The sequence below is a fragment of the Saccharothrix sp. HUAS TT1 genome (assembly GCF_040744945.1).
Taxonomy (GTDB): Bacteria; Actinomycetota; Actinomycetes; order Mycobacteriales; family Pseudonocardiaceae; genus Actinosynnema.
This window is the reverse complement of sequence record NZ_CP160453.1, coordinates 1191252-1303713: the sequence shown is the minus strand read 5'-3', so window position 1 is coordinate 1303713 and position 112462 is coordinate 1191252. Positions and strand designations below refer to the sequence as shown.

Below are 112462 nucleotides of genomic sequence, written 5' to 3'. Positions count from 1 at the left end.
TTTGCTTGACCGGCGGGGGCATGTGTAATCTATGCGTCGTAGCCGAGGGCTCCGGGAGGCTTCGCCTAGTCTGGTCTATGGCGCCGCACTGCTAATGCGGTTTGGGTTTATCGCCCATCCCGGGTTCAAATCCCGGAGCCTCCGCAACACCCGGTCTCGGCCGGGTGACAACTGAAGAACGATGCGCTCGTAGCTCAACGGATAGAGCATCTGACTACGGATCAGAAGGTTGCAGGTTCGAATCCTGCCGAGCGCACCAGGGCAGTACGGATCAGGGCCTCCTTCCAGGAATGGAACGAGGCCCTGATTGCGTGTGCCGGTCTGGTGGAGTCGTTGTTGCCCGGCGAATGGCTGCCGTCCTGAGCGACTAGGCCGCGCCCGTGTCCCTCCGGGCGGTGGGCAGGGTTGCCGAACCGAGGGCGCTCTCCAGTTGCTCCCACCGCGTGACCAGGTCCGACATCATGAGCATCAGCACCTCGGGGAAGGCGTACAGGAAGCTCTGGTACCGGTAGTGGTCCAGGTAGAGCACCACGACGTCGTCGCTGAGCGCCGTGACGGACGTGGTGCGGGCCTTGAAGAACAGGTCGTGGTGGCCGAGCAGGGCGCCCCGGCCCAGCACCGCGCGTTCGTAGATGCCGCCGAAGTCCACCTCCACCTCACCGCTCGCGACGAGGAACACGCCGTGCGCGGCCTCGTCCTCCCGGCAGAGGGAGTCACCCGTCGCGAAGGGGATCTCGTCGAACATCGAGGCGAGCGTTTCCAGCTCCGGGTCGCCCAGCGACGCGAACAGCCGCACGCCGTGGGGGTCGACGCCCTGCCGCAGGCACGCAACCCGCTCGGCCAGCTCGCGCTCGGCGATGTGCGTCATCCGCATCCGCGCGAAGCGCAGCACCCGGTCGTTGTCGCGCGACCGGCGGCGGGACGTGCCGGCGCTCGGCGGGGTGTAGACGGTGGAGTCCCCGCTGATCCGCGCGGCTTCGCGGCGGCCGGTCTCGTAGGCGCTGTGCACGCAGCCCCAGTGGTAGGGGTTGGTGCCCTCGCCGGCGAAGAACAGCCGGTCGCCGACCGGTTCGGCGAGCGTGGCGATGTCCTTGGCCGACGCGTCGACGCCGATGCAGGTGTAGGAGCCGAAGGAGAACGGGTCGCCGGCCCACGCGGTGCGCGAGATGCGCTCGGGCTCGGGCGCGCCGGCGCCGAAGATGTCCTTGACGACGGTGGTCGCGTAGGCGGTGACGTCCTCGTCGGACCAGGTCTCCGCCTCACGGCCGAGCGACGCGCCGAGCAGCATCACCAGCACCGGCTTGCCGTGGGACTTCCACATGCTGATGACGACCGTCGGGTAGCGGTCCGTGTCGCGGCACAGGTAGCCGAAGACGTACTGGTCCCTCGGCCAGAACGGCTCGCGGTAGTGCAGGGCGATCTTGTTGAGGGTGCCGAAGCCCAGCCGGGCGATCGCCGACCGCTTCGCCTCGGGCAGCGGGGGCTCGAAGCGCACCACGTCGGCCTTGAGCACCCCGAGCGGCACGGTCACCAGCACCTTGTCCGCCTCGAAGTCGCCCCGGTCGGTGGTGACGCGCACCGGCCCGGCGGTGGTGTCGACCCCGGTGACGACGTGGCCCGTCCTGACGTCCAGCCCCTCGGCCAGGGCGTCGACCACCGACTGGTAGCCCTGGTGCAGGGTGCTGTCGCCGTAGCCGTAGACCAGGTAGCCGTCCTCCCAGAACTTCAGGGACAGCTTGTCCGGGTCCTCGGCGACGTCCTCGCGCAGGATCACGTTGAGGTGGTAGCGGACCGCCTGCTCGTCCTCGGGCGTCAGCCGGCGCTCGGCGAGCACCTGCCGGACGGCCTCGCCGAGCGGGGTGTCCGGGTGCTGCTCCTTGCGCGCCACGGCGGCCCGCCGCTCCAGCTCGTGCAGCACGTCGTCGGCCAGCCGCAGGGTGCGGCTCTTGTGCCGGTGGTTCGCCAGGCGGTGGTCCGCGCCGAACAGGTCCAGGCTGTCGAAGCCGCCGGTGTAGGAGCTGTCGCCGCCCACGTAGCTGTAGGGGATGCCCAGGTCCTCGACCAGCTCGGTGATCGGGTTGCCGTCCGTGCCGTGGATCCAGTGCGCGCCGAGGTCGACCCCGTCCTCGTCGGTCCAGATCCGCCCGCCGACGCGGTCGCGCGCCTCCAGGACGGTGACGGGGTGGCCGAGCTCGCGCAACGCCCGCGCCGCGACGAGCCCGGCCATCCCGGCGCCCACGACCAGGACGCCGGCCGCGACGTCCGCGTCGGATCTTCCTGCCATGGGCAGAATTGTCAGCCCGTCACCGCGAGCCCGGACAGTCCCGGATCGTGTGTCTGAAATTCACCCGTCCTGTTGAAACAGTGCGGGAATCGATCATCGGTGCATGGTCCAGTGCTTGGCGATCCAGCCCGCTTGGCGCTCCGTCAGGTCCACGTGCAGCTCCTCGTCCTGGAGCCTGCGGTACTCCGGGTAGTCGGCGACGGTCCCGGAGACGTCGATGGTGTGCCGCTGCGGGTGCACGGCGAGGTGGCCGAGGTCGAAGAGGCGGTGCACGTCGCGCCGGAGCAGGAGCCCGCCCTGGTCGTGGTGCCGACCGTCGGCGGCGAAGCTGGTCAGGTGGGCTCCTTCGAGCGCGGCGTGCGGCGTGGGGCCGGTGAACGCGCACGTGTCGCCGTACTCCGCCAGCAGCCGGTTGCGGAACGCGGCCTGCCCTCGCCGGACCCGCACGACGGCCGTGGTGTGGCCGCCCACCAGCTTGGTGGCCAGGGCCGCCTCGACCGGCGAAAGGCTCGGTCGGCCGGGCGCCGCCCGCACGGCGTCCCGGAACCTCGGGTAGTCGAGCTGGCGGATGCTGAGCTGCGACTTCGGCAGCGTGCACAGCCCGCGCAGCCGGTCACCGGTCAGCTCTCCCGCGAGGTCCACCCAGGCGACGTCGTGGTGGGACCGGTAGGTGGTGACGACCCCCTTGGTGGTCTCCACCTCCTCGAACGTGCCGGTGCACTTGTAGCACCGGTAGGCCGGGTCCTCGGTCTTGCGGAACTTGATGCTCGCCCTGCCGCAGTGCGGGCAGCGGTGGAGGGCCTTCTCCTCCTCGCCGGTGACGATCTTCTCGATCACCGAGGCGCCCAGCAGGACCTCCTTGTCCCACAGCACGATCACGTCGCCCACCCGCGGCAGCTTGTGGTTGGGGACCGAGCTGTCCCAGCTGTAGTGCGCCGCCTGCACGTCGTCCCCCTCACGATGACGGAACCGCTTACGCGGAGGTCATCGTGACGCGCCCGCACCGTGTTCCGCACCCTGTTTGCACGGCGGAGGGGTCTCGTCGCACTCGGGGGTATGGATGAGCAGCTTCCTTCTCCTCAGCCGCCTGCCGCCGACCACGTGCCCGGACGTCCCTCGGGTGCCGTTTCCACAGTTTCGATCTTGGTGAACGTGATCAGCGTCGGGTTCGGGGGCCTCTACCTCAGCACCAGGTCCCTCACCGTGACGGTGGTCGGAGCGGTGGTCGTCGTCCTGCTGGCGGTCGCGGTGCTCCGCGGTGAGCGGAAGGGCTTGTAGGCGGAGGGGTTTGTAGCTCGATCGGGTGAGTCCCTGCACGTCGGCCGTCCCCCGCCGCTCTTCCTCCCTGTCGGGAGAGAGGCGGGGGACGTGGGGAGCAGCGGGGAATTCGACGAGTTCTTCCGTCGGCAGCTGGCGCCGCTCGTGGCGTTCGTGAGGCGGGCGGGGTTCGGGGTGGAGCAGAGCAAGGACGCGGCGCAGGAAGCGATGACCAGGGCGTACCAGGAGTGGAGCGGGCTGCGGTCGCCGCGGGCGTGGGTGCGCACGGTGGCGTACCGCGCGGCGATCGTGGAGAGCGCACGTGCTCAGGAGGGGGTGTTGCGGGCTGTTTCGGGTGGCTGGACGGTGTCCACCCACCACGACCCGGACGTCGTCACCCTGGGGGAGGAGCACGAGCGGTTGCTGGAGGCGTTGGCGTCGTTGCCGGACCGGCAGCGGCTGGTGCTGGCGTGGCACCTCGACGGGTTCGACTACCTGGAGATCGCCGACCACCTCGACACGTCCCCCACGACGGTGCGGTCCAACCTGCGCCACGCGCGCAACGCGCTCAAAGCCCGATTCGCGACCAGGACGCGGTGAGAGGAGGACTGCGGTGAACGGCAAGACCGATCGGTCGGACGGCGAGGACGGGTTCGACAGCTGGCTGGCCGCGGCCAGCGGGGACCTGACCCTGGCGACCGGCCGGGTCCTCGACGTCGAGGGGATGTTGACCACCGTCAAGCGGCGGGCGGTGGTCGACCTCCGGTCCGCCCGGCGCGAGCGGGACCTGGCGCGGGGGGCGGCGAGCGCGGTCACGGGGGCGTTGGCGCTCAAACCCCTGCCGGCGCCCAAGTCCCCGCTGGCGCCCAGGCCTCCGGAATGGCGGGCGGAGGTCCTGCGGATGCCCGGCAGCGGAGACCCGCCCGAGGGGGCGCGCGCCGATCCGCGGCACGGTCTGGAGCACTACGTGGAACGGGCCGTGGCCGGTGATCGCCGCGCGGTCGAGGACCTGCTCCGGGAGGTCCGGCCCCTGGTCCTGCGGTACGTCCGCGTCCGCGTCGAACGCGGTGGCGCGACCGGCGTCTGCGCGGACGACCTGGCGCAGGACGTGTGCCTGGCCCTGCTGGAAGCCCTGCCCGGCTACCACGGGCAGGGCAGGCCCTTCCTCGCCTTCGTCCACGGGATCGCGGCGCGCCGGGTCGCGAGCGCCCGTCGGGCCGCGGCCCGCGATCCGGAGACGCCCGTGCCCGTCGTGCCGGACGAAGCGGCCGGCGAGGACCCGGGGGAGCGGGTGCTGCGGGGTGGGGTGGCCGCCCTGCTGGAGGCCCTGCCGGAGAAGCAGCGCGAGGTGGTCCTGCTCCGGGTGGTGTCCGGCCTGTCGACCGAGGAGACCGCCGCTGCGGTCGGGTCGACGCCGGGCGCGGTGCGGGTCGCGCAACGGCGGGCGCTGGCCAGGCTGCGGTCCGCGGGGAGGGAGCGCTGAGGGCGAAGGTCCTTGACACGATGCCGAGGTCAGCGCGCTGACCTGCCTCGGGCACGTCGTGGTGCTCCTGGCGCGAGCCGGGAACGGTCCGTAGCGGTGCCGGCGGTGGGCGCCCACCGCCGGCACCGCGGGTTCACCAGGGCGACGGGGCCGGCGGCGGGACGGCGGTCGGGCGGTCGTCGCACGTGATCGTGTTCGGCAGCAGCCACGGTGCGAGCCAGCCGTCGTTGCCGCCGAGGTCGGTCAGCGCGAACTCCGAGCCGGTGGCCGGGAAGTTGAACGAGCCGCAGTTGTTCACCGGCACCGCGCCGACGTTGCGGGCGTCCACGTCCTCGAACGTCGCCGAGCCGGACGCCCGCGCGCTCACCACCGACGTGCCGGTCCCGTCCACCCGGACGCCCTTGAAGTGCACGTTCTCGATGGAGTGCTGGTCCTTCACCGACCACTCGCTGACCAGCACGACCGCGTTGTAGGTGCTGTCCAGGAAGTGCGCGCCGACCACCCGCACGTCGGCGTCGATGTCCCGCTCCAGCGCGTAGAACCAGATCGCGCCGAGCCCGATCCGCCAGTTCAGCTCGAACGTCCCGGCCCGCACGGTGGTGTTGTCGGTGATCAGCACCTGCCCGGTGAACGGCTGCGCGCCGAACCGCGACCCGAGCTGGATGCCGCTGCCCTCGCGCACCGGGTCGGCGACCAGGTTGCCGACCAGCGCGTTGTCCGTGCCGCCGTACAGCGCGATCCCGTTGGCCAGCACGGGCGACTGCACGGTGTTGCGCTCGAACCGGTTGCCGACGTCCTGCTGGTGCTCCGACCACATGGCCAGCCCGTCGTCACCGGTGTTGCGGACGAAGTTGTTGCGCACCACCGACCCGGTGACTCCGGTGTGGAGGTTCAGCGCGTCGGCGACCTGGTCCACCACGACGTTGTCGGTGACGGACAGGTTCGACATGGGCCCGTCCAGCCACAGCCCGACCTTGGTGTGCTGGATGTGCAGGCCGCTGACGGTCGAGTCGCTGAGCGCGCCGCCGATCCCGTTGACCTGGTCGGTGTCCACGCGCTCCCGCACGTCGCCCTGGATGGCGAACCCGCGCAGGTGGACGTTGCGGCTGCCGCCCTCGGCCGCCGGCTTGCCGTAGAAGCCGACGCCGGTGCGCGTGGAGCCGTCCGGCGCGGGCGCGGGCAGGACGACCTCGCGGCCCCTGACCACGGTGTGCCAATTGCCCGCGCCCTCGATGGTCACGTCGTCCACGACGATGTGCCGGTTGACCTGGAACGTCCCCGGCGGCAGGTACACCGGCAGCCGGTGCCGCTTGGCGAACGCGATGGCGCGGTCGAACGCGGCGGCCGAGTCGCGCCGGCCGGTCGGGTCGGCGCCGAACAGCAGCACGTTGGCCGCGACCGGGGTGACGCGCGGCGGGGCCACCAGCTCGGAGTCCAGCAGGTCGATCACGGTCCACGCGGCGTTCGTGCCGGTCGGCGCGGTGAGCCGGACGCGGTCGCCCGCGCGGTGCGTGCGCCCGAGCTTCAGGCGCTGCTCGTCGTAGAAGTGGTGCGGCCGGAACGGCTTGGCGACGACCGGCGTCGGCGTGGTCTGCGACGGCACGCAGGCGCACTCGGTGATCCACCAGTCCGGGTGCAGCAGGTCGGCGTTCGGGTCGTTGGTGAACGGGTACTGGTTGTACAGCCACGCGTACTGCGAGGTGAGCGTCATCGTCCTGCGGTGCCCGCCGTTCACCGTGACGTCCAGCGGCGCGGTGATGCCGCCGCCGTTCGGCGCGTCCGGGATGCTGTAGCGGACGGTGATCGCGTTGGCGGCCTTCGGCAGGGTGAACTCGACGTGCTGGCCGGGCGCGAGCCGGACCGCCTTCCGGCCGGACGCCTCGGACGGCAGCGTGTAGGCCGTGCGGTCGGGCCCGATGACCGTGCCGGTCGTGGTGGCGTTCTCCGCTTCCTGCTCCACGAAGGCGACGTCCGCGCCCCGGCCGGCGACCAGCGCCGGGTCCAGCGCGGCCCGCGTGACGACGGGCGCGGGTGCGGGCGTGCGCGCGGGCTCGGCGTCGGCCGCCGCCGGCACGCCGAGGCCCACGGCCGCCGCCAGCACGACTGTGAACCACCGTCTGACACCGCTGCGCACCATGGGGACTCGTTTCTCTCGCGTCGGCAGGGCGAGGAGACCCTAGGCGGGCTGTGGGCCGAGTCACAAGAGCTTGTCAGGTAATTACATGCTTCTGTCGTCTGCTTGCGTTGACGGATGAACTGCTTGCAGTGACTTGCGCAAGTTCGGACTGGCGCGTTCTTCAGGGTTGTCGGTGGGTGTTCGGCGTATGCTCGACGCGGGGTCGCGAGGAGTCGCCGTCGATTCTCACACGGATCACGTTGCTCCTCGCGTGCAGCTCGGGCGCATTTCGTTGCAGTTCCGAGTCACTACGTTTCATCGTCCGTCCCTGGTTGCGCGCCCGGCATCGGCTGCACATGATGGTTGCAGTCACGCGGGATTCGGCGGCACTGCGCTGCACGGCACAGAGGGGGAGAAGACGTGGATCTCGTATTCGAGCCGTTCTTCTTCGACTGCTCGCCCGACAGGCGATCGCGCCCGTCGGCCGGCGCGCGGTGGCTGCTGTCGGTATTCGTCGACGCCGCCCGCCACCACTGCCCGCACCTGCTCGCCAAGCCCGCCGCGTCACGCCGGTGCACCCGTGACCGGATCGGTGCGGAAAGCGTGATCACCGGACCCGGACGGATGGCGCCCGCCGCGTACCTGCTGCCGTTGGCCGGTGACGCCCGGCGGTGCGGTTATTGCGCCGAAGAGCTTTCCAGCCGGGCGGGCGCGGTGTTCGCGGACCTGGTCGATAGAATTTTCTCACCGATGTCGGCGATTGCTTTCGTCGTGCACGGGCGCGGGGTTCGGCGCGGGGTGCGCGCGTCGCTGCCGTCAGCCGTACGCCTGCTGCTGTTGCTCGATGAGGTCGACTGGTGCGACCGGTGGGGTGCGGGTGGTTCCGGCGGATGGGGCGCCTTGAGCGCGCACCCGGTCGGAACGGTGCTCTCGCCGGTGTCGATGAGTCCTTCGCGGGTCGACCCGGGTGTGGCCGGAAGTCTGGTGCCGGACGAGTTCGCGCGGCGGTCCGCGGCCCGGCGGTCCTCACCGGAGACCTCTGCCGATCGTGGTCGAACGTCGCTGCCTGGTGCGGTCCGGAGCGGAGCGGTGTTACCCGACTCGGAGTTCGATCCGGCCGTGGAGCCGCCCGCTGCTCGAAGGTTGTTCGCGTTCGATGACGACGCCCCGCGTGCCGATCCCGGGACGGGCGCACGTCCGCGTCGCCGGGTCCGAACCGCCGTTTCCCGAGCCCGTTCCGGCGCGGCGTCCGCGCCGCCGTCCTACCGCCGTCCGGCCGGAGCACCGCGGCCGGGCGGTGCTGGTGCGCCGGCGAAACCCTTGAGCGCGGGTCGGTGGTCGACCACCCCGCCGCTCGGGCGCGTGCCGGCCGTCCTCACCGCCCCGTCGGGCTCGGGCGTTCGCCGCGGCACCCCACCCAGCGGACGTGACCGCTGACCCAGAACTCCCGCGCACCGGTGGCGCGCGGGTTCCGGTCGCTCCGGTTCTGTTGGTCCAGGCGGGCGTCGGGCAGGCAAGTTGAACATTCTCCGACAGCATCAGGCGGGGATATCAACGGAAAGGCCCTCTGTTGCAGCAGGGGGCCTTTCGCGTTGCCCCGTCCGATGGGGCGCAATATTGCGGTTTTCGACCTTCCGGTTCCGTCATGGTGGTTGCCCGGCCCGAGCAGCGGCTAAACCTGTTGTTCCCGCTGCACCAACCGATCGTTGTATCCGTTGGTAATGCACGTCGCCCGGTGTCGCGATCCGGCGTCAATCCGTTTCATAAGCTGTTCGGTTCTTTTCGCGGCTGCCTCCTTCGTTGCCACTGTCCGGTCCTCTCGGGCATCCTGGCCGGACAACCGGTATTCGTCTCTGCAAAGACGGGGTTGAGGGCGCCGCAGGCGCCCGAGCAGACGGAGGGCGCTTGTCGCCGGCAGTCCCGCCTGGACCGACAATTTCACAGTGGAACGGAGCGAACATGGAAAGAAGGGTGTCGGCCGCCGCGCTGACGCTGCTCTTCTACCTCTCCTTGTTGGTGGCGTTGATCGCGCTGCACCACGACCTCGACACCGCGCTGACCGCAGCCAGCGCCGCGGCCGTGGTGGCCGCGGAAGTGGTTCACCGCCTCCTCGGTGGGACGGACGGCCCTCCGTCCGGCGGGCTGCCCGCCCGGCTGGACCCGGTGCGGTAACCGGCGTCGGCATCCCCGCCACCCCGCGGACGCCCTCCCCGAGGGCGTCTGCGGTTCCCCCGGTCAAGGAGAAGTCGATGAGCAGCACGCACCCCAACGCGGTCGCCGCGCACGGCGACGACCAAGACGAAGAGCTCCCCACCGGGCTGAGCGCCGAGCAAGCCGTGGCCGATTTCGCCGTCGGGCTGCAGCGGGTGAAGCGCCGGGCCGGTGATCCGCCCTACCGGGTGCTGTCCAAGAGCATCGGGTGCTCGGCGGCGACCATCACAAGAGCGCTGCACGGGCAGACGCAACCCACGTGGGAGTTCACCGAGAAGTTCCTCCTCGCGTGCGGCGCCACCGCGGAGGTGTTGCCGCAGTGGCGGGCCCGCTGGGCCGGGGTGCGCGACCTGGCCCGGCCACTGGCCGCCGGCGCCGAGGAGCCGGAGCCCGACCGGGAGGTCGCGCAGCACTGCTCCACCTGCGGCGCCGTGGTGGGCGACCAGGTCAAGCACCGGCGTTGGCACGAGGAGTACCGACCCGGTCCGCCGGACGACGGCGGGGCCACGGTCCGCCGGTTGTTCGGCTAGGACGGCGGCGGGGTTCGACCGGGTCCGTCCCCGCGACGGGACCCCGGTCGGACCCCGCTCAGCCGACCTCGGCCAGCACGCCGTCGGTGAACGCGGGCCACGCCGCCACGGCCCAGTCGCCGAACTTCCGGTCGGTCAGCGCCACGCACGCCACGCCGGCGTCCGGGTCGACCCACAGGAACGTGCCGCTCTGCCCGAAGTGCCCGACCGTGCGCGGCGAGCTGGTCGAACCCGTCCAGTGCGGCGACTTCCCGGCCCGGACCTCGAACCCGAGCCCCCAGTCGTTCTCCTTCTGCACCCCGTAACCCGGCAGCACGCCGCGCAACCCCGGGAACACCACCGCCGTCGCCTCCGCCACCAGCCCGGCGGACACCAGCCGCGGCGCCTGCAGCTCGGCGGCGAACCGGACCAGGTCGGCCACCGTCGACGTGCCGCCCGCGCCCGCCGAGCCGTCCAGCGTGGACGACGTCATGCCCAGGGGCTCGAACACCGCCTCCGCCAGGTACCGGTCGAACGGGATGTCGGTCGCCTCCCGCACGACGTCCGCGAGCACGCCGAACCCGGTGTTGGAGTAGATCCGCTTCGCCCCCGGCGCGGCCTGGACGTCGTCCGAGTCGAACGCCAGCCCGGACGCGTGCGCGATCAGGTGCCGCACCGTCGAGCCCTCCGGCCCGGCGGGCCGGTCCCACTCGACCGCGCCCTCCTCCACCGCCACCAGCACCGCGTACGACGTCAGCAGCTTGGTCACCGACGCCAGCGGGAAGCGGTGGTCGACCGGTCCGCACGTGCCGAGCACGTCACCCCGCGCGTCGACCACGGCCGCCGCCGCAGTCTCCACCGGCCACGACGACACCGCCTGCAAGCTCTCCATGCCGCAGACTCTGCCACGTGTCCCCCAGAGAGCTGGTCGTGCTCGGCACCGCGAGCCAGGTGCCGACGCGCACCCGCAACCACAACGGCTACCTGCTGCGCTGGGACGCCGAGGGCTTCCTGTTCGACCCCGGTGACGGCACCCAGCGGCAGATGGTCCGGGCCGGCGTCGCGGCCACCGACGTGACCAGGCTGTTCATCACGCACTTCCACGGCGACCACTGCCTCGGCGTGCCGGGCGTGGTGCAGCGCCTGTCGCTGGACCGCGTGCCGCACACCGTGCACGCGCACTTCCCGGCCGAGGGCGAGCGGTTCTTCGAGCACCTGCGGCACGCCAGCTCGTTCCACGAGGTCGCCGACGTCAGCGCCCACCCGATCACCGGGCCGGGCACGATCGCCGAGGGGCGGTTCGGCCGGCTGGAGGCGCGCCGGCTCGACCACTCGCTGCCCGCCTACGGCTACCGACTGGTCGAGCCGGACGGCCGCACGATGGTCCCGGAGCGGCTGGCCGCCCGCGGCATCCGGGGCGCGGCCGTCCGCGACCTGCGACCGCCGCTGCTGGACGAGGTCAGCGTGCCGCGCCGGGGCCAGCGGTTCGCGTTCGTCATGGACACCCGGCTGTGCGACGGCGTGTTCGAGCTGGCCGACGGCGCCGACATGCTGGTCATCGAGTCGACCTACCTGCACGCCGACGAAGCGCTCGCGGTCGAGCACGGGCACCTCACCGCCCGCCAGGCGGCCGGGGTCGCGGCCGAGTGCGGTGTGCGCAAGCTCGTCCTCACCCACTTCTCGCAGCGCTACACCGACCCGCGCGCGTTCCACGACGAGGCCGCCGAGGTGTTCGGCGGCGACGTCGTGGTCGCCGCCGACCTCGACCGGGTGCCGCTGCCGAAGCGGCGGGCGACCCCGACGACCTGAGCCGGTCGAAGCGGCGGACGAAACCGCGGTCGAAGCGGCGGACGGCCCCGGTCAGGTCCGGTGCGGGCCCTCGGTCGCCCACTGGTCGCGGACCAGCGCGTCCAGGCCCGACGACGTCGGCTCCCAGCCCCACGCGCGCAGCCGGGTCGTGTCCGCGCGCAGCTCGCGCACCTCGCCGGGGTGCGCGGGCCGCCGCACGACCGGCACCTCCCGGCCCGCCGCCCGGCCGACCTCGGCCAGCACGTCGGCCACGCTGGCGGGCGTCGCGCCGACGTTGACCGCCGCGTACCCCTCCTCCGCGCGCTCCACCGCCGCCACGAACGCCCGCGCCACGTCCCGCACGTGCACGAAGTCCCGCACCGCCGACCCGTCGCCGAACACCTCCATCGACGGCAGCCGCCCGGCCGCCGCCCCGCACGCCCTGGTGATCACGCGCGTGTCGTCCCGGTCGCCGCCGCCGGCGACGTTGAACAGCCGCAGCGCCACCCCGCTCACCCGGCCCGCGGCGGCGGCCCACGACAGCACGTCCTCGGCGGCGGCCTTGGAGGCCGCGTAGGGGTTGGCCGGCGCGCGCGGGCAGTCCTCGTCGATCACCGGGACCCCGGCCGCCCCGTACACCGCGGCCGTGGACGCGAGCACGAACCGGGGCGGTGGCGAGCGGAGCAGGTTCACCGTCCCGCCGACGTTCACGTCGTAGTACCGCACCGGGTCCTCGAACGACTCGCGCACCCGCGCGAGGGCCGCCAGGTGCACGACGGCGTCGTGCCCGGCGAGCCCTCCGGGCGACCGGACGTCACCTGAAAAGGGGATGGGGGTGTGCCCGGCGGCGGCCAGTTCCGCCAAGACCACCCGTCCGACGTACCCGGTGGACCCGGTGACCAGAACGCGCATGGCGACATCCCAGCACGTGACGGGTCCGGAACCCGCTCGAAACTCCACGCAAATTCACCCTAAAGGTGGGGACCAGCGGGGCCGATACAACCCAAGTGAGTTACCCGCATCCAGCGACGCACACGAGCATCGAGGGCGTTCTCGCCGAGCACGCCGTGCACGAGGCCAAGCGGCAGCGGTTCCTGGAGACCGCCGCCGCCATCGTGGCCGCCGCGCCCCCGTCGGTCGACGACACGCTGCTGGGCCTGCTGCTCCCGTTCCCCCGGGCCAAGGGTCCACGCGCCTTCCTCAACCGGGTTGACCAGGTCCTTCGCGACGCCGCTCGATGATCTCGCGCGGTCGTCCCTGATCCCATCGGCAAGTTTCATCCGGTCGTTGCCGGACCGTGCTGGGCCGATCCCATCGCCTGCCTCTACAGTGCGTGGCACCCGGCGCTCGCCGGTTGTCTCGTCTGCTTCTCATAAAGCGAGTTCTCGGCGATGGATCACGTCCTTTCCGCGCTCCAAGCGCGCCTCGGAAACCTGTTCGGCGACCGGTTGGTCGTGCTCGCGGGCGGCACCCGGTTGAGCAGTCGCGCCGGCGAGCTGCACCAGCTCGGCGCCCGCCACACGCTCGTGCTGTCGACGGACGACCACGCACCGCTGCACGACTCGGGCGTGGCCCGCTGGGTGCCGCTCGGCATCGCGGGCGGGTTCGTCGCGGTCGAGCAGAACCGGCTCACCAGGCTGCTCACCTCGCCCGGCCGCCGGGTCCGCGAGGTGCTGGCCGACTTCGACCCGCTCGGCGAGGCGCTGGTGATCAGCACCCCGTACGTGCACACGGCCGAGTTCGCCGGTCGACCGGTGATCAACGCCCGCCGCCCCGAGTGGGTCGAGCTGGAGAACAAGACCACGATCGACGGGCTGTGGGACGAGCTGTCCGCGCCGCGCGCGCCCGCCGTCGTGCTCGGCCTCGACTTCGAGGGCCTGTGGGCGGCCACCCGGCAGCTGGACCGCGGCGCGGGCGTCGTCTGGTCCGGCGACGGCCCGGCGATCAACGGCGGCGCGAACTTCGTCCGCCGCGTCCGCGACCGGCAGGAGGCGCAGGAAGCCTTCGACGTGCTCGCGGCCAAGTGCGACTTCGTCCGGGTGATGCCGTTCCTGGAGGGCATCCCGGTCAGCGTGCACGGGATCGTCTTCCCGGACGGCACCGCCGTGCTGCGGCCGATCGAGATGGTCGTGCCGCGCCGCGCCGGCCAGGCCCGGTTCCTGTACGCGGGCTGCGCCTCGTACTACGACCCGCCCGGCTGGATCCGCGAGGAGATGCGCAACCTGGCCCGCCGGGTCGGCGAGCGGCTGCGCGAGTCGGTCGACTACCGCGGCACGTTCACCCTGGACGGCATCGCGACCGCCGACGGCTTCCTGCCCACCGAGATCAACACCCGGTACGGCGGCGCGATGGTGTGCTTCGAGGACGCCCTCCCGCAGCTGCCGCTGGCCCTGGTCCAGGTGGCCCTGGTCGCCGGGCACGACCTCGGCGTGTCGTCCATCGAGTTCGAGGAGCTGCTGGTCTCGGCCGCGGACGACTACCGGCACGGCTCGGTCGGCGCGAACGTGCGCGCGGTCCAGCCGACCGAGGTGGTCGAGCGGTCGATCGTGTTCACCGAGTGGTCGTGCCGGTTCGCCCACCCGGACGAGTCGCCGCACGGCGTGCTGCGCCTGCGCCCGTCGCCGCTGGGCGCGCGGCTGGAGCTGGACTTCTACGCCGACCAGCTGCCGCTCGGCCGCCCGGTGGCGGCGTTGACCGTGGCCGCGTTCGCCCTGGCCGACCAGGAGTGGGGCACCGCCCTCGGCCCGCTGGAACCGGCCGTGCCGGTCACCGACGACGAGGTCGCCGCCCCGGTCGTGGAGCCGGCCGCCGTCACGGCGTGATCGTCGCGCCTTCCTGGTCGTCGCCGTACGCGGCCAGGAAGGCGTACCGGTAGCCCATCAGCTGCAGGGTCACCGCGTTCGGCTGGTGGGGCGGGTAGGCCCGGTCCCGGTGCGCGCGCAGCAGGTCGGGGTGGCACTGCGCCACCGCGCGCAGCACCGCGGGCGTCACCGGCATGTCGGTGACCAGGTGCAGCGCCACCCGGGCGGCCAGCGCCAGCAGCCGCGGCGAGCGCTCGGCCGAGGCGATGGCCTCCGCCACGTCCGCCACGTGCCGCGGCACGACCTCGGGCACCGCGATGGCCAGCGCCATCGAGCACGCGACCTCCGCGCCCGCCAGCGCGTCGAAGATCTTCGGCGCGCGCTTGGCCACCTCGTACCGCGTCTGCGTCAGCCAGTCCGGCGGCCGGCGGGGCAGCTCGCGCCCCAGCGCGTTCCAGCGGCGGCGGGTGCGCTTGCCCTCGTCGGTGAAACCCGCGCCGGCCAACGCCATCGCGGCGAGCATGAAGATCACCCGATCGCGGCTGTCCGCGGGCACCCGGTAGCTCGCGCCCAGCTCCACCAGGAACGGCACGGCCCACACGCTCGCCTCGGACACGGTGTCGTCGACCAGCAGCCGGTCCGCGAGGGCTTGGCAGGCGGTCTCGCGCGCCGCCCTCTCACCCTCCACGACGCGGCGCAGCAGCTCGTCCACGCCCGCCCCGTGGGCGAGCACCGACCACGGCATGTCCTCCAGTCCCCGCAACGGGTCCGGCCGCTGCCAAGCAGGTGGGAGCTCCATGGCGGGAAACCTACGGGATCCGGCGCGCCGGTACCGGCGGGATCACTCGCCGGTGGGGCGGGTGACCACCGTACGATCACGCGGTGCGCGGAGCTGCCTTCAAAGTCGTCGACCTGTTCTCCGGGGCCGGTGGCATGAGCCTCGGCTTCCAGGCGCACCGGGACTTCACCATCGTCGGCGCGGCCGACGCGCAGATCGGCAAGCCGTCGTCCCGGCTCGGGTCGTTGCGCTGCAACGGGATCTACCGCGACAACATCGGCGTCGACCCGTTGCAGGTGGACCTCGGCCGGCTCGACCCGGCCGTGCTGCGGCAGGTGTGGAACCTCCAGCGCGGCGAGCTGGACGTGCTGGTGGCGTGCCCGCCGTGCTCCGGCTTCACCAGGATCGCGCCGGCCAACCACCTGCGCGACGACCCGCGCAACTCGCTGGTCGGCCGGGTCGCCGCCTACGTGGCCGAGTTCCGGCCGCGGGTGCTGGTGCTGGAGAACGCGCGCGAGCTGGTCAAGGGCAAGCAGCGGCACCACCTGGACGGGCTGGCCGAGCAGCTGCTCGAACTCGGGTACGAAGTGGACGCGAGCACGCACATGCTGTCCCGCTTCGGCTTGCCGCAGCTGCGCGAGCGGGCGATGGTCGTGGCGGTGGACTCGGGCGTGCCGCTGCGCACGCTGGAGGACCTGTGGCAGGGCTGGGAGGTCCGGCCGGGCGCGGTGACCGTGCGGCGCGCGATCGGCAAGCTGCCGACCGTGGCGGCGGGCGAGGCGCACCCCGAGGACGCGATGCACGTGTCGCCGTCGTTCCGCCGGGACCGGTCGCTGGACCGGATGCGGGCCATCCCGGCCGACGGCGGCTCGTGGGGCGACCTGGTCGGCTCGCCGGCCGAGCTGCTGCTGAACCCGGCCCAGCGCAAGATCATCGAAGAGGGCAAGTGGGGTTCGCACCCCGACGTGTACGGGCGGATGTGGTGGGACGAGCCCGCGCGCACGATCAAGCGCGAGTGCGGGCACGTCGGCAACGGCCGGTACGCGCACCCGGAGCAGCACCGGCTGTGCACGGTCCGGGAGATGGCGCTGCTCCAGGGGTTCCCGCGGCGGTTCCGGTTCGACGTGTCGGTGATCGGCAACGCGTACCGGCACCTGGGCGACGCCGTGCCGCCGTTGATCTCGTTCCAGCTCGCGTCGCTGGTGAAGTGGATGCTGACCGGCCAGGCGCCGACCGCGCGGGACCTGTGCCTGCCGGGCACGTCGCTGCGGCCGGGCGACGTCCGCCCGGTCACGCCGTCCGCTTTGGTGGCGTAGATCACCGTTTGGCAACGGTGTGGCGTCGAAACCGGGTCGGCACGTATTACGTGCAATCCACTGTGGACCGTCTGAGCTGCGCAAACGTCGGCGTGTTCGGGGTTCCGAGGCTGTTTCGAACGCTGTCGAAGCCGGTCGCGCGACTCCATTCCCGACGGCGCGTCGAGTTCGAGGATCATCCACAGTGGACCTGTCGGGGGTGTTTCCGCTGCTGGCCGCCGGTGTCCATTCCCGTGTGGGCCTCACTCGATTGAGTGAACACGATCGGCTACTGTTCGCCTGATTCCTGTCGTCTCGGTGTCGGAGCGCTCTGCCAAGTAGCTCCCCGGACGGCACGGACCGCCGCCTTGAACCACACCAACGGGCTACCCTCGCGAGCCTCAAGGAGACAAATGGCATCCCGGTCGACTGTCAAGCGCCTCGGCGCTGCGATCCTCGGCGCCTCGCTCGTGCTGATGTCCGCCCTCCCGGCCTCCGCCGACGAGGTCAAGGTGCAGCCGTACGACGGCGCCAACGAGCCCGGCATGGGTCTCTACCTCGAACGTGACGGCAAGGTCCTCGACAACGACGAGGACAAGGAGGGCGTGCAGGCGTTCAACGCCAGCCTGATCGGCCTGCGCCTCCAGGACGGCGACGACAGCCAGACCGCCAAGGCATACTGCGTCGAGCTGCCGACCCCGCTGCAGGACGGCACGCCGCTGGCCGAGGTGCCGTGGGGCGAGCACCCCAACCCCGACACCAAGTTCAAGGAGAACGCGGCCAAGGTCAACTGGGTGCTGCAGAACAGCTACCCGGCGCTCTCGGTCGAGGACGCGTACAAGCTCTACGGGCTCGACCCGAAGAACAAGCGCAGCATCCTGATCGCCGCCACGCAGGCGGCCGTGTGGCACTTCAGCGACGGCGTGGACCTGCGTGAGAACGACTCCACCACCGAGGACGAGAACGTCCACGGCGGTTCCGTCGACGACCTGGTCTTCAAGGTCTACGACTACCTCACCAGCAAGGCCGAGGACCTGGCCGAGCCCAAGCCGACCCTGTCCATCGAGCCGGGCGAGCTGAGCGGCAAGGCGGGCGAGAAGATCGGCCCGTTCACCGTCGCGACCACGGCCTCCGAGGCCGTGCTGACCGCGGAGCTGCCCGAGGGCGTCACCATCGTGGACGCCGAGGGCAACGAGCTGCCGACCGCCGACCCGAACGCCCGCAGCGCCGCGCAGGCCACGAACGTGGCCGAGGTGTGGGTGAAGGTCGACGCGGGCGTCGAGCCCGGCGAGGTCGAGTTCACCGTCTCGGCCGAGGCCAAGCTGCGCAGCGGCCGGCTGTTCGTGTCGAGCGACAGCCGGCAGAAGACCCAGTCGCTGATCATCGCCAAGTCCGAGAACTTCCCGGTCAAGGCGAAGGCCAAGGCGAAGTGGGTCGAGGGCACGGTCGTGACCACGACCACCGAGGCCACCCCCACCACCACGACCACGACGACGACCACCACCACGTCCGAGGCGCCGGTCACCAGCACCACGGTCCCGGCCGGTGGCGGCGGTGACGACGACCTGGCCAACACCGGTGCGTCCATCTTCGTGCCGCTGCTGATCGGCCTCGGCCTGCTCGGCGCCGGCGCGGCCGCGCTGGTGCTCGTGCGTCGCAAGCGCACCGCCTGATCGCTCCGGAAGACCGCGACGGCCCCCCGGGACTGACCCGGGGGGCCGTTCCGCGTCCGCCGCGGGACTGGGGGCGGGCGGTCGATTCGGGTAGCCTGCCCCAGGAGTGCGAAGGAGCACGATGAACTTCGACGAGATCAAGAGCAAGGCGTCCGAACTGCACGAATCGGCTGCCGAGGCGGCCAAGGACCTCTCCCCGGGTGATGCGTGAACTCGTTCAACACAGCTGAGCGCGCCACCCCGGCCGGGGAGGCCCGCGCCGCGTCCGCGCAGATGGTGACCTGGCAGGGCTACGACGTGCCCAGGCTGGAGCAGGTGCGCTTCCTGCTCTCGGAGCGCAAGCTCCGCGCCTCGGGCCGCCTGGTGACCGCGGGTCCCGCCGAGCAGTTCAGCGGGTCGTTCGAGGTGTCGGTCGGCGAGACCGGCGCCGTCACCCGCCTGCTGCTGCGGACCGCCACGGTGTCGGAGGAGCGGCAGATCTCGGTCAGCCGCTCGTCGGAGGGCATCTGGCTGGTCGACTCGGGGCAGGGCGCCGAGCGCGCGGACTTCGACGGCGCGGTGGACGTGGACGTGCAGTTCGCCGTCCTGTTCAACGCCATCCCGATCCGCAGGCTCAACCTGCAGCAGGAGGAGGGCGACCACGAGATCCCGGTGGTCTACGTGACCCTGCCCGACCTGTCGGTGCAACTGGTCCGCCAGCGCTACCGCACGGTGTCGATCGGCGAGGACCGCTCGGTCGTCTCGTTCACGCACGGCGAGTTCGAGCAGGACATCACCGTCGACCGGACCGGCCTGGTGGTCGACTACCCCCGCATCGCCTACCGGATCTGACGCCCCGCCGGTCGCACCGCCCCCCGGCGACGCGACCGGCGGTCCCGCTCCCGGCGTCCGGTGACGACATCGGGTGAGCAATCGTTTGCCCGCCGTGCGAGCGCGCAACGATCGTCGGGTGAGCGCACACGTCTTCGTCGATGAGTCCCGTCGTTCCAGCTACCTGCTGGTGGCGGCCTACGTGCCGACCAGGCAACTCCTGCCCATCCGCGCGGTCATGCGCGGCCTGTGCCTCTCCGGCGAGCGGCGCGTGCACTTCCAGGCCGAGAACGACAGCCGGCGGCGCAGGGTCGTGGCCCGGCTGGTCGAGCAGTCGCTCCGGGTGCGTATCTACACCGGACGGGGCCGCCAGGACGCGGTCCGCGCCGCGCTGCTGCGCGAGCTGGTCGCCGAGGTGCTGGACGCGGGGGCCCGCAGGTTGGTGATCGAATCGCGCGGCGTCGCCCGCGATCGCGACGACCGCCGCGAGATCGTCGGAACGCTCCAGCGGCTCCGCGCGCCCGGCGACGCCCTGTCCTACGAGCACTTCCGACCGCACGAGGACCCGGCGCTGTGGATCCCGGACGCCGTGGCGTGGTGCTTCGGCGCCGGGGGCGACTGGCGTCGTCGGGTCGAACCGCTGGTCGACAAGGTCGTCGACTGCGGCGAGGTGTCGCGCGGGAGGGTCTGAACAACGCGAAACCCGGGCGCCCGTCGTCCGGCGGGATCCTGCCCGGGTTCACTTCCTCGGCCTAGCGACCTCGGCTGCGGTCCACTCTACCAACCGGGACCGCGACCGCGCTGTCGCTCGATCAGGCGATCACACCCGCACGGCGATCGCCATGCCCTGACCCACCCCGACGCACGCCGTCGCCACGCCCAGGCCACCGCCCCGCGCCCGCAGGTGCCGGCACAGGTCGACCACCACGCGCGGGAACGAGGCGCCCAGCGGGTGGCCGTACGCGATGGCGCCGCCGTGCACGTTCACCTTCTCCCGGTCCACCTCCGGCAGGTGGTGCAGCACCGACAGCGCCATCGCCGCGAACGCCTCGTTGACCTCCCACAGGTCGACCTGCCCGACGTCGATCCGCAACCGCCCGAGCAGCTTGCGCACCGCCGACACCGGGGCCAGGGTGAACCGCTGCGGGTCCTCCGCCGTCACCGCCGACCCCAGGAACTCGCCCAGCGGCGTCACCCCCAACGACGACGCCACGTCCTCCGACCCCATCAGCAACGCCGCCGCGCCGTCGCTCAACGGCGACGAGTTGCCCGCCGTCACCGGCCCGCTGTCGGAGAACGCCGGCTTCAGCTTCGCCAGCTTGTCCGCCGACGTCTCCGGCCGCACGGACTCGTCCCGCCGCACCGGCGCGCCGTCCCGCAGCTGCACGGGGAACGCGAACCCGTCGTGCACCCCCGCGTCCCAGGCCGCCGACGCCCGCCGGTGCGACCGCAGCGCGAACTGGTCCATCTGCTCCCGGCCGATCCCCAGCCCCACCGCGACGTCCTCCGCCGCGCGCCCCAGCGGCACGGTCCACTCGGCCTTCATCCGGGGGTTCACCAGCCGCCACCCGAGCGCCGTGGACACCGACTCCAACCGGTCGGCGAACGGCCGGTCCGGTCGCGGCACCACGAACGGCGCCCGCGTCATGCCCTCCACGCCACCGGCGACCAGCAGCGAGGCGTCACCCAGCGCCAACGCCCGCGCCGCCTGCACGATCGCCTCGCCGCCCGACGCGCACAGCCGGTTCAGCGCCACCCCCGGCACCGACGTCGGCAGCCCGGCCAGCAGCGCGGCCATCCGCCCGACGTTGCGGTTCTCCTCGCCCGCGCCGTTGGTGTTGCCCAGCAGCACGTCGTCGACCGACGCCGGGTCGAGCCCGGGGTGCCGCCGCAGCAGCTCCACGATCGGCAGCGCGGCCAGGTCGTCCACCCGAACGCCGGCCAGCCCGCCGCGATAACGGCCGAACGGGGTGCGGGCGGCGTCGAGGATCAAGGGGCGCGGCATGCGCCCCATCCTCTCACCGGCCGACGAAGAAGGGGACGTAGGCCGAGGTCGGGCGGGTCTCGCCGGACGTGCCGAACAGCCGCACCTCGATCAGGTGCGGCCCGACCGACAGCCCGCCGGTGTTCAGCGCGAACCGGTACCGCCCGGCGATCCCGGGCCCGCCGGCGTCGGTCGGCACCACGGCCACCCGGTCGTCGTCCACCCTCAGGGTGAACCCGGCCAACCCGGCCAGCGCCTCGCCGGGCCGCCCCTCCAGGGCCAGGTCGAACACCATCCGCCCGCGCTGCACCGCGCCGCCCTCGGGCACGGGCCGGCCGCTCGCGTCGAGCACGGCGCCGGTGACCCGCGCCAGCTCCCGCTCCTGCCCGTGCAGCGGCGTCCTCGCGGTGTTCGGCGGCGGACCGGTGGACGACCCGGTCAGCTCCAGGTCCACGTGCGTCGCCTGCACCCGCAGCCCGGTCACCAGCGTGACGGCCAGCTTCCCGGCCGACGTGGTCCGCACCGCCTCCGCCGGCAGGTCGGCCACCACGGGGTAGGCCACGCCGGCCCGCCACGGCGCACCGGCCACCCCGGCCCTCAGCGGCACCACGACCCCGGCCGCGGACACCGCGAACGGCGGCGCCTCCGGTGACGCGTCGGAGTGCAGCAACGCCATCCGCAACTGCCCGCCGGTCACCCCGGGCAACGCCGTCAGCGGCCCGTCGGCGGCGGGCGTGACCGCCACCAGGACCTCGACCTCCGGCCCCGGCACCCACGCCGGCGGGGTGGCCCGCTCCGCGTCGAACGCGACCAGGCTGACCGCCGCCCGCTGCCCGGTCGGCCCGGCGACGGACACCAGCGCGGTCGCCTCCCTCCAGGCAGGTGTCGCCGGGCTGGTCGCGACCACGTCGCCGTCGAGCAGCACCCGCGTGCCGTCGCGCCGCAGCACCAGCTCCCACCGGTGGCTGATCCCGGTCTCCAACCCGGGCGTCGCGCGCACCTCGGTGGTCGGCGCCCCGTCGGGCGCCAGGACCCGCACGGACGTCTTCCCGGCGCCGGTCGCCACCCGCAGCCGCACCGCGCCCGGCGGCAGCGCGTCGCCGCTGACCAGCGACACCGGTCCCGGCACCAGGTCGAGCACCAGCTCGCCGTCGGCGCCGGGCGCGTCGGTCTCCACCACGAACCGGCCCAGCTCGTCGCCGTCGTGCAGCACGAACGGCGTCCGCGACCGCAACGTCGCCGGAGCGGCCGCGCAGTTGCTGCTGAGCACCAACCGCCGCCCGTCGTCGCCCTGCCCGGGCGTGGCGCGCGCGCAGTTGCCCCGGGACGCCAGCCGCCACCGCGTCGGGTCGGGCGCGTCCGGCTGGTCGAACCGGTCCTCCAGGGCGTAGTCGCCGGACCGGGGCGCGGGCGGCGTCGTCCGGTACGCCTTCGCGGGCTCGGACCGCTGGCCGAACGCGTCGACGGCGGACACCTCCAGCGAGTAGCCCCGGTCGTCCTCCAGCCCGTCGACCTGCGCCACGGTCCCCGTGACCAACCGGCTGTGGTCGAGCCGGTCGACGCCCCACCGCACCTCGTAGCCGGGCGCGTCGCCGGTCCACCGCAGTTGCAGCCGCCGCGGTCCGGGCGACACGGTCAGCCCGCCGGGGGCCGCCGGCGGCGGTCCGGCGACCGGCGCCAGCACGCCCTCGGCGGCGTAGGGCGCGAGCGACGTCGGCGGCGGTGCGGACGTGCTCGTGGCGGTGGCCGGTTCGCCGAGGCCGGCGGTCCGCATCACCGCGACGCCGCCGGCGAACAGCACCGCACCGGCGGCGATCAGGGCGATGCGGCGACGGTCCATTGAGTCAAGCTAGGTGCCGGGGTGACCGGGGTCACCCCGTCGTTGCGGACCCGAGACCAAGAAGGCCCTACAGCGGCCGGACCTCGAACGTCTGCTGGTGCGATCGCACGCCCCACCGCTCGTCCACCGGGACCACCCGCACGTCCAGCGAGTGCCGCCCGGTGGGCACGTCGGCCAACCGCAGCGTGAAGCCGTGCCGCCCGCCGGCCGAGCCGTTGGTCGGCAGCACGACGACCGGCTCGCCGTCGAGGTCGATCTCGACGCCCTTGACCGCGGCGACCTCCTGCGCCCGGTCCGCCTCCAGCTCGACCACCAGCTCCAGCTCGCCCTCGTGCGGGAACTGCCGGGACGGCGGGAGCGGGGACCGGTGCTGCACGAACACGGCCGGGGCGGGCACCTGCGGGTCGGGGAGCGGGCGGTCGGTGAGCCGGGGCGCCGGGCGGCGCGCGTCCTGCCCGTCGGCGATGACGAGGTGCGCGTGGTAAGCGGTGAGCGTGGCATCCGAGCGCAGCCTGACTTTGGGGTTCCGCTCCGGCTCCGGCAGTGGCAGCGGGAAGTCGGCGTAGACGACGGACGGGCGGAAGCGGCCGATCGCCTGGTCGGGCGGCATCACCACGGCCGGCGCGGACCGAGTGCCCAGCTCCACGGTGATCGGCGCGGTCCCCTCCGCCACCACGGACGCGACCACGCGCACCGAGGACGCGTCGGCCAGCGCCGGGTTGTAGGCGTTGCCGAACTCGACCGAGCCGTCGGCCTGCTCCAAGCCGAACCCGAACTGCACCAGGGACGCTGGTACCGGCGTGGTCGGCCGGCCGCCGATGCCGAACATGTCCACCCTGGTGCCTTCAGCCTTCCGGAACGACAGGCGCGGTCGCGCGGTCGTCCACGGCACGTTCACCGGAGCGGTCGCCACCTCCACCCCATCGCGCAACGCCACCACCGAGCCGGGCAGCACGCGCAGCTCCCAGCGGTGCCGGACGCCCGGGGTCGGCGGCGGGTGGGCGCCGGGGGTCTCGTCGGTGGACGTCGTGCCGCCGAGGTCGAAGCGCGCGCCGAACGGCGTGACGCGCAGGACCACCGCGCCCGGCGGGAACGGCTTGTCCAGCCGACCCGTGTCGTGGAACGGCTCGGGCAGCAGGGCGATCACCAGCTCGCTGTCCTCCGGCCGGTGGCCCGCCGGGCCGTCGGTGACGAGCACGACCCGGCCGATCGCGCCGTCCGCGCCGGGCGCGCCCAGCTGGAGCGGGACGTTCGACTGCAGGTCGACGGCGTCGCAGTTGACCTCCAGGCGCTTGCCGTTGAGCGGGCGCAGGCCGAGGCAGTGGGCGTTGCCGCCGTCGAAGACCCGCCACCGGCGCGAGGTGAGCGCTTCCGGGCCGTCGAACACGTCGATCGGCGCCACCAGGTCGTCCAGCGACGCCTCGTCGTAGGCCAGCCGCGGCACGGCGGTGGCGGTGGCGGGTTCGGACCGGTTGCCCATCTCGTCCAGGGCGCGGACCTCGACGGCGGTGTCGGCGTTCGCGTCCAGGTCGGTCAGCTCGGTCTCCAGGCCGTGCACCAGGCGGGTCCGGCCGTTCCAGCGGACCTCGAAGCCGCCGAAGCCGCCGGCGGAGGTCCAGCTCGCGCGCAGGCTGGTGCGGTCCAACGCGGCCAGCTCCAGCCCGGACGGCGCGGTCGGGCCCCCGGTGTCGGGGACGTGCTCGACCCGTTCGTCCAGGAACCGCTCGTACGCCCGGGGCTTCGGTGGAGCGGCCTCGTCGCGCAGCACCGCGACCACGCCGCCGAGCAGCGCCAGGCCCCCTACCAGGGCGATGAGTCTGCGACGCTCCACCGTTGCACTCTATGGGGTGAGCGCGAGCGCGGTGACGCCGTTCAGCCCCACGACCCGGCCGCCGCGTGCGCCGAGGTCGCGCAGCGCCCGACGGGCGTCGGGCGCGCTGAGGTCGATGGTCAGGTCGGTGAGCACGGGCCGGTTCACCAGTTCGGCGCGGGCGGCGTGCCCGGCCTCGATGGTCTTGGCCAGGCCGCCGGTGGAGGCGAGCGAGCCGCGGGCCGCGCCGAGCCTGCCCAGCGCGTCGTCCACGGCGTCGAGCAGCGCGCCGCGGTTGCCCTCGCACATGGCGCGGACCAGTTCGGGGCGGCTGCCCGCGACCCGCGTGCCGTCGCCGAACGAGCCCGCGGCCAGCGACAGGGCCAGCGGGCCGCCGTCCGCGCCGACGCTGGCCAGCACGGCGGCGAGCAGGTGCGGCAGGTGCGAGATGCGGGCGACGGCGGCGTCGTGCGCCGGCGCGGTGGTGGGGACGACGTGCGCCTTCGCGGCCAGCGCGAGTTCGACGACGTCGACGAGGACGTCCTGGTCGGCGTCGTCCTCGGCGGTGACGACCCAGGCGGCGTCGTGGAAGAGGTCGGCGCGGCCGACCCGCCAGCCGGACGCGGAGGTGCCCGCCATGGGGTGGCCGCCGACGTACCTGGCGTGCGGCGCGACCCGCCGGACCAGGTCGGCGACCGGGCCCTTCACGCTGACCACGTCGGTGAGCCGGACGCCTTCGGGGAGCGCGCGCAGCACCTCTTCCACAGCCGGCAGCGGGACGGCCACGACGACGAGCGCGTCGTGCTCCCGCGCGCGGTCGAGGGCCGCGGGCAGGTCGACCACGTCGAAGCCGTCCGCGCGGGCGGCCTCCGCGTCCGCTGTCGAAGCGGTCGCGCCCCAGGTCACCCGCCCCGCGGCGGCCGCCGCGCGCAACACCGAACCACCGATCAGACCCAGCCCGACCACGCAGACGCTTCGCACGGCGCTCATCCTGCCGGCGCGCGACCTGTCCACAAGGACGGGAGTTGTCCACAGTTCGGCAACCGCCCCTCGCCCCACCCCGTCCGCCGGGGCAAGGTCGGAGCCGTGAACACCACCACAGCCCCGACCCTCCCCGGCCGACCGCGGGTCACCGCAGGGCGTCCAGCGCGAACGCCGCGTGGACGACGACCCCGTGCTCCATGGCGGCCTCGTCGAAGAGCACCCGGTTCGAGTGGTTCGGCTCGGCCCGGTCCAGCTCCACCCCGCGCGGGCAGGCGCCCAGGAAGGCCATCGCGCCCGGCACCCGTTGCAGCACGTAGGAGAAGTCCTCCGCGCCCATCAGCGGGTCCTCCATGTGCGCCGCCCAGCGCGGGCCCAGGGCCGCCGCGGTGAGGTCGACGACGTGCGGGCCGACCTCGTCGTCGTTCACCGTGACCGGGTAGCCGGGCACGAGGTCGACCTCGGCCGTGCAGCCGTGCGCGGCGGCCACGTGCGTGACGACCTGCCGCAGTTCGCGGTGCACCAGGGCCCTGGTGTCCTCGGACAGCGCCCGGATCGTGCCCTCGACCACGGCGGTCTCCGGGATGATGTTGGTCGTCGTGCCCGCGGCGATCCGGCCGACGGTGACCACGGCCGGTTGGTGCACGCTGACCCGCCTGGCGACCATCGTCTGCAGCGCGCCGACCATGGCGGCGGCGGGCGGCACCGGGTCGATCGCGTCGTGCGGCATGCCGCCGTGCCCGCCGCGGCCCTTGACCGTGATGTGGAAGGTGTCCGCCGAGGCCATCGTCGGCCCGGGGCGGCAGACGACGACCCCGGACTGCAGCGTGGAGGTGATGTGCAGGGCGAACGCCTTCTCCACCGGCGTGCCCGCGGCGTCGAGCACGCCCTCGTCCAGCATGTGCCGCGCGCCGTGCTGGCCCTCCTCGCCGGGTTGGAACATGAACACGACCTGCCCGGCCAGCGCCTCCCGGCGCGAGGAGAGCAGCCGTGCGGCGGAGGCGAGCATCGCGACGTGCGTGTCGTGGCCGCAGGCGTGCATGGCGCCGTCGACCTCGGAGGCGTAGGCCAGGCCGGTCTCCTCCTGCAGCGGCAGCGCGTCCATGTCGCCGCGCAGCAGGACCGTCGGTCCCGGCTTGCCGCCGCGCAGCACGGCGGTGACCGAGCTGCTGGACCCGCCGGTGGTCACCTCGACCGGCAGGCCGGACAGCGCGTGCTGGATCGCGGCCTGGGTCGCGGGCAGGTCCAAGCCCTGCTCCGGGTGCCGGTGCACCTGCCGTCGCAACGCCACCGTCCTGGGCTGGAGGGCTCGGGCCGCCTCCACCAGACCGGTGAACCGGGGCTCGGGCGCGGTCGTCGAGGCGTTCGGCAGAGTTGTGCTCATCCTCCGATAGTGGCATCGCGCGGCCCCGCATGCCCGTGGCCGAGGCCCCCGTGCTACCGGGTGCGCCGGTGTGGCCCTACGGTGTGCACATGGCACACCAGGAGCCGGTCAACGGCTTCGCTGTCGCGGTGGTTCGTGAGGACGGCCGCTGGCGGTGCAGCAGGATGGACAGCTCGGCGCTGTCGGAGCTCGACGCCGCGATCACGGAACTGCGCCAACTGCGCTCGACGGGTGCCGCCTTCGGGTTGCTGGCGGTGGACGACGAGTTCTTCATCGTCCTGCGCCCGGTGCCCGGCGGTGTGTCGCTGCTGCTGTCCGACGCCGCCGCCGCGCTCGACTACGACATCGCCGCCGACGTGCTCGACCTGCTCCGGGTCGACCCGCCGGACGAGGAGGACGACGAGCTGTGGCCGGAGGGCGACCTGGCCGTGCTGGCCGACCTCGGCATGCCGCAGCACGAGCTGCAGGTGATCGTGGACGAGGTCGACCTGTACCCGGACGAGCAGCTGCAGATGATCGCCCAGCGCTGCGGCTTCGGCGACGAGTTCACCAAGCTGCTGGACAGCCTCCAGGTGTGATGGCGTGATCAGCCGGGCGTCCGACGAGGCCATGGTCGAGGCCGCCCTGGCGGTCGCCGCCGAGGCTCCCGCGACCGGTGACGTCCCGATCGGCGCCGTCGTCTACGGGCCGGGCGGCGAGGAGCTGTCGAGGGCGTGCAACGCCCGCGAAGCCCTCGGCGACCCGACCGCCCACGCCGAGGTCCTGGCCCTGCGCGCCGCCGCCGCCGTCCACAGCGACGGCTGGCGCCTGACCGGCTGCACCCTGGCGGTGACCGTGGAGCCGTGCACGATGTGCGCCGGCGCCCTGGTCCTGGCCAGGGTCGACCGCGTCGTCTTCGGCTGCTGGGAACCCCGCACCGGCGCCGCGGGCTCCCTCTGGGACGTGGTCCGCGACCGCCGCCTCAACCACCGCCCGGAAGTGGTCGGCGGCGTCCTGGAGCAGCGGTGCGCCGCCCTCCTGGAGTCGTTCTTCGCCGATCTCTGACCCCCGGTTAGGTGCCCGGCCGGCGGTCTTGTATTGTTCTCGGCGGTGGCGTGTCCGAGCGGCCGAAGGAGCACGCCTCGAAAGCGTGTGAGGTGAAAGCCTCCGTGGGTTCAAATCCCACCGCCACCGCTGCTCAGAGCCCCGCTCACCATCAGGTGAGCGGGGCTCTTTCGCATCCAGTCTCCATTGTCGTCCCGAGAGTAGGCCTTCCCGCCGCGGATTTCGTCCCGGACGTCTCGCTGCGCAGCGGCACCCGCTGCGGGCACAGGCCGCGGATGACTGCGACCACCCGTCGCGGGCCGGCAGCCGGGCGTTGCGTTGACGGTGGCGCGCACGGGCGCCGAGCCGGGCCTCGTCAGGTCCGGGTCGGCGCCCCTGTCGTGCGCGTCGCACCGCACCGGCGCTGGGAGGGCCACCGGCGGGGTGCGGGCATGACCCTACCCTACGTTCGAACACACGTTCGAGAGCAGTGAAGGTCAACCGTTAGTGATGGCGTCTTCCGTCGTTCACTCGATCCGGGGAGGATGCGCGCACCCGCCAATTACCGGAGGACCCGTTGAGACCTACCCCGCTCCGCGTCGGACTGGCGGTCACCGCCGCCTCGGCCGCGACGTTCGCCCTCGCGTCGCCGATCCACGCGGTCCCGAGCCAGGACGCCCTGATCGCCGAGGTCTACGGCGGCGGCGGCAACTCCGGCGCGACGTTGACGCAGGACTTCGTCGAGCTGGCCAACGCGGGCGCCGCGCCGCTCTCCGTCGACGGCTGGAGCGTGCAGTACCTGCCGGCGAGCGCGAGCGCGGCCAGCCAGTGGCAGGTGACGCCGCTGACCGGCTCGATCCCGGCCGGCGGTCGGTTCCTGGTCGCGCAGGCCAAGGGCTCCGGCGGCACGGTGGAGCTGCCCGCGCCGGACGTCACCGGCACGACCGCCATGAGCGGTTCCGGCGCCACGGTCGCGCTGGTCGCCGGGGCCACGGCGCTGACCTGCAAGACCGCCGCCGACTGCGCGGCCGACGCGCGCGTGCGCGACCTGGTCGGCTACGGCGCGGCCACCGTCGTCCGGGAGGGCGCCCCGACCGCCAACCTGGGCAACACCACCTCCGCCGCCCGCACCGCGCTGGTCGACACCGACGACAACTCGGCCGACTTCGCCACCGGCGCGCCGACCCCGGTCAACTCCAAGGGCCAGGGCGCCGGCGACCCCGATCCCGACCCGGAACCCGAGCCCGGCGACAAGCGCATCCGCGACATCCAGGGCACCACCCGGATCTCGCCGCTGCTCGGCCAGAAGGTCAGCGGAGTGCCCGGCGTCGTCACCGCGACCCGCGACACCGGCGACCGCGGCTTCTGGATCCAGGACACCGCGCCGGACTCCGACCCGCGCACCAGCGAGGGCGTGTTCGTCTACACCGCGGGCCTGAGCCCGACCACCGAGCCGGGCGACGAGGTGCTGGTCTCCGGCACCGTCGCCGAGTACCGGCCGGGCGGTGACGCGGCGAGCAACTCCAACCAGACGCTCACCGAGATCACCGGCGCGACGGTCACCGTGAAGTCCAAGGGCAACGCCCTGCCGACGCCCGAGGTGCTGACCCCGCCCGCCGGCTACCTGCCCACCGCGGGCGGCGGCAGCATCGAAGCCCTGCCGCTGGACCCGGCGACCTACGGCCAGGACTACTACGAGTCCCGCGAGGGCATGTACGTCCAGGTGGACGACGCCCGCGTGGTCGGGCCCACGAACAGCTTCGGCGAGACGTGGATCACCACGAACCCGACCCAGAACCCGACCAGCCGCGGCGGCACGATCTACCTCGGCTACGACCAGCCGAACAGCGGCCGGATCAAGGTCAAGCCGGGCTCGGCGACGCCGCCGGTCAGCAACGTCGGCGACGTGTGGCGCGGCGCGACGGTCGGCAACGTCGAGTACACCAACTTCGGCGGCTACACGCTGGCCGCGAAGACCGCGGGCGAGCACGTGCCCGGCGGCATCACGCCGGAGGTCACGAACGCGCAGCGCGAGCACGAGCTGTCCGTGGCGACCTACAACGTGGAGAACCTGGCCGCCACCAACGACCAGGCCAAGTTCGACCGCCTCGCCGCGGCCGTGGTGACCAACCTCAAGAGCCCGGACGTCGTGGTGCTGGAGGAGATCCAGGACGACAACGGCGCGACCGACGACGGCACGGTGGCGGCGGACGCGACGTTCACCAGGTTCACCGACGCCATCGCGGCCGCGGGCGGTCCGCGCTACCGGTGGCGGCAGATCAACCCGGTGGACAAGGCCGACGGCGGCCAGCCGGGCGGCAACATCCGGGTGGCGTTCCTGTTCAACCCGGCCCGGGTGTCCTTCGTGGACCGCGCGGGCGGCGACGCCACCACCGCGGTGTCGGTCGTGAGGCAGCACGGCCGGGCCGCGCTGTCGGTCTCGCCGGGCCGCATCGCGCCCGCCGACCCGGCCTGGGAGAGCAGCCGCAAGCCGCTGGCCGGCGAGTTCAAGTTCCGCGGCCGCACGGTGTTCGTGGTCGCGAACCACTTCAACTCCAAGGGCGGCGACCAGGCCATGCACGGCCGCTACCAGGAGCCGGTGCGCAGCTCCGAGGCGCAGCGGGCGCAGCAGGCCGCCCTGCTGCGCGGGTTCGTGGACCAGGTCAAGGCGGTCGACCGGGGCGCCAACGTGGTCCTCGCGGGTGACATCAACGACTACCAGTTCTCCCCGGCGGTCCGGACCCTGACCGGTTCGGGCGACGTGGTGGCGCTGATGGACACGCTGCCCGCGAACGAGCGGTACAGCTACGTGTTCGAGGGCAACTCGCAGACCCTCGACCACATCCTGATCAGCTCGAACATCACCCGGTACCGCTACGACGTGGTGCACATCAACGCCGAGTTCGCCGACCAGGCCAGCGACCACGACCCGCAGGTCGTGAAGCTGCGGCCGAGCACCGGCAACGCGCACGTCGACCAGCTGCTGTTCCTGCTGGAGGACATCGCGGCGCACCTGCCGAGGTCGTAGTTCGCAACGGTGCGGAGGCCCCCTCGGACACGTGGTCCGAGGGGGTCTTTCCCGTCAGCCCCGGGTGGGTTCGGGCGTGGCGGTCATGGTGACGGTGGGTTGCGGCGACGTGGTGGCCGTGGGCTGCGGCGTGGTGAACGTCGGCTGCGGTGAGGTGGTGGCGGTCGGGCGCGGCGTGGCGGTGACGGTGGGCTCCGGTCGAGCGGTGGTGGTCGGCGCGGGCCGGGTGGTGGTGGGCGGCTGCGGGACGTCGGCGCACTCCGCGTCCTGAGGCAGGTTGCCGTACTCGTCACCGACGAAGTAGATGGCGCTGGACCACTGGCTGCCGCCGTCCTGCCTGCCGACGTTCAACCAGACGTCGTTGGTGTAGCCGAAATCGGTGACCGACTCGCCATGCGCCCAGCAGTGGACGCCGGTGGTGGCGCCGGCGGGGATCGGGCCACCGGCCGCGGGCAGGCACGCGGTCGACGGGCAGATGCGGACGTTGACCGCGGCCCAGGTCGTGGCTCGGTACGACGGCGCGCCGCTCACCCCGACCTCGGTCGGAGCCGGACCCGGACCCGGACCTTGGGCCAGTGCCACCGCGCCGCCCGCGAACAGCCCGGAAGCGGCCAGTGCCGCCGTGACGGCCGTGTTGACCATCTTCATGTGCGCGTCCTCCCAGTAATCGGTCGATCACTGTCTAGAACGCTGCCGGAGCCCCGGAACGTTGCACCGGACGTGACAGGGCCCCGGTCACCTGGTGGTGACCGGGGCCCTGGTCTGCGGAGGATACGGGATTTGAACCCGTGAGGGGGTTAACCCAACACGATTTCCAGTCGTGCGCACTAGGCCACTATGCGAATCCTCCGCCGGAGAGCCTACCGGAGGGTGTGCGCGTCGCCCAAAACGGGTCCGTTCACGATCGCGGGCCGGTTGCATCGACTGCCGATGTGTTCGGTTAGGCTTCCCTAATGAACCGTGGTCTGGTGGTCGTCCTGTCCGCTCTGCTGTTGGCAGCTTGCGGTGGCGGTGGTGGTGGCGAGGAGGCCGAGCGGGGCTCGGCGGGGGTCACGGTCGACACCCGGTTCGGTCCGGTGACGATCGACGAGCCGCCGACCCGGGTGGTGGCGCTGGGCTGGTCGGACGCGGAGACCGCGCTGGCGCTCGGGGTGCAGCCGGTCGGCGCGAGCGACTGGCTGGCGTTCGGCGGCAAGGGCGTCGGGCCGTGGGCGGAGGACCGCTACCAGCAGGCGCCGCAGCTGCTCGGCACCACCGAGATCGACTACGAGGCCGTCGCCGCGCTGCAGCCCGACCTCATCCTCAACACCCGGTCGGACAACGACGAGCAGAAGCACGAGACGCTGTCCAAGATCGCGCCCACGATCGGCGCGCCGAAGGACGTCATCCCCTACGGCACGTCGTGGCGGCAGCAGGTCGAGCTGGTCGCCAAGGCCCTGGGCAAGGCGCCCGAGGGCGAGAAGATCATCGCCGACCTGGACGCGAAGTTCGCCGCCAACAAGAAGTTCGACGGCAAGACCACCGTGGTCGGCGCGTACTTCGACGGCAAGTTCGGCGCGTACGTCTCCGGTGACGCCCGCACCGACTTCATGAAGGCCATCGGCTTCACCCCGCGCGAGGACGTCGAGGACCTGGCGTCGGGCACGTTCTACGTCGACATCTCCGCCGAGCGGCTGGACCTGCTGGCCGCCGACCTGACCGTGCTGTTCCCGATCGGCGGCGACGCGGCCGCGCTGCGGGCCAACCCGCTGGTGCCGGAGAAGGCGCTGGTCCTGGACGACCAGGCCCTGGTCAACGCCTTCTCCAGCGGCTCGTCGCTCGGCATGGCCTACGCGCTGGACCACGCCGTCCCGCTGTTCGCCACCGCGCTCGGCCAGTAGGTCAGCAGAACCAGCCGTCGGCCACCCAGCCGTGCGCGTTGATGTGCCCGTAGGCGAAGCCGTAGACGTAGTTGCCGGACTTGGGCCCCTTCACCAGGAACGTCTGACCCCGGTAGAGGGTGCCCATCCACGGGCCGTCGTTGGGCGCCGTGCGGACGTAGAGGTCGTTGGCGCACACGGTCTCGCGTTCGCCGATCGTGCCGTTGGCGGCCTGCGCGGGCGCCGCGGTGGTCGCGGTGGCCGCCAGGGCGACCGCGGCGACCAGGAATGCCCTCACCACGAGTCGTACCCCCCGATGCACTCGGCCCGCAGGTAGCCCCAGTCGTTGGGGCCGAAGTCCATGCTCGCCGCCCACCCGTTGTAGACCGGGTGGGCGCCGGGCGTGTGACCGATCTTGTTGCCGTAGGTCAGGGTCCGCTTGAACTCGACCGGCCCGACCGAGTGGTTGTAGTTGCCGTAGAAGCTCGCGGTCTGGCAGACGACGATGGCGTGCCTGGGCGGGACCGGGTCGGCCGCCGCGGTGGTGGCTCCGAGCAGCAGGGCGGTGCACGCGAGGACTAGAGCCCTCATCTGGTTCCTCCTTCACCGGGTAGTGCCACTAATCGGTGAAAGTCTCCCGTGACCGGGGCGGGTGCCGACAGAGCCAGTGGGGCGACCGGCTACACTTGCCTCGGACCTCGTGCGGCACACATCTCGCGAACCTCCCCAGGGCCGGAAGGCAGCAAGGATAAGCGGGCTCTGGTGGGTGCACGGGGTCCCCTTTTTCTGTCGGACCCTCCCGGTAAGGTCCCCGACGTGGCGCTCGCCCTCTACCGCAAGTACCGTCCGGCCACCTTCGGCGAGGTGGTCGGGCAGGAGCACGTCACCGATCCGCTGCGCACGGCGCTGTCGGCCGGTCGGGTCAACCACGCCTACCTGTTCTCGGGGCCGCGCGGCTGCGGCAAGACGTCCAGCGCCCGGATCATGGCGCGCTCGCTGAACTGCGCGCAGGGCCCTACCCCCGACCCGTGCGGCGAGTGCAACTCGTGCGTCGGGCTCGCGCCCAACGGGCCGGGCAGCGTGGACGTGGTCGAGCTGGACGCGGCCAGCCACGGTGGCGTGGACGACGCCCGCGAGCTGCGCGACAAGGCGTTCTACGCGCCGGCCGAGTCGAAGTACCGGGTGTTCATCATCGACGAGGCGCACATGGTCACGACGCAGGGCTTCAACGCCCTGCTGAAGATCGTGGAGGAGCCGCCGGAGCACCTGATCTTCATCTTCGCCACCACCGAGCCGGACAAGGTGCTGCCCACCATCCGCTCGCGCACGCACCACTACCCGTTCCGGCTGATCCCGCCCAGCTCGATGCGCGCGCTGCTGGAGCGCAACTGCGCCGCCGAGGGCGTGGCGGTGGAGTCGTCGGTGTTCCCGCTGGTGATCCGGGCCGGCGGTGGGTCGGCCCGTGACACGCAGTCGGTGATGGACCAGCTGCTGTCCGGCGCGGGCCCCGAAGGGGTGCGCTACGACCGGGCGATCGCGTTGCTCGGCGTGACCGACGTGGCGTTGATCGACGACGTGGTGGACGGCCTGGCGGCGGGCGACGGGTCGAGGGTGTTCGGCACCGTCGACCGCCTGGTGGACGCCGGGCACGACCCGCGCCGGTTCGCGTCCGACCTGCTCGACCGGCTGCGCGACCTGGTGCTGCTGCACGCGGTGCCGGACGCGGCGCAGCGCGGCCTGGTGTCCGCGCCGGACGACGAGCTGGCCAGGATGATCGGCCAGCGCGACGCGACCAGGCCGGCGACCGTCACCCGGTGGGCGGAGATCCTGCACCAGGGGCTGACCGAGATGCGCGGCTCGACCGCGCCACGGCTGCTGCTCGAACTCGTCGCGGCGCGGATGCTGCTGCCGTCGGTCGGCGACGTCGAGTCGGGCCTGCTGCAGCGCGTCGAGCAGCTGGAGCGCCACGGACCGCCCGCCGGCGGCGCCCCGGCCGGGCCCGCGCCGGAGCAGAGGTTCCAGCGCCCCTCGCAGCGCGCCGCCGACCCCGCGCCCGCCACGCCACCGACCCCGCAAGCCGCCGCCCCGGCCCCGGCCGCACCGACCGCGCCCGCCACGCCGCAGGCCCCGCAAGCCGCCGCACCGGTCGCACCCGCGCCGGTCGCGCCGCCGCCCACCGCGCCGGCGGCTGCCGCGTCCGCGCCCACCGCGCCTGTCCCACCCGGTGCCGCCGCGCCTGTCGCGTCCGGCGCCGCCGGGCCGGTGGTCGCCGGCCCGCCGCCCCCGCCCCCGGTGCTCAGCTCGGCGGCGATGCAGCCCAGGTCGCCGCAGACCAGGCCGGCCGGCGGCCCGGTGCGGCCCGAGCAGGCGCCCGGCGCGCGCCCCACCGAGAACCCGGTGGCCCCGCCCCCGGCCGCCGCGCCCGTCGAGGAAGTCCCGACGCCTCCCTCGGGCGGCGCCAGGGCGGGCGGGGTGGACGCGGTCGAGGTGCGCCGCCGGTGGTCGGAGCTGCTGGGCGTGGTCCGCAGCACGAGCCGCAGCACCGAGGCGATGCTCACCAACGCCACCGTCGCCGACGTCGACGGCTCCACGGTCACCCTCGCCCACACCTCCGCCCCGCTGGCCCGCAGGCTCGCCGAACCGCGCAACGCCGACGCCATCGCCGCCGCGTTCGCGCAGGTCCTGGGCGGCACGTGGCAGGTCCGCTGCATCCACGGCGACGCGAGCGCGGCGGCCCCGGCCCGGCAGGCGCCGCAGAAGCCGCAGCGCCCCGCGCCGACCCGGCCCAGCCAGGCGCAGGCCCGTCAGCCCGAACCCCGGCAGGCGCCGTCCGGTCGGCCGCCCGCCGACGACGTGCCGCTGCCCCCCGAGCCGCCGGAGCCCGATGAGCCCCTGCCGCCGGAACCGGTGGACGAGGAGGAGATGCTGGCCGAGGCCGCCCTGCCGGGCGACGCGGACGACCAGCGGCTCGACCCGGAGGCCGTGGTGCTCAAGCTCCTCGCCGACGAGCTTGGCGCTCGGCCGTTGAAGGGCTGATCCACGCGACTACGCTGGTGAACGGCGGCAGACCCCGAAGAGAGGAACCCGCGGTGCAACCCGGTGGGCCCAACATGCAGCAAATCCTCCAGCAGGCGCAGATGATGCAGCAGCAGCTCGCCGCTGCCCAGCAAGAGCTGGCCGAGGCCGAGGTCACCGGCACCGCCGGTGGCGGGCTGGTCACCGCCGTGGTGTCGGGCGGTGGCGAGCTGAAGAGCCTGAACATCGACCCGAAGGCGGTCGACCCGGACGACGTCGAGACGCTGTCCGACCTGGTGGTCGCGGCCGTGCGCGACGCCAACCGCGCCGCCCAGGAGCTGGCGGCCCAGAAGATGGGCCCGCTGGCCAGCGGCATGGGCGGGATGGACGACCTGGGCGGTCTCGGGAAGCTGTTCGGCTGATGTACGAGGGGCCGGTCCAGGACTTGATCGACGAACTCGGCAGGCTGCCGGGCGTCGGTCCGAAGAGCGCGCAGCGCATCGCCTTCCACCTGCTCGCCGCGGACCCGGCCGACATCGGCCGGCTCCAGGACGCGCTGCAGAAGGTCAAGGACGGCGTGGTGTTCTGCGACGTGTGCGGCAACGTCTCGGCCGAGACGACCTGCCGCATCTGTCGCGACCCGCGCCGCGACCTGACGCTGATCTGCGTGGTGGAGGAGCCGAAGGACGTGCTCGCGGTCGAGCGGACCCGTGAGTTCAAGGGCCGCTACCACGTCCTGGGGGGCGCGCTCGACCCGCTGTCGGGGGTCGGGCCGGACCAGTTGCGGATCAGGCAGCTGCTCACCCGCATCGGCGCCGACGTGTCCGAGATCATCATCGCCACGGACCCGAACACCGAGGGCGAGGCGACCGCGACCTACCTGGTGCGGATGCTGCGCGACTTCCCCGGCCTCACCGTGACCAGGCTCGCGTCGGGCCTGCCGATGGGTGGCGACCTGGAGTTCGCCGACGAGCTGACCCTCGGCCGGGCGCTGTCCGGCCGGCGCAGCATGTGAGGCTCGTCGCGGTCGACGGGCCGTCGGGCTCGGGCAAGTCGACCTACGCGGCGCGCCTGGCCGAGGAGCTGGGCGCGGCCGTGGTGCCGACCGACCACTTCGCCACCTGGGACGACCCGGTGTCGTGGTGGCCGCGCCTGCTGGCCGACGTCCTCGAACCGCTGTGGCACGGCCGCGAAGCCCGCTACCGGCGGATGGACTGGACGGGCGGTCGGCCGAGCCCCGGCGAGCGGGTGGTGGTCCCGGTGCCGGACGTCCTGGTGGTCGAGGGCGTCTCGGCGGCCCGCCGCAGCATCGCGCACCGGCTGGACGAGGCGATCTGGGTCGAGGTGGAGGACCCGGACGAGCGGCTGCGCCGGGCCGTCGCCCGGGACGGCGAGGCGAGCCGCGAGCACCTGCGGCGCTGGCAGGCGTTCGAGCGCGGCTGGTTCGCGGTGGACGGCACGAAGGCCCGCGCCGACCGGATCGTCACCCTGGACTGACCAGGGCGACCACGCCGACCGGCCCGGCCCGCCGACCTGGTCCGGCCCGCTGGTCCGCCGACCCGTCCGGTCCGGTCACCCCGCCTCGCCCAGCGCCGCCCGCACGTCCTCCGCCTCCGGCGACCCGACCGCGCCGAACAGCTCCAGCGCCAACCGCCAGTGCCGCCGCGCCCCGACCGGGTCCCCGCCCGCGACCAGGGCGTCACCGGCCAGGTGCGCGGCCCGCGCCTGCACGAACCGCTGCCCCGTGGTCCGGCTCAGCTCCAGGCAGCGCAGCGCCAGGTCGAGCGCCTGCGACACGTCACCCTGGTCGAGCCGGACCCGCCCGAGCACGGCCAGCACGTCCACCTCGGCGATCCGCAACCGGTACCGCACGGCGCTGTCCAGCGCCTGGCTGGCCGAGTAGCGCGCCTCGTCCAACCGCCCGGCCGCCCGGTGGGTCAGCGCCAGGCCGCGCCGCGCGGCGCAGATCCCGAGCGGGTAGCCGGTCTCCTCGGCGATCCGCAGCGCCTCGGTGGTGCGCTCGACCGACTCCTCCAGCCGACCCAACCCGCACAGCGCCTCGCCCAGGGCGTTCTTGGCGTCGCACAACCCCTTCAGGTTGCCCAGCTCGTGCGCGATCTCCGCCGCGCGCCCGGCCTCCCGCGCCGCCTCGGCCCACCGGCCCCGCATCACGCAGGTCAGCGCCAGGCCCTCGTGCGAGAAGTGCGCGAACCTCCGCGCGCCGGCCCGTTCGTACAGCTCACCGCACCGCTCGTAGAGCTGCGCCGCCCGCTGCGGCTGGCCCAGGAACAGGTGCACCTCGGCCAGCGCCCGGTGGCTGTCGGCCTGCGTCATCCACGCCCCGAGCCGGTTGCCGACGTCCAGCGCGCCCTCGAACGACGACACGGCCCGGTCCAGCTGCCCCAGCTGCATGTACACGCCGCCGAGGTTGAGCTGGGCGATGCCCTCCTGCTGCAGCGCCCCGATGGCCCGGGTGATCACGAGCGCGCGTTCCAGGTGGTCGGCGGCCTGCTCCAGCTCGCCGACGTCGATGTAGACCGCGCCGAGGTTCGCCAGCACGGCCGCCTCGACGGCGGGCGCGGCGCCGGTGCGCTGCTGGATCGGGATCGCCCGGCGGAAGTAGTCGACGGCGACCCGGTGCTGCCCGATCGCCCAGTACAGGATGCCGAGCGAGGACAGCATCGCCACCTCGCCGACCGGGTCCTGGGCGGCCTGCGCCACGGCCAGCCCGGCCTTCGCGGTCGCCAGCCACTCCACCGGCAACCCGATCGTGTAGAAGTAGCGCCGCAGGGCGTCCGCGAGCTGCCAGACGTCCCGGTCCGGGTGACGATCGGCCGCGTGCACCACGAGCCCGACCAGGTTGCCGCGCTCGGCGTCCAGCCAGGCCAGCGCCTCCGCGGAGGTGGAGAACAGGCGCGGCGTCACGCCCGGCACGACGTCGGTGCGCGGCAGCCGCAGCAGGGTGCTCTTGAACGCGTCGGTGGCGTTGTCCACCGACCGGATCGACCAGTCCAGCAGCCGCCGCGACGCCTGCGCGCTCTCCGCCGGGTCGTCCTCGAACGACCGCCGCTCGGCCGCGTAGTCCCGCAGCAGGTCGTGGAACTGGTAGCGGCCGGGCGCGTGGTTGTCGACCAGGTTGGCGGTGGCCAGCCGGTCGAGCCTGCGCCGGGCGTTCTGGGTGGTCAGCCCGCCCAGCGCCGCCGCCACGTCCGGGGTGATGTCGCCCGGCGCCAGCGACAGCAGCCGGAACAGCGACGCCAGCTCCGGCTTCAGCGCCGTGTAGGACAGGTCGAACGCCGCGTGCACGGCGGCCCGCTCGTCGCCCTCGACGGCCAGCGCCGCCAGCCGGTTGCCCGCCCGCAGCTCCTCGACGTACGACGCGATGGTGATCTCCGGCCGGGACAGCAGGTTGGCCGCCGCGATCCGCAGCGCCAGCGGCAGGTGGGCGCACAGCTCGGCCAGCTCCTCGGCCGCCTCCGCCTGCGACGCCACCACCTCCTCGCCGAGCATCCCGGCCAGCAGCGCCCGGGTCTCGGCCCGGTCGAGCACGTCCAGCCGCACGTTGGACGCGGCGTGGCTCACGGCCAGCCCGCGCAGGGTGTCGCGGCTGGTCACGAGCACCGCGCAGCCGGGGGAGCCGGGCAGCAGCGGCCGGATCTGCTCGGCGTTGGCCGCGTTGTCCAGCACCAGCAGCACCTGCTGGTCGGTCAGCCGCGACCGGAACATCGCCTCCTGCTCGTCCTGGTCCAGCGGGACCGACTCGGGCGGCACGCCCTGCGCCCGCAGGAACCGCGGCAGCACGTCGACCGCGCTCAGCGGCGAGCCCTGGGCGTAACCGCGCAGGTTCACGTAGAGCTGCCCGTCGGGGAAGAAGTGCCGTAGCTTGTGCGCGGCGTGCACGGCCAGCGCCGTCTTGCCGACACCGGGCGGCCCGGCCAGCGTCACCACCGGCACGCCCTGCGCGGTCCGCAGCAACGCCTCGATCAGCTGCACGGCCTGCTCGCGGCCGACGAAGTCGCCGATGTCGGCGGGCAGCTGGGACGGCACCACCCGGTCCCGCCGCGCCGCCGCGCCGTTCTGCCCGAGGTCGAGCGACGGCGAGCCGCCGAGCACCTGCTGGTGCACGCGCCGCAGCTCGTCGCCGGGGTCGATGCCCAGCTGCTCGGCCAGCAGCCCGCCGACCCGGCGGTACGCGCCCAGCGCGTCGGCCTGCCGCCCCGACCGGTACAGCGCGACCATCAGCTGCGCCCACAGCCGCTCCCGCAGCGGGTGCTCGCTGGTCAGCCTGGACAGCTCGGGGATCAGCTCGGCGTGCCTGCCCAGCTCCAGGTCCACCTCGACCCGGCGCTCCTCGACGTGCAGCCGGCGCTCGCCGAGGCGGGGCACCTCGTCGCGGTGCAGCACCTCCGACGGCACGTCCACCATCGCCGGACCGCGCCACAGCGCCAGCGCCGCGGTGAAGATCGCCGACGCCGACTCCAGCCTGCCCGCGGCCCGCTCCCGCTCGCCCTCCTCGACCAGCTGCTCGAACCGCATCACGTCGATGGTGCGCTCGTCCACGTCGATCAGGTAGCCGTCCGGCACGGTCCGGATCGGCACCGCCGGCCCGAGCACCTGCCGCAACCGCATCACGTAGGTCTGCAGCGTGCCGCGGGCCCGCGCGGGAGGGTCGGCGCCCCAGATGTGCTCCGCCAGCTCGTCGACCGAGACACCGGCTCCGGCGCGCATGAGCAGCGACACCAGCAGCGAGCGCTGCCGACCCGCCCGCACCACGACCTGCTCGCCGTCGACCAGCACCTGCAACGGGCCGAGGACGCGGAACTCGACCACAGGGCTCACCGGCGACCTCCCTCCGCACGTGTGCAGGTTTATGTTGTCCGTTGTACAGCGTAGGAGGGCGTTCGCCCGATCAGCCGTGGTCACGTTGGGTCAGCGGAAGAGAGCCGGACGTATGAGAATGCTCATCCGCGTGGCCTGATCGTGACCTGTGTTACGTCAGAAGGGTTGCGGGGACCGGTTAGGGTCCCTGACCACACCGTGAGATCCCGGATTTCCCTAGGGGTGTTTGATGGCTCTTTCCCGAACGGCACGACGCCGATGGACGGCCGCGATCGGCCTGACCGGCGTCGCCGTGCTCGCACTGTCCGCCTGCGCGCAATCCGAGCGGGGAGACGACGCGTCCGGCAAGACGGGCGGCACGCTCATCTTCGGCGCGGCCGGCAAGCCGAAGAACTTCGACCCGGTCTTCAACGACGACGGTGAGACGTTCCGCCCGATCCGGCAGATGTACGAGACGCTCATCACCTACAAGCGGGGCACCGCCGATCTGGAGGCGGGCCTGGCGGAGAAGTGGGATCTCTCCGAAGACGGCAAATCCGTCACCTTCAACCTGCGCAAGGGTGTGAAGTTCCACGACGGCACGCCGTTCAACGCCGCCGCCGTCTGCTTCAACTTCGACCGCTGGTTCAACATGAAGGGCTCCGCGGCCCAGAGCCAGATGATCTACTACGCCGACATCTTCAAGGGTTTCGCCCAGAACGAGGGCGACGCCTCCGGCGACCCGCTGTACAAGTCCTGCGAGGCCAAGGACGAGAACACCGCGGTGCTCAACCTGAACGCCTACAGCAGCGCGCTGCCCGCCGCGTTCGGCCTGACATCGTTGTCGATCTCCAGCCCCGAGGCGCTGAAGAAGTACGACGCGGACACCGTCACCCAGTCCGGCGAGTCCTTCAGCTACTCGGCCTACGCCAACGAGCACCCGACGGGCACCGGCCCGTTCAAGTTCGAGAGCTACGACAAGGCCAACAACACGATCACCCTGGTCCGCAACGAGGACTACTACGGTGAGAAGGCCAAGCTCGACAAGATCATCTTCAAGGTCATCGAGGACGAGAACGCGCGCAAGCAGGAGCTGAAGGCCGGCACGATCGACGGGTACGACTACCCGAGCCCGGCCGACTTCAAGTCGCTCAAGAGCGACGGCTTCGACGTGCTGATCCGCCCGGCGTTCAACATCATGTACCTGGGCATCAACCAGGCGAACACGCCGGCCCTGAAGGACCTCCGGGTCCGCCAGGCGCTCGCCTACGCGGTCAACCGCGACCAGCTCGTCAAGACCAAGCTCCCCGAGGGCGCCGAGGTCGCGACGCAGTTCCACCCCAAGACGGTCGCGGGCTACGCCGACGACGTGATGAAGTACGACTACGACCCGGCCAAGGCCAAGGACCTGCTCAAGCAGGCCGGCGCGGAGAACCTGTCGCTGAAGTTCTACGTCCCGACCGAGGTCAGCCGGCCGTACATGCCGAGCCCGGTGGACTACGCCGCCGCGCTGACCGAGGACCTGAAGGCCGTCGGCATCACCGTCGAGACCGTGGCCCGCCCGTGGAACGGCGGCTACAAGGACGACGTGCAGAAGCTCGGCAAGCACGACCTGCACCTGCTCGGCTGGACCGGTGACTACAACGACGCCGGCAACTTCACCGGCACGTTCTTCGGCCGCGAGAAGCCCGAGTTCGGCTTCAACGACAAGGCGCTGTTCGACCAGATCGCGGCGGCCGACTCCGTCGTCGACCGGGACAAGCACGCCGAGGCGTGGGAGCAGGTCAACCGCGACGTCATGAGCAAGTTCCTGCCGGCCGTGCCGATCTCGCACTCCCCGCCCGGCATCGTGGTGAACAAGAACGTCAAGGGCCTGACCCCCAGCCCGCTGACCGACGAGCGCTTCGACACGGTGACCAAGGACTGACCCGTCCAAGCCCATGAGTGGTGGCGCTCGGACCCCGGGCGCCACCACTCGTGCTGTTCCGAGGATCACGACCATGCTGCGATTCACCATTCGCCGCCTGCTGCAAGCGATACCCACGCTCTTCGTCCTGTCGGTGTTGGTGTTCGCCTGGCTGCGCTCGCTGCCGGGTGGTCCGGCGACCGCGCTCCTGGGTGACAAGGCCACCCCGGAGAAGATCGCCGACCTGGAGAGGGTCATGGGGCTCGACCAGCCCCTCTACCTCCAGTACTTCAACTTCCTCGGCCGGATGCTGTCCGGCGACATGGGCAACTCGATCATCTCCGCGGACCCCGTGCTGGAGGAGATCGGTCGCGCCCTGCCGGCCACCATCGAGCTGTCGGTCGTCGCGCTGCTCATCGCGGTGCTGCTCGGCATCCCGCTCGGCTACCTGTCCGCGAGCTACCGCGGCCGGTTCTTCGACAACGCCACCATCATGGGCACGCTCGCGGGCGTGGCCGTGCCGGTGTTCTTCCTGGGCATCGTGCTCAAGTACATCTTCGCCCAGGAGCTCGGCCTGCTGCCGCCGTCCAGCCGCCAGGACGCGGACATCGACGCGACGCGGGTCACCGGCTTCGCCACGCTCGACGGGATGCTCACCGGCGAGTGGGACGCCACGGTGAACGCGCTCTGGCACCTCGTGCTGCCCGCGCTCGCGCTGAGCAGCATCCCGCTGGCGGTGATCGTGCGGATCACCCGCGCGTCCGTGCTGGACGTCCTCAACGAGGACTTCATCCGCACCGCCAACGCCAAGGGCCTCCAGGCCGTCGTCGTGCGCACCCGGCACGTGCTGCGCAACGCGCTGCTGCCGGTGTCGACCACCATCGGCCTGCAGACCGGGTTGCTGCTCGGCGGCGCGGTGCTGACCGAGAAGGTGTTCGTCTGGGGCGGCCTCGGCTCGCTGCTGAGCGAGGGCATCCAGCGCCGGGACTACCCGCGGCTGCAGGCGCTGATCCTGCTGGCCGCCGGGGTGTACGTCCTGGTCAACCTCCTGGTCGACATCTCCTACGCCATCATCGACCCGAGGGTGCGTACGTCATGACCTCCTTGCTGGACCGCAAGAAGAAGAAGGTCGACGAGCTGGCGGAGTCGGCGGGCACCAGCCTCGCGGCGGACGCGTTCCGCCGGATGGCGCGCAACCCGGTCGCGATCACCGGCGCGGTCATCGTGCTGGCGTTCGTGCTGCTGTCCGTCTTCGCGCCGGCGCTGGCGCCCAAGGACCCGTTCGTCCGGTACCCGGAGCTGCTGGAGAACCTGCGGGCCGACTCGATCCCCGGCCCGCAGCCGGGCTTCCTGCTCGGCAGCGACGAGTTCGGCCGCGACTTCTTCAGCCGGCTGCTGGTCGCCTCGCAGCAGTCGCTCATCGTCGGCGTGGTGGCGACGCTGGTCGGCGGCGCGATCGGGATGCTGATCGGCGGCCTGGCGGGCGCCCTCGGCGGCTGGGTGGACACGCTGCTGATGCGGGTCACCGACATCCTGCTGTCCGTGCCGAGCCTGCTGCTGGCGATCTCGATCGCCGCGCTGGCCAGCCGGGGCAGCCAGACCACGGTGATCATCGCGGTGGCCGTGGTCAGCGTGCCGATCTTCGCCCGGCTGCTGCGCGGCTCGATGCTCGCGCAGCGGCACAGCGACCACGTGCTGGCGGCCACCGCGCTGGGCGTGAAGCGGCGCACCATCGTGTTCCGGCACATGCTGCCGAACTCGCTGGGCCCGGTGATCGTGCAGGCCACGCTCACCCTGGCGACGTCGATCATCGAGGCCGCGTCGCTGTCGTTCCTGGGGCTCGGCGACCCCGACCCCAACCGCGCGGAGTGGGGCCTGATGCTCAGCAAGTCGCAGGCCTACATCGACGTGAAGTTCGAGCTGGCGCTGTACCCGGCGCTCGCCATCATCGTCGTCGCGCTGGGCTTCACGCTGCTCGGCGAATCGCTGCGCGAAGCCCTCGACCCGAAGAACCGGAGGTAGCCGCGGTGGCGCTACTGGAAGTGCGTGACCTCACCGTGGTCTTCGAACGCAAGGGCTCCAAGCCCTTCACCGCCGTCGACCACGTGAGCTTCGACGTGGAGCCGGGGCAGACGGTCGGCCTGGTCGGCGAGTCCGGCTGCGGCAAGTCGGTGACCTCGCTCGCGGTCATGGGCCTGCTGCCCAAGCGCGGTGCCCGGGTCACCGGCTCGGTCCGGTACGAGGGCGTCGACCTGCTGACGCTGCCGGACCGGGAGATGCGCGACCGGCGCGGCCGCGACCTGGCGATGGTGTTCCAGGACCCGCTGTCGTCGCTGAACCCGGTGATCCCGATCGGCATCCAGGTGACCGAGGTGCTGGAGCGGCACCAGGGCATGCCGCGCAAGAAGGCGATGGTGGAGGCGGCCGGGCTGCTGGACAAGGTCGGCATCCCCGACCCGAAGCGGCGGCTCACCGAGTACCCGCACCAGCTGTCCGGCGGCATGCGGCAGCGCGCGTTGATCGCGATCGCGCTGGCGTGCCGGCCCCGGCTGCTGATCGCGGACGAGCCGACGACGGCGCTGGACGTGACGATCCAGGCGCAGATCCTGGCGCTGCTGAAGGAGCTGGTGCACGACCTGGGCACCGCGCTGGTCATGATCACGCACGACCTGGGCGTGGTCGCGGGCCTGTGCGACGAGGTCAACGTGCTCTACGGCGGGCGCGTGGTGGAGAAGGCGTACCGGCACGAGCTGTTCGCCGCGCCGCGCCACCCGTACACGCACGGCCTGCTGGCCTCCATCCCGCGGCTCGACGCGCCGCGCGGCGAGAAGCTGAACCCGATCCGGGGTTCGGTGTCGGACAACATCCCGTGGACCGAGGGCTGCGCGTTCGCGCCCCGGTGCCCCAACAAGCTGGACGTGTGCGTGCGGGTGACGCCGGAGCAGGAGGACATCGGCGGCGGCCGGTTGCTGCGCTGCCACAACCCGGTCCAGCCGCCCGTCGCCGAGGAGGTGTCGGTGTGAGCACCGCGATCACCCCCGGGCCGGAGGCGCCCGGGACGCGGCCGCAGGCCGAGACGCTGGTGTCGGTCGAGGGCATCAAGGTCCACTTCCCGATCAAGCGGGGCGTGGTCCTCGACCGCACGGTCGGCCACGTCTACGCGGTGGACGGCATCGACCTGTCGGTGCGCCGCGGCGAGACGTACGGCCTGGTCGGCGAGTCCGGCTGCGGCAAGTCCACCCTCGGGCGGGCGGTGCTGCGGCTGACCGAGCCGACGGCCGGGCGGGTCGTGTTCGACGGCACGGACCTGTCGACGCTGAAGGGCGAGGGGCTGCGCCGGATGCGGCGCCGGATGCAGATGGTGTTCCAGGACCCCATGTCGTCCCTGGACCCGCGGCAGTCGGTGGAGTCGATCCTGGTCGAGGGCCTGCGGGCGCACGGGCTGGACAAGGGCCGCGACGCGACCGCCAAGCGCTTGCGGTCGCTGCTGTCCGCGGTCGGGTTGCCGAGCACGTCGCTGCGCAAGTACCCGCACGAGTTCTCCGGCGGTCAGCGGCAGCGCATCGGCATCGCGCGGGCGCTGGCGGTCGAGCCGGACCTGATCATCGCCGACGAGCCGGTGTCCGCGCTGGACGTGTCGGTGCAGGCGCAGGTGGTCAACCTGCTGGAGGAGCTGCAGGACGAGTTCGGGCTCACCTACCTGGTGATCGCGCACGACCTCGCCGTGGTGCGGCACATCTCCGACCGGGTCGGCGTGATGTACCTGGGCGGCCTGGTGGAGGAGGCGACCTCGGACGACCTGTACGCCGAGCCGCTGCACCCGTACACCAAGGCGCTGCTGTCGGCGATCCCGGTGCCGGACCCGCTGGTGGAGGACCGCCGGGAGCGGATCCTGCTGACCGGTGACCTGCCCTCGCCCGCGAACCCGCCGTCGGGCTGCCGCTTCCACACGCGGTGCCCGTGGAAGCAGGCGACCCGGTGCGACACCGAGCGGCCCGAGCTGCGCGAGGTGCTGCCGGGGCACAAGGTGGCCTGCCACTGGGCGGAGGACATCCGGGCCGGGGCGATCCGGCCGCACGAGGTGGAGACCGTGCTGGTGGAGGAGGACGGCGTGTCGCCGGACGTCCCGCTGGTCGGCCCCGCCTCGGTGACGGAGGCGTTGAACCCGTGAGCCCCGGTCCCGGGGGCGGCGGTCGACGCCCCCGGGACCGCGCTCAGACGACGTTCGGGTAGAGGACGCGCGGGTCGGCGGCCAGCGCGGCCTTGAGGTCGACCACGCCCTGGTCGGCCAGCACCTCGACCAGGTCGGCCTCGACGCCGTCCAGGGCGGCGCGGACCACGTCGGCGGGGTCGTTCTTCGGCACGTCGAGGCCCGCGGTCATGTCGGTGTCCGTCGGGCCCAGGTGCAGGCCGGTGACCAGGGTGCCCTGACCCGCGAGCTCGACCCGGACGCCGTTGGTGAGGCTCCACAGCGCCGCCTTGGCCGCGCTGTAGGCGGTGGCGCGGTCGTAGGACACCCAGGACATCGAGGACAGCACGTTCAGGATCGCGCCGCCGCCGTTGGCCGCGAGGACCGGCGCGAAGGCGCGGACCACCTCCAGCGTGCCGAAGAAGTTCGTGTCCAGCTCCGCCCTGATCGCGGCCGGGTCGCCGGTGACCAGGTTCGCCCCGGTGATGATGCCCGCGTTGTTGACCAGCAGGCTCACGTCGCCGGCGGCGGCCGCGGTCGCGGCGACGGCGGCCGGGTCGGTGATGTCCAGCGGCAGCACCTCGACGCCGTCCAGGTCGACCGACCGGGGGTCGCGCGCGGTGGCGTAGACCCTGGCCGCGCCCCGGTCCAGCAGCTGCCGCGCGAAGTGCCTGCCCAGGCCGCGGTTCGCGCCGGTGACCAGGGCGACCGAGTTGGCGATCTTCATGGTTGCCTCCCCCGTGAGTTGAGTTGGATTTGCCAACTTAGCCGGGCTGGCTCGGGCTGCACAACCGGGCGATACTGGGGCCGTGGCCGCCCCGGACGACCCCGCCTGCTCCCTGGCCAAGGCCGTGGAGCTCGTCGGCGAGCGCTGGACGATCTTCGTGCTGCACGAGGCGCTGATGGGCGCGACCCGGTTCTCCGAGTTCCGCTCCCGGCTCGGCATCGCCTCCGACGTGCTCACCGCCCGGCTCGCGAAGCTGGTCGACAGCGGCCTGCTGGCCCGGCACGGCTACCGGGAGCCGGGGCAGCGGGCGCGGGACTGCTACCTGCTCACCGAGTCCGGCCGGCGGGTGAGCGTGGTGCTGTGCGCGTTGCAGCAGTGGGGCGGCGAGCACTTCCCGGACGTCGCGCCGGACGTCGAGTACCGCACGGCCGGCGGGCGGCCGGTGTCGGTGCGGTTCGTGGACGACGAGGGCGCCGTGACGCCGCCGGACGAGGTCCGCGTGCGACGGCCCTAGCGCGTGGTGGTCCCGTGCCGGGGCGCCTCCCCCTGTGGCGACGCCCCGGCACGGCGACCGGCTAGGCGGACCAGGCGGGCGAGCGGCCGAGCAGGCCCACCAGCCGGTCCGTGATCGGCGCGTCCTCGGGCACGGCGACCGGGAGCGCGAACGCCGCTCCCGGACCGCGGACGTCCGGGGTCGTCGGGTAGTGCCGCGCCATCCGGTAGGCGGCGGTGGCCAGCTCGGCGTCCAGCGTGCTGTCGACCCCGATCGCCCGGCACAGGTCCCAGGCGTGCGTCAGGTTGTCCACGAAGTGCGCGGCGACCAGGTGTCGGCCGGGGCGGACGCCGTAGCCGGGGAACTCGGCCTCGCGGTCCAGCACGCCGTCCGCGCGGAACGCCTCGGTGGCCGCGTCGGTCGCCACCCGGTAGGCCGCGACCAGGTCGTCGCCCGCCGGCGCGTCGACGGCGGTGCGGCGGATGCCCGCGGTGAAGCCCAGCGTCGACTCGACCTGGTGGCGCAGCAGCTCGTAGACGGTCCAGCCGGCGCACGGCGTCCGGAGGTCCAGGTGCCGCTCCTCCAAGCCCGCCATCAGCTCGAGGTTGAGGTCGAGCGCCGACCGGTTCAGGTCCAGGAGATCCATGTGTGTCCACCCCTCTAGTTGTACGAACGATCGTACAATTAGTTTGGTGCGGGTCAAGGGCGCTAGCGTGGAGGGCGTGAAGGTCGACGGACGGGTGGAGCGCGGCGAGCAGACGCGGCGGCAGATCCTGCGGCGGGCGGCCGACATCGCGTCGGTCGAGGGGTTGGAGGGCCTATCGATCGGGCGGCTGGCGACCGAGCTGGAGGTCAGCAAGAGCGGGGTGTTCGCGCACTTCGGGTCCAAGGAGGAGCTGCAGCTCGCGACCGTGCGCGCGGCGGCGGCGATCTTCGTGGCGAACGTCGTGGAGCCCGCGCGCGCCGTGCCGCCGGGACCGCGGCGGCTGGAGCTGCTGCTGACCGGGTGGCTGACCTACTCGGAGGACCGCACGTTCCCCGGCGGGTGCTTCTTCTACGCCGTGCAGGCCGAGTTCGACGCGCGGCACGGCCGGGTGCGCGACGCGATCGCCGGGTACGCGCGGGAGTGGAACGCCCACGTCCGCGAGACCATCGCCGCGATCCCGGGCGTCGCCGACCCCGACCAGCTGGCGTTCGAGCTGATCGCGTTCCTGGAGATGGCCAACGCGCAGTCCGTGCTGCACGACGACCCGCACGCCTACGACCGGGCCCGGGTGGCGGTGCGCGCCCGGCTGGCTCAGGCGGGCGCGGCGGCGTCGACGACCCGGCGCTGAGCCGCCTTCACCGCCATCCCGATCGGCACGCTGATCACCGTCGCGACGCCGAACGAGATCAGCGCGGCCACCACCGGGTCGCTGAACAGCTGCCCGCCGAAGTAGCCGAGCGCGGCCGTGTAGGCGCTCCACAGCGCCGCCCCGACCGCGGCGACCGGCGCGAACCTGCGGACCGGCCACCGCAGCGACCCGGCCAGCACCGCGCCGACGACACCCCCGCCGGGCGCGAACCGCACCGCCACCAGGATCGACTCACCGCGGGTGGCCAACTTCGCCGCCGTCCACGCGATCACCGCCCGCGGTCCGGGCCGCCGCCCGACCCGCGACAGCGCCCGCATCCCGGCGGCCCGCCCGATGGCGAAGTTCACCAGGTCGGACAGGGCGCAGCCGACGGCGGCCACGGCGATCACCGCCGGCAGCGACAGCTCGCCGGACGCCGCGAGCACGCCACAGCCGATCAGCACGGCCTCCGTGGGCGCCAGCGGCACGAGGGCGACGAAGAACAGCACCACGAGCGCGGTCATGCCACGTGAACGCCCGGGGGTTCCCGATCATCACCCGGTCGGCCCAGTCTTCAGGGAACCGTCACCTGCGCCGGCCCGGCGACCGCGCGCCGCCCACGTCCGCCCAGGTCGCCCTTCACCCCACCGTGTGACTGGTTCGGAATTCGCTCCGGCGGTACCGTCGCAATGACGACCTATTCCGAAATTGAATTCCGATCAGGTCGCCCGCTTTGCTTCCGGTTGATCGCAGAAATTTCGGGGGGAATTGTGGGAATGAGTCTTCCGCGCACTGCCGCGACCATTCTGGGGCTGTCCACCGCGGTGGCCTTCATCGGCTCCTCGGTCGTGCTCCCCGGCACCGCCGCCGCCCGCTGCGCCGGGTCGACCTCGGTGCGCAGCAGCCTGGTCATCGACCAGAACGGCGGGAAGGTGGAGGTGGCCGCGGAGAAGCCCGTGTCCGGGACGTGCAACGGCAACAACGTCTACCAGGGCACGGCCGTCAGCCAGTGGCCCAGTTGGCGGCCGACGGTGTGGATCTCCGAGTACCCTGGCGCCGAGTGGGTCGCCCACCGCGGCTCCTACGACAACCCCTCGTTCACCTACACCCACCACGACAGCGACAAGAACTCCTCCTCCCGCATGATCCTGTGCATCGACAAGGACGGCCTGGACATCTGCGGGTGGGGCAACGACTGGGGTTGGTCGGACGAGGGCGCCATCTACAACGGCGCTTTCGGCCACAACCACGGCTACTGATCCCGACCGCCCGCGAGTTCTCCGCCGACCGAGCCGAAGGGGTTGTGGTCGCCCCGCCGCCGCTGAACGGCGGGGCGACCACCCGCTACCGGTTGGCCCGGTTGACCGCGGACACCAGGGCGCGCAGCGCCGCCGACACCGTGGAGCTGTCGATCCCGACGCCCCACAGCACCCGGTCGGACACGGCGCACTCCAGGTAGGCCGCCGCGCGGGCGTCGTCGCCGGACGACATCGCGTGCTCGGTGTAGTCCAGCACCCGCACGTCGTAGCCGATGGTGGCCAGGGCGTCGACGAACGCGGCGATCGGGCCGTTGCCGGTGCCGGTGATCTCCTGCGTCTCGCCGTCCACCACGACCACGGCCTTGATCTTCTCGTGGCCGCTGCCGTCGCCGGACACCTTCTGGCGCAGCAGCTTCAGCGGCACGGTCCCGTCCAGGTACTCCTGGGCGAACGAGTCCCACATGTCCTTGGGCCCGATCTCGCCGCCCTTGGTGTCGGTGACCTCCTGGATGACCTTGGAGAACTCGACCTGCAACCGGCGCGGCAGGTTCAGGTGGTGCTCGGTCTTCATCAGGTACGCCACGCCGCCCTTGCCGGACTGCGAGTTGACCCGGATCACGGCCTCGTAGTTGCGGCCGACGTCCTTCGGGTCGATCGGCAGGTACGGGACCTCCCACGGGTACTCGTCCACGTGCTGCCCGGCGTCCTTGGCGTCGTCCTCCAGGGCCTCCAGGCCCTTCTTGATCGCGTCCTGGTGCGAGCCGGAGAACGCGGTGAACACCAGGTCGCCGCCGTACGGGTGCCGCTCGGGCACGGGCAGCTGGTTGCAGTACTCGACCGTGCGCCGGACCTCGTCGATGTCGGAGAAGTCGATCTGCGGGTCGACGCCCTGGCTGAACATGTTCATGCCCAGCGTCACCAGGCACACGTTGCCGGTGCGCTCGCCGTTGCCGAACAGGCAGCCCTCGATCCGGTCGGCGCCCGCCAGGTAGCCCAGCTCGGCCGCCGCCACGCCGGTGCCCCGGTCGTTGTGCGGGTGCAGCGACAGGATGATCGACTCGCGCCGGGCCAGGTTGCGCGACATCCACTCGATCGAGTCGGCGTAGACGTTCGGCGTGGCCATCTCCACCGTCGCCGGCAGGTTGATGATCAGCGGCTTGTCCGGCGTCGGCCGGATGACCGCCGACACCGCGTCGCAGACCTCCAGCGCGTACGACAGCTCGGTGCCGGTGTAGGACTCGGGGGAGTACTCGTAGCGGAACTCGGTCTCCGGGTAGTCCTTCTCCTGCTCCAGCGCGAACGCGGCGGCGTCGGTGGCGATCTTCTTGATGCCCTCGCGGTCGGACTTGAACACCACCCGGCGCTGCAGGACGGACGTCGAGTTGTAGAAGTGCACGATCGCCCTGGCCGCGCCGCGCAGCGACTCGAACGTGCGGGTGATCAGCTCGGGCCGGCACTGGGTCAGCACCTGGATCGTCACGTCGGGCGGGATCGCGCCGTCCTCGATGATCTCGCGGACGAAGTCGAAGTCGGTCTGCGAGGCGGCCGGGAAGCCGACCTCGATCTCCTTGTAGCCCATCCGCACCAGCAGGTCGAACATCTTGCGCTTGCGGGCGGGCGACATCGGGTCGATCAGCGCCTGGTTGCCGTCGCGCAGGTCGACCGCGCACCACAGGGGCGCCTTGGTGATCCGCTTGGCCGGCCACGTGCGGTCCGGCACCTCGACGGTCTCCACCTGCTCGTGGAACGGCCGGTAGCGGTGGACCGGCATCGACGTGCCGAGCTGCGGGTTCCAGGCGGGCTGGCCGGGCACGGGCCGGGCCGGTGGCCGGATGCGGCTGACACCGGAGGTGTAGACGTCGGGGCTGGTGCTCATGTCGGGGTCTCCTGCTGCCGGTGGGGTGACGACCGGCGGCAACGCTCGATCCCGCGACGGGGGGCCGGTCTGATCAGACCCCGTCACGGCGGCGAAGCAGGAGGGCACGTGCCATGCGGGCCAGGCTAACCGGTTTTCGCGTCGAGGTGGAACCGAACGTCCAGATGGTGGAACTTCACCCGGTCGAGTTTCACTCGATCGTGGTCCGGGAATCACCTTGACATGTCCAGATGGCGAACCTCAACGCGCAGCGGCAACTACACCGCTGCCCGAGTGATCCGCGGTGTTGGCGCTGTGTTCGCGGGCATCGAGGTCATCTACATCCTCATGCTCCTCATCGGGGTGAACACGGCCAACGCGTTCTTCCGCTTCATCCAGCAGCTCGCCGAGCCGTTGGCGCTGTTCTTCCCGGGGTTGTTCCAGACGGGCAACCAGAACCTCGACGTCATCCTGAACTACGGCCTCGCGGCGGTCTTCTGGCTCGTCGTGGCAGGTCTGCTGGCGCGAGTCGTAGCGCGCTAGCTCCCCCCGTCCCGGTCCCCGCCGTCCTCCCCCCTGCGGCGGGGACCGGGCGTTCTTCCTAGGCTTGCGGCATGGCTGACCACGCGGACCCCTCGGTGCGCACGAGAGCCGTCTCGGTCGTCGCGGGCGTGCTGAGCTGGGCGGGGCTGCTGGTGGCCGTCGTCCTCGTCGCCCACGTGCTGCTGACGGTGGGCGGCGCGAACCCGGCCAACTCGATCACCACCGAGGTCGCGACCTGGGCCGACCGGTTCGCGCTCGGGTTCCACGACCTGTTCACCCCGCAGGACCCGAAGCTGGCCGTGCTGGTCAACTACGGCCTGGCGGCGCTGTTCTGGCTGGTCGTCCGCTCACTCGTGCTCAGGCTGGTCCGCCGGCTCGGCTGAGAACGCGGGCCGGCCCCACCGACCGGCGAAGACCGTCTCGCTCAGCGGCTTGCGCGCGCGTGGCCGCCGCTCCCGGGCCCGCAGGTCCTCGGGCAGCTCCTCCGCGTCGCCGAGCAGCCCGACCGCGACCACCACGACCGGCCGCACGTCGGCGGGCACCCCGAACGCCTCGCGCACCGCGTCCGGCGAGAACCCGCCGATCTGGTGCGTGACCAGTCCCAGCTCCACGGCCTGGAGCACCAGGTTCTGCACCGCGAGCCCGAGGCCGAACTCGGTGTTCGGCACCGGCCCGCGCTCGTCGGACTCGGCCACCGCGCCCACCAGCAGCACGGACGCCCGCCCGGCCCACGTCCGGTTGCCGGGCCGCAGCGCGGCGAAGATCCCGGCGAACGTGTCGTCGCCCCGGTGCCCGACCAGGAACCGGGCGGGCTGCGTGTTGCCGTGCGACGCCGCCCAGCGGGCCGCCTCCAGCAGCACCCGCACGGTCTCCGGCGGCACCTCGGCCGCGCCGTCGAACGCCCGCGGGCTCCAGCGCTTCGTGATCAACGGGTGGGGTTCCATCAGATCGCATACTGCCAAGCCGTGATGGCGTACGCGCCGAACCACGCGCTGAACACCGAGAGGCCGACCAGCACCGCGACCACCGTGCCCGTCCGCCGCCTCGCCAGCGCCAGCGCGACCGGCACCAGCAGCGTGAACGCGGGCAGCAACAGCCTGGCCTTCGAGTTCATCAGCCCGTTCGACCCGAGGTCCATCACCAGCACGCCGACCCCGTAGGCGATCAGCGGCCACTCCAGCCCGCGCCGGAAGCTCAGCGCAACCAGGGCCAGCGCCACCACCAGCAGCCACACCGTGGCCAGCTCCAGTACCGATCGGGGGTCACCCAGGATGAGCAACGCGAACTTCCCCGTCGCCGCGCCGCCGTCGAACCGGGAGTCCCAGCCGATCTGCTGCACCGCGAACCAGCCGTCCCAACGCCCGGTGCGCACCGCCACGTACCCCAGGTAGCCGAGCAGCCCGAGCGGCGCGACCAGCCCGCCGACCCACGGCCGCCAGCCATCCCGCCGCTGCCACACCGCCACGGCCGCCGCCGCGCACACCGCCAGCACCAGCGCCGCCGCCGTCGGCCGCACCAGCCCCGCCGCCGCGCAGCACGCGCCCGCCGACACCCAGCGCCCCTCCACCACGCCCACCAGCGACCAGACGGCCAGCGCGCAGAACGTCGCCTCGGAGTACGTCATCGACAGCACCACCGCCATCGGCGACGCCGCGAACAGCACCACTAGCACCAGCCCGGCCCGCCGCGACCCGCCGAACACCCGCCTGCCCAGCCGCGCCAGCCCGTACGCGCAGAACACGCCGCTGACCAGGCTCACCGCGAACGCCGCGCCGACCGTCGGCACGCCGGGCAGCCCGTCGACCCACCGCACCAGCGTCGGGTAGCCCGGGAAGAACGCCAGCGGCGTCTGGTCGCTCCGCCGCCCGAACGCGTCCACCAACCACGACGGCACGCCCGCGTAGCCGCCCTCGGCGATGCCCAGGAACCACTGCCCGTCCCACGACGTGAGCGCCCTGGCGACGTCCTTGTCCCAACGCGCCGCCATCAGCTGGAGGGCGAGCAGCCCGAGCTCGCGAACGGCCAGGTAGAGCACGGCGGGCGCGAGCGCGACGGTCACGCGGTGGCCGGCCGCGCGCGCCAACCGCTCACGCGCGCGGGGCACGTCCTCGGGGTCCACGCGAACGGCCTCCAGGGTCGACACGGAGTTGAGGGTAGTGGCCGTCACGGCGACCGCTGTCCACTCCTTGGGCCAGGTAGTCTCCCCGGTGAGCTGGGCTTGAAGCACCTGGGAGGAGTGGGTCTGTGGCGCTCGTCGTCCAGAAGTACGGCGGTTCCTCGGTCGGGAGCGCCGAGCGGATCAAACGCGTGGCCGAGCGCATCGTCGCGACCCGCAAAGCGGGCAACGACGTCGTCGTCGCGGTCTCCGCGATGGGCGACACGACCGACGAGCTGCTCGACCTCGCCCGCCAGGTGTCCCCGGTGCCGCCCGCCCGCGAGATGGACATGCTGCTCACGTCCGGTGAGCGCATCTCCATGTCGCTGCTGGCGATGGCGATCACCTCGCTGGGCGCCGAGGCGCGCTCGTACACCGGCTCGCAGGCCGGCGTGATCACCACGTCCGTGCACGGCAAGGCGCGCATCATCGACGTGACGCCGAGCCGCATCCAGGACGCCCTGGCGGAGGGCGCGATCGCGATCGTCGCCGGTTTCCAGGGCGTCAGCCAGGACAGCAAGGAGATCACCACGCTCGGCCGCGGCGGCACCGACACCACCGCGGTGGCGCTGGCGGCGGCGCTGAAGGCCGACGTCTGCGAGATCTACACCGACGTGGACGGCGTGTTCAGCGCCGACCCGCGCATCGTGCCGAACGCCAAGCGGCTGGAGAGCATCACCTACGAGGAGATGCTGGAGATGGCGGCGAGCGGGGCCAAGGTGCTCATGCTGCGCTGCGTCGAGTACGCCCGCCGGTACGGCGTTCCGGTGCACGTCCGATCTTCGTTCAGCAACAAGCCCGGGACCATCGTGTCCGGGTCAGTGGAGGACCTTCCCGTGGAACAGGCGATGATCACCGGCGTCGCGCACGACCGGTCCGAGGCCAAGGTGACCGTGACCGCGGTGCCCGACCTGCCCGGCATGGCGGCGCGCATCTTCCGCGTCGTGGCCGAGGCGGAGCTCGACATCGACATGGTCGTGCAGAACGTCTCGCAGGCCGTGTCCGGCCGCACCGACGTGACGTTCACCCTGCCGAAGGACGACGGTCCGCGCGCGGTCGCCGTGCTGGAGAAGGCGCGCGAGGAGATCGGCTTCGACCAGGTGCTCTACGACGAGCACGTGGGCAAGGTGTCGCTGGTCGGCGCGGGGATGCGCTCGCACCCCGGCGTGACCGCGCAGTTCTGCGAGGCGCTGGCCTCGGCGGGCGTCAACATCGAGATCATCTCCACCTCGGAGATCCGGATCTCGGTCATCTGCCGCGACACGCAGCTCGACGACGCCGTGCGCGCGCTGCACGACGCGTTCGAGCTGGGCGGCGACGAAGAAGCTGTGGTGTACGCGGGGAGCGGGCGATGAGCGGCGGTCCTGTCCTGGCCCTCGTGGGGGCCACCGGTGCCGTCGGCACCGTCATGATCGACATCATGAACGGCCGCGGGTCCGTGCCGTGGGGCGAGATCCGGCTGATCGCGTCGCCGCGCTCGGCGGGCAAGAAGATCACCGTGCGCGGTGAGGAGCTGACGGTCGTCGCGCTGTCGCCCGAGGCGTTCGACGGCGTCGACATCGCCCTGTTCGACGTGCCGGACGAGGTGTCGGCCGAGTGGGCGCCGATCGCCGCGTCGAAGGGCGCGGTCGCGGTGGACAACTCCGGCGCGTTCCGGATGGACCCCGACGTGCCGCTGGTGGTGCCCGAGGTGAACGCCGACCGGATCGGCGTCCGTCCCAAGGGGATCATCGCGAACCCGAACTGCACGACGCTGTCCATGATGGCCGCGCTGGGCGCCCTGCACCGGGAGTTCGAGCTGCGCGAGCTGGTCGTGGCGTCCTACCAGGCGGCGTCCGGCGGCGGGCAGGCGGCGATCGACCGGCTGTACGCGGAGACCTCGGCGCTGGCGGGCAAGGAGGTCGGCGTCCGCGCGGGCGACGTGCGCGAGGTGCTGGAGTCCGCCGGCCTGCCGGTGTCGGACTCGCCGTTCCCCGCGCCGCTGGCGCTGAACGTCGTGCCGTGGGCCGGGTCCCTGAAGGACGAGGGGTGGACCAGCGAGGAGCTGAAGGTCCGCAACGAGTCCCGCAAGATCCTCGGCATCCCGGACCTGAAGGTGTCCGCGACCTGCGTGCGCGTGCCCGTGGTGACCACGCACTCGCTCGCGGTGCACGCGACGTTCGCCCGCGAGGTGACCGTCGAGCAGGCGCACAAGATCTTCGAGGCGCAGCCGACCGTCGTGCTGGTGGACGACCCGGCGGCGAAGCGGTTCCCGACGCCGGCGGACGTCGTCGGCGGCGACCCGACCTACGTGGGCCGGGTGCGCCAGGCGCTGGACTTCCCGAACACGCTGGACTTCTTCGTGTGCGGTGACAACCTGCGCAAGGGCGCGGCGCTGAACACCTACGAGATCGCCGAGGAGCTGGCGAACCGCCTGTAGGTTTCACGTATGGCGGAGGTAGTGCTCGCGATCGACCTGGGGACCACGTCGACCAAGGTCATCGCGGTGGACCGGGACGCGGGCGTGGTCGCATCGGCGGAGCGGGGTTACCCGATGCGCACCACGCCCGCCGGTGAGGCGACCCACGACCCGGTCGAGGTGTGGGGCGCGGCTCACGAGGCGTTGCTGGAGGTGGCGGCGCAGGGGCACTCGGTGCGGGCGCTGGCGCTGACCGGCGCGATGCACACGCTGGTCGGGCTGGACGCGTCGGGCACACCTGTGACGCCGTCGTTGTCGTGGGCGGACAACCGCGCCCTGGAGCAGACGGCGCGGCTGCGCGGCACCGCGGAGGGCATCGCGCTGCACCGCGCGACGGGTACCCCGATCCACACCATGTCGCCGCTGGTGAAGCTGGCGTGGTTCCACGACCGGGGCTTCACGGCCGCGCGGTGGTGCGGGCTGAAGGACTTCGTCGCGCTGCAGCTGACCGGCGTGCTCGCGACCGAGCACTCGTCGGCCTCCGCGACCGGCCTGATGGACCTGAAGGCGCTCGACTGGCACCCCGACGCGCTGGCCTTCGCGGACGTCCGCCCCGAGCAGCTGCCGTCCCTGCACGCGCCGGTCGACTCCCTGCCGCTGGCGCTGGACGTCCCCGGCCTGCCCGCCGGCCTGCCGGTCGTGCTGGGCGGCGGTGACGGGCCGATGGCGAACCTGGGCGTCGGCGCGGTCGTGCCCGGTGTGGCGGCGGTGTCGCTGGGCACCAGCGGCGCGCTGCGGGTGGTCCGCTCGGAGCCCGCGGTGGACGAGCGCGGGCGGGTGTTCTGCTACGCCGTCGCCGAGGGGCTGTGGGTGCTCGGCGGGGCGGTCAGCAACGGTGGCGTGGTCGCGCAGTGGGCCGCCGAGGCGTTCGGCGTCGACGTGCGGGCGCTGCTGGAGGAGGCGGCGACCGTGCCGGTGGGCGCGGCCGGTGTGACCGCGCTGCCGTACCTGCTGGGCGAGCGCGCGCCGTGGTGGGACGCGGACGCGACGTCGGCGGTGGTCGGGCTGCGGCGCGAGCACGGGCGGGCCGTGGTGGCGCGGGCGCTGGTCGAGGGCGTGGCACAGCAGCTGGCGCTGGTGCTGGACGCCGTGCGGTCGGTGGCCGACGTGCACGCGGTCCGCGTGACCGGCGGGGCGTTCCGCAGCGACCTGTGGGCGACCGTGCTGGCGTCGGCGCTGGGGCTGGAGCTGGAGCTGGCCGACGACAGCGAGGGCTCCGGCGTCGGCGCGGCCCTGGTCGGCTGGCGCGCGCTGGGCGAGATCGACTCCCTGACCGTCGCCGCCGACCTGGTCGAACCGGTGAAGGTGATCGCACCGGACCCCGCCGCCGTCGAGCACTACGCCCGCGCCCGCCCCGCCATCGACCGCCTCTACCAGGCGCTGCGCGACCTGCGGCAGGAGCCGGTCTAGCGCGCGCGGAGCAGGAAACCGTGCTCCACCAGGCCGGTCAGGCCGAACTTCCCGACCATCCGGTGCTCCGGCCTCGGCTCGGCGGCCACGTGCTCGACCTCGAACGCCCGCCCGAAGAGCTCGACGATCTCCCGCGGCCCGACCGAGAACGGCGGTGACGGCAGCCTCGGGTGGTACTCCAGGGTGTTGATGAAGTACCGGGCGCCGGGTCGCAGCAGCCGGGCGATCGTGGTGGCGTAGCGCTGCCGCATGTCGTCCGGGAACGCGATCAGCGCGGCCCGGTCGTACACGAGGTCCACCGGGCCGACGACCTCCGGGCCCAGCTTGAAGACGTCCTGGCGGCGGATCACGAGGTTGCCGCTGCGGAACACGTCGGGCTCCTCCTCGACCGGGTCGAGGCCGTTCTCGGCGAAGAACTCGGCGACCGCCCTCGGCACCAGCTCGACCCCGACGACCTCGGCCGCCGACTCCGCGAAGAACCTCAGGTCGGTGGTCTTGCCGCAGAGCGGCACCAGGACCCGGGCGCCGGCCACCAGGCCGAGCCGGGCCAGCATCCGGGCGTGCTCGTGCACGTCGGGCAGGTGGAAGCTGGTCTTCGTGCCGCCCTGCTCCCAGGAGTCGAACCAGAACTCGGATTCCATGGTGGACAAGAGGCGCGCGGACGGCGGTGGAGACGGGTCCGAACGGGTGATCTCGCGCCCGGTCAGCCGACGGGGGCGGGCGCCGACCGCCGGTCGAGCAGCGCCGTGCCCGCCGCGATCACCACCGCGCCCAGGCCCGCCACCGCGAAGCCCCACGCCGGCGTGGAGTGGTCGATCACGAAGCCCGTCAACGGCTGGCCCGCCGCCACGCCCAGCGTGAGCGCCGAGCTCTGGATGCCCATCGCCACCCCGCGCGCGGACGCCGGGGCGTACTTCGTGATCGCCTCGCCGGTGGAGGTGATCGTCGGCGCGCACAGCAGGTTCGTCGGCACGAGGGCCAGCGCCAGCCACCACGGCGACCAGTCGAGCAGCCCGATCGGCACGGCCAGCAGCCCCATGGCGCCCATCAGCGCCCACAGCGGCGGGACGCGGGTCAGGCCGCCGTAGACGAAACCGCCCGCCAGCGACGCCACGCACATCACCACGATCAGCGCGCCGGTCCACTCGGTCAGCTCCAGCTCGCGCATCGACGCCACCAACGCCACCTCGACGCCCGACAGCACGAACGTCGCCCCGCCCGCACTGATCAGCACGCCGAGCAGCCGGCCGTCCAGCCACTCCCGGACGGGCACCCGCGCGCTGCTGTCGCTCTCGCTGCGGATCGGCGGGTCGATGGCGTACAGGATGCCGCCGACCAGCAGCATCGCCACGCCGATCGTCCACATCGCGGTCCGGCTGGACGCCTGCGTGGTGAGCGCGACGCCGAGCGCCGGCCCGGCCATGAACGACACCTCGACGGCCATCGAGTCCATCGCCAGCGCGGTGCGCCTGCGGTCGTCCGGCACGAGGGCGGTCAGGATCTGCCTGCCCAGCGACATGACCGGCATCACCGTCATGCCGGTGATGAAGCACGTCACCAGCAGCACCTCGTACGACAGCAGCGGCGCGACGAACCAGAAGACCCCCTCGGTGACCATGGACAGCGCGAGCATCGCCCGCAGCCCGCGCCGGTCGACGAGGTGGCCCATCAGCGGCGAGCCCGCCGCGATGCCGATCGTGCTCACCGCTCCCACCAGGCCCGCGGCGCCGTAGCCGCGCTCCAGGCTGAGCAGGACGTGCATGGTGATCGTCATGCCCGCGGCCGTCCCCGGTATCCGCGCCAGCAGCATCAGCAGCATGAAGCCGGGCACGCGCGGCGTCCGGAGGACGGCCAGGTAGGGGGAGACGTTCACCCGCTCATCTTCACTCCCCGGGGCAAGGGGTTTAACGATTCGTTTTCTTGACTGACTCCAGAAAGCGTGGTGCAGTGGTGGGGCCATGACTCCAGGACCACGTGAGCTGCTCAAGGACGCCGGGCTGCGCGTCACCGCGCCCCGGATCGCGGTGCTCGAATGGCTCGCCGACCACCCCCACGCCACGGCCGACTCGGTCGCCGCGGGCGTGCGCGCCAGGCTGGGGTCCGTGTCGACGCAGGCCGTCTACGACGTGCTGCACGCGTGCGCGCGGACCGGGTTGCTGCGCCGGATCGAGCCCGCCGGCCACCCGGCGCGCTACGAGACGCGGATCGGCGACAACCACCACCACCTCGTGTGCCGGGCCTGCGGGCGGACCGAGGACGTCGACTGCGTCCACGGAGCCGCGCCCTGCCTCGAACCCTCCGACGCGGCCGGCTTCGCCGTGGAGGAGGCGGAGGTCCTGTTCTGGGGTCTCTGCCCGGACTGCCACGGGCGTTGACTGCCGCACCCCACCCCGAAGGAGCTACCAGCGTGACCGAAGCGCGTCACACGACCAACAACGCGGGCATCCCGATCGGGAGCGACGACCACTCGCTGACCCTCGGCGCGAACGGCCCGATCCTGCTGCAGGACCACTACCTGATCGAGAAGAACGCCCAGTTCAACCGGGAACGGGTGCCCGAGCGGGTGGTGCACGCCAAGGGCGGCGGCGCGTTCGGCCACTTCGAGGCGACCGAGGACGTCAGCCGCTTCACCAAGGCGGCGCTGTTCCAGCCCGGCGCGCGGACCGAGGTGCTGCTGCGCTTCTCCACGGTCGCCGGCGAGCTGGGCTCACCCGACACGTGGCGCGACCCGCGCGGCTTCGCGCTGAAGTTCTACACCTCGCAGGGCAACTACGACCTGGTCGGCAACAACACGCCGGTGTTCTTCCTGCGCGACCCGATCAAGTTCCCGGACTTCATCCGCTCGCAGAAGCGCCGCGCCGACACCGGCCGCCGCGACCACGACATGCAGTGGGACTTCTGGACGCTGCAGCCGCAGACCGCGCACCAGGTGACGTGGCTGATGGGCGACCGGGGCATCCCCCGGACCTGGCGGCACCAGAACGGCTACGGCTCGCACACCTACCTGTGGGAGAACGCGGCCGGCGAGAAGTTCTGGGTCAAGTACCACTTCAAGACCGACCAGGGCGTCGAGACGCTGACCTCCGAGGAGGCCGCGCGGATCGCCGGTGAGGACGCCGACGCGCACCGCGCCGACCTGTGGCACTCGATCGAGCGCGGCGAGTTCCCGTCGTGGACGCTGTACGTGCAGGTCATGCCGTACGCGGAGGCCGCGGGCTACCGCTTCAACCCGTTCGACCTGACCAAGGTGTGGCCGCAGGGCGACTACCCGCGGATCGAGGTCGGCAGGCTGGTGCTCGACCGGAACCCGGCGGACTACTTCGCCGAGATCGAGCAGGCGGCGTTCGAGCCGACCAACCTGGTGCCCGGCATCGGCGCGTCCCCGGACCGGATGCTCGTCGGCCGGATGTTCGCCTACCCCGACGCGCACCGGTACCGCATCGGCGCGAACTACAACGAGCTGCCGGTGAACCGGCCGAAGTCGCCGGTGAACTCGTACTCCCGGGACGGCGCGATGCGGTTCGCCAACCCGGCCGACCCGGTGTACGCGCCCAACTCGTACGGCGGCCCGCACGCCTCCGCCGCGGCGGCCGGCGAGGTCACCACGACCTACGGCGTCGGGGACGAGGTCGTGCGCTCCGCGTACGAGCTGCACCCGGAGGACGACGACTGGGGCCAGGCGGGCACGCTGGTCCGCGAGGTGTTCGACGCCGCCCAGCGCGAGCTGCTGGTGAAGAACGTCGTCGCGCACGCCTCGAACGGCGTCTCCGAGCCCGTGCTGGAGCGGGTGTTCGAGTACTGGCGCAACATCGACAAGGAGACCGGCGACAAGATCGCCGCCGCCTTCGGCAAGTGACCCCCGGTCAGGGCCGCCCGTGCGCCCGAGGGCGGCCCTGACCGGCGAGGCGCCTCGCGGGCGACCGGTCCGGTGTCACGCGGTCTCGGGGATGTCCTGCCGGGTGTTGGCCAGCGCCAGCCCGGTGCGCAGCGACCCGACCGCCTCGGCCACCGCCTCCCGGAACACGCCGCCGACGCCGAGGATGTTCGCGTACCCGTGGAACAGGCCCTCGTAGCGCCGCAGCACCACCGGCACGCCCTGGCGGGCCAGCTTCTCGGCGAACGCCTCGCCCTCGTCCCGCAGCGGGTCGAACCCGGCCGTCGCCAGGTACGTCGGCGGCAGCCCGCTCAGGTCCTCCGCCAGCAGCACCGACAGCCGCGGGTCGGTGTGCGCGTCGCGGGACGGCGCGTAGTGGTCGAGGAACCAGTCCATCTTCTCGTCGGTGAGGAAGAACCCCCGGCCGAACAGCTCCCGCGACCGCCGCCGCACCGACGCGTCCACCGCCGGGTAGAACAGCAGCAGGAACACCGGCTTCACCTCGCCCGCGTGCAGCGCCGTGACGGCGGCCAGGTTGCCGCCCGCGCTGTCACCGCCCAGCGCGATCCGCCGCGGGTCGACCCCCAGCTCCTCCGCGTGCTCGACGGCGTACTCGAACGCGGTCTGCGCGTCGTCCGCCGCGGCCGGGAACGGGTGCTCGGGCGCGAGCCGGTAGTCCGCCGACAGCACCCGCACCCCGGCCTCGACGGCCAGGAACCGGCACAGGTTGTCGTGGCTGTCCAGGTCGCCGCTGACCCACCCGCCACCGTGGTAGAAGACCAGCAGCGGCGAGCCCCCGGCCAGCCCGGTCGGCTCGTAGAACCGGCCGGGGACGCCGTTCATCGCCAGCGGTCGCACCGCCACGCCGCCGATCACCGGCCCGCACACCAGCGAGCTGCTGCGGTTGAGCGCCGCGCGGTTGGCAGCGGGCGTCGTCGTCCGCCAGTCCTCGCCGCTGAGCTGCTGCAACCGCAGCAGCAACTGGGCCTCGGGGTGCAGGCGCTGGCCGTCCACCGTGATCGGCCGGCCCGCGATGAGCCTGCGCAGCGGTGCGGGCAGCCCGAACGCGAAGCGCAGGGCGCCGGCCAGGACACCGGGTGGGATCGAGTCGCCGAGGTTCGCCATGAGACCTAGGTTACTAGCCGGTAGGGGAGGTGGCGAGTGTTTGGACCTCCAGTTAGGTGCAGGTGGCAGGATCGGGGACCATGACGGTCACCGTGGTGGGCATCGGCGGGTCCCTCCGCCCCAACTCGCAGTCCGAGCGCGCGATGCGGATCGCCCTGGAAGGCGCCGTGGACGCGGGCGCGAAGGTGGTCGAGGTCGCCGGACCCGACCTGGTGCTGCCGTTCTACGACCCCGCGATCCCCGACCGGACCGACGGCGCGCGCCGGCTGGTGGAGGCGCTGCGCGCCGCGGACGGCGTGGTGCTGGTCTCGCCCGGCTACCACGGCACGGTGTCCGGCCTGGTCAAGAACGCCCTGGACTACGTCGAGGACCTGCGCGTCGACGAGCGCCCCTACCTGGACGGCCGGGCGGTCGGCTGCGTGGCCACGGCCCAGGGCTGGCAGGCGTCGGTGACCACGCTGACCGCGTTGCGCTCGATCGTGCACGCCCTGCGCGGCTGGCCGACGCCGCTGGGCGCGGCGGTGAACTCCCGCGAGGTCGAGTTCACCCCGGAGGGCGGCTGCACGGTGCCGTCGGTGGCCGACCAGCTGCGCACGATCGGGCGACAGGTGGCCGAGTTCGCCGTGTCGAGGGCGGGCTGAGCGGGTAGGTGTTGGAGGGCGTGAGCTGCCACACCACCCGGTGTGGATCGGCTCCGGTCGGGCGTTGACCTGATCATCGGCTCGACCACCGGCTCGAAGGGGAGCGTTCACCATGCAGGTGCTCTACACCGCGGAAGCCGTCGCCGTCGGAGACGGCCGCAACGGCGAGGTCCGCTCCTCGGACGGGGTGCTGGACGAGCAGCTGGCCACGCCCAAGGAGCTGGGCGGCACGGGCGGCGACAAGACCAACCCGGAGCAGCTGTTCGCGGCCGGCTACGCGGCGTGCTTCCACAGCGCGCTGAAGGTCGCCGCGCGGCAGGCCAAGGTGTCGACGGGCGAGACGACGGTGACCGCGAAGGTCGACCTGGGCGGCGACAGCAAGGGCGGCTTCCAGCTGGCCGTGCGGCTGGCCGTGCACGTCCCCGGCATCGACCAGGACGTGGCCGACCAGCTGGTCGAGGCCGCGCACCGGATCTGCCCCTACTCCAACGCCACGCGAGGGAACATCGAGGTGGCGCTCTCGACCACCGTCTAGAGCGCACCGCACAGGAGGCGTCAGACCATGAGCAAGACGCAGAAGTCCCCGATCACGAGCCCGCTGTCCGAGGCCGACAAGGCGTCGGTCGGCGCGGTCCTCCAAGCCACCCTGGTCGACCTGGTCGACCTGTCCCTGGTGGCCAAGCAGGCGCACTGGAACGTGGTCGGCAAGAACTTCCGCAGCGTCCACCTCCAGCTCGACGAGCTGGTCACGACCGCCCGCACCTACACCGACGAGGTCGCCGAGCGGGCCGCCGCGCTGGGCATCTCGCCGGACGGCAAGGCCAGGACCGTCGCCGACGGCTCGGGCGTGCCGGACTTCCCCGGCGGCTGGCTGAAGGAGGACCAGGTCGTCACCGCGGTCGTCACAGCCCTGGGCGAGCTGATCGGCCGGCTGCGCGGGCGGATCGACGAGACGGACAAGTCGGACCTGGTCACCCAGGACCTGCTGATCGAGGTCACCAAGAACCTCGAACAGGCGCACTGGATGTGGCAGGCCCAGCAGGCCTGACGGGTTCCGACGACGGGGGGCCACCGGACTTCCGGTGGCCCCCCGAATTGTCGGACCTCGTGGGTAACCTGAAAACAGGGGACCCCTGGGCGGGGACTCCTGCGCAGCTCGGCCCTAGAGCACGCGCCGCACGAACGCGACCTCGGCGGCCGTCTGGCGGATCGTCTCCGCGACCACCAGCGAGCCGTGCCCGGCGTCGTACCGGTACACCTCGTAGTCGGCGCCGCGCTCGGCCAGCCGGTCCAGGTAGTTGTCGATCTGCCGGATCGGGCACCGCGGGTCGTTCTCGCCCGCCAGCACCAGCACGGGCGCGCGCACGGCGTCCACGTAGGTCAGCGGCGAGCACTCGCGGTACCGGTCGGGCAGCTCGTCCGGCGAGCCGCCGAACAACGCCCGGTCGAACGCGCGCAGCGGCTCCATCTCGTCCTCGTACGCGGCCAGGTAGTCGGCCACCGGGACGCCCGCGACGCCGGCCGCCCACCGCTCCGGCTGCGTGCCCAGCGCCAGCAGCGACAGGTACCCGCCCCACGACGCGCCGTTCACCACGCACCGCGCCGGGTCGGCGAAACCGGACCCGACGGCCCAGTCGTGCACCGCCGCCACGTCCTCCAGCTCGGTCAACCCCGGCCGGCCCTCGATCGCGTCGCGCCACTTCGAGCCGTACCCCGTGGACCCCCGGTAGTTCACGTGCACCACGGCGAACCCGGCGTCCAGCCACACCGCGCGGTACGCCGAGAACCGGTCCTCGTCCGATGAGTGCGGGCCGCCGTGCAAGTGGAACACCGTCGGCAGCGGACCGTCCGGCGCGCCCGCCGGACGGGCCACCAGGGCGTGCACCTCGCCCACGAACACGTCCTGCAGGTCGACCGACGGCGGCGCCTCGTGGCCGGGCGGCTCCAGCAGCACCCGCTCGTCACCGCCCGCGTCGAGCACCCGCACCACACCGGGCCGCGCGGCCGACGACCACGAGTACTCCACCGCGCCGTCCGGCCGCACGTTCGCGCTGCCGACCGTCCCGTGCGGGGTGTCCAGGGCGTGCAGCCCGCCGGTGGCCAGGTCGTAGCGGTGCAGGGTGTTCCGGGCCTGGAACGTGTGCACGACCAGCAGCGACCGGGCGTCGGGGTACCAGTCCGCGCTGATCTCGCCGGGCAGGTCGATCACGACCTCGGTCTCGGTGTCCGCCGCGACGTCCCAGACCAGCAGCTCCTCCCGGCCGCGCCGCTCGTGCACGACCAGCAGCCGGTTGTCGCCGCGCACCGGGCTGAACGCGATGGCGTCCAGGCCCTTGCCCGGCCCGTCCCACTTCTCCGCGACCTTTTCACCCGAAGGTGTCACCACGCGCAGTGCCGAGTGCCGGTTGTCGCCGTGCTCCGAGTGCGACAGCACGAGCAGCGACTCGTCCTTGGACAACGCGGACACGCCGCCGTCGTTCTCGTGCGCGTAGACCACCTCGGCCCGCCCGCCGCCACGCGCGACGTACACGGTGGTGCCGTCGTCGGTGGACGTGCCGATCGCCACGACCTCGTGCCCGATCTCCAACCCGGCGGGGTAGCCGGCGGGCACGCCGTCCACGGCGGGCTTCGCGTCACCGCCCGGCAGGAACGGCTCGCTGACCCACGTGCCGAACTCGTCGCCGTCGGTGTCGGCGAACCACCAGATCGCCTCGCCGTCCGGGCTCAGCGCGCCGTGCGACGTGCCGTTCGGGCGGTCGGTGACCTTGCGGTGGGTGTCGGTGGCGCGGTCCCAGGCGTAGATCTCCCACACGCCGCTGGAGTTCGACAGGTACAGGCTGCGGTCCGGCGCGTCGTCGGCCCAGCCGGGCAGGCTCACGCGCGGGGCCGTGAAGCGGGCCCGCCAGCGGTCTTCGGCCTCGGCGTCGGCGAACAGCGGCTCGGGGACCTCGGCGGTCGGGTGCGTCGTCACCCACCCGATCCTGCCGGCTTCCGCGCGGTGACCAGGTAGTAGTCCAGCAGGCCCCGCTCGGCGGCGACCAGCCAGGCGCGGTCCCACGCGTCCGGGCGCGGCCCCAGTTCGAGCCACCGGTCCAGGCCGCGCCACACGTGCTCGCCGATGCCGCGGGCGGTGACGTCGGCGAACCCGGCCGCGCGCAGGTCGCGCAGCACGTCGTCCACCGGGTGCGGCCGGTCCAGGCCGGAGGCGAACGTCTTCAGCAGCTCGGCCAGCAGCGGTCCGGCATCACCCGTGCTGGTGAAGAACGTGGTGACGGCGAACCGGCCGCCCGGCACGAGCACGCGGTGCGCCTCCCGCGCGAAGGCCGCGACGTCCTCGAAGTGCTGGGCCGCCTCCACCGACAGCAGGGCGTCGAAGGACGCGCCGGGGAACGGGAGGTCGTCCGACGAGCCCTGGACGAACGCGACCCGCGGGTCGTCCCAGGCCCGCGCCGCCCGTTGCACCTGCTCCGGCACCAGGTCGACGCCGCGGACCAGGGCGGGGTCGCGGCGCAGCACGCGGTGGACGCCGAGGCCGCGGCCGGAGCCGACTTCGAGCACCCGGTCCCCGGCCCGCGCCGGCAGGGCGTCCAGGACGACGTCGTACAGCGCCTCCTGGGTGGCGACGCGCTGGTCGACGGTGAGGTCGCCGGTCAGGTCGACGCCGCGCCAGTAGCCGAAGTTGATGAAGCCGCCCGCGAACACCGGCAGCGCCGCCAGGTCGCCCGTGCCGTACACCCGCCGCACTTGGTCTGCCACACCGGTGATCATGCCGATCCGGGGGCGGGTGCGGCAGTGCCCGGCGCCGGTTGACCACGGTGAGTGATGCGTCCTCGACGCCGGGTGCCACGGAGGGTGATCCTGCGGTGCGGCTCCCGGCCGGTCGCCGGGTCGGTCAGCGGTCGAGTTCTTCGGCCATGATCCGGTCCAACTTGTGCGACGCGCGGACCAGCGCGCGGCAGACGAGGGCGATCAGGGTGGCCGCCGACCCGACCAGGACGGCCGCGAGGGGCGAGGCCACGACCGCGAGCAGACCGGTCAGACCCAGGGTGACCTGGGTCCACGCCACGATCGGCACCCAGTTCCTGGCTTGGGTGGTGGTGGTCATTGGTACCTCCTGCGAGCGGTGACGAGTCCCGGGGGGCCGGACTCTCGTCTCGACTTCGCACGAGCCCCGGCGGTCGTTACGTTCCGTGAGGTGAATCGTCAACCTTCACTCGATCGGGTTAACAGAACGTGACGAACCTTCGGCTGCGAGGGCTGTTGAGCAATTAAGCAACAGCGAGGAGTAGTTCGTAACGCCGACGTTGGTCCGAACGAATCACGAGGTACACGGTGGTGACGCAGGGGAGGACTGGCCGATGATCGAGAACACGGTTCGGCAGGGCGGTCGGGTCGGGTGCGTCGACGCCCTCGGCCGTCGGAGGACCCTGGAGGTGTCGCTCACCGACGAGGGCAACGTCTGCATCCACACCCCGCCCGGTGAGTCCGCGAAGCTCGACTGGAACGAGGTCGGCGAACTGCTCCGTCGGCTCGCGGAGCTGCGACCGCACGTGAAGTGACGTCCGGTCGGCGCGGCCGGGGCGGTCAGCGGACCTCCCGGCCGCCGCTCCCGGACCCCTGGCCCGCGAGCACCGGGCCCGCACCGAACCCCGCCGGGGCCTCTGGGTGACGCCCGGGTCCGAGGTCCGCGCCCCGTCGGCGTCGACATCTCCGAGCGCCGGCTCGCCACCGCCCGCGCCATGCGGGTCGAGTTCGGCCCGGACTTCCCGCTCGTGCTCGGCGACGCCCACCGGGTCCCGCGCGAGGACGCCGCGTTCGGCCTGGCGATCAGCGAGTACGGCGCGTCCCTCTGGTGCGACCCGCACCGCTGGATCCCGGAAGCCGCGCGCCTGCTCCGGCCGGGCGGGCCGCTCGTCCTCCCGCACCGGTCGCCGCTGTTCGCGCTGTGCGCCGACCCCGGCAGGACGGCGGCTGCTGCGCTCGTCCGGGTTCACCGTCGAGGACCTGGTCGAGATCCAGGCGCCCGACCCCGCGCACCGCGAGTACGCCGAGGTGTCGTCCGCGTGGGCGCGGCAGTGGCCCAGCGGGGAGATCTGGAAGGCGCGGTTGACGTCTGGGCAGGTCAGGTAGCCGATGTCACCCGAAGGAGTAAATCTGTGATCACGGGAGTAGACATTCGCACCCGGCTGTGTGTACTGTTCTCGTCGTAGGAGATGGCAGGTCCGATCAGCACGGGAGATGACGAACTACCCGTGGAGCGCGGCGCAGTCGGCACGTGAAGTACCGGGAACGCAAGTGATTTAAGCGGGACAGCAGTGCGCGGGCCCGGAGCCGCGGTCGTGCGTGAAGTGGCAAGGCGGTCAGGCGCGCTGGAGCCGATCAGTGGAAGGGGTTCCGGCGCGGTGGCCGAGTGGTGACGGACAAGTCGGTGACCAGAGGAGAAGGGACGGGTTGCACACCATCGGATCGCCCGCTCAGGCTTGAGCGAGTCGGGCGAGCACCGCAGTCCAGAAAGATTGGAAGGTGGTATCCGGTTACGCGAATGCGATCTTCGCGGTCCGCGCGCCTCGTGCGGATGACGCGGAAACGGTAAGCCGGCCTCGCGGCCGGTTGGTGGGAACCCAACAACCCTGGGGCCCCGGAGCCAGCAATGGCGCCGGGGCCCCTCATGGCGCGCGCGGAGGTGCGATGACCCCAGAGACGAACGAGCCGCGACCGGCGGCTGACAAGTTCAACGACGACCACTACCCCGCCTACACGATGGGCAGGGCCGCGGAGATGCTCGGCACGAAGCCGGGGTTCCTGCGCAGCCTGGACGAGGCGAAGCTGATCGAGCCGGAGCGCTCGTCGGGCGGCCACCGCCGCTACTCCCGGCACCAGCTCCGGTTGGCCGCCCGGGTCAGGGAACTGGTCGACCAGGGCACGGGCCTCGACGCCGCGTGCCGCATCGTCACCCTGGAGGACCAGCTCCAGGAAGCCAGGGACGAGAACAAGCGCAACGCCCGTCCCGAACCGGAACAGCCCTACCCGCCCCTGCGAGGCGTGTGACCTCCGAGCACGCCGGTGTCGAAGGCCGCCCGGTGGAGGGCGGCCCCCCGGAGTGCCCGCCGTCGCGGCGCGCGTGAGTCCCCGGAACGGGTCAGGGCCCGCCGGGGACGTCCCGCCAGGCCCTGACCACGCGGTGGTTCAGTCGTTCACGATCATCGTGTAGCCGCGCCGGCCGGACAGCGTCCCGTCCGCGCTCCTGGCCCGCACGTGCACGTAGTTGTAGAACGCGCGGGTGGGCGTGATGGTGACCGTCGCCGACCCGTCCGGGCCCGCCGCGACGACCTGCTCGGGGCCCTCGTCCCAGCCGTCGTGGTACGTGTAGACGTACTCGACCACGTCCGGCGTGTTGGCGTTCGGCGTGAAGGTGAACTCACCCGCCACGCCGACACCGCCCGCCCAGCTCCACTCCGGGTAGTCGACCGAGGTCACGGTCGGCGAGGAGTAGACCACCAGCGACGCCCAGTTGCCGTCCGACCGCGCGCCGGTGGCGTTGCGGGCGTGCACGGTGATCGTGTGCTCGCCGTCGTCCGGCGGGGTCCAGGAGAACGCGCCCGTGCCGTCGGGCCCGGCCGCGACCGTCCCGGCGTCCTCCGTCCCGGCGACCTCCCACCGGTACTCGGTGACCTCCGGCATCCGCGACGAGACCGTGAAGGACGCGGGGTCGCCGGGCCGCAGGCCACCGCCGGTGCGGGTGATCGTGGGGGTGGCCATGTCGACGTGCGCCCGGCCCTCGCCGATCGCCGACAGCACGCCGTCCGCCGTCTTCGCGCGCGCCTTCAGCGTGAAGTCGTGCAGGTCCAGCGACGGCACCCAGCGGATCGAGGCCGTGCCGTCGGCCGCCGCGGCGACCGTCCGGTGCTCCGAGTCGTCGTCGTTCCACCAGTACTCGTACTCCACGACGCCCGGCATGCCCGGCTCGAACCGCGCCCCGGCCTCCCGGCCGACGATGTTGCCGCTGTCGAAGACCACCTTCGGCGCGGTGGCCACCGTGAACCGGTACACCCGCGCGGCGCCGAGGGCGCCCGAGGAGTCCTTGCCGCGCACCGTCAACTGGTGCTCGCCGCCGCGCGTCGGCGTGAAGACGACCTTGCCGGTGCTGCCCGCGACCGAGCGCTCCTCCTCGTCGTCGAACCGGTAGACGTGCTCGACGGTGTTCGGCAGCGTCGGGGTGAACGTGAACTCGCCCGGCACGCCGATGCCACCGCCCGCGTAGTAGTCCGGGTAGGTGGTCGAGCTGACGCGCGGCCGGCTCTCCCGCACCTCGAAGTAGTGGTAGGTGGACGGCGACGTGCTGCCCGCCTTGTCGACGCTCACCACGTACAGGCTCTGGTTGCCGCTGTTGGTCGGCGTCCAGGTGACGGTCGCGGACCCACCCGGCCGGTCGGCCGCCACGTAGTTCTCGTACGCCGAGTACCGGCCCCACCAGAAGCCGACCACGTCGTCCACGCCGTTGGCGCCGAACGTGAAGTCGCCCGGCACGCCGACGTCGCCCTGCGGCCCGGACCACGCCGGGTACCGCACCGAGGACGTGGTCGGCGCCTTGTCCGGCGCGACCATGTCCATGGTGAAGTAGCAGGTCTCGGACGTGGGCGAGACGTCGGTGCCGTCCTCGGCCCGGAAGGTGTAGGCGTAGGTGCGCTCGTCCTCGACCACGATGCCGCCGGACGCCAGCGAGAACGACGCGGACCCGTTGTAGAAGTCGGACACCCGCTCGTACCGGGTCGCCGGGTCGTCCACCGGCCACACGGCCAGGCGGGCCCTCAGCGCGTCCCGCGGGCCGTCCGGGTCCTCGGGGATGCGCGCGCCCAAGTCGCTGTACCGGATGCGCAGGTAGTCGCCGGGGGCGGTGGTCGAGCACGCCTCGCGCCAGTCGTTCGTCCAGACGAACGTCGGCGCCTTCGGCGGCGTGTTGTAGCCGATCCGCAGCTCGAAGTCGGCCGCGTACCGCCGCCCGTACCGCTTGTCCCACTCCACCCGGGCGGGGACGCGCAGCTCCAGCGTGAGCCGGTCGTCCCCGTTGGCGACCGCCTTCGCGACCGCGCCCGCCACGTCGAACGCCACGTCCTCGACGCACTCCGCGCCACCGGCCGACGCGAGCCTGGTCAGCTCCTCCGGCGCGTTCCGCCAGGACGACCGCTCGGTGAACGGCCCGGTCTCCCACACCTCCACCGCGTGCCTCGCGCAGTCGTTCGCGTGCGTCTGCCGCCCCGCCAACGTCGCCGAGAGGATGCGCTCCCCACCACCGAACCGCGTGAGGTCGAACGTGAAGTACGACCGCGTCCGGTGGAACCCGTCCCCGGCCACCGTCGTCCCGACCGGCACGTCACCGGCCGGGTTCAGCCGCCCGGTCCACGGCGTCCGCGCGTCGGTGTACCCCCACTGGGCGGCGCCGATCTCGACACTGGGCACGTACGGATCCGCTTCCTGCGCCCAGGCAGCGCCAACGGACCCCGCCAACAACACCGCCGCCACCCCGACCACGACCAGTCTTCGCCCGGTCGACCGGGTGACGCGCGCACGCCGAACACGCGACATGTGCAGAACCCCCACAGCCCTCGTGCGCGGCCCCGACGCACGCGCCCCCTCGCGCCATGCGCGATCGACATGGCTCGGCCCACGATAAGGCCCGCCAGCTCCCGAAGCGCCTCATTTGCCGTGGCCCGGTCGGCGCGGGGTCGTGCCCCGAACGCAGATCAGGCCGGGTCCGTCTCGCGACAGACCCGGCCTGACTTGGTCGGGGTGACAGGATTTGAACCTGCGACCTCTTCGTCCCGAACGAAGCGCGCTACCAAACTGCGCCACACCCCGCCTTGCAGTGGAACGAGGAGAACTCTACCTGACGTTCCCACCCACTCCGAACCGGGTATCCCTTTTCCCTCCGGACACGTCCTGACCTGCGCCGACGGGCCGCGGCACCAGGGTGAGCAGGCTCGCCTCCGGGGGGCACGCGAAGCGGACCGGGGCGTAGGGGGAGGTGCCCAGGCCCGCGGAGACGTTCAGCCACGTGTGCGAGCCCCAGCGGGAGACGCCGCGGGCGCGGGAGCGGTCCAGGTCGCAGTTCGTCACGAGGGCGCCGTAGCCGGGGATGCGCAGCTGGCCGCCGTGGGTGTGGCCCGCCAGCACGAGGTCGTAGCCCTCGGCGGCGAAGGGGTCGAGGACGCGGGGTTCCGGGGAGTGGGTCACGCCCAGGCGCAGCGGGACGTCCGGCAGCGGGCCGCTGATCTCGTCGAACCGGTCGCGCTTCAGGTGCGGGTCGTCCAGGCCGGCGGCGAAGACCTCCAGGCCGTTGACCTCGAAGCGACGGCGGGCGTGGGTCAGGTCCAGCCAGCCGCGCTCGACCATCGCGGCGCGCAGGTCCTTCCACGGCAGCGGGATGCCGTGGATGCGCTTGGTCTTCGCCGACGGCAGGAGGTAGCGGGCCGGGTTCTTCGGGCGCGGCGCGTAGTAGTCGTTGCTGCCGAACACGAAGACGCCCGGACGGCTCAGCAGCGGGCCCAGGGCGCGCACGACGGCGGGCACGGCCTGCTTGTGCGCCAGGTTGTCCCCGGTGTTGACCACCAGGTCGGGCTCCAGCTCGTCCAGCGCGGCGATCCACCGCTGCTTCGACTTCTGGCCCGGCATCATGTGCAGGTCGGAGAGGTGCAGCACCCGCAGCGGCGACGAGCCCGGCGCGAGGACCGGCACCGTCGCCTCGCGCAACGTCCACCGCCTCCGCTCGATGCCCGCCGCGTAGGCGACGGTGGCGGTGCCGAGGGCGGTGGTGGCGAGCAGCGTCCGGCCGAGCGTGTTCACGTGGTCGAGGGTAGGGGGTTGACCGGTTCGGGGCGTGACGGGCCGCCCGGTACCGTTCCGCCCATGGCGGAGCTGAAGGCGCGGTTGCAGGCGGACCTGACGGTGGCGATCAAGGGCCGGGAGACGGTCCGGGCGGGCGCGCTGCGGATGACGCTGGCCGCCCTGACCACCGAAGAGGTCTCCGGCAAGAGCGCGCGCGAGCTGACCGACGACGAGGTGCTGAAGGTCATCACCCGCGAGGTGAAGAAGCGCAAGGAGGCCGCCGAGGCGTTCGCCGGCGCCGGGCGGACCGAGCAGGCCGAATTGGAGCGGGCCGAGTCGACGGTGCTGGAGGCGTACCTGCCCGCGCAGCTCGGCGACGACGAGCTGGCCGCCCTGGTCGACGCCGCCGTCGACCAGGTGGCCGACCAGCTCGGCGAGCGGCCGGGCCAGCGGCAGATGGGGCAGGTCATGAAGGTCGTCAACGCCCAGGTCGCGGGGCGCGCCGAGGGCGGCCGGGTCGCCGCCGCGGTCAAGGCCAAGCTGGCGTAGCCCGACGACTCGCACGATCGGGTGATTCCGACGGCCCGGCGGACCGGGCCGTCGGCGGGATCACCGGCCGGGCGGGTCGGTGGGGATGGTGATCTGCGGCGGGTCGAACGGGCGCCCCGGCTCACCGGGCGTGGTCGGTCGGCCCTGCCCCGGGTCCGGGGCCTCGGTGGCCGGCGGCGGTTCGGTCGGCTGCGGCGGGGGCACGTAACCCGTCGACACCAGCAGGGTCACCACGGTGCCCTTCAGGGCGCTGCCGCGCGGCGTCTGGCCGACGACCTGGCCCTTCGGCTGCTCGGAGTTGCGGTTCTGCGCCGAGACCTTGTACCCGGCCTGCTCCAGGACGCGGGTCGCCTCGTTGACGTTGCGGCCGACCACGTCCGGGATGCGGATCTCGCTGCCGCCCTTGAGGTAGCGCTCCTCCACCGCCGGCAGGCCCTGCACCGGCAGTCCGTCGTGGATCCTCGTCATCGTGTCGAACCACGTCCGCGCGGGCACGGTGCCGCCGTAGATGTCGCCCCTGCCGCACAGGCGGGGCGGGCCCGCGTTCACGCAGATGCCGCGCGGCTCGACGCCGTCGTTGAACGTCTGCACCGCACCGGCGAAGTCCGGGGTCGCGCCGATGAACGCCGCCGACTTGTAGTCCTCCGTGGTGCCGGTCTTGCCGAGCATCGGCCGCGTCCACTTGAACTGGCGGGCCGCCGCCGCCGCGGTGCCGCTGCCCTGGTCGTCCTTGGACATGCCGGCCGCCAGGCCGTTCGCCAGCGGCTCGGCGACGACCTGCTCGCACGGCGCCTCGTTGACCGGCACGGCCTGCCCGTTGCGGTCCAGGACCCGGCCGATCGGGGACGGCGGGCACCACACGCCGCCGCTCATGATCGTCGCGGCCACGTTCGCCAGCTCCAGCGTGCTCACCGGCGCGGGGCTCAGGGTGAACGACGCGTTGCCGCCGTTGGACTTGTAGAACTCCGTCTGCGAGACCCGCAGCTCCCGGTTCTTCGCCTTCGGGTCCGGCCGCACGCCCGCGATGTTGGTCGCCATCGTCTCGCGCATCCCCAACCGGGACGCCATGTCCACCACCGGGTCCATGCCCAGCTGCTCTTCGAGGATCACGAACCCGGTGTTCGGCGACGTCTGCAACGCCGTCTGCAACGACATCTGCGCCGGGTAGTTGGACGTCGCGTTGCCCAGGCAGTACCACCGCGTGTTCGGCTCACCGGTCGGCGGGCACTTGTCCCCGCCGCCCTTGAACACCCGTGACACGTAGGAGTTCGGCGTGGCGATCGAGTTCTCGATCCCCATGCCCTTCTCCAGCGCCGCCGCCGCCGTGAAGACCTTGTAGATGGAGCCCGCGCCGAACTTGTTCTCCACCCCGGACGGCAGGTCGAACTGGGTCTGGAACTGGTCGCCCTTCAACCCGTAGTCCCGGTTGGCCACCAGCGCCACCACCTCGTGCCGCTCCCGGCCCGGCCGCACGACCGCCATCGCGTTCGCGATCCCGTCGGTCGACTTCGCGACCTGGCCCTCGGCCGCGCGCTTGGCGTGGTCGGTGATGGTCTTGTCCAAAGTGGTCTGGATCGTGTAGCCGCCGGTCTTCAGCTGCTCCAGGCTGAAACCGTTGCGCTCCAGGTAGTTCAGCACGTAGGAGCAGAAGAACCCGTGCTCCGGCCCGGCGCCGACGCACCCGTTGGGCGGCGTCCGCACCGGCGTCGCCAGCCCGAGCGGTTCGGCCTTCGCGGCCTCGGCGGCGTCCCGCGACAGCTTGTCGTTCTCGACCATCTTGTCGATCACCTGGTTGCGCCGCTGCAACGCCTTCTCCGGGAACACCTCCGGGTTCAGCGCCGACGGGCTGTTGACCATGCCCGCGAGCATCGCCGACTGCGCCACGGTCAGCTTGTCCGCCGTGGTGTTGAAGTACGCCTGGGACGCCGCCGCGATGCCGTAGATCGTCGAGCCGAACGGCACCACGTTCAGGTAGCGGGCGAGGATTTCCTCCTTGCCCAGTTTGCTTTCCAGTTGCAGCGAGATCCGCGCTTCACGCGCTTTGCGCGCGACCGTCTGCTCCTGAGCCTTTTGCTGCTCCACCTGGTTGTTGCGCGCGAACACGTGCACGAGGTAGTTCTTCACGTATTGCTGCGTGAGCGTGGAGGCACCCTGCGTGACCGCGCCGCTGAACTGGTTGGTCAGCCCGGCCCGGATCGTGCCCTTCCAGTCGACGCCCTGGTGCTCGTAGAACCGGCGGTCCTCCACCGACACCAGCGCGGCCTTCATCGTGGGCGAGATCTTGTCCGGCGGCACCAGCACCCGGTACTGGTCGTACAGGTACGCGATCGGCGCGCCGTCCTTGTCCGTGATCGTGGAGATCAACGGCGGGTCGGTGGTGACGAGGTCGGCCGAGATGCTGTCGACCGTGTCGCTGGCTCTGTTCGACACCAGCCCCAGCGCGCCCACGACGGGGAACATCGTGCCTGCCAGCAGCACCCCCGCCAGCAGACACAGCCCGAGCAGTTTCAGCACGCCGTTCCTGGCTCGCATGCAGGTCAGCGTACGCGGCACCTGAAGAGGTGATCCGGATCGCGCACAGTTGATTACTCAGGATGAGTACTCGTACTCAAGACAGGTAACAGGTGGGCAACCCAGGGTTGGAGGTGGAACCAGAAGGCTCTACAGTCCGTCACTGTTCACGACAACAGCCCACGGCGAAGCCACTCGACGGTGAGCCTACGGCATCCGCGGCAGGGGTGTGGCGGATTTACGAAGTCTGGACACTGTGTGAACTGAGCAGGGGGAGATATGCAGCAGGGGGATTGGCGGATCAAGGCGTCGTGCCGTGATGAGGAGCCGGACCAGCTCTTCGTCCGAGGCGCGGAGCAGCGCAAGGCCAAGGTGGTGTGCCTGGGTTGCCCGGTGCGCACCGAGTGCCTTGCCGAGGCCCTGGACAACCGGATCGAGTTCGGTGTGTGGGGTGGAATGACCGAGCGTGAACGGCGTGCGCTGCTGCGGCGGCGCCCGGACGTCACGTCCTGGCACGAGCTCCTGGACACGGCACGCCAGGAGCACCACGAGGAGTCCAAGGTCGGCTAGCGGGACCCGGCTCCCTACTCGCCCGCCAACCGCCGACCGATCTCGTGCAGGCCGTCCAGGTCGTGCACGTCGGTGGGCAGCGCGGGTACTCCGATCAGCGGAACACCGGGGTGCGCCCGGGTGAACCGCGCGAGCAGTCGCCTCTCCCGATCGGCGACGGCCACGCGGTCCGCGTGCACCCGCAACACCGCGGCGGCCAGCGGGGCGTCACCAGCGCGCTCCAGCCGGTCCGCCGCCGCCAGCGCGCCGGGTGCGGGCAAGGGGGCCAGCACCGGGTGCGTCCGGTTCGCGACCAGGCCGGTCAACGGCATCCGTTCCGCGCTCAACCGCTCCACGAAGTAGCTGGCTTCGCGCAACGCGTCCGGTTCGGCCGCCGCGACCACCAGGAACCCCGTACCGGGTGAGCGCAGCAGGTCGTAAGTGGCCTGGGCGCGTTGCCGGAAGCCACCGAACATGCTGTCGAACGCCTGCACGAACGTCGAGGCGTCCTGCAGGAGTTGGCCGCCGATGATCGTGGACACGGCCTTGGCGAACATGCCGAAGCCCGCGCCCACGATCTTGCGGATGCCGCGCCCGCCCGCCCGGGCGGGCGCCGACAGCATCCGGATCAGCTTGCCGTCCAGCACGGTCGACAGCCGCTGCGGCGCGTCCAGGAAGTCCAGCGCGGACCGGCTCGGCGGCGTGTCCACGATGATCAGGTCCCACTCGTCGCGCTCGACCAGCTGGCCCAGCTTCTCCATCGCCATGTACTCCTGCGTGCCGGAGAACGACGTGGAGATCGTCTGGTAGAACGGGTTCGCCAGGATCTGCTCGGCCCGCTCCCGGCCCGCGTGCTGCCACACCATGTCGTCGAACGTGCGGCGCATGTCCAGCATCATCGCGTGCAGCTCGCCCTCGAACCCGGGCGAGTCGGCCACCTCCACCCGCCGCGGCTGGTTGTCCAGCTCGCGCAGGCCCAGCGACTGCGCCAGCCGACGTGCCGGGTCGATCGTCAGCACGACCGCCCGCCGCCCGCGGGCCGCCGCGCGCACGGCCAGCGCCGCCGCCGTGGTCGTCTTGCCGACGCCACCGGATCCGCAGCACACCAGCACCCTGGTGTCCGGGTTGTCCAGCAACGCGTCCACGTCCAGCCGGTTCACCGCACACCCCGCCCGACCAGAACCTCGGCCAGCTCGTACAGCGCGGCCACGTCCACCCCGTCGGTCAGCTCGGGCAGCTCCACCGTCGGCAGGTCCGACTCCGCCAGCTTCTCCTTCGCCCGCTCCTCCATCCGCACCCGCAACGCGTGCTCCACCGCCTGCTCGACCAGCCCGTCCAGCACGTCGGCGTCGACCTCCAGGCCCGCCGCCGCCAACCCGGCCCGCACCCGCCCGGCGTCGACCCGCCCCTCGGAGGCCGACGCCACCGACCGCGCGGGCAGCCGCGGCTGGTTGACCCGGTTCACGAACACCGCGCCCGGCCGCAGGTCCGCGGCGTCCAGCTCGGCCACCGCGTCCAACGTCTCGCGCACCGGCATCTCCTCCAGCAGCGCCACCAGGTGCACCGCCGTGTCACCGGAGTGCAGCAGCTTCACCACGCCCTCGCTCTGGCCCTTGATCGGCCCGACCTTGGCCAGGTCGGCCATGGCCCTGGTGACGTCCAGGAACCGGACCACCCGACCGGTCGGCGGCGCGTCGAGCACGACGGCGTCGTACTCGTGCCGCCCGGTCTTGCCCGCGCGGCGCACGCACTCCTTGACCTTGCCGGTGAGCAGCACGTCCCGCAGGCCCGGCGCGAGGGTGGTGGCGAACTCGATCGCGCCCATCTTCTTCAACGTCCGGCCGGCGAAGCCGAGGTTGTAGAACATGTCGAGGTATTCGAGCAGCGCCGCCTCGGGGTCCACGGCGAGCGCGCGCACCTCGCCGCCACCGGGCGCGGACGCGATCCGCTCCTCGGAGTACGGCAGCGGCGGCCGGTCGAACAGCCGGGCGATGCCCTGCCGGTTCTCGACCTCCACCAGCAGCACCCGCCGCCCGCCGGTGGCCAGCGCCAGCGCGAGCGCCGCGGCGACCGTCGTCTTGCCGGTCCCGCCCTTGCCCGTCACCACGTGCAGCCGCGCGCGGGTGAGTTCGTCGGTCCAGCCGTTCACCGGATCAGCCTATGCGCGCCGCGCTGAGAACCGCTGGCCAAGCCGCCGACCGACTTCAGTCGAACATCGTGACGAACACCACCGCCAGGGCGGTCGCCGCGACGATCCCCCAGACGATGACCGACGGCAGCACGTAGGCGATGAGCACCGCCACGACCGCGACGACCACCACCCCGACCAGCAGGGCCCGCATCACGTCGGACCGCCTCGACCCCTTGCGATCCCGCGCCAGGGCCATGCCGACGAGGATCATCACCAACCCACCCACCAGGAACGCGCTGGTGGCGACGATCCGCCAAGTCTCCACGTGGTCGAAGCTAGCGCGGGGTGATCGCGCCGTCACGTGCTGACGTCCTGCTTCGTGCAGTCCACCTCCCTTTCCACCCGCACGAGGCGCGCCGGCGCCGTCTTGTCGATCGAGAAGTGCCAGAGCGCCCGCTCCGCGCTCGTGGTCGAGATCCGCAGCCCCGGACCGCCCTCCGGACCCGTGACCTCCGTCGAGCCGTCGCCGAAGTCCAGGCCCCGGGCGGCGACCCACCCATCGCCCCCGGCCTCCTGGACGATCGCGAACAACCTCGGCGCCTCCGCGATCACCTCAACATCGTCCACGCTTTGAGAGTACAGTTTGATTTGTTCAAGCAGGATGAATCGAATGAGTGAAGTTCGGGCGACCGGGCGTCACGCACAGTGGCTAGGGTGATCGAATGGCTATCGGCTCGACGCGGGGCAAGCGCAGGCTCGGACGGCACATCAAGCCGATCCTGGAGAGGTCCGGCCTCAAGGTGGACGAGGTGGTCAAGCTCTCCCGGGTGTCCCGGCCGACGGTCACCCGGATGCTGTCCGGCGACGCCCTGGCCCGCTGGCCGACCCTGTCGATGGTGCTGGACGTCATCGGCGCGACGCCCGAGGAGAAGACGCGCGCCCTCCAGCTCTGGGAGATCGCCGACGTCGACCCGTACGCGATCGAGCACGCCCGGGACCTGCCCACGAACTACAAGCGGCTCCGGATGGACGAGCTGGAGGCGGTGCGGGAGCGCACCATCGACTCGGCCCTCGTCCCCGGCCTGCTCCAGACCGCCGGGTACGCCGAAGCCCTCGCCCGCGCCGCCCGGCGGCGGATCGTCGGCGACAGCTGGGATTCCCGCGCGGCGGCCGAGCGGTTCGACCGGCAGGCGGCGTTGACCAGGGAGAACCCGATCGAGTACCACGCCCTGATCGACGAGACCGCGCTGCGCCGCCTGGTCGGCGGCGCGGAGGTCATGCGGGAGCAGCTGGACCACCTGGTGGCCATGGCGGGCCGGCCGAACGTGACGATCCAGGTCCTCCCGTACTCGGTCGGGGCCTACGGCGCGCAGGCCGGTGGCCTGCAACTGCTGGAGTTCACCGAGTCGGACGAACCGCTGACCGCCTATGTGGAGGCACTGACCGGCCTGGTTCCTGTGGAGGATGAGGACGCCGAGGTGCTGGCGGCGGTCTGGGAGGACGTCGCGCGCCTGGCGCTCACGGCTGAGGACTCCGTGAGCCTCATCGGGGCAGTACGGGACACGCTAGGAGACTCGTGATCAACCAGAGGTGGCGCAAGAGCAGCCGGAGCGCGTCCGACGCGCAGTGCGTCGAGTTGGCGGTGGGTGAGCGGGTCGCCGGGGTGCGGGACACCAAGAACCGGGGTGGCGGGACGCTGGTCTTCGGGGCGCGGGCGTTCGCCGCGTTCCTCACCGACGTGAAGCGTGCTCGGGTCTGAGCACGGTTTGACACGAACGGGGGTACTCGACCGGGTGCCCCTGTTCGGCGTCCCGCTAGGCTGCGCCCCATGCAGAAGTGGGAGTACGCGACCGTCCCGCTGTTGATCCACGCCACCAAGGCGATCCTGGACCAGTGGGGTGCGGACGGCTGGGAGCTGGTCACCGTCCTGCCGAACCCTAGCGGTGAGCAGCACGTCGCCTACCTGAAGCGGCCCAAGGCATGAGCTGGACGGCGCGCCTGGCCGAGCTGGGCATCGAGCTGCCCGAGGTCGCGGCGCCGGTCGCGGCCTACGTGCCCGCCGTGCGCACCGGGCAGCTGGTCTTCACGTCCGGGCAGCTGCCGTTCGTCCAGGGCTCGCTCGCGGCCACCGGCAAGGTCGGCGGCGACGTCAGCCCGGAGGAGGCCAAGGCGCACGCCCGCACCTGCGCGCTGAACGCGTTGGCGGCAGTGCACGCGCTGGTCGGCCTGGACTCGGTCACCCGGGTCGTGAAGGTGACCGGCTTCGTGGCCTCCGCCGACGGCTTCACCGGCCACCCGGCCGTCGTCAACGGCGCGTCCGACCTGCTCGGCGAGGTGTTCGGCGAGGCCGGGCAGCACGCCCGCGCGGCGGTCGGCGTCGCCGAGCTGCCGCTGGGCGCGCCGGTCGAGGTCGAACTGGTCGTCGAGATCGGGGAGTGAGATGTCGGACACGTGCCACGAGCTGCTGCTGAGGCTCGCCGGGCGGCTGCCGGACGACGTGCTGTGGAGGTTCCGCGACTGGGTCTCGACGGACGCCGTCGTGGTGCTCGCCCGCACCCTCCCGCGCACGTTGCTGCACGACAGGATCGGTCTGACCGACCACGAGCAGCGGCTGCTGGCGGACGCCCTCGTGCCGCACGGGGCCGATCGGTCCATCATCAGTTCTGTCAAAGGGCTGGACGAACTGCCCGAATCCGGCTACACCTTCACCCCGGAATCACCCGATCGGGTGTCGATGGGTGATTCCGCGACCGTGGTGCTCGGAGCGACCCTGCGCGGCCGCCTCGGGGTCGGCGAAGTCCGGTCCTCGTGGCGCCTGGGCGGGGCCGGACCCAGGAGGCTCATCCTGGTCACCGCCTCGGCCGGGGAAGCCCGGTTGACCGGCGAGCTCCAGCGCGTGCTGCGGGCGCTCGGCGAGCACGACCCCTGCGTGGAGGTCCTGCCCGCCGGAATGGACCTGCCGCCCTACCACAGGGCGGCGTTGGCGGCATCGGAGCTGGTGTGCGCCGGCGCCGACGCCGATGGGCACTTGGTGCCCGTATAGCGCTCGGCGCTCCCGCGCGGGCCGGAAGGAGAACAGGCGTGACGAACGACGGAGTGGGACTCCCCGTCCGTTTACACGACCTCCTGTTGGCGCTGGCCGGACGCGTTGACGACGACGCGCTGACCCAGGCTCGGGAGCTGCTGGCGGTCGCCGAGCTGGACAGAGCCGTGGAGCTGGTCGTCGGCTGCCTGCTGGCCGGGCGCATCCCGGTGTCGCCGGAGGAGCGCCGCGAGCTCGGCTGGCTGCTCGGCGAGGTCCGCTCGGACCGCTCGCTGGCCGACCGGCTGTTCGCGGTCGAGCACGTGCCCGAGGTGCGGCACCGGTTCAGCGTCGAGTCCGACCCGGCCGACGGCCTCGGCGAGGTGCTGGGCAAGACCGTGTCGGTGCTGCCGGACGTGCGCGGCGTGCGCGCCACGTGGCGGTCCAGCCCGGCCGGCGCGACGCCCGGACCGCTGCCGCAGCGGGTCGTCCTGGTGGACATCGGCCCGGCGGGCTTCGCGCCCGCCACCGCCTACCGGGTGGACACCGTGCTGCGCAAGGCGGGCATCCGGGCGGTGGTCGAGGTGCTGACCGTGGGCAACCAGCTCGGCGAGTACCACGCGGCGGCCGTCACGACGGCGCGCGAGGTGTTCTTCCCGTCCGGGTCGACCAGCCCGCAACCGCCACCGGACCCGGCCACGTGGTTCGACGGTGAGCAGCGGGCCCAGGCACCGGTGGTCGAGCCGGAACCGGTGCCTGCCGAAACCCACAACGGCTCCAAGTCACGTCGTGCGCGCGTCGAGTCCTACGAGGGCGTCCAGCCGTTCCCGCCGAAGCCGGTGAAGCGGCTGCCGGTGCGCGAGCCGGAACCGGTCGAGGACGTCCGGGTCGAGGACTCGCGGGTCGACAGCCCGCGGGTCGAGGACGTGCGCGTCGAGGACTTCCGGGTCGAGAGCACGCGCGTCGAGGACTTCCGGGTCGACGACGTGCGGGTGGACGACGTGCGGCCGGACGACGTGCGGGTCGAGGACGCCCCCGTGGACGAGGTGCGGGTGGAGGAACCCGTGGTCCCCGTCCAGGAGGCGCCCGCCGAGCCGCCGCCCCCGGTCGAGCGGCCGGTGATGCCGGTGTTCGCGTTCCCGGACGACCACCCGCTCTCGCGGGCCGAGGTGACCACGGAGCTGGGTCCGGACGACCTGGCCGCGTTGCAGGCCGCGCTCGCGGAGGGGCAGCCGCCCGCCGCCGTGCACCTGCCGCCGACCGTGGACGCGAAGCTCAGCGACCGGGAGCGGGCGCTGCTCCAGCAGCTGCACGAGGAGCTGGCCCAGCGCGAGCAGCAGACGTGGCCGGACCGGCCCGAGTTCGTCAACGGCGTGCCGAAGCCGAACAACGGCAAGTACCCCGGCTAGCGGTTCGAGGTCAGCGGCTCGGCCCCGTCGTTCGCGGCGGGGCCGAGCCGCTTCCGCGCTACGCCCCGGCCTTCCGGCGGGCCAGGTCGATGATCCGCTGCAGGTGCAGGCCCCGGCGGACGTCCAGCGGGTGCTCGGTGGTCCCGCTGTCGACCATGGCCACGAAGTCGTCCAGCAGGTTCGTGAAGCACTGCTGCGCGGTCGTGCCGCGATCGGCCAGCACCCGGTGGCCGTGCTCGCCGTACACCGTCACCTCGGCGATGCTCGGGTTCAGCGGCAGGTGCATGGTCATCGTGGCCACGCTGGTCGCGCCGCCCTCGTGCTGGAACACGACCTGCCACAGGCCGTGCTCGGACCGGTTCGCCGCGATCACGTCGGTGATCGTGCCCAGGGTCGCGTCCAGCAGGTCGAACGCGTGCGGGCCGATGTCGTCCAGCGGACCGCGCTCGTGCCGCCACGGCGAGTTCGAGAACGGGCCGCCGAGCAGCGCCCCGGTCAGCCAGCGCGCGCTGCCGCCCACCCAGCCGCCCGCCTGCCGGAGCTGGTCCAGCTGCTCGCGGGTCTCGGGGGCGTAGCGCTTGGTCAGCACGACCAGGGAGGCCACGTCGTTGCGCCGCACGGCGTCGACCAGGCGTTCGGCCCGGTCGAGGGTGTCCGCGATCGGCTTCTCCAGGATCAGGTGCTTGCCCTGCTCGGCCGCCCTGGTGGCGATCTCGGCCTGGACCTCCGGCGGCACGGCGAACGCCACCGCGTCCACCTGCTCCAGCAGCTCGTCCGGCGTCTTCGCGGTGGTCGCGCCGTGGGCGTTGGCCAGCTCGGCGGCGGCCTCCTCCCGGCGGGCCCAGATCGTGGTCAGGCGGGTGCCCGGGTGATCGGCGATGCCCGGTGCGTGCACCATGCCCGCCCACGGGCCGGCGCCGATGAGTCCTACGCGCAGCTGTTCGTCCACCCGGCCCATCCTGCCTTTCATCGGCCGCCGACGTAACTCGACTCGGGGACGAAGATCCGGCCGCCGTGGTCGAACCTCAGCTCGACGCCGTCCGGCCGGCGCTCGACCTCGGGCGTGTCGTCCCAGCCGCTCGGGATCGGCACCACGTGGCCGTGGTCGGGCGACGGGCCGAGCCACACCTCGTGGTCCGTGCCGCCGACCAGGCTGCTCCGCTGCTTCACGTAGACGTTCGGCGTGCCCTCGTCCGTGCTGGTCGTGGTCGTGCCGGGGAGGAACAGCAGGACGGCCGCCGTGGCGGTCAGACCGGTGCCGACGATCGCGCCGACGACGAACAGCAGGACGTTGACAAGACAGCCTTTTCGCGTGGTGTCCACGGGGGGATGATCCTCGTAGGCTCGGTGGCGTGCGCGAACTACCCGAGGAACTGGTGCTGCCCGCTGGCGTGATCCCGGCGGACTTCGCCGGACCGCCCGTCGAGCCCCGTGACGCCGCGACCGTGGTGCTGGTGCGGGACGGCGCGTCCGGGCTGGAGGCGTTCCTGCTGCGGCGGGTGGCCGGGATGGCGTTCGCGGGCGGCATGACGGTGTTCCCCGGCGGCGGGGTCGACCAGCGGGACGCGGACACGTCCGTGGCGTGGACCGGGCCGCCGCCGTCGTGGTGGGCCGAGCGGTTCGGGTGCTCGGTGTCGCTGGCGACGGCGCTGGTGTGCGCGGCGGTGCGGGAGACGTTCGAGGAGTCCGGCGTGCTGCTGGCCGGGCCGTCCGCGTCGTCGGTGGTGGCCGACACCTCGCGGTTCGCCGGGGCGCGGGCGGCGCTGGTGGCGCGGGAGCTGTCGCTGGCGCAGTTCCTGGCGGCGGAGGGGCTGGTGCTGCGGGCCGACCTGCTGCGGCCGTGGGCGAACTGGTTGACGCCGGTCGAGGAGCCCCGGCGGTACGACACGTTCTTCTTCGTCGCGGTGCTGCCCGAGGGGCAGATCGCGGACGGGGTGACGACGGAGGCGTCGGACGCGGCCTGGCAGCGGCCGGGTGACGCGTTGGCGGACTGCAAGGCCGGGCGGCGCGGGTTGCTGCCGCCCACCTGGGTGACGTTGGCGGAGTTGGCCGAGGCGGGCTCGGTGGCGGCGGTGCTGTCGTCGTCCCGGACGGTGGAGAAGGTGGTGCCCAAGTTGGTCCGGGAGGGTGGCGTGGTGCGGGTGGTCCTGCCGTGAGCGCGTTGGCGTACGGGGTGTTGCGGCAGGTCACGCCCACGGCGGCGGTGCTGCTGGCGGAGAACCCCGGCGTGATGACGTTGGACGGGACGAACACGTGGGTGCTGCGCGCGCCCGGCTCGTCGTCGTGCGTGGTGGTCGACCCCGGGCCGGCCGACCCGGCGCACCTCGGGCGGATCGCCGAGCAGGCGCCGGTGGAGGTCGTGCTGCTGACGCACGGTCACGCGGACCACTCGGAGGGGGCGCGTTCGTTCGGGCGACAGGTGGACGCGCCGGTGCGGTCGGTCGACCCGGCGTTCCGGCTGGGCGGCCAGGGGCTGGCGGAGGGCGACGTGATCGAGGCCGCCGGGCTGTCGATCCGGGTGCTGCCGACGCCGGGGCACACCGCCGACTCGGTGTGCTTCCAGCTGGACGACGCGGTGCTGACGGGCGACACCGTGCTGGGGCGCGGGACGACCGTGGTCGCGCACCCGGACGGGAGGCTCGGTGACTACCTGGCGTCGTTGCGGCTGCTGACCGCGTTGCCGGCGGGCACGGTCGGACTGCCCGGCCACGGCCCGGAACTGCCGGACCTGGTGGCCGCCGCCGGTGGCTACCTGGTGCACCGGGAACAGCGGTTGGCGCAGGTCAGGGCGGCGGTGGCGGAGCTGGGCGGCGCGCCGACGGCCCGTGCGGTGGTCGAACTGGTGTACGCCGACGTGGACCGCTCGCTGTGGCCCGCGGCGGAGTGGTCCGTGCGGGCGCAGCTGGAGTACCTGCGCGACGCCTGACGGGTTGTCGATCGCGTGCCGCCACCCGCCGTCGGTCCCGCGGCGCGCGACGCCGACCGACCGGGCGGCGCGGCTCGTCGCGTGCGGCGTCGTGGCGCGCGTCCGGGAGACCGGGTGGCCGATCCGGTGCGCTACTCCCGCACCCCGCGCGGTCGGGCGTCGCGCGGAGTGCTCGAAGCCCCGGGGACGGGTCAGGAGACGGTGCGCAGCGGCACCACCAGGTAGGTCAGCTCGACCCCGTCGTCACCGGCCTGGGAGGTCAGGACGGTGGACCGCAGGCCGTCCTGGATGCGGAGCTCCACCCGGCGACCGCTGAACGCGCGCAGCGCGTCGCCCAGGTACCTGGCCTGGAAGGTCTTGGTGACCCGGTTGCCGTCGATCGTCGCCTTGATCGACTCCTCCGACTCGCCGCTCTGCGGGTCGCTGCCGCGCACCCGCAGCTCGCCGTCGTCCACCTGGATGGTGACCGAACCGTGCGGGCCCGAGTAGGGAACGGCCCTCCGCACCGCGCCGGCCAGCACATCGGCCTCCACCACCACCGTGCTGTCGATGACCGCCTCCAGCAGCTTGCGCACTCGATCGTCGGGGAACGGGGCAGCCAGCAGCGCCGTGCTGACGCTGCCACCCGCCCAGGACAGGGCGATCCGGTCGGCGTCGGCGTGCACCGCCACCACGGCGTCGCGGTCCGGCTGCCGGGACGCCTCGGCCAGCACCACGGCGGGGACCAGCACGTCCAGCTCGCCGGTCGGCGCCCACGGCAGCGAGGCGAACGCCATCCGGTACCGGTCCGTGGCGATCAGCTCCAGCCGGCCGCCCGCGCCGTTGACCCGGACCCCGGTGAACACCGGCAGGGCGTCGTCCTTCGACGCCGCGCCGGACACCGGGACCAGGGCGGCGGTCAACGCGCGCGCGGGGACCGAGCCCACCGCGGGCGGCAGCGCGGGGACGCCCGGGTGGGCGGCCAGGTCGAGCAGCGGCAGCGCGAACCGGGCCGTCGACGTGCGCACGGCCAGCCGCGAGCCCTCCACCACCAGCCGCACCTGCGGGGCGTCCAGGCCGCGCAGCGTGTCCGCCAGCGGCTTGGCCGGCACCACGACCGCGCCGTCGGCGTGCACCGTCGCGGGGCGGGTCAGGCGGACGGCGTGCTCCCGGTCGCTGCCCGCCAGCTCGACGCCGCGGGCGTCGGCGCGCAGCACCAGCCCGGCGAGCACCGGGTCGTGCACCCTCGTCGGCAGCAGGCGCGCGACGTCGGTGGCGGCGGTGGCGAGGTCGGCCGTGGTGGCGGTCAGGTCCATGCCGCGGGACGGTAGACCCGCCCACCGACAATTCCCGGTGGGCGCCAGGTCAGCGGGCGACCAGCGCCAGCTCCGACCGGGCGACCGGCGCGCCGGCCGCGACGGTGCCGCGGAAGACCCACACCAGCACGGCGATCACGAAGCCGGCCGCGCCCGCCGCGAGGAACGCCGCGCCGGTGCCGTGCGACTCGACCAGCTGACCGCTGGCGGACTGGCCGATCGCCAACCCGACGGTCACCGCCGTCACCACCCAGCCGAACGCCTCGGTGGCCGTCCCGTCGGGCGCGACCTGCTCGATCGCGGCCGAGTGGGTGGTGGCCTGCGGCGTGATCAGGGTGCCGACCACCAGCAGCGCCGCGCCGAGCCCGATCAACCCGGTCGGCACGGCGAGCAGCAGCGACAGCACCGCGAACCCGCCCAGCAGCACCGGCAGCCGCAGGTGCATGGCCCGCGGGAACGGCTTCATCGCGTACAGGACGCCGAACAGCACCGAGCTGACCGACCACACGCTCAGCAGCAAGCCGCCGACGCCGACGTGACCGGCCCGCGCCGCCGCGGCGGGCACGGCCACCTCGATGAACCCGATCGTGACGCCGAAGCCCAGCGCCGCCAGCGCGACCGTGCGCATCCCCGGCGAGGCCAGCGCGCCGAGCAGGTTCCGCCCCACCGGCGTCGGGCGCACGCCGCGCACCGTCGGGTCCAGCGCGAACCACAGCGCGCCGACCGCCATCGACGCCGCGCCGATCACCACGCCGGTGCCCGCCCACGGCGCGGCGACCAGCAGCCCGGCCAGGCCGGGTCCGAGGATGAAGAACACCTCCATGCTGATCGCCTCGTAGGCGTACCCGGCGTGCCGGGCGGACCCGGCGGGCAGCACGTGCGACCACAGCGCGCGGGACGCGGAGCCGACCATCGGCTCGGTCAGCCCGACCAGGAACGCCAGCGGGGTCAGCACGACCAGGGCCACGCCCGCCTCGACCGCGCCGATGGCCAGCGCCACGAAGACGCCGAACAGGGCCACCGCGCCGAGCAGCGGGCGGGTCGGCCCGAGCCGGTCCATCAACCTGCCCTGCACGATCGACCCGACCGCGACGCCGACCAGCGACGACGCCGACACCAGGCCCGCCGCGGCGAACGAACCGGTCTCGCGCTGCACGTAGAGCAGCAGCGAGAGACCGACCATCGCGATCGGCAGGCGGGCGAGCAGCGAGGCGACCACCGGGCCGCGCATGCCGGGCGTCGTCAGGGCGGTGCGGTAGTCGGAGAGGCGGGCAGAGTGGGACATGCGTACCAGTATGGCGACAGTGGTACGCGCGTACCAGTCATTTACCGGTGCGATCCATCACCACGCCGTCAGCCGGTCGGGCAGCGTCCACCACCTGGGAGGTGGTTGCAGTTCGATCACAACAATGGGATGACCGGGTGAAACCACAGCAAGAAAGCCCTGGACAGGGGGTCCTTGAGGGTGAACGGGCTTGAGTTGCGGGGGAGGTGGCGTGCGATCGTGGAAGCAGCGGCGGCCGATTCGTTTCCACCGAGGTCGCAGCGGGTAACCAAACCTCCTTCCGGCGCTACGAGGGTCGGGGCCTGCGGGCGCCGGATGAGTGGGAGGCACGGTCTGTCGGGGGATGGGCCGTGCGACAACAAGACCGGTGCGCCGCGTCGGGGGCGGCGCCCGGTCTTGTTGTGCTCCTCGCTAGCGCGCCCGGCGGGCCAGCCGCTCCGGGTCGAGGATCAGCACGCTCTTGCCCTCCAGCCGCAGCCAACCGCGGTGGGCGAAGTCGGCCAGGGCCTTGTTCACCGTCTCGCGCGAGGCCCCGACGAACTGGGCGATCTCCTCCTGCGTCAGGTCGTGCGTGACCCGCAGCAGACCGGCCTCCTGGCTGCCGAAGCGCTGCGCGAGCTGCAGCAACGCCTTGGCCACCCGGCCGGGCACGTCGGTGAAGATCAGGTCGGCCAGCATGGAGTTCGTCCGGCGCAGCCTGCGGGCCAGCGCCCGCAGCAGCTGCTCGGCGATCTCCGGCCGGTTGGTGATCCACTGCCGCAGCGCCGGGCGGTCCATGCTGACCGCGCGCACTTCGGTCACCGTGGTCGCGGTGGACGTGCGCGGACCGGGGTCGAAGATCGACAGCTCGCCGAACATGTCGGACGGGCCGAAGATCCCCAGCAGGTTCTCCCGGCCGTCCGGCGACTTGCGGCCGATCTTCACCTTGCCGGACTGGATGATGTAGAGCCGGTCACCCGGCTCGCCCTCCGCGAAGATCACGTGGCCACGCGGGAATTCAACAGACTCCAGCGTCTGCGCCAGCGCCTCCGCTGCGGCCTGTTCAACCCCCTGGAAAATGCCCGCGCGGGCCAGGGTCTCGTCCACCTCGTCCCTCCTGTCGAGACGCGGCGGCATGGTTGAGCGCGTTCCGCCTTCTGGCGGATCAGCGCCTGCCGCCGATCACTGAGTGCAGTCTAAGGGCTGTGGTCTGGATCGCCTTTCGGCGCGCCGCCCAACCAGCCCGGACAGCCCGATGAGGCCCGCAGGGGTTGACCCCGTGGGCCTGCACGGTCCTTGCCCCGCTTAGCGGCGGGTGCGCCGCTGACGCAGGTTCTTGGCACGACCACCCAGCCTGCGCAACCGGAACAGTTCCAGCGCGCGGCCGATGCCGTGCCCGTAGAGCGCCCTGACCTCGTCGGGGCGGGCCGACTCCAGGAACTCCTCGACCTCGTCCTCCTGCACGGCGACGTGCCGGAGACGAGCTTCAACGCGCTCCATGAAGAGCGCGAAGAACATGATCACGATCGGAACGGCGATGACGAACCAGGCAGTCATGATGGCTCCGATCCTTGCGCATCCGGTTCGGCGCGCGGTCAAGGGGGGTCACTCTGGCGTGTCGGTTCGAGGTCGTTCCCAGGACGTCTCCGGGTGGCCTGTGGTTGCTTGCCCGCGATCGTGCCGGTCCAAACGACCTCCCGCGCGGTGATCACCCCCGACCGAGCGACCGTCGACCGGGCACAGGCCAGTAACCTCGGTGCATGGCGAAGAGCGCGGTGAAGCAGCCCGAGACGCGGCTGGGACTGGTCCGCCGGGCACGTCGCGTGGTGCGCGTCCTCGGCCAGGGCTACCCGGACGCGCACTGCGAGCTCGACTTCGCCGACCCGCTGCAGCTCCTGGTCGCCGTGGTGCTGTCCGCGCAGACCACCGACGTCCGGGTGAACCAGGTCACGCCCGCGCTGTTCCAGCGCTACCGCACGGCCGCCGACTACGCCGCCGCCGACCGGACCGAGCTGGAGGAGCTGATCCGGCCGACCGGCTTCTACCGCAACAAGGCGAACTCGCTGCTGGGCCTCGGCTCCGCGCTGGTGGAGCGGTTCGGCGGCGAGGTGCCCGGCGAGCTCGCCGACCTGGTGACGCTGCCGGGCGTCGGCCGCAAGACCGCGAACGTGGTGCTGGGCGACGCCTTCGGTGTGCCGGGCATCACGGTCGACACCCACTTCGGCCGGCTCGTCCGCCGCTGGGGCTGGACCGAGGAGGAGGACCCGGTCAAGGTCGAGCACGCCATCGGCGCGCTGGTCGAGCGCAAGGAGTGGACCCTGCTCTCGCACCGCACGATCTTCCACGGCAGGCGCGTCTGCCACGCCCGCACGCCCGCCTGCGGCGCGTGCCTGCTGGCCCCGCAGTGCCCGTCCTACGGCATCGGCCAGGTCGACCCGGTCAAGGCGCAGAAGCTGGTCAAGGGCGAGGAGGCGCCGCGCCTGATCGAGCTGGCCGAACGCGTGCGCGCGGGGGAGAAGCTGGCGTGAGCGGCGCGGCGCGGTGGTCCGTCGTCGTCCTGGTGCTGGCGGTGGCGGGTGCGGTCGCGCTGTGGCCGCGGTCGTCCGGACCGGCCGACCAGGGCGCGCCCGCGACCCGCTCCCGGCCCGGCCCCGACCTGGCCACCGCGCGCGAGCGGGCCGCGCTGAGGCCGTGCCCGCAGACCCCGGACGCGCCGGGCGCGCCGGCGCAGCTGCGCGGCGTCGTGATCGGGTGCCTCGGCGACGGCCGGCCGGTCGACGTGGCCGCCGCCGCGCCCGGCCGCGCCCTGGTGAACTTCTGGGCCACCTGGTGCGTTCCCTGTCAGGGTGAGCTGAAGGTGCTGGAGGAGTACTCGCGGGAGCCCGGCGCGGCGCCGGTGATCACGGTGCTGGTGGACAGCAAGGAGGCGGACGGTCTGGAGCTGATGGCGAAGCTCGGCGTGCGCCTGCCCTCGGTCGTCGACCCGGACGACGCGGTGCGCAAGGCCGTCCGCGCGCCCCGCACGCTGCCGATGAGCTACGTCGTCGGCGCGGACGGCGCGCTGGCCCAGCTGACCGACCCGACCGTGCTCACCTCGGTGGACCAGGTGCGCGAGGTGGTCGGATGACCGCCCTGGTCGACCCGGGCGACGTCCCGGACTGGATGGCGGGGCTGGTCGAGGCCACCGCCGACATCGACGCCCGCGCGTTCACCCGGATCAGGCCCCCCGCCGACGGCAGCGGGCGGCCCGCCGCCGTGCTCATGCTGTTCGGCGAGGGCCCGGACGGCCCCGACGTGCTGCTCCAGCGCCGGGCCGACACCCTCGGCAAGCACCCCGGCCAGGTCGCCTTCCCCGGCGGCGCGGCCGACCCGACCGACGTCGACCCGGTGGACACCGCGCTGCGCGAGGCGTTCGAGGAGACCGGAGTGCTGCGCGAGGGCGTGCGGCCGGTGGCCACGCTGCCCGAGCTGTACGTGCCGGTGTCCGGCTTCGTCGTCACGCCGGTGCTGGCGCACTGGGACGCGCCGTCGCCGGTCGCGCCGGTCGACCCGGCCGAGACCGCCGCCGTGGCCAGGGTGCCGATCGCGCACCTGGCCGACCCGGCGAACCGGTTCCGGGTCAGCCACCCGGCCGGCTACGTCAGCCCCGCGTTCTCCGCGCCCGGCATGCTGGTGTGGGGCTTCACCGCCGGCCTGCTCGCCGGCCTGCTCGCGCTGGGCGGCTGGGAGCGGCCGTGGGACGCCGCCGACGTGCGCGACCTCGACCTGGCACTGAGAGCGACGGAGGTCTGAGTGAACTGGGTTGACCTGCTCGTGCTGGCCCTGGCCGCCTTCGCCGCGGTCTCCGGTGCCCGGCAGGGCATGGTCGTGGCGCTGCCCGCGTTCGTCGGCGTGCTGATCGGCCTGGTGCTCGGCACGCAGCTCGCGCCGCTGGTGGTGGCCCAGTTCGACAACGTGGTGACCAAGGTCGTGTTCGCGGTCGGCATCGTGGTGCTGCTGGTGGCGCTCGGCGAGACGCTGGGCGTGTACGTCGGCCGCAGCATCAAGCCCCGGGTCAACTCCAGCCCGCTGCGCGGCGCGGACAACGCGCTCGGCGCGATCGTGCAGGGCGCGGTGGTGTTCGTGGTGGCGTGGATGATCGCGCTGCCGCTGACCATGGTCGCGGGCCTGCCGTCGCTGGCGAAGTCGCTCAACCAGTCGGTGATCCTGTCCACGGTGGACGACGCCATGCCGCCCGCGGCCCGGGTGCTCGCCGACGACCTGCAGAACCTGTTCGACGTCTCCGGCTTCCCGGCCGCGATGGACCCGTTCGACCGGACGCCGCTGCGGGACGTCGGCCCGCCGGACCCGGCGCTGGGCGCGAACCCGGTCGTGCGGCAGCTGGAGTCCAGTGTGCTCAAGGTGCGCGGGCGCGCGCCGTCCTGCTCCCGGGCCCTGGAGGGGACGGGCTTCGTCATCGCGCCGGAGCGGGTCATGACGAACGCGCACGTCGTCGCGGGCACCACCGACGTGGCCGTCGAGGTCGGCATCGGCGAGTTCGACGCGACGGTCGTGCACTACGACGCGCAGACCGACATCGCGATCCTGGCCGTGCCGGACCTGGAGGCGACGCCGCTGGAGTTCCGCACCGACGAGATCGAGCCCGGCGAGGACGGCATCGTGCTCGGCTACCCGCTGGACGGGCCGTACAAGGCGTCCGAGGCGCGGGTCCGGGAGCGGATCAAGATGCTGCGCGGCCCGGACATCTACGACGCGCAGACCGTGACGCGGGACGTGTACACGGTGCGGGCGAAGGTGCGCAGCGGCAACTCCGGCGGTCCGCTGGTCGACCCTCGGGGCCGGGTGATGGGCGTGGTGTTCGGCGCGGCCGTGGACGACCAGGAGACCGGGTTCGTGCTGACCGCGGAGGAAGTGGCGGACGAGGTGGCGGAGGCGCCGACGATGGTGCGGCGGGCGTCCACCCAGACCTGCGCGTCCTAGCCGGACCCGCGCGCCCGAGCGTCCTGGTCAGACCTTCGCCAGGAAGTCGACGATCGTCCCGGTCGTCGTGTGCGGGGCCTCCTGGTGCGGGAAGTGCCCCACCTCGGGCAGCACCCGGTACGACGAGCGCGCGCCCGTCCAGCTGCCGGAACCGGCCGCCGTGGACTCCAGCACCACCGGGTCGAGCGCGCCGTGCACCTGGAGCACCGGCACCTCCAGCCGGCGGTCCACCGCCTCGGCGAAGCGGCGGCCGTCGCTGCGCAGCTGCGACCGCACCGCCCACCGGAAGTACTCCATCGAGCTGTGCGCGACACCGGGCACCAGGAACGCCTCCCGGTTGCGCCGCACCACCTCGTCGAACTCGGGCGACACCCTCCACTTCGGACCGCCCCACGCGGTGAGCAGCCCGGCCACCGCCGCGCCCCGGTCGCGGGTCAGCCACCGCTCCGGGTGCACCGGCAGCTGGAAGCGGAACAGGTGCGCGCTGGCCCGGCCCTGGTGGCGCGGGTCGCGGCGGATCGCGCGGCGCAGCGCCAGCGGGTGCGGCGCGGCCACCGCCGTCACCGAGTAGACCAGGCGCGGGTGCATGGCCGCGACCGTCCACGCCAGCAGGCCGCCCCACGCGTGCCCGACCAGGTGCGCCCGCGGTTCGCCGAGCGCCTTGACCAGGCCCGCGACGTCACCGGCCAGCGTGAAGCCGTCGTAGCCGCGCGGCGGCTTGTCCGAGTCGCCGTAGCCGCGCAGGTCCACGGCCACCGCCCGGTAGCCCGCCTCGGCGAACGCCACGAGCTGGTGCCGCCACGTCCACCAGAACTCCGGGAACCCGTGCAGCATCAGCACCAGCGGGCCCTCGCCCAGCTCGGCGACGTGCAGGCGGATGCCGTTCGCGGACACGTCGCGGTGCGTCCACGGTCCGGGCACCCGCGCGGTCGACGGGTCCGGCGGCAGCCGCACGGCGCGGCTCAGCGGTCCTCGCGGTGCCGGAGCGCCGCGACGGTGTCCTTGGCCGAGTCGATGGTCCGCTGCGGTGCTCGCAACTTCTTCACCTTGCGGTAGCCCAGCAGCGCGAACAGCACCGCGGTCAGCAGCATCAGCACGAAGACGATCAGGAACGCCGACCACCGGGGCAGCCACACGTCGAGCAGTTCCGCGCCGAAGAAGAAAAAGAAGAAGGAGCTGAACAGCAGCACCGCCAACGCGACGATGAAGTAGACGCTGCCCTTGACGCCCTTCTTGATCTCGCCCGCGACCTCGGACTTGGCCAGCTCGACCTCGGCCCTGACCAACGTGGACAGGTGGGCCGTGGCGTCGCGGACCAAGCCGCCGATGGATGTCTCCCCCGCGATCTGCACCGCGCTCTCCGCGGTCAACGGGATCGACGGAACAGGGGGCAGTCCGCTGCCGTTGGTGTTCTCCCGAGCGCTGGTCACCGGCTCATCGTGCCATGCACGGCGCGCGGAGGCCGCCCGACCGGCTGATCGACTGCGGTTCAGCTCTCGGCTTGATCGTCTGCCTGGTCGTCTGCCTGGTCGTCCGAGTCGGCGCGCTGGTGCGCCCGGCTGCGCCGCACCAGCAGCACCGCGGCCAGCAGCGACGCCACCAACGACGCCAGCAGCACGGCCGCCTTCGCCTGCTCGGCCGCCTCGCCCGCCAGCGCGAGGTCGGCGATCAGCAGGCTCACGGTGAACCCGACACCGCCGAGCATCGCCACCGCCACGATGTCCCGCGGCCCCGCGCCCTTCGGCCACACGGCCGCCTTGAACAGCACCGCCAACGCCGACGCGCCGACGATGCCGACCACCTTGCCCACCACCAGGCCGAGCATCACGCCCAGCGCCAACCGGTCGGAGAACAACGCGCCCAACGCCTCGCCGTTCACCGGCACGCCGGCCGCGAACAACGCGAACAGCGGCACCGCCGCACCGGCCGACCAGGGCTGCAACCGGTGCTCCAGGCGCAACGCCGGCGCCTCGTCCTCGTCGGGGTCCCGGCGCACCCGGGTCAGCAGCGCCAGCGCGACACCGGCGATGGTGGCGTGGATGCCCGCCTCGTGCACCGCGACCCAGACGCCGATCGCGATCGGCACGTAGAGCCAGGGCGTGGTGACCCGCTTGTGCTGGAGGAACGCGTACAGCGCCAGCAGCACCACCGCCGCGGCCGCCGCGACGAGGTTGAGCGTCGCGGTGAACAGCACCGCGATGATGATGATCGCGCCCAGGTCGTCCACCACGGCCAGGCTGAGCAGGAAGACCCGCAGGCTGCTCGGCAGCCCGGACGCGGTGAGCGCGAGCACACCGAGCGCGAACGCGATGTCCGTCGCCACCGGGATCGCCCACGCCCGTTCGACGCCCGGCTCACCCCAGCCGACGGCCACCGCGACCAGCGCGGGCACGACCATGCCGCCGACCGCCGCGACCACCGGCAGGATCGCGGCCTTCAGGTTGTTCAGCTCGCCGACCACCAGCTCGCGCTTGAGCTCCAGCCCGGCGACGAAGAAGAAGATCGCGAGCAGGCCGTCCTTGGCCCAGTCGCCGACGCTGAGGCTCAGGTGCAGCGACTCCGGCCCGAGGTGGAAGTCGCGCAGGGCCTCGTACGCGCCGGACGCGGGCGAGTTCGCCCAGACGAGCGCGACGGCGGTGGCCGCGAGCAGGATCATCCCGCCGACCGTCTCGGTCCGCAGGTAGCGCGCGAACTCGGCGGCGGCGCCGCGCTGGCTGTTCAAGATCGACTCCGGTGGTTCGGCAACGACTCATCCTCGTGCCGACCAGGCTTCCCGGCTCACCGGGAACGACCCTAACCCGAACGGGCGCCCGCCGGCGAACGGCGGGCGCCCGTTGTGGGGAAGTGCTCAGTCCTCGGACGCCCCGGACTTCAGGCCGTTGGAGATGAGGTCCATCACCGACGAGTCCGCCAGCGTCGTGACGTCGCCGACCTGGCGGTTCTCCGCCACGTCGCGCAGCAGCCGGCGCATGATCTTGCCCGAGCGGGTCTTCGGCAGCTCCGGCACGACCATGATCTGCCGCGGCTTCGCGATCGGGCCGATCTCCCTGGCCACGTGGTCGCGCAGCGCCTTGATCGCCTCCGCGCCGTCGGAGCCCTCGGCCACGCCGCCGCGCAGGATCACGAACGCCACGATGCCCTGGCCCGTGGTCGGGTCGGTCGCGCCGACCACCGCCGCCTCCGCCACCGTCGGGTGCGAGACCAGCGCGGACTCGACCTCGGTGGTGGAGATCCGGTGCCCGGACACGTTCATCACGTCGTCCACCCGGCCGAGCAGCCAGATGTCGCCGTCGGCGTCGTACTTCGCGCCGTCACCGGCGAAGTAGAAGCCCTGCTCGCCGAACCGGGACCAGTACGTGTCGCGGTAGCGCTGGTCGTCGCCCCAGATGCCGCGCAGCATCCCCGGCCACGGCTGGTCGAGCACCAGGTAGCCGCCACCGCCCTTGGCGACCTCGTTGCCCTGGTCATCCACGACCTTCGCGCCGATGCCGGGCAGCGGGCGCTGCGCCGAACCGGGCTTGGTGGACGTCGCGCCGGGCAGCGGCGAGATCATGATCGCGCCGGTCTCGGTCTGCCACCAGGTGTCCACGACGGGCGTCTGACCCGCGCCGATGGTCTCCCGGTACCAGATCCACGCCTCCGGGTTGATCGGCTCGCCGACGCTGCCCAGCACGCGGAGGCTGGACAGGTCGTAGCGGGCCGGGATGTCCGCGCCCCACTTCATGAACGTGCGGATCAGCGTCGGCGCGGTGTAGTAGATCGACACGCCGTACTTCTGCACGATCTCCCAGTGCCTGCCCTCGTGCGGCGTGTTGGGCGTGCCCTCGTAGACGACCTGCGTGACGCGGTTGGACAGCGGGCCGTACACGATGTAGCTGTGGCCGGTGACCCAGCCGATGTCGGCGGTGCACCAGTAGACGTCGGTGTCCGGCTTGAGGTCGAACACGTTGTGGTGCGTGTAGGACGCCTGGGTCAGGTAGCCGCCCGACGTGTGCAGGATGCCCTTGGGGTTCCCCGTGGTGCCCGACGTGTACAGGATGAACAGCGGGTGCTCGGAGTCGAACGCCTCCGGCGCGTGCTGGTCGGACTGGCGGTCGACCAGGTCGTGCCACCAGACGTCGCGGCCCTCGGTCCACTCCACGTCGCTGTTCGTGCGCTTGACGACGAGCACGTGCTCGACGCTCTTGGCCCTGGCGACGGCCTCGTCCACGGCGGGCTTGAGCGCCGCCGGGTTGCCGCGCCGGTACTGGCCGTCGGTGGTGATCACCAGCTTGGCCTGCGAGTCCTCGATGCGGGTGCGCAGCGCCTCGGCGGAGAAGCCGCCGAACACCACGCTGTGCAGCGCGCCGAGGCGGGCGCAGGCCAGCATCGAGAAGATCGCCTCGGGCACCATCGGCATGTAGATGGCGACCCGGTCCTCCGCGCCGACGCCCAGCTCGGCGAGCGCGTTGGCGGCCTTGGAGACCTCGCGCTGCAGCTCGGCGTAGGTGATCGCGCGGCTGTCGCCGGGCTCGCCCTCCCAGTGGATGGCGACCTGGTCGCCGTGCCCGGACTCGACGTGCCGGTCGACGCAGTTGTAGGCGACGTTGAGCTTGCCGCCGACGAACCACTTCGCGTACGGGGCGCCCGACCAGTCGAGGACCCGGTCCCACTTGGTGTCCCAGGACAGCCGCTCGGCCTGCTTCGCCCAGAACGCCTCGCGGTCGGCGTCCGCCTCCTCGTACAGCGCGGCGGTGGCGTTGGCCTGCGCGGCGAAGTCGTCGCTGGGCGGGAACGTCCTGTTCTCCGTCAACAGGTTGTCCAGGGCGGCTTGCGGCTCTGTCATGGCGGGCGGACCTCCTGAATCCGTGGGGGTGCGCACTGACCGTAGTGCGATTCAGCTCACTGCGCACCCAAAAGGTTCAGACCAATTTCGGCCGAATTCGAAACGCGTGGGTAACTGTGTAACCCGGCCGGGGCCCGCTGACCACCGCGATTCCGCCGAACGACACGTAGGTTGCGACCAGCGGCACCCGTCGTGACTCCCGTCACGTTGTGGTCCTGGTTGCCAGGCCGGCCATCAGACCGGCCTTCAGGTCGGGCCACTCCCTGGCCGTCATCGAGTACACCACCGTGTCGCGCAGCGTGCCGTCCGGCCGGATGCGGTGCACCCGCAGGACGCCCTCGCGGGTCGCGCCGAGGCGTTCGATGGCCCGCTGGGAGCGCTCGTTGCGCAGGTCGGTGTGCCAGCCGACGCGCAGCGCGCCCAGGTCCTCGAAGGCCCGCCGGAGGAGCAGCAGCTTGGCCTCGGTGTTCAGGGCGGTGCGCTGCCACCGGGTGCCGATCCAGGTGTGGCCGATGTAGACACCGCGGTGCTTGGGGTCGATCTCGTAGTACGACGTCGTGCCGGCGACCTCGTCGGTCCGCGGGTCGACCTGCGCCCAGGCGAGCCGGGTGGTGTCGGCCAGGCCCTGCTCGACGTAGGCGCGGGTCTCCTCGACGGTGGCCGGTTGGCGAGTGCTGAGCCAGGTCCAGACGTCGGGGTCGCCGCCCGCCTCGTGCAGGCCCTCGACGTGGTCGGTGCTCAGCGGTTCGAGGCGGACGTGGTCGCCGGTCAGCACGGGGCGGTCGTACCAGTTCATGGGCGTGACGGTAGTTCGGGCCAGTGGCTATGTGAAATAGCCATTTCTGTGGCTGTTCTCCATGCCACTTACCGGCGGGTAGTGTGCTCCGGCGTGACCGATCCGCTTGCCCCGCTGCTGGACCTGCCCGGTGTGCCCGACGCCGTCGCCGCCGCGCGCGACGCCGTGTTCCAGGTGCACCGGCACCGGGTGAACCTGCGCGGCTGGGCGACCACCGCGGCCGAGGCGTCCGTGCGCGCCGCGCGTGCGTCGGCGGCCCTGGACGGCGGACCGACCGCGATCCCGTCCGACGGGACCGTGTCCGACCCCGTGCTGGCCGGCGCGCTGCGGGTGGCGGAGGCGCTGGGGGTGGTGTTCCCGACGTGGCAGCGGGCGCCGTTGCAGGCGCTGGCGCGGTTGCACGTGCTGGCGGGCGCGGACCTCGGCGGCGAACTGGGCCGGCCGCGCCCCGCGCCGGGCGTGTCCTCGCGGCTGGACCTGCTGGCGCAGCTGGTGACCGGCGGCACGTCCGTCCCCGGTCCGCTGCTGGTGGCCGTGGTGCACGGCGAGCTGATGGCGCTGTCGCCGTTCGACACGGCCAACGGCGTGGTGGCGCGGGCGGCGTCCCGGCTGGCGTCCATCGCGACCGGCCTGGACCCGAAGTCCCTCGGCGTGCCCGAGGTGCTGTGCCTGCGCCGCCAGAACGACTACGCCTCCGCCCTGCACGGCTTCTCCACCGGCGACCCCGAGGGCATCACCCGTTGGATCCTCTTCTTCTGCGAAGCCCTGACCGCCGGCGCCCGCGAAGCCCGCAGCATCGCCGACGCCGCCACCCCTTGACCCCCGAGAGTCCTACCTCCGAGCCGCGAGAGTCCTACGTCCAGCACCCGTGAGTTCAACGCTCAGTGTTGAACTCACCGTGCCCGAACGTAGGACTCTCGGAGGCTGAGCGTTGGACTCTCGGGGGTCAGAGGAGTTCTTTCAGGGTGGCGGCGGCGCGTTCGGCCTCGTCGAAGGTGTTGTAGAGCGGGGCGAAGCCGAAGCGGAGGACGTCCGGTGGGCGGTGGTCGCCGATCACCTGGCGTTCGATCAGCTCGTCCATCAGGCGGCCGGCCTCGGGGTGGCGGAGCGAGACCTGGTGGCCGCGCCACTCGTCGGACGGGGTGATGACCTCGATGCCCGGCAGGCCCTCGACCAGCGAGCGGAAGTGGGCGGTCAGGCGCAGGCCCTTGGCCCGGACGGCGGCGAGGTCGACGTGGTCCCAGACGTCCAGGGCGGCGTCCAGCGCGAGCATCGAGATGATGTCCGGCGTGCCGACGCGGGCCCGCGACACGCCCGGGTCCGGTGTGTACTCCGGCGACATCGCGAACGGCACCTCGTGGCCCGTCCACCCGGTCAACGGCTGGTGGAACGCGGCCTGCGCGTGCTTCGGCACGTAGATGAACGCGGGCGACCCCGGCCCGCCGTTGAGGAACTTGTACGTGCACCCCACGGCGAGGTCGACGCCCAGCGCGTCCAGCTCGATCGGCAGCACGCCCGCGCTGTGGCACAGGTCCCAGACGACCTTCGCGCCCACCGCGTGCGCCTGCTCGGTCAGCGCCGCCATGTCCAGCAGCCGACCCGTGCGGTAGTCGACGTGGTTCAGCAGCACGACCGCCGTCGTGTCGCGCAGGTCCAGCTCCTCGGGCGGCGCGGGGCGCAGCGCCAGCCCGGTCAGCTCCGCCACCGACCGCGCGACGTAGCCGTCGGTCGGGAACGTCCCGGCGTCCACCACGATCTCCGTTCGGTCGGTGTTGCGCACCGCCGCCATCAACGCCTTGAACAGGTTCACGCTGGTCGAATCCGCGACCACGACCTGCCCCGGCTTGGCGCCGACGAGCCGCCCGATCCGGTTGCCGATCCGCTCCGGGGCCTCCCACCAGCCCTCGGACCAGCTCCGGATCAGCCGTCTTCCCCACTGGTGGCGCACCACCTCCGCCACCCGCTCGGCGACGACCTTGGGCGGCGCGCCCAGGGAGTTGCCGTCCAGGTACACCACCTCGTCGTCGAGGTCGAACAGTTCACGGACATGCGCCAACGGGTCGTCCACCTGCGTCACACGTAGCTCCTGGCCGTCCAGAGTTCGGGGAAGACCGAGCGTTGCGTGCGCTTCTCCAGCCAGGCAACCCCCGCGGAGCCGCCGGTGCCGGTCTTCGCGCCCATCGCGCGGCGGGTGGCGAGCAGGTGGTCGTAGCGCCAGCGGGCGAACTCCTCGGCGATGTCGGTCAGCGCCTCGCCGAGTTCGAGCAGGTCACGGGACTCGCCGCGGTAGATGTCCGCCCACACGGCCTCCACCTCGGCGTTCGGCTCGTACGGCCCGCTGACGTCACGCGCCAGCACGTCCTCGGGGATCGGCAGGCCGTGCCGGTGCAGGGCGGCGAGCACGTCGTCGTACAGGCTCGGCTCGTGCAGCAGCGCTTCGAGCGCGTCGTGCTGCTGCGGCACGGCCCGGTGCGGCACGAGCATCGACTTGGACTTCTCGCCGAGCAGGAACTCCACCTCGCGGTACCGACCGGACTGGAAGCCGGAGCCCTCGCCGAGGGCGTCGCGGAACGAGTTGAACTCGGCGGGCGTCATCCGGGCGATCGGCCGCCACGCCGCGTTGAGCGCCTGCATGTGCAGTTCGCTGCGGCGCAGGGTGCGGACGGCGGCGCGCAGGTCGTCGGCGCGCAGCTCCTCCTTGGCCTGCCGCCACTCGAAGCACAGCAGGCCGAAGTACAGCTCCATGACCTGGGTGATCACCAGGAACGACATCTCACGCGGGTCCTTGGACCACTGCTGCTGCAGCGAGTGCAGCACGGAGGCGTGCACGTAGTCCTCGTAGGGCGTCGTGCCGCCGAAGTCGAGCTTGGGTGCGACCGGACAAGTCATGCCTTCCATGATGAACGGGCGTTCGAGTGAGTTGAATGGGCAACGAACGGCGTTCACCACCGAACTTCTCACGACCGGAAGGCATTCGGGACGATAGCTTTGCAGTCATGAGCATCGAGCTGGACAGCGTGGACTGGGCCCTGCTGGAAGCCCTCCAGGAGGACGCGCGGCTGTCGTACAACGAGCTGGCGCGGCGCGTGCACGTGTCGCCGCCGACGGTCGCGCAGCGGGTGCGCCGACTGGAGAATGCGGGCGTCATCACCGGCTACCGCGCGACCGTCGACCCGACGGCGGTGGGACGACCGGTGGTCGCCCTGGTGCGGATGAAGTGCTACGGACCTCGGTGCATCACGGTGCACCCGGAGCTGTTGGACGACTGCCCCGAGGTGGTGGAGGTGGTGCGGCTGACCGGCGACATCTGCTCGGTGGTGAAGGTGGTGACCACGTCGATCAGCGAGTTGGAGCGGTTGCTGGTGCGGCTGGGCGGCTACGGCGAGACGTCCAGCGCGATGGTGCTGTCGACGCCTATCCCGTGGCGCCCGGTGCTAGCTGGCTGAGCGCCATCCGGACGTGCCCCTGCGTGCGTTCCAACACCTCCGCAGCGCGCGCTGCGGGCACACCGGCCAACAGGTGCACCAGGGCGACCTTCAGGTCACCGCCCGAATCGGCCAACGCCGTCGTGCACTCCTGCTCGCCCATGCCCGTCGCCTCGCGCAGGATGCGCACGGTCCGGCCGCGCAGCTTGGCGTTGGTCGCGCGCATCGACACCATCAGGTTCGAGTACGTGCGGCCGAGCCGGACCATCACGGCGGTCGAGAACGACGTCAGCACCAGCTTCTGCGAGGAGCCGGCCTTCATCCGGGTCGACCCGGCGATGGCCTCCGGTCCGGTGTCGACCGCGATCAGCACGTCCACCTCGACCGGGGGCGGCGCGGTCGGGTTGTTGGACACCAGCACGGTGTGCGCGCCGATCGTGCGCGCCTGCTCCAGCGCGGCCACCACGAACGGCGTGCGGCCGGACGCCGTGACGCCCAGCACCAGGTCTCCCGCCGCCGCGTGCCTGCGGATCTCGGCGGCGCCGTGCTGCGCCTGGTCCTCGACGTCCTCCACCGCGTTGACCAGGGCTTCCCGCCCGCCCGCGTGGTGGGCGACGAACCAGTCGGGGGGCGCGTTGAACGTCGGCACCAGCTCGGCGGCGTCCAGCGTGGCCAGCCGGCCCGAGGTGCCCGCGCCGACGTAGTGCACCCGGCCACCGCCGCGCAGGGCGCCGACGGCGAGGTCCGCGGCACGGGCCAGTTCGGGCAGCACCGCGGCCACCGCGTCGGGCACCAGGCGGTCCTCGGCGTTGATCAGGCGCAGCAGGTCCAGCGTGGAGAGCCGGTCGATGTCCTCGGTGCGCGGGTTCCTGGCCTCGGTGGGGGAGTCCACGCGGACCGCGACATCGTGCCGGGGCGGCGTCATTTACCGGACTCCCGACGTCGCCTGCCGTCCGGCCGGGCGCCGAGCCGGTGCCCCGACACCGCGTCGTACGTCGCTTCGAGGGCCGTCTTGGCGCTGTCCACGTGCCGCTGCGCGACCCCGATGAACAGGCAGTCGATCACGGTCAGCTGGGCGATGCGGCTGGCCATCGCGCCCGAGCGGAACGTGGTCTCGCGCGCCGCCGTGGTCAGCACGTGGTCGGCGACCTCGCTGATCGGCGAGCGCGGGAAGTTGGTCAGCGCCACCGTGGTCGCGCCGTGCTCCTTGGCCACCCGCAACGCCTCCACGGTCTCCGAGGTGGAACCGGTGTGCGATATCCCCACCGCGACGTCGGCTCCGGTCAGCACGGCGGCGGACGTGAGCGCGATGTGCGTGTCGTTCCAGGCGAAGCAGGTCCGCCCGATCCGGTGCAGCTTCTGCTGGAGGTCGAAGGCGACGAACGCGCTGGCGCCGAAGCCGTAGACGTCCACCCGGCCCGCGCCCGCGACCGCCTCGACCACCGCTTCGAGCGTTTCCACGTTCAGCTGCTCGGCGGTCTCCTCGACCGCCCGCGCGTCCGCGAACGCCACCTTGCCGACCACCTGCCGCAGGTCGTCACCGGGTCCGATGTCCCCGCCCAGGTCGCGGTCGGTGCGCATGGACGTGCGGGCCGTGTCGGCGGCCAGCGCGATGCGCAGCTCGGGGTAGCCGCCGACGCCGATGGCCTTGCAGAACCGGGTCACCGTGGTCTCGCTGGTGCCCGCGGCCTCGGCGACCTCGGTGATGCTGCGGTGGGCGACGGTCGCCGGGTTGTCCAGCACGACCTTGGCCACGCGCTGCTCGGCCCGGGCCAGGCCGGGCAGGAGTGAACGGATCTTGACCAGGGGACTGGAATCGGCGGTACTTTCGGTGGACACGTGGGAAACTTACTAACCGTCCAACGCACGGTCAACGCAGGGTGGGGGTAACTCACCCCAACCGTGACCGAATCGCACCGCATGGCGGGATCGCCCGGTCCGAATGTCACTAACTGTCCGCAGATCGCCACCCTTCGGGGTGCATACCCGCAGGTTCGCGTTCCGCGTCGAGTGCCGTGCCCCGCTGGTCGGTGACGCGCACGGCGTCCACGTACACGCCGCGACCGCCGTAACCCGTGCCGCGGACGTAGCGCCACCGGTACTTGGTCGCGGACTCCACCTCGACCTCGACCTTGGCCCACCGCCGCTGCCCGTAACCGGCCAACACCTGGATATCGCGCCAAGTGGACCCGTCGTTAGTCGCCTCCACCACGACCCGGTCACCGGGGTCGAGGTCGACGAACGCCCAGAACGACAGCCGCTGCCGCTCGGAGCGCTGCGGGAGGTCCCGCGTGGTCAACGTGCCGCCGTTCACCTCCGGCGTCCACGCGGCGCCGTGCCGGGGCTTGACCGCCAGCGCCCGCGCCAGGCCGTCGGCCGCCGCCCGCCGGGCCGGGTTGATCGAGCCCCAGTCGCGGCTCGGGTGCACCCGGTTGGTCAGCAGGATCGCGATCGACCGCGATAGCGGGTCCAGCACCAGCGTGGTGCCCGTGTAGCCGGTGTGCCCGGCGGCCCTCGGCGACGTCAGCGCGCCCATGTACCAGCGCTGGTCCAGCTCGAAGCCGAGGCCGTGCGCGTTGCCGGGGAAGGCCTGGTTGAAGTCCGTGAGCATCAGCTCGACGGTCTCCTCGCGCAGGATCCGGCCGCCCGCGTGCGCGCCGCCGTTGAGGATCGCCTGGCCGAGCACGGCCAGCTCCCGCGCGGTGGAGAACACGCCCGCGTGCCCCGCGACCCCGCCCAGCGACCACGCGTTCTCGTCGTGCACGGTGCCGCGGATGATGCCCCGGCCCGCTTGATACTCGGTGGCGGCGACCCGGTCGAGCTTCGACGCCGGCGGGTTGTAGCCGGTGTCCCGCAGGCCGAGCGGGCGGGTGATGTCGTCGCGGACCAGCTCGTCCAGCCGCTTGCCGGACCACTTCTCGGCCAGCAGGCCCAGGGTGATCAGGTTCAGGTCCGAGTACACGTAGGTGGTGCCGGGCGCGCTGCGCGGCGTGGTGTCCATGACGGCCTTGATCCGGGATGGCACGTCCGGGTGCTGCGACCACAGCGGCAGCCAGGCCACCAGGCCCGAGGTGTGGGTCAGGAGCTGCCGGACGGTGATCGACCCCTTGCCGTTGACCCCGAACTCCGGCAGGTGGCGCGCGACCGGGTCGTCCAGGTCGAACCGGCCCAGCTCGTGCTGCCGCATCACCACGACCGAGGTGAACAGCTTGGAGATCGACGCCAGGTCGAAGATCGTGTCCTGGGCCATCGGCACCCGCTGGTCCTCGGGCAGCTCGGTGCCGGCGGCGTCGGAGTAGCGGACCGCCCAGCCCGTCGGCTCGTGGGTGACCACGACGCCGTCGTGCGCGAACAGCGTGACGGCGCCCGCGAACAGCGGGTGGCCGGTCGCGTCGGGCGCGGTGTAGCGCTCGATCTGCGCCAGCGCGGCGTCCAGCGGAGCCTGGTCGAGTCCCACGCGCTGCGGGGTACCCGTTCGCAGGACGCTGTGCGACCAGCCGTCGTGCGGCTGGTCGAAGCGGGCCTCGCGGCGGTCGGCCTGCGCGGGCAGGGCGACCGCCGTCAGCAGGGTGGTGGCGATCAGCAGGGCAGGGACGCGCATCGCTGTCTCCCTCTACCGGTAGCGCAGGTAAGGCCGGCGGGTGCGGTCGAACGCGGCCAGCTCCTCGGCCCAGGCGCCGACCACCTCGTCGGCGCCGGCGCCCGCGTCGACCATGAGGCGCAGCCGGTCCGAGCCGCTGAGCTTGTCGATGTAGTGGTCCGGGCGCCACGCGAAGACCTCGGGGTAGCGGGCCTTCGCGGCGACGATCATGGTGACCGCGGTGCGCGGCGCGTCGAACCGGTGCGGGTCGGTGAGGTGCAGGGCGACACCGGCGCACGCCTTGTTGGCGAACTTGTTGAAAGTGGGCGTGAAGTAGGCCTCGCGGAACCGGACGCCGGGCAGCTCCAGAGCGTTCAGGTCCTCGGCCCAGCGCCAGTCCAGGCCCGGCGCGCCGATCGTCTCGAACGGGCGGGTGGTGCCGCGGCCCTCGGAGAACACCAGCCCCTCGAACAGGCACGTGCCGGGGTAGACCAGCGCGGTGTCGTGCGTGGGCACGTTCGGGCTCGGCGGGATCCACGGCAGGCCGGAGTGCAGGTCGTCCCGCTTCCAGCCCTTGACGTCCACGACTTCGAGGCTGCTCACCCGGCCGCCGTCGGTCGGCAGGAACTCGCCGTCGAACAGGCGCGCCAGCTCGCCGATCGTCAGGCCGTGCTGCTGGACGATCGGCTTGCGGCCGACGAACGTCGCGTGGGCCGGGTCGAGCTGCGGGCCGCGGGCCGTGCCGCCGACCGGGTTCGGCCGGTCGAGCACGACGAACTTCGCGCCCGTCGCGGCGGCGGCCTGCATGACCGCGTACATGGTCCAGATGTAGGTGTAGAAGCGCGCGCCGATGTCGGCGATGTCGAAGACGAGCGTGTCGACGCCCGCCTTGGTGATCATCCCGGCGATCTTGGCGACGCTCGCGCCGTAGGTGTCGTAGACCGGGATGCCGGTGCGCGGGTCGAGGTAGTCGCCCTCCGAACCGCCCGCCTGCGCCGTGCCGCGGAAACCGTGCTCGGGACCGAACGCGGCCTGCGGCCGGACCCCGGCGGCCACCATCGAGTCGACGATGTGGGTCTGGTCGCGCAGCACGCCGGTCGGGTTGGTGACCACGCCGATCCGCTGGCCCGCGAACCGCCGCCAACCGTCCTCGGCCAGCTGCTCCGCGCCGGTCTTGACGACGCGCGGCCGATCGGGGTGGTGCGACTCGTCGGCGTGCTGCGACCCGTCGGCGTCGAGCGCGCCGAGGGCGGGCACGGCGAGGGCGCCGGCGAGGAAGTGCCTGCGGTCCACCGGGATCACCAGACCAATCCGTGGCCGAGCGGGTACGGGGTCGGGCCGGGCACCGCGACCGGCAGCGTGCCGACCGGGCGCACCTCGCCGGTGATCACCCCGGCCAGCGCCGCCATCGAGACCGGGCTGTAGGAGTACGTCGCCAGCCACGTCGGCGCGGCCGTGTGCGCCACGTCGTACGGGTTCTGCACGGCGACCGCGACGACCGGTTTGCCGGTGGCCAGCAGCCGGGTCAGCAGGGCCTGCTGCGCCGGCTGGCGGGACAGCGCGTTGGTCAGCACGACGACCAGGTCGGCGCTCGCGGCGGCCTGGACGGCGGCGGTGACCTGCGCTTCGGTCGGCGCGGCGCCGGTGGGCAGCGCGGTGCCGCCCAGTGCGCCCGCCAGCGCGCGCGTCGTCGTCTCGCCCCAGCCGGTGACCAGCGCGGCGGTCGGCTTCGCGGCCGGCGGCAGCACGCCCGCGTCGTTGCGCACGGCGGTGACGGTGCGCTCGGTGATCCGCCGGGCGGCGTCCAGGTGCTCGGCCGGGCCGACCGCGGAGTCGACCGCGTCGACGTCCACCGGCGCGCCGGTGAACGCGCCGCGCAGGAACTTCATCCGCAGCACCCGCAGCACGCTGCGGTCGATGCGCTGCTCGGTCAGCTCGCCGCTGCGCACGGCCGCGAGCACGCTGTTCACCGCCAGTTCGAGGTCCACCGGCATGAGGAGCTGGTCGACGCCCGCCTTCAGGGCCAGCACCGGGATCTCGGCGTCGCTGTGCAGCTGCCGCACGCCCGCCATGCCCAGCGCGTCGGTGATGATCACGCCGTCGTAGCCCAAGTTCACCCGCAAGAGGTCGAGGGCAGGCTTGGACAACGTGGCCGGTTCACCCGATGGGTCGATCTTCGGCATCTGGATGTGCGCGGTCATGACCGAGTCGACCCCGGCGGCGATGGCGGCCCGGAACGGCGGCGCGTCCAGCTCGTTCCACTGCGCCTCGGTGCGGTCGACCCGCGGCAGCGTGGTGTGGCTGTCGGTGCCGGTGTCGCCGTGGCCGGGGAAGTGCTTGGCGGTCGCGCTCACCGCGTCCCGGGACAGGAAGCGGCCCTGGTAGCCGCGCACCTGGGCGGCGGTCATCGTGGCCGCGAGGGCCGGGTCGCCGGAGTAGGAGCGCACGCCGATGACCGGGTTGGCCGGGTTGGAGTTGACGTCCGCGTCCGGCGCGAAGTTCTGCGTGATGCCCATGGCGCGCAGCTCGCGGGCGGTGATGCGGGCGGCCTGCTCGGCGTCCGCCGTGCTGCGGCCCGCGCCGAGCGCCATGTTGCCCGGGAACTGGGTGGCCGGCGGGCCGATCCGGGTGACGATCCCCATCTCCTGGTCGATGGCGATGGTCAGCGGCAGGCGGCTCGCCCGTCGCAGGCCGTTGGAGAGGGTCGCGATCTGGCGCGGTGTGTCGATGTTGTCGTAGCTGGAGTTGTTGAAGTAGACGACACCGCCCGGCTGGAACTTCGCCACCACCTCGGCCGGGGTGGCCACGCCGAAGTCGCGCAGGTTGCCGGGGTGCGCCTCGTCCGGCGACTGGCCGTGCACGTAGGTGACGAAGAGCTGGCCGACCTTCTGCTCCAGCGACATGCCGCGCACCGCGGCGGCGAGGTGCTGTGCCTGGTCGGGCGCGGCCCGATCGGGCGCGGCCTGCGCCGGTGCGGTGACCGCGGAAGCCGCGGCCACGGCGACGACGACGAGCGGACGGAGCACTGCGGCCTCCCTTCGGGGAATCCTCCACCACCAAGTGGTGCTTTTGGCAAGTTACCCACGTCACAGAGGTGGGTCAACGGGTTGCGCTGCGTGGCCATTGTGGGGAGGGGGTCCGACAAAACCGGGGGTTTCGGCCGTCACTCGTTCGGGCACTTGTTCGGGGAGTCGCGCTTTCGGGGCAGAAGGCATGGCACGAAAAGACGGTGGGGCCCCTCGCAGAGGGGCCCCACCGTCGACAGCGCGGGCTTCTGAGTTACCAAGCGTGCAACTCGTGTCGTACCGACCTGGCCTCGGCGTCCGGCGTCCCGGTACGCAGGCCCTTGACGACAAGCCTCCCGCGGCGTGCTGCGCGTGGGTGTCTCGAAGTCCGCGCACGGAGCTCTGCCGGGGTGGACGACGCTTCTCTTCCGCTTCGTCCCTGGCCGACCAGAGGTCCGCACTTCCTTTGTAGTGCGTGTCGGCCGTCACAGCAAGGGCTCGATGGGGTGCACCGGTCAAGCGACGTTCAGTAGCGGAAAGTCTTTTGTGACAGCGATTTCGACCCTCCCGCGCCCCCGGTACCGCTGACCGGGGTGACGGCGGGGTGAATCAGCTCCGCCGCCGCCGGCGCAGGCCGTACCAGGCCACGCCGGCCGCCGTCGCGGCGCCGAGCCCGATCGCGGTCACGGCGACCGCGGCGCCCGACGGGCGGGGGATGCGGGCGCGCAGCGACACGGGGTCGGAGAAGGTCAGGACCGGCCAGCCGCGCTGGGTCGCGACCCGGCGCAGCGCCCGGTCCGGGTTCACCGCGGTCGGGTGGCCGACGGCCTCCAGCAGCGGCAGGTCGGAGATGGAGTCCGAGTAGGCGTAGCAGCGGCTCAGGTCGTAGTCGTGCCGGTCGGCGAGCTGCTTGACGGCGATCGCCTTGTTCTCGCCGGCGCAGTAGAAGCCGACCTCGCCGGAGTAGCGGCCCCCGGCGACGACCATCCGGGTGCCGACGCTGTGCGTCGCGCCGATCATGGTGGAGATGGGCGCGACCAGCTCCTCGCCCGAAGCGGACACCACGACCACGTCGTGGCCCTCGCCCTTGTGGTCGGCGATGAGCTGCGTGGCCTCCTTGTAGACGAGGGGGTCGACGATGTCGTGCAGCGTCTCGTCCACGATCGAGCGCACCTGCTCGACGTCCCAGCCCTCGCAGAGCGCGGTGATGTGCGAGCGCATCCGGTCCATCTGGTCGGCGTCGGCGCCGGCCAGCATGAAGACGAACTGCGCGTAGGCGCTCTTGAGCACCGCACGCCGGTTGATCAGGCCCTCTTGGAAGAACGGCCGGCTGAACGCCAGCGTGCTCGACTTGGCGATGACGGTCTTGTCCAGGTCGAAGAACGCGGCGACCCGGCTGCCTTCGGTGGCGTGCTCGGTCACCGCTCAAGCTTAGGCGGGGCGCCTGCGGCCGGCCGCTGCCGGTTGTTCGTCGGTTTACGAAATGGGTGTGCTGTCCATCGAAATTTCGCTTCCCTCTAACGGAAGACACGCAAGACCTTGTCCGGTGGGGATACAGTAGACGGGTCCGGCTCGACCGGACAGGTTCAGTCCGACCCCCCGGGACTGAACCAATGACGACCCCCGTCCCTCCCCCCTGGCGGGGGTCGTCCCATGT

The 112462-nt window shown here is 72.5% G+C and carries 111 protein-coding genes, 5 tRNA genes and 1 other RNA gene; 62 read left to right on the top strand and 55 right to left on the bottom strand.

The annotated features are described in order from the left end of the window. Positions 1-54: 54 nt before the first annotated feature. Together AB0F89_RS06415 and AB0F89_RS06410 are read left to right on the top strand one after the other, a co-directional pair. Positions 55-144, top strand: a tRNA-Ser gene (locus AB0F89_RS06415). 39 nt (positions 145-183) lie between these two features. Then, positions 184-259 (top strand) — tRNA-Arg (locus AB0F89_RS06410). 108 nt (positions 260-367) lie between these two features. Here AB0F89_RS06410 and AB0F89_RS06405 read toward each other — a convergent pair. After that, positions 368-2284: an FAD-dependent oxidoreductase gene (locus AB0F89_RS06405; RefSeq protein WP_367133524.1), complete on the bottom strand. Its 1917-nt coding sequence runs from the start codon at positions 2282-2284 to the stop codon at positions 368-370. Positions 2285-2377: 93 nt separating this feature from the next. Continuing rightward, the gene (locus AB0F89_RS06400; protein WP_367133522.1) at positions 2378-3229 is read right to left on the bottom strand and encodes an HNH endonuclease; all 852 of its coding nucleotides are present in this window, start codon (positions 3227-3229) and stop codon (positions 2378-2380) included. 198 nt (positions 3230-3427) lie between these two features. Here AB0F89_RS06400 and AB0F89_RS06395 point away from each other — a divergent pair, with 198 nt between their 5' ends. The 3 genes from AB0F89_RS06395 (at position 3428) to shbA (ending at position 5024) form a co-directional block, all read left to right on the top strand. Beyond that, positions 3428-3562 (top strand): hypothetical protein, encoded by a 135-nt coding sequence (locus tag AB0F89_RS06395; RefSeq protein WP_367133520.1) that lies wholly within the window; start codon positions 3428-3430, stop codon positions 3560-3562. A gap of 90 nt (positions 3563-3652) precedes the next feature. Then, the gene (locus tag AB0F89_RS06390) at positions 3653-4141 is read left to right on the top strand and encodes an RNA polymerase sigma factor (RefSeq protein WP_367133518.1); all 489 of its coding nucleotides are present in this window, start codon (positions 3653-3655) and stop codon (positions 4139-4141) included. A 301-nt stretch (positions 4142-4442) separates the two neighbouring features. Beyond that, entirely contained in the window at positions 4443-5024 is a 582-nt protein-coding gene (shbA, locus tag AB0F89_RS06385; protein WP_367138737.1) for an RNA polymerase sigma factor ShbA, read from the top strand. Positions 5025-5157: 133 nt separating this feature from the next. On the opposite strand, the gene AB0F89_RS06380 is transcribed toward shbA, so the two are convergent. Further along, complete coding sequence (locus AB0F89_RS06380; RefSeq protein WP_367133516.1) at positions 5158-7161, bottom strand: glycosyl hydrolase family 28-related protein; 2004 nt, start codon at positions 7159-7161, stop codon at positions 5158-5160. Positions 7162-7560: 399 nt separating this feature from the next. On the opposite strand from AB0F89_RS06380, the gene AB0F89_RS06375 reads away from it, so the two are divergent. The 3 genes from AB0F89_RS06375 to AB0F89_RS06365 all read left to right on the top strand — a co-directional run bounded on the left by AB0F89_RS06375 (position 7561) and on the right by AB0F89_RS06365 (position 9881). After that, positions 7561-8577, top strand: coding sequence for a hypothetical protein (locus AB0F89_RS06375; protein WP_367133514.1), 1017 nt, complete (start codon positions 7561-7563; stop codon positions 8575-8577). Between the two features lie 522 nt (positions 8578-9099). Beyond that, positions 9100-9312 carry a hypothetical protein gene (locus AB0F89_RS06370; RefSeq protein WP_367133512.1) on the top strand — a complete coding sequence of 71 codons (213 nt, stop codon included), beginning with the start codon at positions 9100-9102 and terminating at the stop codon, positions 9310-9312. Positions 9313-9389: 77 nt separating this feature from the next. Then, complete coding sequence (locus AB0F89_RS06365; RefSeq protein ID WP_367133510.1) at positions 9390-9881, top strand: hypothetical protein; 492 nt, start codon at positions 9390-9392, stop codon at positions 9879-9881. Positions 9882-9939: 58 nt separating this feature from the next. Here the strand turns inward: AB0F89_RS06365 and AB0F89_RS06360 are convergent, their stop codons facing one another. Next, positions 9940-10752, bottom strand: a complete 813-nt coding sequence (locus AB0F89_RS06360) for a serine hydrolase domain-containing protein (RefSeq protein ID WP_367133508.1) — start codon at positions 10750-10752, stop codon at positions 9940-9942. A gap of 17 nt (positions 10753-10769) precedes the next feature. Here AB0F89_RS06360 and AB0F89_RS06355 point away from each other — a divergent pair, with 17 nt between their 5' ends. Next, on the top strand, positions 10770-11669 hold the full coding sequence (locus tag AB0F89_RS06355) for a ribonuclease Z (RefSeq protein ID WP_367133506.1): 900 nt from the start codon (positions 10770-10772) through the stop codon (positions 11667-11669). A 51-nt stretch (positions 11670-11720) separates the two neighbouring features. On the opposite strand, the gene AB0F89_RS06350 is transcribed toward AB0F89_RS06355, so the two are convergent. Next, positions 11721-12560, bottom strand: a complete 840-nt coding sequence (locus AB0F89_RS06350) for an NAD-dependent epimerase/dehydratase family protein (protein ID WP_367133504.1) — start codon at positions 12558-12560, stop codon at positions 11721-11723. A 95-nt stretch (positions 12561-12655) separates the two neighbouring features. Between AB0F89_RS06350 and AB0F89_RS06345 the strand changes: the two genes are divergently transcribed. Together AB0F89_RS06345 and AB0F89_RS06340 are read left to right on the top strand one after the other, a co-directional pair. Continuing rightward, entirely contained in the window at positions 12656-12889 is a 234-nt protein-coding gene (locus tag AB0F89_RS06345; RefSeq protein WP_367133503.1) for a hypothetical protein, read from the top strand. Positions 12890-13039: 150 nt separating this feature from the next. Then, positions 13040-14470 carry a hypothetical protein gene (locus AB0F89_RS06340; protein ID WP_367133501.1) on the top strand — a complete coding sequence of 477 codons (1431 nt, stop codon included), beginning with the start codon at positions 13040-13042 and terminating at the stop codon, positions 14468-14470. On the opposite strand, the gene AB0F89_RS06335 is transcribed toward AB0F89_RS06340, so the two are convergent. Continuing rightward, positions 14460-15248, bottom strand: coding sequence for a hypothetical protein (locus AB0F89_RS06335; RefSeq protein WP_367133499.1), 789 nt, complete (start codon positions 15246-15248; stop codon positions 14460-14462). The genes AB0F89_RS06340 and AB0F89_RS06335 overlap by 11 nt on opposite strands. 83 nt (positions 15249-15331) lie before the next feature. Here AB0F89_RS06335 and AB0F89_RS06330 point away from each other — a divergent pair, with 83 nt between their 5' ends. The 4 genes from AB0F89_RS06330 to AB0F89_RS06315 all read left to right on the top strand — a co-directional run bounded on the left by AB0F89_RS06330 (position 15332) and on the right by AB0F89_RS06315 (position 19696). Next, positions 15332-16543, top strand: a complete 1212-nt coding sequence (locus tag AB0F89_RS06330) for a DNA cytosine methyltransferase (protein WP_367133497.1) — start codon at positions 15332-15334, stop codon at positions 16541-16543. Positions 16544-16935: 392 nt separating this feature from the next. Continuing rightward, positions 16936-18195, top strand: coding sequence for a thioester domain-containing protein (locus AB0F89_RS06325; protein ID WP_367133495.1), 1260 nt, complete (start codon positions 16936-16938; stop codon positions 18193-18195). 207 nt (positions 18196-18402) lie between these two features. Continuing rightward, a complete protein-coding gene (locus AB0F89_RS06320) occupies positions 18403-19026 on the top strand; it encodes a putative glycolipid-binding domain-containing protein (protein WP_367133493.1) in 624 nt (207 codons plus the stop codon). A gap of 118 nt (positions 19027-19144) precedes the next feature. Next, positions 19145-19696 carry a hypothetical protein gene (locus tag AB0F89_RS06315; RefSeq protein ID WP_367133491.1) on the top strand — a complete coding sequence of 184 codons (552 nt, stop codon included), beginning with the start codon at positions 19145-19147 and terminating at the stop codon, positions 19694-19696. Between the two features lie 129 nt (positions 19697-19825). Here AB0F89_RS06315 and AB0F89_RS06310 read toward each other — a convergent pair whose 3' ends face one another. From AB0F89_RS06310 to AB0F89_RS06290, 5 genes are all read right to left on the bottom strand, one after another. Then, entirely contained in the window at positions 19826-21010 is a 1185-nt protein-coding gene (locus AB0F89_RS06310) for an acetyl-CoA C-acyltransferase (protein ID WP_367133489.1), read from the bottom strand. A gap of 13 nt (positions 21011-21023) precedes the next feature. Then, a complete protein-coding gene (locus tag AB0F89_RS06305; RefSeq protein WP_367133487.1) occupies positions 21024-22829 on the bottom strand; it encodes a hypothetical protein in 1806 nt (601 codons plus the stop codon). Positions 22830-22896: 67 nt separating this feature from the next. Next, positions 22897-24660, bottom strand: a complete 1764-nt coding sequence (locus AB0F89_RS06300; protein ID WP_367133485.1) for a hypothetical protein — start codon at positions 24658-24660, stop codon at positions 22897-22899. Positions 24661-24669: 9 nt separating this feature from the next. Continuing rightward, the gene (locus AB0F89_RS06295; protein WP_367133483.1) at positions 24670-25620 is read right to left on the bottom strand and encodes a prephenate dehydrogenase; all 951 of its coding nucleotides are present in this window, start codon (positions 25618-25620) and stop codon (positions 24670-24672) included. Positions 25621-25768: 148 nt separating this feature from the next. Continuing rightward, on the bottom strand, positions 25769-27004 hold the full coding sequence (locus AB0F89_RS06290) for a M20 family metallopeptidase (protein ID WP_367133481.1): 1236 nt from the start codon (positions 27002-27004) through the stop codon (positions 25769-25771). An 89-nt stretch (positions 27005-27093) separates the two neighbouring features. Between AB0F89_RS06290 and AB0F89_RS06285 the strand changes: the two genes are divergently transcribed. The 4 genes from AB0F89_RS06285 to AB0F89_RS06270 all read left to right on the top strand — a co-directional run bounded on the left by AB0F89_RS06285 (position 27094) and on the right by AB0F89_RS06270 (position 31055). After that, on the top strand, positions 27094-27582 hold the full coding sequence (locus AB0F89_RS06285) for a tRNA adenosine deaminase-associated protein (protein ID WP_367133479.1): 489 nt from the start codon (positions 27094-27096) through the stop codon (positions 27580-27582). A gap of 31 nt (positions 27583-27613) precedes the next feature. Continuing rightward, positions 27614-28048, top strand: a complete 435-nt coding sequence (locus AB0F89_RS06280) for a nucleoside deaminase (protein ID WP_367138735.1) — start codon at positions 27614-27616, stop codon at positions 28046-28048. A 44-nt stretch (positions 28049-28092) separates the two neighbouring features. After that, positions 28093-28177: transfer RNA gene (locus tag AB0F89_RS06275), tRNA-Ser, on the top strand. 427 nt (positions 28178-28604) lie between these two features. Continuing rightward, positions 28605-31055 (top strand): endonuclease/exonuclease/phosphatase family protein, encoded by a 2451-nt coding sequence (locus AB0F89_RS06270; RefSeq protein ID WP_367133477.1) that lies wholly within the window; start codon positions 28605-28607, stop codon positions 31053-31055. Positions 31056-31109: 54 nt separating this feature from the next. Here AB0F89_RS06270 and AB0F89_RS06265 read toward each other — a convergent pair whose 3' ends face one another. Both AB0F89_RS06265 and AB0F89_RS06260 read right to left on the bottom strand, forming a co-directional pair. Beyond that, positions 31110-31703, bottom strand: a complete 594-nt coding sequence (locus AB0F89_RS06265; protein ID WP_367133475.1) for a hypothetical protein — start codon at positions 31701-31703, stop codon at positions 31110-31112. Positions 31704-31820: 117 nt separating this feature from the next. Then, positions 31821-31905: transfer RNA gene (locus AB0F89_RS06260), tRNA-Ser, on the bottom strand. Positions 31906-32008: 103 nt separating this feature from the next. Between AB0F89_RS06260 and AB0F89_RS06255 the strand changes: the two genes are divergently transcribed. Then, positions 32009-32935, top strand: a complete 927-nt coding sequence (locus AB0F89_RS06255) for an iron-siderophore ABC transporter substrate-binding protein (protein ID WP_367133473.1) — start codon at positions 32009-32011, stop codon at positions 32933-32935. A 1-nt stretch (position 32936) separates the two neighbouring features. On the opposite strand, the gene AB0F89_RS06250 is transcribed toward AB0F89_RS06255, so the two are convergent. After that, on the bottom strand, positions 32937-33215 hold the full coding sequence (locus tag AB0F89_RS06250) for a hypothetical protein (protein WP_367133471.1): 279 nt from the start codon (positions 33213-33215) through the stop codon (positions 32937-32939). Further along, positions 33209-33505, bottom strand: coding sequence for a hypothetical protein (locus tag AB0F89_RS06245; protein WP_367133469.1), 297 nt, complete (start codon positions 33503-33505; stop codon positions 33209-33211). Before AB0F89_RS06245 ends, AB0F89_RS06250 begins: the two co-directional genes overlap by 7 nt. Positions 33506-33604: 99 nt before the next feature. Between AB0F89_RS06245 and ffs the strand changes: the two genes are divergently transcribed. The 5 genes from ffs to AB0F89_RS06220 all read left to right on the top strand — a co-directional run bounded on the left by ffs (position 33605) and on the right by AB0F89_RS06220 (position 37426). Next, an RNA gene (ffs, locus tag AB0F89_RS06240) (signal recognition particle sRNA small type) lies at positions 33605-33699 on the top strand. A 31-nt stretch (positions 33700-33730) separates the two neighbouring features. Continuing rightward, entirely contained in the window at positions 33731-35950 is a 2220-nt protein-coding gene (locus AB0F89_RS06235) for a DNA polymerase III subunit gamma and tau (protein WP_367133467.1), read from the top strand. Between the two features lie 53 nt (positions 35951-36003). Then, positions 36004-36351 (top strand): YbaB/EbfC family nucleoid-associated protein, encoded by a 348-nt coding sequence (locus AB0F89_RS06230; RefSeq protein WP_367133465.1) that lies wholly within the window; start codon positions 36004-36006, stop codon positions 36349-36351. After that, a complete protein-coding gene (gene recR / locus AB0F89_RS06225; RefSeq protein ID WP_367133463.1) occupies positions 36351-36944 on the top strand; it encodes a recombination mediator RecR in 594 nt (197 codons plus the stop codon). The genes AB0F89_RS06230 and recR overlap by 1 nt, the downstream gene beginning before the upstream one ends. After that, positions 36941-37426: a uridine kinase gene (locus AB0F89_RS06220; RefSeq protein WP_367133461.1), complete on the top strand. Its 486-nt coding sequence runs from the start codon at positions 36941-36943 to the stop codon at positions 37424-37426. Before recR ends, AB0F89_RS06220 begins: the two co-directional genes overlap by 4 nt. A 75-nt stretch (positions 37427-37501) precedes the next feature. On the opposite strand, the gene AB0F89_RS06215 is transcribed toward AB0F89_RS06220, so the two are convergent. Next, a complete protein-coding gene (locus tag AB0F89_RS06215) occupies positions 37502-40768 on the bottom strand; it encodes a BTAD domain-containing putative transcriptional regulator (protein WP_367133459.1) in 3267 nt (1088 codons plus the stop codon). A 229-nt stretch (positions 40769-40997) separates the two neighbouring features. Between AB0F89_RS06215 and AB0F89_RS06210 the strand changes: the two genes are divergently transcribed. The 5 genes from AB0F89_RS06210 (at position 40998) to AB0F89_RS06190 (ending at position 46824) form a co-directional block, all read left to right on the top strand. After that, positions 40998-42674 carry an ABC transporter substrate-binding protein gene (locus AB0F89_RS06210; RefSeq protein WP_367133457.1) on the top strand — a complete coding sequence of 559 codons (1677 nt, stop codon included), beginning with the start codon at positions 40998-41000 and terminating at the stop codon, positions 42672-42674. Positions 42675-42747: 73 nt separating this feature from the next. Continuing rightward, positions 42748-43752, top strand: coding sequence for an ABC transporter permease (locus AB0F89_RS06205; RefSeq protein ID WP_367133455.1), 1005 nt, complete (start codon positions 42748-42750; stop codon positions 43750-43752). Next, positions 43749-44675: an ABC transporter permease gene (locus tag AB0F89_RS06200; RefSeq protein ID WP_367133453.1), complete on the top strand. Its 927-nt coding sequence runs from the start codon at positions 43749-43751 to the stop codon at positions 44673-44675. Before AB0F89_RS06205 ends, AB0F89_RS06200 begins: the two co-directional genes overlap by 4 nt. 5 nt (positions 44676-44680) lie before the next feature. Beyond that, the gene (locus AB0F89_RS06195; protein WP_367133451.1) at positions 44681-45676 is read left to right on the top strand and encodes an ABC transporter ATP-binding protein; all 996 of its coding nucleotides are present in this window, start codon (positions 44681-44683) and stop codon (positions 45674-45676) included. Between the two features lie 56 nt (positions 45677-45732). Beyond that, positions 45733-46824 carry an ABC transporter ATP-binding protein gene (locus tag AB0F89_RS06190; protein ID WP_367138733.1) on the top strand — a complete coding sequence of 364 codons (1092 nt, stop codon included), beginning with the start codon at positions 45733-45735 and terminating at the stop codon, positions 46822-46824. Positions 46825-46867: 43 nt separating this feature from the next. Here AB0F89_RS06190 and AB0F89_RS06185 read toward each other — a convergent pair whose 3' ends face one another. Further along, positions 46868-47569, bottom strand: a complete 702-nt coding sequence (locus AB0F89_RS06185; protein ID WP_367133449.1) for an SDR family oxidoreductase — start codon at positions 47567-47569, stop codon at positions 46868-46870. 82 nt (positions 47570-47651) lie between these two features. On the opposite strand from AB0F89_RS06185, the gene AB0F89_RS06180 reads away from it, so the two are divergent. Then, positions 47652-48083, top strand: a complete 432-nt coding sequence (locus tag AB0F89_RS06180; RefSeq protein WP_367133447.1) for a winged helix-turn-helix transcriptional regulator — start codon at positions 47652-47654, stop codon at positions 48081-48083. 61 nt (positions 48084-48144) lie between these two features. Here the strand turns inward: AB0F89_RS06180 and AB0F89_RS06175 are convergent, their stop codons facing one another. Further along, complete coding sequence (locus tag AB0F89_RS06175; RefSeq protein ID WP_367133445.1) at positions 48145-48708, bottom strand: TIGR03086 family metal-binding protein; 564 nt, start codon at positions 48706-48708, stop codon at positions 48145-48147. A gap of 76 nt (positions 48709-48784) precedes the next feature. Between AB0F89_RS06175 and AB0F89_RS06170 the strand changes: the two genes are divergently transcribed. Further along, positions 48785-49396 (top strand): TetR/AcrR family transcriptional regulator, encoded by a 612-nt coding sequence (locus AB0F89_RS06170; RefSeq protein WP_367133442.1) that lies wholly within the window; start codon positions 48785-48787, stop codon positions 49394-49396. On the opposite strand, the gene AB0F89_RS06165 is transcribed toward AB0F89_RS06170, so the two are convergent. After that, positions 49360-49920 (bottom strand): DedA family protein, encoded by a 561-nt coding sequence (locus AB0F89_RS06165; RefSeq protein ID WP_367133440.1) that lies wholly within the window; start codon positions 49918-49920, stop codon positions 49360-49362. The two genes, AB0F89_RS06170 and AB0F89_RS06165, sit on opposite strands and share 37 nt — an antisense overlap. 252 nt (positions 49921-50172) lie before the next feature. Between AB0F89_RS06165 and AB0F89_RS06160 the strand changes: the two genes are divergently transcribed. After that, a complete protein-coding gene (locus AB0F89_RS06160; RefSeq protein WP_367133438.1) occupies positions 50173-50655 on the top strand; it encodes a hypothetical protein in 483 nt (160 codons plus the stop codon). A gap of 85 nt (positions 50656-50740) precedes the next feature. Here the strand turns inward: AB0F89_RS06160 and leuA are convergent, their stop codons facing one another. After that, on the bottom strand, positions 50741-52531 hold the full coding sequence (gene leuA / locus AB0F89_RS06155) for a 2-isopropylmalate synthase (protein ID WP_367133436.1): 1791 nt from the start codon (positions 52529-52531) through the stop codon (positions 50741-50743). Positions 52532-52753: 222 nt separating this feature from the next. Between leuA and AB0F89_RS06150 the strand changes: the two genes are divergently transcribed. Next, positions 52754-53053 (top strand): hypothetical protein, encoded by a 300-nt coding sequence (locus AB0F89_RS06150; protein WP_367133434.1) that lies wholly within the window; start codon positions 52754-52756, stop codon positions 53051-53053. Between the two features lie 71 nt (positions 53054-53124). Continuing rightward, a complete protein-coding gene (locus AB0F89_RS06145) occupies positions 53125-53436 on the top strand; it encodes a hypothetical protein (protein WP_367133432.1) in 312 nt (103 codons plus the stop codon). Here the strand turns inward: AB0F89_RS06145 and AB0F89_RS06140 are convergent. Both AB0F89_RS06140 and AB0F89_RS06135 read right to left on the bottom strand, forming a co-directional pair. Further along, the gene (locus AB0F89_RS06140) at positions 53401-53997 is read right to left on the bottom strand and encodes a nitroreductase family protein (protein WP_367133430.1); all 597 of its coding nucleotides are present in this window, start codon (positions 53995-53997) and stop codon (positions 53401-53403) included. The genes AB0F89_RS06145 and AB0F89_RS06140 overlap by 36 nt on opposite strands. After that, positions 53997-55196: a hypothetical protein gene (locus AB0F89_RS06135; RefSeq protein ID WP_367133428.1), complete on the bottom strand. Its 1200-nt coding sequence runs from the start codon at positions 55194-55196 to the stop codon at positions 53997-53999. The genes AB0F89_RS06140 and AB0F89_RS06135 overlap by 1 nt, the downstream gene beginning before the upstream one ends. 101 nt (positions 55197-55297) lie before the next feature. On the opposite strand from AB0F89_RS06135, the gene AB0F89_RS06130 reads away from it, so the two are divergent. From AB0F89_RS06130 to AB0F89_RS06120, 3 genes are read left to right on the top strand one after another with little or no spacing between them, the layout of a single operon-like run. After that, complete coding sequence (locus tag AB0F89_RS06130; RefSeq protein ID WP_367133426.1) at positions 55298-56563, top strand: aspartate kinase; 1266 nt, start codon at positions 55298-55300, stop codon at positions 56561-56563. Further along, the gene (locus tag AB0F89_RS06125) at positions 56560-57627 is read left to right on the top strand and encodes an aspartate-semialdehyde dehydrogenase (protein WP_367133424.1); all 1068 of its coding nucleotides are present in this window, start codon (positions 56560-56562) and stop codon (positions 57625-57627) included. Before AB0F89_RS06130 ends, AB0F89_RS06125 begins: the two co-directional genes overlap by 4 nt. A 9-nt stretch (positions 57628-57636) precedes the next feature. Continuing rightward, positions 57637-59076, top strand: coding sequence for a gluconokinase (locus tag AB0F89_RS06120; protein WP_367133422.1), 1440 nt, complete (start codon positions 57637-57639; stop codon positions 59074-59076). Here the strand turns inward: AB0F89_RS06120 and AB0F89_RS06115 are convergent. Next, positions 59073-59717, bottom strand: a complete 645-nt coding sequence (locus AB0F89_RS06115) for a thiopurine S-methyltransferase (protein WP_367133420.1) — start codon at positions 59715-59717, stop codon at positions 59073-59075. The genes AB0F89_RS06120 and AB0F89_RS06115 overlap by 4 nt on opposite strands. Positions 59718-59779: 62 nt before the next feature. Then, positions 59780-60949 carry an MFS transporter gene (locus AB0F89_RS06110; RefSeq protein WP_367133418.1) on the bottom strand — a complete coding sequence of 390 codons (1170 nt, stop codon included), beginning with the start codon at positions 60947-60949 and terminating at the stop codon, positions 59780-59782. Between the two features lie 85 nt (positions 60950-61034). Between AB0F89_RS06110 and AB0F89_RS06105 the strand changes: the two genes are divergently transcribed. Next, positions 61035-61451, top strand: a complete 417-nt coding sequence (locus AB0F89_RS06105; protein WP_367133415.1) for a Fur family transcriptional regulator — start codon at positions 61035-61037, stop codon at positions 61449-61451. Between the two features lie 32 nt (positions 61452-61483). After that, positions 61484-62932 carry a catalase gene (locus AB0F89_RS06100; RefSeq protein WP_367133413.1) on the top strand — a complete coding sequence of 483 codons (1449 nt, stop codon included), beginning with the start codon at positions 61484-61486 and terminating at the stop codon, positions 62930-62932. 75 nt (positions 62933-63007) lie between these two features. Here AB0F89_RS06100 and AB0F89_RS06095 read toward each other — a convergent pair whose 3' ends face one another. Beyond that, positions 63008-64075: an alpha/beta hydrolase gene (locus AB0F89_RS06095; protein ID WP_367133411.1), complete on the bottom strand. Its 1068-nt coding sequence runs from the start codon at positions 64073-64075 to the stop codon at positions 63008-63010. 80 nt (positions 64076-64155) lie between these two features. Between AB0F89_RS06095 and AB0F89_RS06090 the strand changes: the two genes are divergently transcribed. The 3 genes from AB0F89_RS06090 (at position 64156) to AB0F89_RS06080 (ending at position 65764) form a co-directional block, all read left to right on the top strand. After that, on the top strand, positions 64156-64716 hold the full coding sequence (locus AB0F89_RS06090) for an NADPH-dependent FMN reductase (RefSeq protein WP_367133409.1): 561 nt from the start codon (positions 64156-64158) through the stop codon (positions 64714-64716). A 112-nt stretch (positions 64717-64828) separates the two neighbouring features. After that, the gene (locus AB0F89_RS06085; protein WP_367133407.1) at positions 64829-65251 is read left to right on the top strand and encodes an organic hydroperoxide resistance protein; all 423 of its coding nucleotides are present in this window, start codon (positions 64829-64831) and stop codon (positions 65249-65251) included. Positions 65252-65278: 27 nt separating this feature from the next. Further along, positions 65279-65764 (top strand): Dps family protein, encoded by a 486-nt coding sequence (locus AB0F89_RS06080; RefSeq protein WP_367133405.1) that lies wholly within the window; start codon positions 65279-65281, stop codon positions 65762-65764. 114 nt (positions 65765-65878) lie between these two features. Here the strand turns inward: AB0F89_RS06080 and AB0F89_RS06075 are convergent, their stop codons facing one another. From AB0F89_RS06075 to AB0F89_RS06065, 3 genes are all read right to left on the bottom strand, one after another. Continuing rightward, a complete protein-coding gene (locus AB0F89_RS06075; protein ID WP_367133403.1) occupies positions 65879-67687 on the bottom strand; it encodes a prolyl oligopeptidase family serine peptidase in 1809 nt (602 codons plus the stop codon). Next, positions 67684-68472 carry a class I SAM-dependent methyltransferase gene (locus AB0F89_RS06070; RefSeq protein ID WP_367133401.1) on the bottom strand — a complete coding sequence of 263 codons (789 nt, stop codon included), beginning with the start codon at positions 68470-68472 and terminating at the stop codon, positions 67684-67686. The genes AB0F89_RS06075 and AB0F89_RS06070 overlap by 4 nt, the downstream gene beginning before the upstream one ends. 136 nt (positions 68473-68608) lie before the next feature. Next, entirely contained in the window at positions 68609-68821 is a 213-nt protein-coding gene (locus AB0F89_RS06065; RefSeq protein WP_367133399.1) for a hypothetical protein, read from the bottom strand. Positions 68822-69074: 253 nt separating this feature from the next. Here AB0F89_RS06065 and AB0F89_RS06060 point away from each other — a divergent pair, with 253 nt between their 5' ends. The 3 genes from AB0F89_RS06060 (at position 69075) to AB0F89_RS06050 (ending at position 70764) form a co-directional block, all read left to right on the top strand. Then, positions 69075-69275, top strand: coding sequence for a hypothetical protein (locus AB0F89_RS06060; RefSeq protein ID WP_366198437.1), 201 nt, complete (start codon positions 69075-69077; stop codon positions 69273-69275). Positions 69276-69377: 102 nt separating this feature from the next. After that, positions 69378-69926 carry a class I SAM-dependent methyltransferase gene (locus AB0F89_RS06055; protein WP_367138731.1) on the top strand — a complete coding sequence of 183 codons (549 nt, stop codon included), beginning with the start codon at positions 69378-69380 and terminating at the stop codon, positions 69924-69926. Between the two features lie 478 nt (positions 69927-70404). Then, positions 70405-70764 (top strand): MerR family transcriptional regulator, encoded by a 360-nt coding sequence (locus AB0F89_RS06050; protein WP_367133397.1) that lies wholly within the window; start codon positions 70405-70407, stop codon positions 70762-70764. 138 nt (positions 70765-70902) lie between these two features. Here the strand turns inward: AB0F89_RS06050 and AB0F89_RS06045 are convergent, their stop codons facing one another. The 3 genes from AB0F89_RS06045 to AB0F89_RS06035 all read right to left on the bottom strand — a co-directional run bounded on the left by AB0F89_RS06045 (position 70903) and on the right by AB0F89_RS06035 (position 74556). After that, positions 70903-73173, bottom strand: a complete 2271-nt coding sequence (locus AB0F89_RS06045) for a hypothetical protein (RefSeq protein WP_367133395.1) — start codon at positions 73171-73173, stop codon at positions 70903-70905. 322 nt (positions 73174-73495) lie between these two features. Then, positions 73496-73572 (bottom strand) — tRNA-Pro (locus AB0F89_RS06040). 24 nt (positions 73573-73596) lie between these two features. After that, entirely contained in the window at positions 73597-74556 is a 960-nt protein-coding gene (locus AB0F89_RS06035; protein WP_367133393.1) for a metallophosphoesterase, read from the bottom strand. 63 nt (positions 74557-74619) lie between these two features. Between AB0F89_RS06035 and AB0F89_RS06030 the strand changes: the two genes are divergently transcribed. Further along, positions 74620-75087: a GatB/YqeY domain-containing protein gene (locus AB0F89_RS06030; protein WP_367133391.1), complete on the top strand. Its 468-nt coding sequence runs from the start codon at positions 74620-74622 to the stop codon at positions 75085-75087. Between the two features lie 60 nt (positions 75088-75147). Here AB0F89_RS06030 and AB0F89_RS06025 read toward each other — a convergent pair whose 3' ends face one another. Further along, entirely contained in the window at positions 75148-77619 is a 2472-nt protein-coding gene (locus AB0F89_RS06025; RefSeq protein WP_367133389.1) for a penicillin-binding protein, read from the bottom strand. 258 nt (positions 77620-77877) lie between these two features. Between AB0F89_RS06025 and AB0F89_RS06020 the strand changes: the two genes are divergently transcribed. Beyond that, positions 77878-78168 (top strand): WhiB family transcriptional regulator, encoded by a 291-nt coding sequence (locus tag AB0F89_RS06020; RefSeq protein ID WP_106616446.1) that lies wholly within the window; start codon positions 77878-77880, stop codon positions 78166-78168. A gap of 14 nt (positions 78169-78182) precedes the next feature. On the opposite strand, the gene AB0F89_RS06015 is transcribed toward AB0F89_RS06020, so the two are convergent. The 4 genes from AB0F89_RS06015 to AB0F89_RS06000 are packed head-to-tail and all read right to left on the bottom strand — an operon-like array spanning position 78183 to position 80905. Further along, positions 78183-79307, bottom strand: coding sequence for an ArsA family ATPase (locus tag AB0F89_RS06015; RefSeq protein WP_367133387.1), 1125 nt, complete (start codon positions 79305-79307; stop codon positions 78183-78185). Then, complete coding sequence (locus tag AB0F89_RS06010; RefSeq protein ID WP_367133384.1) at positions 79304-80296, bottom strand: ArsA-related P-loop ATPase; 993 nt, start codon at positions 80294-80296, stop codon at positions 79304-79306. The genes AB0F89_RS06015 and AB0F89_RS06010 overlap by 4 nt, the downstream gene beginning before the upstream one ends. A 55-nt stretch (positions 80297-80351) precedes the next feature. Continuing rightward, the gene (locus AB0F89_RS06005; protein ID WP_367133382.1) at positions 80352-80603 is read right to left on the bottom strand and encodes a hypothetical protein; all 252 of its coding nucleotides are present in this window, start codon (positions 80601-80603) and stop codon (positions 80352-80354) included. Between the two features lie 32 nt (positions 80604-80635). Continuing rightward, positions 80636-80905, bottom strand: a complete 270-nt coding sequence (locus AB0F89_RS06000; RefSeq protein WP_367133380.1) for a hypothetical protein — start codon at positions 80903-80905, stop codon at positions 80636-80638. Positions 80906-81000: 95 nt separating this feature from the next. Between AB0F89_RS06000 and AB0F89_RS05995 the strand changes: the two genes are divergently transcribed. From AB0F89_RS05995 to AB0F89_RS05970, 6 genes are all read left to right on the top strand, one after another. After that, the gene (locus AB0F89_RS05995) at positions 81001-81858 is read left to right on the top strand and encodes a helix-turn-helix domain-containing protein (protein ID WP_367133378.1); all 858 of its coding nucleotides are present in this window, start codon (positions 81001-81003) and stop codon (positions 81856-81858) included. Beyond that, a complete protein-coding gene (locus AB0F89_RS05990; RefSeq protein WP_367133376.1) occupies positions 81855-82037 on the top strand; it encodes a DUF397 domain-containing protein in 183 nt (60 codons plus the stop codon). Before AB0F89_RS05995 ends, AB0F89_RS05990 begins: the two co-directional genes overlap by 4 nt. 69 nt (positions 82038-82106) lie before the next feature. Beyond that, entirely contained in the window at positions 82107-82262 is a 156-nt protein-coding gene (locus AB0F89_RS05985) for a DUF4177 domain-containing protein (protein WP_141979599.1), read from the top strand. Next, entirely contained in the window at positions 82259-82717 is a 459-nt protein-coding gene (locus AB0F89_RS05980) for a RidA family protein (RefSeq protein ID WP_367133374.1), read from the top strand. Before AB0F89_RS05985 ends, AB0F89_RS05980 begins: the two co-directional genes overlap by 4 nt. A gap of 1 nt (position 82718) precedes the next feature. Continuing rightward, positions 82719-83321, top strand: coding sequence for a hypothetical protein (locus AB0F89_RS05975; protein ID WP_367133372.1), 603 nt, complete (start codon positions 82719-82721; stop codon positions 83319-83321). A 38-nt stretch (positions 83322-83359) separates the two neighbouring features. Then, positions 83360-84709, top strand: coding sequence for a hypothetical protein (locus tag AB0F89_RS05970; RefSeq protein WP_367133370.1), 1350 nt, complete (start codon positions 83360-83362; stop codon positions 84707-84709). A 58-nt stretch (positions 84710-84767) separates the two neighbouring features. On the opposite strand, the gene AB0F89_RS05965 is transcribed toward AB0F89_RS05970, so the two are convergent. Together AB0F89_RS05965 and AB0F89_RS05960 are read right to left on the bottom strand one after the other, a co-directional pair. Continuing rightward, the gene (locus tag AB0F89_RS05965; protein ID WP_367138729.1) at positions 84768-85667 is read right to left on the bottom strand and encodes a Gfo/Idh/MocA family protein; all 900 of its coding nucleotides are present in this window, start codon (positions 85665-85667) and stop codon (positions 84768-84770) included. Positions 85668-85675: 8 nt separating this feature from the next. Next, positions 85676-86032: a hypothetical protein gene (locus AB0F89_RS05960; RefSeq protein ID WP_367133368.1), complete on the bottom strand. Its 357-nt coding sequence runs from the start codon at positions 86030-86032 to the stop codon at positions 85676-85678. 29 nt (positions 86033-86061) lie between these two features. Between AB0F89_RS05960 and AB0F89_RS05955 the strand changes: the two genes are divergently transcribed. Both AB0F89_RS05955 and AB0F89_RS05950 read left to right on the top strand, forming a co-directional pair. Next, on the top strand, positions 86062-86865 hold the full coding sequence (locus AB0F89_RS05955; RefSeq protein WP_367133366.1) for an NUDIX hydrolase: 804 nt from the start codon (positions 86062-86064) through the stop codon (positions 86863-86865). After that, positions 86862-87635, top strand: a complete 774-nt coding sequence (locus tag AB0F89_RS05950; protein WP_367133364.1) for an MBL fold metallo-hydrolase — start codon at positions 86862-86864, stop codon at positions 87633-87635. The genes AB0F89_RS05955 and AB0F89_RS05950 overlap by 4 nt, the downstream gene beginning before the upstream one ends. 191 nt (positions 87636-87826) lie before the next feature. Here the strand turns inward: AB0F89_RS05950 and dnaN are convergent, their stop codons facing one another. From dnaN to AB0F89_RS05930, 4 genes are all read right to left on the bottom strand, one after another. After that, a complete protein-coding gene (gene dnaN / locus AB0F89_RS05945; protein WP_367133362.1) occupies positions 87827-88930 on the bottom strand; it encodes a DNA polymerase III subunit beta in 1104 nt (367 codons plus the stop codon). Positions 88931-88979: 49 nt separating this feature from the next. Further along, on the bottom strand, positions 88980-90215 hold the full coding sequence (locus AB0F89_RS05940; protein ID WP_367133360.1) for an MFS transporter: 1236 nt from the start codon (positions 90213-90215) through the stop codon (positions 88980-88982). A gap of 411 nt (positions 90216-90626) precedes the next feature. Beyond that, positions 90627-91301, bottom strand: coding sequence for a Crp/Fnr family transcriptional regulator (locus AB0F89_RS05935; RefSeq protein WP_033441932.1), 675 nt, complete (start codon positions 91299-91301; stop codon positions 90627-90629). 198 nt (positions 91302-91499) lie between these two features. Next, entirely contained in the window at positions 91500-91751 is a 252-nt protein-coding gene (locus AB0F89_RS05930; RefSeq protein ID WP_367133358.1) for a hypothetical protein, read from the bottom strand. 203 nt (positions 91752-91954) lie between these two features. Between AB0F89_RS05930 and nth the strand changes: the two genes are divergently transcribed. The 4 genes from nth to AB0F89_RS05910 are packed head-to-tail and all read left to right on the top strand — an operon-like array spanning position 91955 to position 95174. Next, a complete protein-coding gene (gene nth / locus AB0F89_RS05925; RefSeq protein WP_367133356.1) occupies positions 91955-92722 on the top strand; it encodes an endonuclease III in 768 nt (255 codons plus the stop codon). After that, on the top strand, positions 92719-93321 hold the full coding sequence (locus tag AB0F89_RS05920) for a TlpA family protein disulfide reductase (protein ID WP_367133354.1): 603 nt from the start codon (positions 92719-92721) through the stop codon (positions 93319-93321). The genes nth and AB0F89_RS05920 overlap by 4 nt, the downstream gene beginning before the upstream one ends. Further along, positions 93318-93986, top strand: coding sequence for a CoA pyrophosphatase (locus AB0F89_RS05915; protein ID WP_367133352.1), 669 nt, complete (start codon positions 93318-93320; stop codon positions 93984-93986). Before AB0F89_RS05920 ends, AB0F89_RS05915 begins: the two co-directional genes overlap by 4 nt. Then, positions 93987-95174, top strand: coding sequence for a MarP family serine protease (locus AB0F89_RS05910; RefSeq protein ID WP_367133350.1), 1188 nt, complete (start codon positions 93987-93989; stop codon positions 95172-95174). Positions 95175-95201: 27 nt separating this feature from the next. Here the strand turns inward: AB0F89_RS05910 and AB0F89_RS05905 are convergent, their stop codons facing one another. From AB0F89_RS05905 to AB0F89_RS05885, 5 genes are all read right to left on the bottom strand, one after another. After that, positions 95202-96128 (bottom strand): alpha/beta fold hydrolase, encoded by a 927-nt coding sequence (locus AB0F89_RS05905; RefSeq protein ID WP_367133348.1) that lies wholly within the window; start codon positions 96126-96128, stop codon positions 95202-95204. Between the two features lie 8 nt (positions 96129-96136). Further along, the gene (locus AB0F89_RS05900) at positions 96137-96604 is read right to left on the bottom strand and encodes a phage holin family protein (protein ID WP_367133346.1); all 468 of its coding nucleotides are present in this window, start codon (positions 96602-96604) and stop codon (positions 96137-96139) included. A gap of 59 nt (positions 96605-96663) precedes the next feature. Further along, positions 96664-97896, bottom strand: coding sequence for a Na+/H+ antiporter NhaA (gene nhaA, locus AB0F89_RS05895; protein WP_367133344.1), 1233 nt, complete (start codon positions 97894-97896; stop codon positions 96664-96666). Positions 97897-98022: 126 nt separating this feature from the next. Beyond that, the gene (acs, locus tag AB0F89_RS05890) at positions 98023-99999 is read right to left on the bottom strand and encodes an acetate--CoA ligase (protein WP_367133342.1); all 1977 of its coding nucleotides are present in this window, start codon (positions 99997-99999) and stop codon (positions 98023-98025) included. Between the two features lie 202 nt (positions 100000-100201). Further along, entirely contained in the window at positions 100202-100795 is a 594-nt protein-coding gene (locus tag AB0F89_RS05885; RefSeq protein ID WP_367133340.1) for a GNAT family N-acetyltransferase, read from the bottom strand. A gap of 93 nt (positions 100796-100888) precedes the next feature. Between AB0F89_RS05885 and AB0F89_RS05880 the strand changes: the two genes are divergently transcribed. Next, the gene (locus AB0F89_RS05880; protein WP_367133338.1) at positions 100889-101614 is read left to right on the top strand and encodes an oxidoreductase; all 726 of its coding nucleotides are present in this window, start codon (positions 100889-100891) and stop codon (positions 101612-101614) included. 127 nt (positions 101615-101741) lie between these two features. On the opposite strand, the gene kynU is transcribed toward AB0F89_RS05880, so the two are convergent. Further along, entirely contained in the window at positions 101742-102863 is a 1122-nt protein-coding gene (gene kynU, locus AB0F89_RS05875) for a kynureninase (protein ID WP_367138727.1), read from the bottom strand. 5 nt (positions 102864-102868) lie between these two features. Next, positions 102869-103684, bottom strand: a complete 816-nt coding sequence (locus AB0F89_RS05870) for a tryptophan 2,3-dioxygenase (protein WP_367133336.1) — start codon at positions 103682-103684, stop codon at positions 102869-102871. A gap of 107 nt (positions 103685-103791) precedes the next feature. Here AB0F89_RS05870 and AB0F89_RS05865 point away from each other — a divergent pair, with 107 nt between their 5' ends. Further along, the gene (locus tag AB0F89_RS05865) at positions 103792-104241 is read left to right on the top strand and encodes an Lrp/AsnC family transcriptional regulator (RefSeq protein ID WP_367133334.1); all 450 of its coding nucleotides are present in this window, start codon (positions 103792-103794) and stop codon (positions 104239-104241) included. Here AB0F89_RS05865 and AB0F89_RS05860 read toward each other — a convergent pair. From AB0F89_RS05860 to AB0F89_RS05835, 6 genes are all read right to left on the bottom strand, one after another. Next, positions 104210-105145: an N-acetylmuramic acid 6-phosphate etherase gene (locus AB0F89_RS05860; protein WP_367133332.1), complete on the bottom strand. Its 936-nt coding sequence runs from the start codon at positions 105143-105145 to the stop codon at positions 104210-104212. The genes AB0F89_RS05865 and AB0F89_RS05860 overlap by 32 nt on opposite strands. Then, positions 105142-106059, bottom strand: a complete 918-nt coding sequence (locus AB0F89_RS05855; protein ID WP_073886864.1) for a MurR/RpiR family transcriptional regulator — start codon at positions 106057-106059, stop codon at positions 105142-105144. The genes AB0F89_RS05860 and AB0F89_RS05855 overlap by 4 nt, the downstream gene beginning before the upstream one ends. A 109-nt stretch (positions 106060-106168) precedes the next feature. Beyond that, positions 106169-107821 (bottom strand): serine hydrolase, encoded by a 1653-nt coding sequence (locus AB0F89_RS05850; protein WP_367133330.1) that lies wholly within the window; start codon positions 107819-107821, stop codon positions 106169-106171. A 12-nt stretch (positions 107822-107833) separates the two neighbouring features. Next, positions 107834-109099, bottom strand: a complete 1266-nt coding sequence (locus AB0F89_RS05845) for an exo-beta-N-acetylmuramidase NamZ domain-containing protein (protein WP_367138725.1) — start codon at positions 109097-109099, stop codon at positions 107834-107836. Beyond that, positions 109099-110826, bottom strand: coding sequence for a glycoside hydrolase family 3 protein (locus AB0F89_RS05840; RefSeq protein WP_367133328.1), 1728 nt, complete (start codon positions 110824-110826; stop codon positions 109099-109101). The genes AB0F89_RS05845 and AB0F89_RS05840 overlap by 1 nt, the downstream gene beginning before the upstream one ends. A 588-nt stretch (positions 110827-111414) precedes the next feature. Then, positions 111415-112227 carry an HAD family hydrolase gene (locus AB0F89_RS05835; RefSeq protein WP_367133326.1) on the bottom strand — a complete coding sequence of 271 codons (813 nt, stop codon included), beginning with the start codon at positions 112225-112227 and terminating at the stop codon, positions 111415-111417. Between the last annotated feature and the right edge of the window lie 235 nt (positions 112228-112462).

Excerpts from the sequence above, each read along its gene's own strand:
- AB0F89_RS06405 (WP_367133524.1), bottom strand. The coding sequence starts at position 2,284 with ATGGCAGGAAGATCCGACGCGGACGTCGCGGCCGGCGTCCTGGTCGTG.
- shbA (WP_367138737.1), top strand. The coding sequence starts at position 4,443 with ATGCCCGGCAGCGGAGACCCGCCCGAGGGGGCGCGCGCCGATCCGCGG.
- AB0F89_RS06380 (WP_367133516.1), bottom strand. The coding sequence starts at position 7,161 with ATGGTGCGCAGCGGTGTCAGACGGTGGTTCACAGTCGTGCTGGCGGCG.
- AB0F89_RS06370 (WP_367133512.1), top strand. The coding sequence starts at position 9,100 with ATGGAAAGAAGGGTGTCGGCCGCCGCGCTGACGCTGCTCTTCTACCTC.
- AB0F89_RS06365 (WP_367133510.1), top strand. The coding sequence starts at position 9,390 with ATGAGCAGCACGCACCCCAACGCGGTCGCCGCGCACGGCGACGACCAA.
- AB0F89_RS06360 (WP_367133508.1), bottom strand. The coding sequence starts at position 10,752 with ATGGAGAGCTTGCAGGCGGTGTCGTCGTGGCCGGTGGAGACTGCGGCG.
- AB0F89_RS06350 (WP_367133504.1), bottom strand. The coding sequence starts at position 12,560 with ATGCGCGTTCTGGTCACCGGGTCCACCGGGTACGTCGGACGGGTGGTC.
- AB0F89_RS06340 (WP_367133501.1), top strand. The coding sequence starts at position 13,040 with ATGGATCACGTCCTTTCCGCGCTCCAAGCGCGCCTCGGAAACCTGTTC.
- AB0F89_RS06335 (WP_367133499.1), bottom strand. The coding sequence starts at position 15,248 with ATGGAGCTCCCACCTGCTTGGCAGCGGCCGGACCCGTTGCGGGGACTG.
- AB0F89_RS06325 (WP_367133495.1), top strand. The coding sequence starts at position 16,936 with ATGGCATCCCGGTCGACTGTCAAGCGCCTCGGCGCTGCGATCCTCGGC.
- AB0F89_RS06310 (WP_367133489.1), bottom strand. The coding sequence starts at position 21,010 with ATGCCGCGCCCCTTGATCCTCGACGCCGCCCGCACCCCGTTCGGCCGT.
- AB0F89_RS06305 (WP_367133487.1), bottom strand. The coding sequence starts at position 22,829 with ATGGACCGTCGCCGCATCGCCCTGATCGCCGCCGGTGCGGTGCTGTTC.
- AB0F89_RS06290 (WP_367133481.1), bottom strand. The coding sequence starts at position 27,004 with ATGAGCACAACTCTGCCGAACGCCTCGACGACCGCGCCCGAGCCCCGG.
- AB0F89_RS06285 (WP_367133479.1), top strand. The coding sequence starts at position 27,094 with ATGGCACACCAGGAGCCGGTCAACGGCTTCGCTGTCGCGGTGGTTCGT.
- AB0F89_RS06280 (WP_367138735.1), top strand. The coding sequence starts at position 27,614 with ATGGTCGAGGCCGCCCTGGCGGTCGCCGCCGAGGCTCCCGCGACCGGT.
- AB0F89_RS06265 (WP_367133475.1), bottom strand. The coding sequence starts at position 31,703 with ATGAAGATGGTCAACACGGCCGTCACGGCGGCACTGGCCGCTTCCGGG.
- AB0F89_RS06255 (WP_367133473.1), top strand. The coding sequence starts at position 32,009 with ATGAACCGTGGTCTGGTGGTCGTCCTGTCCGCTCTGCTGTTGGCAGCT.
- AB0F89_RS06245 (WP_367133469.1), bottom strand. The coding sequence starts at position 33,505 with ATGAGGGCTCTAGTCCTCGCGTGCACCGCCCTGCTGCTCGGAGCCACC.
- recR (WP_367133463.1), top strand. The coding sequence starts at position 36,351 with ATGTACGAGGGGCCGGTCCAGGACTTGATCGACGAACTCGGCAGGCTG.
- AB0F89_RS06210 (WP_367133457.1), top strand. The coding sequence starts at position 40,998 with ATGGCTCTTTCCCGAACGGCACGACGCCGATGGACGGCCGCGATCGGC.
- AB0F89_RS06205 (WP_367133455.1), top strand. The coding sequence starts at position 42,748 with ATGCTGCGATTCACCATTCGCCGCCTGCTGCAAGCGATACCCACGCTC.
- AB0F89_RS06200 (WP_367133453.1), top strand. The coding sequence starts at position 43,749 with ATGACCTCCTTGCTGGACCGCAAGAAGAAGAAGGTCGACGAGCTGGCG.
- AB0F89_RS06185 (WP_367133449.1), bottom strand. The coding sequence starts at position 47,569 with ATGAAGATCGCCAACTCGGTCGCCCTGGTCACCGGCGCGAACCGCGGC.
- AB0F89_RS06175 (WP_367133445.1), bottom strand. The coding sequence starts at position 48,708 with ATGGATCTCCTGGACCTGAACCGGTCGGCGCTCGACCTCAACCTCGAG.
- AB0F89_RS06165 (WP_367133440.1), bottom strand. The coding sequence starts at position 49,920 with ATGACCGCGCTCGTGGTGCTGTTCTTCGTCGCCCTCGTGCCGCTGGCG.
- AB0F89_RS06160 (WP_367133438.1), top strand. The coding sequence starts at position 50,173 with ATGAGTCTTCCGCGCACTGCCGCGACCATTCTGGGGCTGTCCACCGCG.
- leuA (WP_367133436.1), bottom strand. The coding sequence starts at position 52,531 with ATGAGCACCAGCCCCGACGTCTACACCTCCGGTGTCAGCCGCATCCGG.
- AB0F89_RS06150 (WP_367133434.1), top strand. The coding sequence starts at position 52,754 with ATGTCCAGATGGCGAACCTCAACGCGCAGCGGCAACTACACCGCTGCC.
- AB0F89_RS06145 (WP_367133432.1), top strand. The coding sequence starts at position 53,125 with ATGGCTGACCACGCGGACCCCTCGGTGCGCACGAGAGCCGTCTCGGTC.
- AB0F89_RS06140 (WP_367133430.1), bottom strand. The coding sequence starts at position 53,997 with ATGGAACCCCACCCGTTGATCACGAAGCGCTGGAGCCCGCGGGCGTTC.
- AB0F89_RS06125 (WP_367133424.1), top strand. The coding sequence starts at position 56,560 with ATGAGCGGCGGTCCTGTCCTGGCCCTCGTGGGGGCCACCGGTGCCGTC.
- AB0F89_RS06120 (WP_367133422.1), top strand. The coding sequence starts at position 57,637 with ATGGCGGAGGTAGTGCTCGCGATCGACCTGGGGACCACGTCGACCAAG.
- AB0F89_RS06115 (WP_367133420.1), bottom strand. The coding sequence starts at position 59,717 with ATGGAATCCGAGTTCTGGTTCGACTCCTGGGAGCAGGGCGGCACGAAG.
- AB0F89_RS06105 (WP_367133415.1), top strand. The coding sequence starts at position 61,035 with ATGACTCCAGGACCACGTGAGCTGCTCAAGGACGCCGGGCTGCGCGTC.
- AB0F89_RS06095 (WP_367133411.1), bottom strand. The coding sequence starts at position 64,075 with ATGGCGAACCTCGGCGACTCGATCCCACCCGGTGTCCTGGCCGGCGCC.
- AB0F89_RS06090 (WP_367133409.1), top strand. The coding sequence starts at position 64,156 with ATGACGGTCACCGTGGTGGGCATCGGCGGGTCCCTCCGCCCCAACTCG.
- AB0F89_RS06085 (WP_367133407.1), top strand. The coding sequence starts at position 64,829 with ATGCAGGTGCTCTACACCGCGGAAGCCGTCGCCGTCGGAGACGGCCGC.
- AB0F89_RS06080 (WP_367133405.1), top strand. The coding sequence starts at position 65,279 with ATGAGCAAGACGCAGAAGTCCCCGATCACGAGCCCGCTGTCCGAGGCC.
- AB0F89_RS06065 (WP_367133399.1), bottom strand. The coding sequence starts at position 68,821 with ATGACCACCACCACCCAAGCCAGGAACTGGGTGCCGATCGTGGCGTGG.
- AB0F89_RS06060 (WP_366198437.1), top strand. The coding sequence starts at position 69,075 with ATGATCGAGAACACGGTTCGGCAGGGCGGTCGGGTCGGGTGCGTCGAC.
- AB0F89_RS06050 (WP_367133397.1), top strand. The coding sequence starts at position 70,405 with ATGACCCCAGAGACGAACGAGCCGCGACCGGCGGCTGACAAGTTCAAC.
- AB0F89_RS06030 (WP_367133391.1), top strand. The coding sequence starts at position 74,620 with ATGGCGGAGCTGAAGGCGCGGTTGCAGGCGGACCTGACGGTGGCGATC.
- AB0F89_RS06025 (WP_367133389.1), bottom strand. The coding sequence starts at position 77,619 with ATGCGAGCCAGGAACGGCGTGCTGAAACTGCTCGGGCTGTGTCTGCTG.
- AB0F89_RS06020 (WP_106616446.1), top strand. The coding sequence starts at position 77,878 with ATGCAGCAGGGGGATTGGCGGATCAAGGCGTCGTGCCGTGATGAGGAG.
- AB0F89_RS05995 (WP_367133378.1), top strand. The coding sequence starts at position 81,001 with ATGGCTATCGGCTCGACGCGGGGCAAGCGCAGGCTCGGACGGCACATC.
- AB0F89_RS05985 (WP_141979599.1), top strand. The coding sequence starts at position 82,107 with ATGCAGAAGTGGGAGTACGCGACCGTCCCGCTGTTGATCCACGCCACC.
- AB0F89_RS05980 (WP_367133374.1), top strand. The coding sequence starts at position 82,259 with ATGAGCTGGACGGCGCGCCTGGCCGAGCTGGGCATCGAGCTGCCCGAG.
- AB0F89_RS05975 (WP_367133372.1), top strand. The coding sequence starts at position 82,719 with ATGTCGGACACGTGCCACGAGCTGCTGCTGAGGCTCGCCGGGCGGCTG.
- AB0F89_RS05965 (WP_367138729.1), bottom strand. The coding sequence starts at position 85,667 with ATGGGCCGGGTGGACGAACAGCTGCGCGTAGGACTCATCGGCGCCGGC.
- dnaN (WP_367133362.1), bottom strand. The coding sequence starts at position 88,930 with ATGGACCTGACCGCCACCACGGCCGACCTCGCCACCGCCGCCACCGAC.
- AB0F89_RS05940 (WP_367133360.1), bottom strand. The coding sequence starts at position 90,215 with ATGTCCCACTCTGCCCGCCTCTCCGACTACCGCACCGCCCTGACGACG.
- AB0F89_RS05930 (WP_367133358.1), bottom strand. The coding sequence starts at position 91,751 with ATGACTGCCTGGTTCGTCATCGCCGTTCCGATCGTGATCATGTTCTTC.
- nth (WP_367133356.1), top strand. The coding sequence starts at position 91,955 with ATGGCGAAGAGCGCGGTGAAGCAGCCCGAGACGCGGCTGGGACTGGTC.
- AB0F89_RS05915 (WP_367133352.1), top strand. The coding sequence starts at position 93,318 with ATGACCGCCCTGGTCGACCCGGGCGACGTCCCGGACTGGATGGCGGGG.
- acs (WP_367133342.1), bottom strand. The coding sequence starts at position 99,999 with ATGACAGAGCCGCAAGCCGCCCTGGACAACCTGTTGACGGAGAACAGG.
- AB0F89_RS05885 (WP_367133340.1), bottom strand. The coding sequence starts at position 100,795 with ATGAACTGGTACGACCGCCCCGTGCTGACCGGCGACCACGTCCGCCTC.
- AB0F89_RS05870 (WP_367133336.1), bottom strand. The coding sequence starts at position 103,684 with ATGACTTGTCCGGTCGCACCCAAGCTCGACTTCGGCGGCACGACGCCC.
- AB0F89_RS05865 (WP_367133334.1), top strand. The coding sequence starts at position 103,792 with ATGAGCATCGAGCTGGACAGCGTGGACTGGGCCCTGCTGGAAGCCCTC.
- AB0F89_RS05860 (WP_367133332.1), bottom strand. The coding sequence starts at position 105,145 with ATGACGCCGCCCCGGCACGATGTCGCGGTCCGCGTGGACTCCCCCACC.
- AB0F89_RS05850 (WP_367133330.1), bottom strand. The coding sequence starts at position 107,821 with ATGCGCGTCCCTGCCCTGCTGATCGCCACCACCCTGCTGACGGCGGTC.